The sequence below is a fragment of the Microbacterium sp. YJN-G genome (assembly GCF_015040615.1).
In the GTDB taxonomy this organism is placed as follows: domain Bacteria; phylum Actinomycetota; class Actinomycetes; order Actinomycetales; family Microbacteriaceae; genus Microbacterium.
Window position 1 is genome coordinate 1 of the sequence record NZ_CP060403.1, and the last position, 110129, is coordinate 110129.

A 110129-nucleotide genomic window follows, 5' to 3' on the forward strand; every position below is an offset into this window, starting at 1 on the left:
CCTTCCCGAGAGGGCAAGCGGCTGCGCCGCTGGCCTCTGGGCAGCCGGCGAGCCGGCCGCGGTCGTGGGTGCTGTTTGTCGCGGCAGGGCCCGGCGCCGGCTCGCTGCGCTCGGCCGACGCCTCGGATCGCGGTCGGCTGCTCCCCCGCGTCAGCGGGTGTGGGGGTTGCGCATCCACGCGGCCATCACCCGCTGGAGTGCGGTTTCGACGGGAGTCCACGGGCGCACGATCTCGTCGACGGTGGCCTGGGTGATGCCGTGGCTCTCCATCTGCCAGGTGACGCAGAGTCGGCCGTCCTCGAGGTACATCGGCCTACCGTCGTCCCAGCTGGCGTAGCTGCCGATGGCGCGGGTGGCGTCTCGGGTCCGCATGAGGACGTTGGTCTCGACGATCTCGGTGATGATGGCGCCGGGCGCGCGCCAGGAGACGTTGTGGCCGGCGAAGTCGGGATCTTCGTCGACGGGGCCGATGGGGGCGACGGCGTAGAGAGTGCCGCGGGATGTGAGCGTGCCGGAGGGTGTGGTGATCTCGGTCTGGAATGCGAAGGCGCGGGCGAAGTCCTGGTTGGTGGAGAAGTAGACGCGGTCGGTACGTGAGACGATGCCGAGCTCGGGGCGCTCTCGGGGCTTGTACGGGATCCCCAGGCCGGCGGCCGCGGCGTCGCGTGGGCTGAGGAGTCGACTGCCGATCTCGAGTCCTGGGCAGCCGCCGTGCCAGTAGGTCGGTGCGGATGTCATTGGACTTACTGCGGCAGGGGCTCGAGGAGCTCGGGACCGTTGGCACGGATGCCGAACGGGGCTACGGCATCGAACTCGAGGCCGGATGCCTCGGCGACGCCGGCGTGCACGGCCTCGTCGACGAGGCCCTGGTCGCCGACGAGGGACGGATCGAGCCAGTGCAGCCACATGTGCTCGGGGAGGATGACGGGGTTGCGATCGTGGATGCCGGCGAGGGTCTGCACGGCATCCGATGTGACGATGGTCGCGGTGAGCACCCAGCGGTCGGGGTCGTCGTCAGGCTTGGTGTGGTCGGGCCACCAGGAGTAGAGACCGGCGAGGCCGAGGAGCTCGCTGTGCGGGTCGTGGATGAACCAGGGCTGCTTGGAGCCCTTCTCTCCCGTCCACTCGTAGAATCCGCGAGCGAGGATGATCGCTCGTTGGGTCTGCAGCGGCTTACGCCAGGTGCTCTTACTGGTCAGCGTCTCGGCGCGGGCGTTGAACGTCGGGTACTTGAGCTTGAGGGTGTCGCTCCATGACGGCACGAGGGACCAGTGCGCCTGCTCGAAGCGGAGCTCGCCGGTCTTCGCGGAGTCGATGAGCACGGGGATCCGCTGTGTCGGTGCGATGTTGTAGTTGGCTTCCCAGTCGGCGCGCCAGTCCTCGGGCTTGCGGCCGGTGCGCGTGACGAAATCGGTGATCTCTTCGTTCACCCGTGAGTCCATCGCGAAGCGCCCGCACATAGTTGCAGCGTATCTCCGGTCTCAGACACCTAGCGAGGATGTCGCATGCTCGAGCCGAGCGGGAGGTCTACGCCCTCGGCGACATGCAGGCCGTTCATGATGTCTTGTCGGGGTCGGGGTCGGGGTCGGGCCTGCGGTAGCGGATCTCGCGGCCGTCTGCGCTGAACGTGACGCCTGGCTCAAGGGGAGGCAGGAGCTCGGGGATGGGCTGGAAGTTGTGAGGGGTGAAGTTGCAGTCCAGGGTGCCGGCGTCGATGCGGTGCTCGAGGTAGTACTGCAGGCGCGCCGTTGCGGTGGGTGCGGCGTCGAGGATGCGGGTGGAGATCTCGACGAGCGGCTTCGCGCCGGCCTGGGGCGTGAGACCGAAGATCCCGAAGGTGATCTGCGGATCGTGGTCCCACAGCTGGATCCTGAGCGTGCCGGATCTGCTGAACGGGCTGATGTACCAGGTCGCAACGGTGGCCTGGTCGAGATTGACGGTGGTGACCGGCTCGGCGGGTCGGAGGAACCTCTTCGCGGAGAGGGTGAGGTTGTGACTGTCGTCGATGGCGATCGCGCCGCCAGCTTCCCAGATTGGGTCCGCGCGCCACATGATGTGCAGGACGAGGAACCACACACCGATGATCATGGCCATCGCGGCGAAGAAGATGCCGGGAGTGAGGAGAGCATCAGCCCAGGGCATCCCGGTGAGCGGGGCGGAGATCGCGCCGGTCACGGCGAGACTCGCGAGCGCGAAGAGGCCCGCGAACGCGGCGAACTTCCGTTCGATCATGGGATGTTCTCTCTGCCGACCGCTTCGGCTTCGGCGCCGGTAGCGAGGATCCGCAGCGCGTTGGCCTGCTGTGTGGGAGTCATCCTGATCGAGGCGCCGACGATGTTGTGGATGCTCAGGCTGTACTCCCCTGCCGCGTCGAGCGCGATCGTGGCGACGGCGAGCAGCTCGTGATCGTCGGGGAGGTCGATGGGGATCTGTGCAAGCATCCGGCGATCTGCTGCGCGGTGGTCGGTGTGAGGGTTGCTGACGACGAAAACACCGGTGCCGTGGCGAGCGTCCAGTATCCCTTCATCGCGGAGTACGCGGATGCCTTCGCGGACGGTCATGCGGGACAGGTGGAAGCGTTCGATGAGCTCCGGTTCGGAGGGCAGCTTGATGCCGGGGCCCAATTGGTGCGTGCTGATCACCGCACGCAGTTGTTCGGCCACTTGGGCGTAGGCCGGAGGTTGGCCGGGAGTGCGGTCGATGATGCTGAGCGCGTCGAGAGGGAAGTGGTCGGGAGTCACTCAACTCCCCTGTTCGATTCTTGCCGTCGCCCGATGGATCTCTGCTGTGGTCCACGCGGCCGGCGCCAGCCGCAGGAGTGGCTCGATGGTGCCCCAAAGGGCATCGACGTCGGGGCCGTCCCAGAATAAGTCGTAGGAGTGAGCCCCGATCTCGTTGCCATCGGCCCAACCGACTCCTGCTGCTGTGACTGCGGTTGCGGTGTCGAACTCGAACTGCATGAGACGAGTCATGACTTCGATGTCGAACGGGGCGGGACGGTGCTGGAACTTCACCGCAACCCATCCGCGGACTGGCTCACCGGACGCTGCGGGCGTGAGTTGGTTGGGTGTGAGGGCGTGAACGAGGCCGTCGTGGACATCGATGCCGTCACAGATCGGGCAGTTGGTGGTGGCCACGGCTTCTCCTCTGAGGACTTCGCTCAGTCCGACGTCGTCTTACGGATGGTGGTGCGCGCCGACTTCCGGTAGGAGCGCAGCGGCTTTCGGGGGGCTTCGTCGAGGAAGGCTTTGCCTGCGCCGCTGGCGAGCTTGGTGTTACGCAGCTGGACCCGGTAGGGGTAGACGTCTTCGAGGAGCTCGCTGCGGGCGACGACCGCGGCCCAGTAGCTCGGGAAGGTCGAGATCTCCACGAGCTTGCCGCCGGCGGCGAGGCGCTTGTCGGCGGCGCGATCGCGGTCGGTGCGGGCCATGCGGACGGTGAGGACGGGCATGTTCTTGATCTTGATGACTGCGAGATCCCACTGCTCGAGGTAGCCCTTGTATCCCCACAGTGCGACGGCGTTTTCGGGGTCGGATGAGATCTTGGTCACGGCGCTGCGGGCGTAGACGAGATCTTTCCGCTCCTGCTCGAAGGCGCCCTGTGGGGGGCGGACGAGGCTGATGACGTGTCCGATCCGGCGCGGTGGGACGCCGTCACGGATCCATCGGCGGATGGTGCCCTCGGAGACGCCGAATGTCTCGGAGGCGGTGCCGGCGTCGACGTGGCCGAGTCGGTTGAAGCTGCCGAGGGCGGCGCCCATGACTTGGCCGAGCTTGCGGGCGCCCCAGGCCTTCTCGAGTGCTTCGATGTTGGCGCTTTCGGGGGTGAACCAGAGCGGGGCGGGGTCGGTGTAGGTCGACGAGACGTCCATGACTAACCTCCTCACTAGTGAATGTGACATTCACAGCATAGGCGACGTCGGTAGTCGTGGTCAACGACGCGCGGGTGCCTGTGCTGTGGCTGCGGCCTACTTTCCGCGGAACCGGAGAACGTGCCCGACGAAGGCTGAGCCGGTCTCGTCGTACAGCTTCGTGAGCGCCGGAGTGGAGACGGAGAGGTTCTCCGTCTTCGGCAGGTTGAGGTCGTCGAAGAGGGCGCTCTGCAGCTGCTCGCGGCTGCGCAGGTTGATCTCGCGGCCGAGCTCGGCGTAGGCCTGCTTCGCGGCTTCCTCTTGCTCGGTGTTGCCGGCGGTCTCCTCGAGGCGCCGCTTGATGAATGCGTCGGCGTCCTTCTTGTGGAACAGCGGCGAGCGCGCGCCCTCGGGGAGCGCGGACTTGGGGAAGCCTTCTTTGCGCTGCTTGGTGCCGGTGGCGTAGACGCGCACGGTCTGCTGAGAGACGTTGAGCTTCTCGGCGATGTAGGCGTAGTCGACGAGCTCGGGCATGGTGGCTGCCATCGGCTGGTCCTTTCTCTGGTCGTCAGTCCGGTCACGCCTGATAAAAGCGTGACATTCACTACATAGAGCGTATCGTGCCGGTCGACGGATTCGAGCAACGGCGCGGGTGGGAGCTAGGCGGTGGGAGGGGTGGATCGCCTCGCGGAGGCCGGCGGCATCAGCGCCACTCGACGCCCTTGATGCCGTGGAACTGCCAGCCGTCGACGTAGCGGGTGTCGTAGATGCCGGTGAGGTAGTCGGTGGCTCCGGCGTCGCCGCCCTGCACCCATGCGTCGTAGAGCTGCTGCTGCTCGAACGGGGACATGTCGAGGTTGCTGAACCGCTCGGCAACGTACTTCTTGTCGTTGGGGTCGGAGGAGGGGCCCTGCAGGGCGTTGATGCGGATGGTGCGCTGCCGGGTGGGGAGCTGCGCCTGTACGCGCTTGGCGAGCTGCCCGCGGCCGCGCTGGGTGGTCACGGACTGGCGGACGCGCTTGGTGATCTCCTTGGTGATCGCGGCACGCGGGTTCTGCGCGCCGCGGATCCATCGCTGGACGGTGCCCTGGGAGACACCGAGCTTCTTGGCGGCGAGGCCGGTCGCGATCGGGAAGCGGTCGCTCTTGCCGGGGAAGAGGAACCGGAGCATGGCGCGGGTGTCGGGGTGCTCGGCGGTGTAGTCGGGGATCTTCTGCCCGGTGAGGCCCTCGAACATCGCTTTCATCTGGAGGGCTTGGGCGCCCTTGCTCAGTGCCATCAGATCAGCTCCTCGAGGTATTTCTTGCCCTTGTAGGAGCCGTCACCGTTGAGGAACTCGGCGTGATGCGCGAGCGGGTCGGATCCCTCGTACTTGTATTGCCCCAGGCCGCGGCCGAACCAGGCGGGGTCTCCCGGCCAGGCCTCGAGCGGGTCGATGTGGTCGCTGGTGTAGACGACGGTGTCTTTCTCGATCGCGACGGGCCACCGGCCGGTGCGCTCGGCGTTGGCGAGGACGCGGCGGATGATGTTGGCGCGGGACTTGGCGACGATCATGTCGTGGCGGTGCGGGGCCCAGACGGCGAGGGTGTCGTGGTCGCCGCGGTAGTCGAGCATGCCGATCGCGGCGGCGTAGACGATCTTGAGCAGGTCACGGGCGGCCTGGTCGTCGACGTCGGTGGTGTCGAGGGTGGTGCGGGCGTCGCGGATGCGCTTGTACCAGGCCTCGAAGACCTTGGCCTTGCGATCCCACAGCCAGGCTTCGTGGATCTCGAGCTCGAGGCCCATTTCGCTCGCGAGCTCGAGGGTGGGTGTGCTGACCCAGATCTGAGAGCCGGCGAACCCTTCGCGGACGATGCCCTGCGCGGCGAAGATGTCGGGCATGAGCCAGCTGCCCGGTTCAGGGGCGGTGATCAGCCAGTAGCCGGGCTTGTTCGTGGCCTTGGTGAACTGCAGCGGCCCGTCGTAGTGGGTGGGCGCGCCGACGCCGACCTCGGTGCTTGCAGCGGCGAGGTAGGAACCACCCCGGTCGAACCCGTGCGCCCACTTCTGCTTGATCTCGTCGCCGAAGAGCTTGCGCTGCCAGTTGAAGTCGCCCTCGGCCATCATCTGGTCCTTGACGGGCGTGGGCCGGTCCTGCGGGTAGTAGATCTCGTCGTGCTTGTCGCGGGGCAGCAGTGCGCGCATGAGCTTGGTGCCGGTAGTGCCAGCGCTGCTGCGGTAGGGGAACTTGAGCGCCGCGGTGAACTTGCCCAGGCGGTGGGCGATCGTGGCCGGGTCTGGGTCGCCGTCGAGGATCGTGCTGATGAAGCGGAAGTCCTGGGCGGGCAGGAGCGCGATGTGCGCGCCGATGCCGCGGTTGTCCTCGCGCCACACGTCGATGCTGCCGGTCATGGAGCCGTCACCGCTGAGCGAGAATCCGGCCTCGGTCGCCAGGGTGATGAACGGGTGCCCCTTGGTGGCCTCGCGCAGCAGCTTGCCGTAGTCGGAGTCGGTGGATTCGGGCAGGGTGTCCAGCGGGAGGCCGAGCGCGAGGGCGGCTTCCATCGTGAGGTAGATCTGGCCGCGCTCGGTCTTGCGTGCACCGTTCGTGCCCTGGTTGATGCGGGTGCCCAGGTTCAGGTCGGTGGCCAGCTGCGCGAGCTGGCCGGCGTGCTCGAGCTGACCGCGGATGGTGATCAGCTCACCCGTGGACAGCCAGAGCCCGTCCGTGTGGAGCACGCCCAGCGGTGCACGGAAGTCCTCGGCCGACGTCGTGGTGCTCGGACGTGCGGGCGCGGTCGGGACGGGGGAATCTGCAGCTGCAGGCTGCTCGGGCTCGGGCTCGGGCTCGGGCTCGGCCGGGGCCGGCGGTGCCGACTGCGGGGTCTGCTCCGCCGGCTGAGTGGGCGTGGGCGCTTCGTCGACGGTCGGGGCGTCGAACAGCGCCGGGAAGTCCACGGGCGAGTCGTCCGGGCCTGCTCCCCCGTCTCCGCTGGTGGGTCCGCCGGAGGGCTCATCGGGGTTGCTGCCGGTGAGGGCTGACAGTGGGATGTCCCACACGCGGTGCTGCATTGAGCGTCCGGTGCGCCGGACGACGCTGCGCTTGCCGGCGCCGTCAACGAGGAGCCACCCGTGGGAGAGCATCGACGAGGACAGTGAGGTCTTGGTGTCGCTGAATGCTTCGTCGGCGCGCTGTGACATCTGGCGGGCGACGGCGATGGCGGTGGTCGGGAACAGGTAGAGGCGCTGGTCGCGGATGATGCCGACGCGCTGGCCGTTGGGGCGCCACTGCGGCTGCATGCCGGTGGACTGGTCGGTCCATCCCAGCGAGCTCGCGTCTTCGGGGACTGCGCCGTCCATGCCGGCCAGGTGGGCGTTGCCGTTGGCGATCGCCTCGCGCAGGTACTCCATCAGCTGCTCGGCGGGGTCGGATGCGGACGAGTCCTGCAGGCTGATCGCCTCTGCGATGCCGGCACGCGCCCAGGCGTAGAAGTCCTTGGCCTCTTCGGCGGTAATGACGTCGAGGTCGCGGAGCATCATCAGCATGATCACGATGCCGCGGTCCAGGACCACGGCGGATTGCACGAGGCGGTCGTGGAGGCCGGCGTGCCCGTTCTGGCTGGGGATGGTCTTACGCCAGTAGTCCTGCGTGCACAGGCGGTGCTCGCTGTCCTCCTCGGCCTCGGTGAAGTCCTTGACGAGCTGCTGCCGCCGCGCCGCGGTCCACTGCACGAGCGACGAGCCGATGAGGGCGCGGGCGTGGCGGGCGCGGCGGGACTCGAGGCGCCCGAAGATCTCGCCGCCGTTCTTGAGAGTGGCGGGGTCCAACGGCAGGTTGACGATGCGGGAGTCGGCGGAGCCCTGGGCGGACAGCTCGCCGGACGTGATGATGCTGGCAAGGATCGGACGGTCGGCCTCGGCGCCGCCGCGCTGCTTGCCGCGGATGCGTCCGATGCCGTTGAACACGGTGCGGCCGAGGGTGCTGATGCGGCGGATCGCGTCGCTGGCGTTGCCGTCCGGGGCGAAGTCGTCGACGATGACGGGCACGTTGCTGATCGCGGAGAGGGTGCGCTGCAGGCCGATCGCGGTGGATCCGCCGGCAGCGCCGGAAATCAGGCCCTTGGTGTTGTGGGTGAGGTTCGGTGCGAAGTACTGCACGGCCAGGCGGCTGTGGGAGGTCTTGTAGGACGCGAACCCGCCCACCAGGTGCAGCAGGATCGGGCCGGGCAGGACCGGGGCGGTCCAGGAGTGGCCGAGCAGGGGGGCGATCACGCGGGCCGGGAGCTCAGATTCGCGCAGCGCCACGGTGCCGTCGATCCATGCCTGACGCAGCGCGTCGCGGTCTGTGGTGGGGGCGGGCATTGCATAGATGTCGGAGGTCTTTGCCACGTCCACGTCGACGTCGACCGCGCCGCCCTTGGCGATCGCGCCTGCGGCGTGTACGAAGTAGTCGCCGGTTTCGGCGGTGCGCCATCCGACCGTGGTGTGGACGATGCTGTTGTTCCGCGGCGGTTTGATCGCGTTCATCGCATCCCACGCCTGATCCGCGCCGCGGCGGCTGTTCGACTCGAGGAACCCCGGCCAGGGCATCGCCTTTGACCATGACCCGTCGCGGATCTGGTCTTCGGTGTACTTCAGGGTGACCGACTCGGTCTTGAACTGGCCCGTGTCCGGGTCGCGGGTCGGGTAGCCGCGGTCGTTCGGAACCCACCGGGAGAACTTGATCACGTACAGGTGCGGGGGTCGGGCGATCTCATTGTCGGTGCCGTCGTCCTCGATGGCGACGGTCTGGACCTCCGCCCACCCGCGCATGACTCGGAAGTACTTGTCGTCCTCGTCGCCAGGGGTGTGCTTGATGAGCACAGTCTGCCCCTCGACGACGTCGTAGTGGTTGCCCTGGATGAACGGGCGCTTCTCGGGCTGGTCCTCGGGGTTGTCGTTCCCGAAGAACACTCCCCCGTTGCCGCCTCCGCTGCCGGTCTGTGTGCGGGGTGAGGCAGGGGTGATCTCGACGGTCTCAGCCGGCGGCTGCTCGTCGACGTCGGGACGGATCGCGACGATCGACGAAGCGACCGCCTGGGGCACGTTGAGGCCCGCGACGATGTAGGTGTCGCGGGCGATCCGCGCACCCTCGGCGACCGCGGCCGCGTACTCCTGCAGGGCGGTGCGGCCGCGGTCGCCGAGCTGCTCCGCATCCAGACCCGGGTCGATCGCTTTGATCCGTTCGAGGCGGTTGAGTGACTCCCGCGCCCATGCCTCGGCGTGCTGCTCGGAAGTCGCCCGGTCCTGCTGGCTCTGCTCGAGCTGTGCGGTCGCTTCCTTGAGGCACACCGCAACGCCGGTGCGCCCGTGCACGAGCTTGTCGGCCTCGGCCGCGGCGACGATCGCACGGGCGTCGTCGACGGTGATCTCGACGAGCGTGGCGACCGTTCCACCAGCGTCCATGTGGTCGGTGAAGTCCGACTTGCGATCGTCGAGGTTGGGCAGGAAGATCCGCGCCGGGATGCCGAGCTCGGCCAGCTGCGCACCGACACCCGCAGCACGCTGTGCGCCGGCGGGATCGTTGTCGACGACCAGGTTGACCGAGGCGCCCCGGAAGTGCTCGAGCAGCTCGGCGGGGAAAGCCGTAGCGCCGCCAGCGTTCGTGGTCGCGGCCAGGCCCTCGGCGATCGCGCTGTCTGCGTCCTTCTCCCCCTCGAGCAGCCACACACCCCCGCCGGCGGCGACCGCTGCGCGGATCGCGGCGAGGTTGTAGAGCAGGGGGGCGAAGCCTTCCGGCTTGCGCTTGACCCACCGGCCATTGGCGCCGCGGTAGCTCTGGGTGAACCGCTTGTGCCGCTGTCCGTCCAGGGTGGTCTCTTCGCGGTGGACCCGCTGCAGGACGACGCCGCTGTCGTCGACGTACTCGTAGACCTTCACCTGGCGCCACGTCGCGCCCGTCAGGTCCGGGGTCTTGGGGGCGAGCTCATCCTGCGTCAGCCGCGGCGGCAGCGAAGGCCGCTTCGCCCTTGGGGTGCGCTGACTGGTGCGGCGGTCGGCGGGCAGTGGCGCGTCGAACAGGTCACTGACGGTCAGGCCGATCGCGCCGCACACGTCACGGAGGTCGAAGGCATCGCCGCAGCCGAAGCAGTGCATCATCACCTTGCCGCCGGCCCGGTCGTAACGGATGCTCAGCGACGGCATCGCGTCACCGTGCACGGGGCACAGCGCCATGTGCTGGCTCCCGTTGCGGCGAGGCTTCCACCCACCGCTCTCAAGCGCCTCGAGAACGCGGTCCATGGAGTTCGTAGCCGTCGCCGTGCCGGTGTACTCAAGCGTCATCGCTGCAGCACACCCCCTCGGGTGCACGCTGCAGCGCCCAGCGGGTGCGACACGACGGCCACACCAACGCTAGACATCCGCAATATCGCGGCTATAATCATGAACATCCGATCATGGATTGACTGACTCAGCATCAGTAAATTGATCAGCCTCTTGCCGGAGGCTGTGACCCAAAAGCACTCAAGACCCCCGACGGTTTGCCGACCAGAGGGGGTCGAGTCTTTCTACGCGGACCTTGGCATGTCGAGCATGTCGAGCTCCTGTTCTGCCGCGCGCGCAGCACGCTCACGCGCTGCCTTCTCCAACTCGTCCTTGACGTAGTCCGGGATCTCAAGCCCGGCTTGCTGTGAGACAGCCAGCGCAAGCCAGCTGCTGAGGGGGATCCCAGATTCCGCAGCGAGGCGTTCAAGGATCGGGTCGTATGCCTCCGGATATCGAACCGTTCTGACGGCGCGAGGGCCGTACGAACGACGTCCTGGCTTCGCTCTGGCTGACATGCCTCGTTTCTAACACGTAGCTGAATCAGAATCACGGATTGGCGCGGTGCGTCGCGCAGACGGCCCTGAGCTCTCATGTCAGGTATAGGCCGAACCTCGGACGCTTCGCGGACATCGGTTCCCGAAAAAAGTTGGGCATCGCTGTTGGTACACCTTTCTCGCCTCGCGCGGGCGCGCATGTGTGAGGACTGTTGTTTCAGAAGTGTCCCATGTGTCCCAGGTGCAGAAAAACACCAGATCAAATGCTAGAAACAGTGGGACACCTTCAAAACCCAAGGTGTAAGCCGTTCAGAAAAACCCCAGATCAGAAGCAAGTGGCTTGTGACTCTTTTTGGGAGGAAGGATTGTGTACCAAGGGGATAGATCGTGGAACGAACGGGGGGTTCGCGTTCTGTCGGGGTCGGGCGGGGGCGCGTTCGGGTGACACTGGTGGGCGCTGCAAGACGCTCTGCTGGGGAGTCTCGACGGCGATGGAGGCCGTCCTGGAACCCGCGTGTGCGGCGTGTCGCGTTAGACGCTGTTGTCGGTGGGGATCTTCCAGACACGCGTTGGTGCCCCGCCGATGCGCATCCTGGTGGTCCCGGTCTTGGACGCGATCAAGTGCTGGCGCTGCAGTGCTGCGGTGATGGCTTTGACGCTGAGGTTCGGGTCGCCGTGCGCGGCGCGGATGAACGGGAGTGCTTCGCCCGGCCGGATGTACAGGTAGTTGCGGTCAGCGCGGCCGATGGCCCATTCCTTGCTGTCTCTGGCGTTGTAGGTGAGCTCGCCACCGTTGTCGAGGAGGTAGCGGATGGCCTCGCGCACAGCCCAGACGATCTGGTCCTCTGGGTGGAGCCATGAGGTTGCCGGCGTGGCGGGCGCGTCGAGATCGAGAGTGCGCAGGACCGCGTCTCCGAGGTAGAAGGCCGCGCCGAGGCGGCGGGGCTTGTCGTAGTCGGGGTGGCGGGCAATGTTGACGGCGTGCTGGTTGAGGCTGAGACGGCGTGTGTTCTGCTGCAGGTAGCTCGCGATGATGCGGCGGCCTGCGGTCGCGGGTTCGCTTGCCATGGCGCGTAGTGGTTGAACGCTGCGGGGCCTCTGAGGCAGTTCGATCGTGATGGAGCGATCAGCGCTGAGTGGCTGGATGGTTTGCGAGCTGGCGATGATCAGCGCGGATGCCTTGCTCAGTGGTGTGGCGAACGAGACGAAGCTCTCGATCTCGATCTCGTCGAGGGTGCTGAGGGCCGCGCGTGCGGCGGCGGGTGGGGCGCCGTTGAGAACCAGCGGTTCACCGGGCTTTACGGTGCGGCGGATCTGGTGGAGCGTGAGTGGGTCGATGCGTGGTCGTTCGACTTCGCCGGCGAGCTCGGCGAGCGCATCGGCGAGGGTGCCTCGCGTCGTGGGGTTTCCTCCGATGATGAAGATCGGTGTGGGGAGGGGCTCGATGTGGGAGTAGGCGATCGCGCGGATGAGCTTGTCGGCGTGGAGCGGGAACGCCTCGCGCAGTGGTTCGACGCCTGCGGCCCAGGCGGTTCGCGCGTGAGCTGGGGGTATCGAGTTGCTGGGTTCGTTCATGGTCAGGAGCGGGGCGCCGTGAGTTCGTCGCTGGTAGAGGGGGCGAGCTCGGTTGCTTCAAGCAGCGATGATCTGATTACCCATGCGCGAGTTGATCGTCCCTGTATGCGGACGACGGTTGTTCTGGTGTTGCTGACCGCTCGGTGCAGTAGGCCGCAGCTCTCGAGTTCCGCTCCCAGTGCGGCGGGCGAGATTCCCTCGGGGAACAGGATCGGGAGAGCGATGTTCGGGATGAGCAGTATCCGGTCGCGCTCGATGCGTCCCACGAGGGGGATGGCTGAGCGGTTGTTGCCGTCGTCGCCCTCGAAGCGCACACGGTCCTCACGGGTGGCGCTGATCAGTCTGTCACGCAGGTCAGTGACCATCCGGGGCGGGGTGGCCAGCTCGAACACAGCGGGGCGCTCGGTGGCGTCGCGGTATTCGGGGAGGGTGATTGTTGAGCCGAAGTCGCGGAGGAATCGTCGGAGGAGATCGAGCCCGAATGTGGAGGCGAGGTCCGCGGCTCCGGCCTGGTCGGAGTGCTCGTCTGGCCATGTCGAGAGGTACTCGTCATGGAGGGTATCTCGGTCCATCTGAGCAACCCACTCTTGAAAGGCGTGACCCAGTTGGCGACGGGAGCCTCTCGCCTCTGGGCGGCTACTCTCGCGTAGAACCGATAGGGGGATGGGCTGGCGAATCGTCAATCGCCATAGGTAGTCATCGACCTCGCCATGTGAGACGGGATCGCCTGCCATGACAAGCAGGCGGCGGCCTGGGGTGTGCAGGTGATCGTCGATCGCCGTGCTAAGTCGGGTGCGGATCCGCGCGGTGGGGTTCAGGCGCGCGCTGACGTGGTCGATGAAGACCGGTTCCTTCGGCGCATCTGGACCTCCAGGGGCAGCCAGGTTCCCAGGCCAACCGGCGGGCTCAAGGAAGTCCACCATCTGCCGTGCAAGTGTCGACTTTCCCGAGCGGGGTGCTCCGGTGACGTACGCGACACCGGGGAACGGTGGCAGGGAGCAGCTGTATACGACTGCGCCGAGTAGGGGTAGTGCGACGTCGGGCTGATCTTCGACAACTAGCGAGTATCCCCGGTCCCACAGTTTGTCGACATCCATGGTGTAATGCTACACGTATCAGTGGTGTAACGCGCCTGTATTGGGTGCTTCGTGTCAGGTGTCTGTTCGAATGGCGATGAGCTCGTGGCCTTCGGGGATCTGCGTCTCGAGCAGCTCGCGCGCCTCCTGGTAGCTGTTTGCCTCGACGGTGATCCGCTCGGTGGCGGTGCTGCGGATGGTCCCAATGACACGCATGGCGCGGACCTTAGTCGGTGTCTCAGACATCGACGCGCTCGTACTCCGAGACTCGCTCGCCAGAGTCGGCCGCGATCTCGGATGACATGATCTCAGCGCTCATCTCGTCCAGGCCTTGGTCGATGAACTGCTCGTACAGCTCGGCCTCGAGCGGTCCCCGGCGGCTCATGCGCTGGCCTGCAGATGCCGTTGCACGTACTCGTCGAGTGCTGCCCGGACGACGTCGGAGTCGCTCTTCATCCCCAGTTGGGCGCGCAGCTGGTCGACTTCGCGCTTGCGGGTCGGGGTGACGCGGGTGCGGATCGTCGGGGAGGAGCCGGCGCCTGCTGCCGTCCCTCCCACGCGGGGCCGTCCACCGACCGCTCGTGCGACGGCCTGTGTGCTTCCGAGGGCGTCGAGGAGCATCTGCTGCCCGATGGCTGCCGCGTCGGCGCCGTGGGCGCTCTCCCCCGGCGTCGACGCGCCGGTGGGCTGTTCCTCGAGCGCGGCGAGGGCGGCGTAGCGTTCCTGGTCCTTCTTGCTGAGGGTCATCCGATCTCCTCCTCCATCTGTCGGCGGTAGTAGGCACCCAGCGGCATGACGTGGTAGACGACGAAGTTGCCGCCGGGCTTGAGTTCAATGAGCACTTCGATCAGCCGATCGGTCTGCGCGTGTTGCGGGCCGACGAAGACGCGACGCTGGTTGCGGGAGTCTCCTTCGTTGATCTTGACCTTGGTGCTCGTGTAGATCGCGTTCTGCATGGCGTAGAGCGCATCGGCGTGGGGAATGTCGTGCTTGTCAGCTGACTTCGGCCACTCGATCCCCATACAGGTATTGTGCCACAAAACGTAGCCCCAGGGGAGGTCGCCTGTGGAGAGATGGCCCGCGCGATCGGGCTGGGGGCGTAGCGTCGCGGAATGGTCGACGACGGACTGGCGATCGGCGTTCAGCCGCACTGCTGCGGCGTAGTGATGCGCGATCGCCCCGGCGTGCTGGTGTGCGTGGTGTGCAGCCGCGAGGACGTGCTGCGAACGGTGCCCGCTCCCCCGGTCTTCGTCGGCGCGAGCATCCATGGAGGGTGATCCCTACCTCGAGCTCGTCGTGACCTCGATGAGACGGGGTGTGATCGCTGCCGGCGCCGGAGTGATCGGGTGCTCGCTGAACTCGGCCGGCCCGGCTTCACGCCAGATGATCCGTCGCTCGCTGCACCAGGCGCAGTGCCCTGCCCAGTGGTACGGATCGGCGTTGTGCAGCCTGGTGCGCAGCGGCACCGCGTAGGGGCTCTGGATGCCGGCGCGCCACCGGATGTGCGGGTGGAGCTCGGCCGCGGCAAGGTACAGGCGTCGGCCGATGCCGAGACCCGCGTACAGCTCCCATCGGTTGCCGTCATCGTGGGGGTTGTCGGGGTTGATCGACGGGATGTCGTAGGGCTTGGAGAACACGTCGCCGAGCCCGTCGACGGGATCAACGGCGAAGCGGCCGCGCAGCCCGCTCGCGGCATGCTGCAGCACGACCATCGGATCCCCGTCCGGCGTCGTGGTGCGCAGCAAGTAGATCGTGGGGTCGTCGACCACACGCCTGACCCGGTCGACGTTCTCGCGCGCGATCTGCTCCGCGGCCGCGGCGGTGAGCAGCGGGTGGAGCAGCTCATCGTCACCGGCCTGCAGAACCGCCTCGGCCGCGGCCTCCTCAGCGAGGCCGGGAAGTCGCTCGAGCAGGCGCGGATGCCACTCGTTGGAGTGTCGGGAGGTTCGGGCCCAAGCGTTCGCGATCTCGGTGCGCAGCAGCTCGCGCGCCCACCGCTGCGCAACCGCCTCGAGGCCATCGCTCTCCTCGAGCTCGCGGAGCCGGCCGAGCGCTCGTCGACGCGACCACCAGCCCGCGGCCGCGACCTCGCGCCGCGCATGCCGGCGATCCAGCACGCGCCGTAGGTACTCCCCCTCGGGGCTGTAGTACTCGCCCGACACTCACTCGTCCCCCGCGTCACGGGCTAGCTGTACTGACCCGGATCGTTGTTGACGTAGGAGAAGCCTCCGGTGTCGAGTTGGAGCTGTCTAGTTCTGCAGCTCGAACACACGGAGGCTTCTCGTGTCCCACGCTAATGCCCGGCTCACTCCGGCCGGCAGGTTGATCATGGTTCAGCGCATCCAGTCGGGGCGTGCGGTCGCTCATGTCGCGGCGGAGATGGGGATCTCGCGCACGGCGGCGTGGCGGTGGTGGCGCAGGTTCCGCGAGCACGGCCCGGCGGGTCTGGTGGACCGGTCGAGCGTCGCTCATTCGCATCCCCGTCGGACGGCGGCATGCGTGGAGACCCGGGTGCGGATCATGCGTCATCTGACCCGCCGCGGCCCGATGTTCATCGCGGGCAAGCTCGGCCTGCAAGCCTCGACCGTGGGGCGGGTGCTGCGCCGGCACGAGGTGCCGCTGCTGCGCGAGCTGGATCCGGTCACGGGGACGGTGATCCGCGCGACCCGTCGGTCCGCGAAACGCTACGAGCACGACCATCCTGGGTCGCTGATCCACGTGGATGTGAAGAAGCTCGGCCGTATCCCCGACGGCGGTGGATGGCGTCTGCATGGCCGTGGCGAACGCCCGAATCGGCATCGCGGTGCGGGTTATGACTATGTCCACACCGTCATCGACGACCACTCCCGCGTCGCCTATGCCGAGATCCACGACGACGAGAAAGGCGCGACCGCGGCGGCGGTCCTGGAGCGGGCCATCGCGTTCTACTCCGCTCTCGGGGTCACGGTCGAACGGGTCATCAGCGACAACGCGTTCGCCTACCGACACTCCACCGCGTTCCGCGCTGTGATCGACGCTCACGGCATCGCACAGAAGTTCATCCGACCGCACTGCCCCTGGACGAACGGGAAAGTCGAACGCCTCAACCGAACCCTCGCGACCGAGTGGGCCTACGCCCAGCCCTGGACCTCAAACGATGATCGCCGACAAGGATTGACGGCCTGGCTCGACCACTACAACCTAGACAGGCACCATCTCGGCATCGGAGGCCACCCACCCATCGACCGAATCAACAACGGTCGAGGTCAGTACAGCTAGCTCGTCGGCGAAGGCCCGAGTGATCGCCGCTTCGTCGGGGAGCGCCTTCTGGTCGGCCTCGTCGAGTTGGTACCGGCTGACTGCGACCGGCGACGTTGTCGAGGCGAGCGCATAGCGGACGACTGTGTCGTTCTTGCCGGCGACCAGCAGGATCCCGAGCGTGGGAAGGTGCTTCTCACGGATGCGGTAGAGGTCGTCGACGACCGCGACGTAGAAGCCGAGCTGGCCGGCGTCTGCCGGGGTGAACTTGGTGGTCTTGAGCTCGACGACGACGTATCGCAGCTGCTCGACGTGGAAGAACAACAGGTCGATGTAGAAGTCATCGCCGTCGATCTCGACGTGCACCTGGCGACCCACGAACGCGAATCCGGGTCCGAGCTCCTGCATGGTCTGCAGGATCCGGTCGACCATGCGCTGCTCGAGCTCGCGTTCCGATGCATCCCCGTCGACGGCGAGGAACTGCAGCGCGTAGGGATCCTTCGTGATCTCCTGCGCCTGGTCAGAGTCGAGTCGTTCGAGCGCGCCGGCGAAGTTCGTAGGTGCTGCCGCCTCCCGCTCATGCAGCCGAGTCGTGATCTGGTGGGCGAGCACAGGCCGCGACCATCCGTGGTGCGCATCTTTTCCGGCGTACCAATCGCGCAACTCCTGGTCGTCGAGCTTGTCGAGCAGCTCGATCACGTGTCCCCACGGCAATTCGCCAACGGGTCGTTGGCGAATTGAATCGAGGTCCGGCCACGCCTCCGCGAAGCGGCGCATGTACCGCAAGTTCGCCGGCGAGAACCCCTTCATCGAGGGGAACTCGGCGCGGAGATCCTTCGCGAGCCGATCCAGGACGTTGGTGCCCCAGGCCTCCTGAGATCGTCGGGCACGGATCGTCTGGCCAAGATGCCACCACAGCTGCAGCAGCTCGTTGTTGGCTCTGCGCTGAACCCGCAGTCGTGCGGCGTGCACACGCTGCTTGAGCTCCTCGAGCGTCGAGGCGTCGTCGTCGGGCACCAGGTCGCTCATCACGGTGCCCCCTCAGTTGGCGATCGCCGCAGCGATCGCCACGATCGCACCGGCGGCGATCATGTAGGGGCCGAACGGGAGATCCGTGCTCTGGTGGCCGCGGCCGCGGCGCACTGCCGCGATGACCGCGTGCGGGAACGCGAGAACGTAGGCGAGCGCGATCGCTACGAACGGGAGGTACCAGGTGTGCCAGCCGGTGAGCAGTCCGACGCTGAGGGCGAGCTTGACGTCCCCGAACCCGACCTGCCCGGCCAGTCCGATCGCGGCCAGCAGAATGGCGAGCCCGATCGCGCCGCTGATCGCGGCGATCGCTTCGGCGCCGGCGCCGGCGGTGAGAGCGAGGGCTAGGACGGCGCCGGTGAGGACCGCGGCGAGGGTGAGGGTGAGCGTGTCCGGCAGGCGACGCTCCTGCAGGTCTGTGCGCGTCAGGAACGCCCCATAGGCGGCGTAGACGGCGATCATGGCCCAACCGCCCACCGTGAGGCGCAGATCGGGGCTCAGAGGCGCTGTGAGGGCCGCTGAGAGCGCGAAGCCCCCCAGAACTGCGAGCGGGTACCGCAACGCCGGGTATCGTCGCGCACGCACGCTCTGGGGAGCCTCGCGGGTCGTGGTCATGATCAGCTGGCCATCGCGTGCCGCTGGCGCAGCTGCGTGATGAGCTTCTGCGTCTCGGGTTCGGGCTCGTAGTCCTCGTCGACGGCGGCAAGGCTCTGCTCGAGCTGGGTGATCAGACGCTCGACGCCGGCGTGGTCGCCGGCCTGGTGCTCGGCGCGCAGCCCGTCGCGCCAGAAGACCTCGTTGACGGGGTCGACCATGCGGCCGATCGCGGAGGCGAGGCGTGCGTGGCGGACCTTGCCGGTGGACAGGCTGCGGGTGGCTACCTCATGGGCGACGTCGCCGATGGTCGCGATCATCTCGTTGCGCAGCCGGTCGGCGAACACGTAGCGCTTGTCGGGGACGCCGCTGATGGGCTGTCCCTTGACGAGCTCGAGCGCAGCGAGCAGTCGGTCGGTGGGGGTGTCGGAGATCTCGTCACCGATGAGACCGAGGAAGTCCTGCCAGTCGGAGCGGACGTCCTCGTGCAGCCGGTACTCCCCCGTCGTCACGAGCGGCACATAGAGCTCGCCGTCATCGTTCTGTCCGAGCCAGCGGCGGGTCTTGGAGGTCAGCCCGTTGCGGTCGTCGTTGGCTTTCTTGCCCGAGGCGATCTGGCCGGGCCAGAACACGGCGTGTACCTGCTCGGCGGTGGCGTTCGGGTTCACCGACAAGAACGCGACCAGCTCGGTTCCCTTGCGGATTGCCGATCGCCACTGCGCGGCGGTGTTCGGGTTCACCGGCGCCTCTCCGCGCGCACCGCGAACCTCGACGGGTCCGAGCAGCTGCAGGTACGGCCCACGGTGCAGCGGTGTGATCGCCGCGAGCGGCTCGTCGTGCTCGGCCGCAGCCTCCTCGTCGACCAGGTCGACCGTGACGGTCTCCGCCGGCTCCTCGTCGACGGCGGCGGGTGCTGCCTCGTCCGCCTCGGAGATCTCCGCCTCCGTCTCGGCGGCGACGGGCTCGGAGATCTTGACGTCGGGCTCGTCGACGAGCGGGAGCTGCTCGGCTTCGACCTCGTCGGCTTCGACTGCGGCGGCGGGGATCTCGTCGAGCTCGAGTTCGTCGTCGAGCGCGACGCCGGTAGCGGCGCCCTCTGTGGCGACGTCGAACAGCGCGAGGATCTCGTTGTACTCGCGTGCGCCGACCAGCTGCGGGGTGATCGGGATGGCGACGCCGGTGCCGGGGATCTCGAGCTGAGCTCGGCGGTCCTCGGTGAGTGCCAGGTTCCAGCTGCCCGTCAGGTGGCCGGCGCTGACAGCTGCGATACCCACACGCGGGATCCGGGTGACCAGCTCGCTGATGGCTTCACGGGTGGCTTCGTCCGGGTTGTCGCCGAGGATGATGATCTCCGGCGCCCAGGCCTCCGCATCCGCTCCGGTAGTGCGTGCCTGCTCGAGCCCGTCGACGCCGAGCTCAGCGAGAGCAGCTTCGACCGCCGCGGCCTGTCCGTGCAGGTTGCGCAGCAGCGTCTCGGTGTCCTCGACGTGACGCACGCGGCCGCTGCCGAGCGCGAGCGGGAGGCGATCGCCGACGCCGACGAGGGTGACCTGGACGTCCTCAGACCAGGTGTTCGCGGCGAGCTCGATCGCGATGGCGGTGAGTACGCCCTGGCGCAGCTCTCCGGTGGCGCCGGTGACGTTGAGCGCACCGATCCGCTCGAGGTCGACGAAGATGTGCCCGTTGTTGTCGTCGTGGCCGAGCATGACCAGCGCCGGGTACGGCGCGGACGGGACCGTGTCGAGAGGCTCGAGGTCGGTCAGCGCGACCATCCAGGCGAGCTTGTCTTCGGGGTCGTATTGGGTGAACGGTGCCGGAAGGTCGGTCGGCTCGTCGAGGTAGACGGCGACCGAGCTCTCGTCGAGGCGGAGGGCGTACAGCGCGGGGAGCCGGCTGCCGGTTTCCTGCGCCCACACGGCCAGGTGGCGCAGGGCTGCGTCGACAGCCTCGGCCCCCAGCGGGTTCTCCACGGCGCGCAGCTCGAGCTCCACGGAGGACACCGTCTCGTCAGGCATCGCGATCCGCTGGCGGGGCTTGCGGTCGCGGCGCTGCTTGAGCCGCCGCCAGCCGAGGAGGGTGAGGAGGCCGGCGGCGAGTGTGGCGCCGATGCCTCCGATGGTGGCGACCTGGAAGTAGTCCTCGATGCCGCTCGTATCGTCCTCGTCGACGTCGACGGCCGCGGACGGAGCTGCAGCCTCGTCGACGGGCGCCTCGTCGGCGGGCGCCTGGGTGGCATCCGTGGTGAACCCCAGACCGCTCGTGGCCTCGTCCTCGGCCGCGGCATCCGCACCTGACGCGCCAGCGCCTTCGTCAGCGCCGCCGCCAGTACCCGCGGCACCAGCACCCTCGTCTGCGTCGACGTCGACGGCGCCAGCAGCGCCCTCGTCCGTGTCGATCGAGCCAGTGCTGCCGGTGGTGCCGTCCGCGTCGTCAGTCGGAGCGGCGGGGACGACGGTGGCCACGGGGATGTTGACCTGCTGGCCGGGGTAGATCCAGTTCGGGTCGGTGATGGTGCCGCCGCCGGGCTGAGCGATGTCCTTCGAGGCCTCGAAGATCTCGGGGTAGCGGGCATCATCGCCGAGCTCCTCGGCCGCGATGTCCCACAGGGTGTCGCCGGAGACGATGTCACGCTGCTCGTAGGTGATCTCGGTGACCGTCTCCGCTTCGGCACTGGCAGGCGCGGCCGCGGCATCCGCTGCGGCCGGTACGACGGCGTCTGCAGGCAGGGTGAGCACCCATCCCTCCTGTAGCCATCCCGACGCGGTCAGCGCTCCCCCATCGGCCTGCTGCACACCGAGGTTGAGCGCGGAGATCTCCGCAGCGCGGCTGCGGTCGCCCAGCGTGCTCTCTGCGATCCGGGCGAGTGTGTCCGTTCCCGTCACCACGTACTGCGGGCCTGCCTCGACGACGGGGGCCTCCTCAGCCGCGGCCTCGGTGGGCGCGACCGAGACGACGGAGGCGCTCATGGACACCGAAGGCTGCGTGGGTACCTCTGACGCGAACGCGGCCGCAGGCGAGAACAGCGCGATGACTGCGGCGAGCAGACCGCCCATGACCTTCTGCTGGACGCCGAGGCCAGGGATCCGAGGCCGCGGCACACCGCGCAGCTGCGCGGGTAGCTCGGCGAGGAAGCCGACAGCGAAGGTTGCCCACGCGATCCACGCGACGATCGGCATGATCGTCCCGATCAGGAAGGATCCGGTGTAGTCGCGCATCGTGAACCCGGCCACGAGCTCGTCCCACGACGGCAGCGGATTGCCGGCGAAGAACACGAGCCCGGCGGGGATACCGACCAGGAGCACGGCGAGCAGGATCAGCGACCCGAGGCCCTTTCCAATGCGGTTCATGATGCCTCCTTGGGGGTCAGGGGACGATGACGGTTTGCAGTTCATTGACCTCGAGGTCGACTGCGCTGTTGGTGGTCAGGTTGACGGTGCCGCCGGGGCCGGCGAGAGAGGTCCACGTCACGGTCCAGTTCGTCGTGGCCGTGACGGTGAAGCGATCGCCGGGGTTCCGGCTCGAGGTCGACGTGTACTGGTATCCGCAGGTCGGCGACGTCGTCATGCCGTAGCCGACGTTGTACGGAGTGCCAGTGTTGCCGCAGGTCGTCGACGCGCCGTCGCCCATTTGCCAGCGAACGGACGTGGCCTGAGCGGTCGCCGTGATCGTCTGCCCACCTAGCGTCGCGGTCTCCGTGTAGGGGCCCCAGGTCAGCGGTTCGGGGTTGTTGACCCAGAGCCAGATCGGAACCCCGACGTAGCCGCGTCGGTGACCCCACTGGGGGTTGACCTCAGGGGCCATGCCGATGTCGATGCCTCGGAGCTGGAAGGTCGAGATCAGCTGTTGCGCGGCGGCACCCGGAGTGAGCACCCGCAGCCCCGGCGGGACCGTCTCGCTCCAGAAGTTGCTCTCCGTACCTAGGCCCGGCGATCCACCCGGCGACGGGTTGAACATGATGCAGCCGTAGTAGCCGGCCTCCTGCGACACGCCTGGTGGGCGGGCCGGCCAGACGCCGTCCTTCATGAAGACGTAGCACTGCCGGGTGTTCGACCAGTACGACGTCGAGCCGCCGCAGTCGATGATCGCGTAGAAGCGCTGGTAGGTGCCGCCATCGAACACTCGAATCTGGTCTTCGGTCCAGCCCAGCTGTAGAAGGCCAGATTGCGAGTTCTCGTAGTAGCAGGTCGGTGCGCCAGGGGTCCATCCATTGCTGTCGGGGTTGGGCGTCGGGTCTCCCGGAATCGATGAGATCGTGATGAAGCACACGCCGCTCGCGTTATCGCAGTAGACGCCGTCAGCGGCCTGGGCTGGCGTGCTTCCGATCAGAACGCCAGCAAGCAACGCCACGCCCGAGACAACTGCTACGAGCCACCGCCTCAGCACGTTGCCCCCAGGTCAATCAGATTGCTCACCTTCCACGTCTTGGACTCGGCGTCGTAGGAGACCTGAAACTCGAACTGGTTACGGAGATTCGGGTTCTGCATTGCAGGCTTACCGTCCGCGGTGGTGATCTTTCGGCCCGACAGATCCAGGCAGCCAGGGACAAGCACGAGCCCGTTCGGCACCCCCTGCCACTCCTGGCCGTAGGCGGTCATCGGCTCGAAGACAACGGCGCCCTCAACAGTGGAAGGCCCGTCGATGCTCTCGCCGTCCTCGTTGAGCGTCGGCCCATTCGCGATACGCGCGGCGTCCTCGATGTAGCGCTGCAGTGCAGCCCCGGTGGCCACTGCTTCGTACGGGGCTGTGTCGGTTCCGCCGTTGCCCTCACCTGTGACCTGGGCCTGTGTCGCGAGCAGGAGCTCGATGGCGGCTTCGGCCTTGGTGATCGCCTCGTCCTCGTCGGCGGGTGCTTCGCCGGTGATGGACGTAGCGGTAGGCGTGGGGGTCGGGGTGTCTGTGGGGCTGGCGGTGGGGTTTTGGTTGCCGGTGCCCGTGCATGCGGTCAGCGTCAGTGCGGCGGCGATGATGCCGGCGAGGGCGAGGCGCTTGATGCTCATGATGTGGGGCTCCTATTGCGTGATCAGCTCTGCGGTGGCTGTGGCTTGGACGGGGAACGGCACGGGGAGGAAGGTGGCCGAGTAGTCGGTGTCGACGGTGACGGTGATGCGGTCGCCGCTGACGGCGACGCTTCCGCCGACGCCGGCGGCTGCGAGGTAGCCGTTGGCGGCGCTGACGGCTCGGCTGCTGTCGATCGCGGTGGTGCCGTCGCTGATCGCTTGGCCGCTGACGGCGTTCGCTGCGGCGCGGGCGGCGCTGGCTGCGGTGGTGTAGGCCTGCTGGTTGGCTTGCACCTTGCCGGCGCCGTCGACGACGAGTCCGACGATCGCGAGGAACGCGACGGTCATGATGACGAAGTAGATCGTCGCGACGCCCTTGTCGTCGCGGAACTTGGCTCGGAGCCTCTGGATCATGGTGTTCATCGCCGCTCCCTGTAGGCGTCGACGGGAGAGACGGCGGTGCCTGTGAGGACGCGGGTGCCGGGCATGCCGATCATGGCGGCGTCGCTGAGTGCGACGGTGCAGGAGACGGTCGCACTGACTCGGCCGGTGGTGCCGATCGGGGCGCTCAGGCCGGAGGCGTCGATGTTGACGGAGAGGGTCGTGCAGTTGACGCCGGACTGTTCCATCGAGATCCGCGCCATGTCTTCGGCTGCGTCCTGCGCCTGGGCCGTGGTGCGCGCGAGCGATGCTTCGCGGGCCGCGGCCGACGCTGCGGACTCGACGGCGTTGCCGGCCAGCGCGAGACGGCCGGCAGCTGCGAGCAGCACGAGCACCGCGGCGAGGGCCGGGGCGAGGATGGCGATCTCGAGGCCGGCGGAGCCGCGGTCGTCACGGAGCTTGGCGATGAGGGTTCGGATGGTGCGCATCAGTTCACCCACCTTTCGGTGGGGCCGGTCACGGTGACGTCGATGTTGGTGGTCAGTCCGGGGACGAAGGAGGGGGCGGTGCCTGTGACTGTGACGGTCACGGTGTTGGCGCCGCGGTCGACCGCGACGGATGCGCCGCTGATCGGTGAGCCGGATTGGTTGAGGACTGCGAGGCCGGCGGCGGAGCCGTCTGTGCCGCTGGCGTTGTAGGCGCGGGCGGCGTTGTAGGCGCTGGTGGCGGCGGCGTGGGCGAGGTTGTTGGCGTGGAGGATGATGCCCAGGTGCAGGAAGACCGCGAGGACGAGCAGCAGCACTGGGGCGATGATCGTGTTCTGCAGCGTGGCCGCACCCCGATCACCGGCAAGCGCTTCTCTGAGGCGCTGCCGGTGACCGGGGTTGGAGGTGCGGACCATCTGCGGGTGGCTCTTTCAGCCGGTGGGGATCTGACCGGCGTAGGCGTTGATCGCGGTGACGATGATCGCCACGACGGCCACGGCGGCGAGCGCGATGCCGGCGGTCCAGATGACCTGCTCGAGGGTGATGGAGCCACGTTCGGGCTCTTCGGTGAAGCGAGCTGCCCGCCCGCGCATGCGGGACAGGAACTCTCGGCTCAGGGTCGACATAGGATCCTGGTTCCTTTCTCTCTCTGGGTGGGTGGTGCTTGGTCTATTAGGTATAGGCCTCGGTTTGGGGCCTTCGCGGACAATCGACTTCCAACGTCTCAGAAGAATGCGTTGAGCACGAAGGGAGTTCCGAGCAGAAGCATGAAGAGGACGCCGGTGAGGGTCATCGGGATGGTCATCTTGTTGGTCGCTTTGTTCGCCTCCGTCACTTCATCATTCAGAAGTCGGTCCCGGAGGTTCTGCCCCCGTGCCCTGAGTGTCTCATATACCGACGCTCCTTGCTCCCCCGAGAGCCTGATCACCTTGGCGATTTCACCCAGGTCGGGGACGTTGATCTCGAGGGAGAGCTGCTCGAGCGCGTCCCAGGGTGCGGTGCCGGCGTAGCGGGCTTCGGTGAGGGTTTGGCGGATTCGGACGAATGCCCAGTTGCGTCCGACCTGGGCGGCGGACTCGAGGGCTTTGCCGGGAGGGGCGCCGCTGATGCGTTCGGATCCGACGAGCTCCATGTAGACGGCGACCGAGCGGGAGAACTCCTTGCGGGCGGCTTCGGCCTGGTCGCGGACGAGCAGGTTGGGCAGGTACCAGCCGCCGATGGCGAGGGGGATGCCGAACAGCGCGGGGATGTAGAACGCGGTCAGGCCGAGGACTTGGAAGATCAGTCCGATCGCGATGGGGGCGATGAGGCCGAGGCCGGCGGAGAGCACCTTCTGGTACAGGAACCGGTTGACGCTCATGCCGATCAGGCGCAGATCGCGGGTGGGGATCTTGAGCGAGGGGCTGTCGCCGACGCGACGGAGGACGGCTGAGCCCACCCGGTTCTCGAGGGTGGCGGCGTAGGCGGGGTCGGCGGCGACGGTGGTGGTGCCGATCCGATCGAGCGCTGCGGAGAGGCTGGGCTGGGTGGGCACCAGTGCGGCGATGACCAGCGCGAAGCCGAGCCCCAGGACGAGGCCAGGGAGGACGATCAGTGCGAGGTTCACTTCTCACCAGCTTTCTCGGTGGCAACGAGCAGACGGGGTGCCGGCACGCCGCGGCTGATGCGTCGCATCCACAGCAGAACGAGGGCGTAGCTGACGAGATATGCGGCGAACAGGAGTTGACCGATCGGGGTGCCGTAGGGGGCGGAATACTGCTGGGCGAGGACCAGGAGTACGAGCAGCGCGACGGTGAAGTAGACGACGAACCGGGCCTCGTTGCGCGGGGTGGCGCGGTCGGCTTCGATCTGGCGGCGCATCTTGACCCGCTCGAAGATGCTCTTGGCGAGATCCTCGAGCGAGGCGGCGAGGCCGGATCCGCGGAGCTCGGCCTTGCGGAGAAGGTGCATCACGAGCACGTCCGCGGTCTCGTCGTTGAGGTCGTCGGCAAACGCCTGCAGCGCCGCGGTGGTGGTCCACCGGGCGTTGATGCGCGCGACGAGCTGCGTGACCTGCGGGCGGATCGCTTCGGGGCAGCTGCTCAGCGATGCGGCGATGGTGCGTTCGAGGCCGGCGCCGGAGACGGTGAGGCCGGCGAGGCTGCGGGTCCAAGACTCGAGGGCGTCGAGCTTGGCGATCGTGTTCTCCTCGGGGCCCTTCTGCAGCAGCCATGGCAGGCCGACAGCGGCGACGGGCACGGCGATCACGAGCAGCCACCATCCGGTGATCAGCGCGAACACCAGACCGACCGCGGCGCCGCCGACGAGCTGGATCTGCTGCGTGCGGGTGAAGTCGCGTGTCGCCTTCCCGCGAAGCGCGCTGCGCGTGGGAAGTCCGCTGGTGCTGGGCTTGTGGGCGGCGCCGAGGATGACCAGGATCGCGCCGGCGACCGCGACGATGATGCACAGGGCGAGGGTTGCGGTAGTCATCTCACACTCCCAGGTTCGCGGGATCGAAGCCGTAGAACTTGAGCTCCTCGAGGAGCCGCGGCGATGGCATGTCAGCGGTGATGAGGCTGCCGCTGGATCGGTCGAAGCGGAACACCTGAGAGGCCACGGGGCGGGAGTTGTTCTGCTCCTCGCCGGGCAGGATCTCGGCGATCTCGGTGACGACGCGGCGGGGCTTGCCGGTCGCGGGGTCGATGATCTTCGAGATCTGCACCACGATCTTGATGTTCTGCTCGATCATCCGGTAGGCGTACACGGGGGTCGTGTTGTTGCCGCGGGACAGCATCAGCGCCGACATGCGGTCGATCGAGTCGTCTGCGCTGGCGGCGTGCAGGGTGGACAGCGACCCGACACCGGACTGCATGGCCTGCATCATGGCGTAGATCTCAGGGCCACGGACCTCGCCGACGATGAAGCGCTGGGTGTCCAGTCGGAGGGTGTCGTAGACCAGGTCTTCGGGGGTGATCTCACCGGGCAGCCGACCATCGGCGCCACGCTCCCCCTCCCCCGGCTTCGCCTCGAGTGAGACCACTCGCGGGTGGCGGTCGTTGATCTTGTGAAGGTAGAGCTCACGCTCCATCTCGATCGTGACGATCTTCTCTTCGGCCGGGATGCAGTCGGCGAGTGCGCGCAGCAGTGTGGTCTTGCCTGCGCCGGGGAAGCCGCTGGTGACGACGGAGACCCCGGCGATGACGGCCGCGCGGAGGAAGGCTGCCGCCTGGCGGGTGATGGTGCCGCGCTCCACGAGCTGGTCGAGGGTGACGTCGACGAGGCGGTGGATACGGATGACGATCGTCGGTCGGGTGGCGACGGGTTCGGCGATCGCTGCCAGACGCGCCCCGCCGGGCAGGTCCATGTGCAGTCGCGGCCGGGCGCTCGTGAACGATCGGCCGCCCTCCCCCGAGCGGGCGGCGAGCAGGTTGATCTCTCGCTCGAGCTCACGGTCGTTCTCGGCGATCGGGTACTGGTACTTGACCACGCGGCCGTCCGCGTAGGAGATCCAGACGTCGTCGAACCCGTTGATGTGGATGTTCTCAACGTCGGGCTCGTCGACGAGCGGCTGCAGCCGACCCAGGCGGAACAGCTGGTCGAAGACGGCCTGCCGGATGGCGGTCTGCATCGGGGCCGGCCAGCGCCCCTCGCCGGGGCGGCGGGTCTGGTCGTCGACGCGAGCTCGGACCCGGTCAACGATGTGGTCCTGCGCTGTCTGTTCGCGCTGCTCGGCGGTGATGTCCATGGACTCGCTGAACACTGCGGCGAGCTCACGGGAGACCTCGTCGCGAATGGCGGCGATGTCGGCCCAGGGCAGATCGCTGCGCGCGTCGAGGGTGGTTGGCGGGGTGACCTCGGGTGCCGGCCGCTCGGGGATGGTGGGCGGTGCCGGCACGATCGGAGCTGCGGGTGCCGTGGGGACTGCCTCGGCCGGGGCGTTCCGCTGTGCCGCGCGGGTCAGGTGCGCGGCGGCGTGGCCCAGGTTGCGCAGGCCCGTGTCGGCCGGTGCGGTCGTCGGCGCCTGCGGGGTGGCCGGTGCCGGCGCGGTGAAGAACGGGATGTCTCCCAGGTCTGCGGGGTCGGGCTTGGGGTCGCTCACTGCTGTCCCTCCCAGTCGGTGGTCGTGTAAGTGCGGGTGTTGAGGACATCGCTGTAGCTGTGCAGCAGCGCGCCGATGGCCCGCGCGTAGGGGGTGCGCTGGGCGCCGAGGGTGGGTGCGCCGACCGAGTAGATGGCGGCGCCCTTCGGATCCCAGGGGATGGTGCCCAGCAGGTTCATGCCGATCTGCTTGGTGACGGTCTTGAGAGGCCAGGTCTCCTGCGTGGTGGGGCGTTCGGTGACGAGGAGATCGACGTAGCTGGCGTGCCCGATCTCGTTGAGCGTGTTCAGCAGCCACTCGGGGACGGTGTTGCGGTTCTCGTCGAGGGAGCGCCAGTGTGCGAGCACGGCTGCCACGGAGGGCAGCGTGCGATCGGTGAACAGGGTGATGCTGTCCGCCTCGCGCAGCAGCGGGAGGCGAGGGTCGTTGACGTGGAGGCGCCCGCCGTCGACGAGGATGTCGTACCCGGCGGACTCGTAGGGGCGCAGCGCGTCGAGCAGTGCCCGCCAGAAGTGGGGGCCCGCGCCGGCGGCGCCCTGCAGACTCTTGAAGCCGGGGATGAGCACTGAGCGGGGGCTGAGCTCGACGGTCTGTTCCCAGAGCTTGTCAGGGGTCAGAGCGCCGTACTGGTCGGCGACGGCCGCTTCGGTCAGTCCGGTGCTGTGGTAGACCTGCCCGCGGATGAGTCCGGGGATGATGCTGCTGGTCTTGGTGGTGTCGGCCTCGACGAGGATCACGGGCTTGGACCAGTTGAGGGCCAGGGCGCCGGCGGCGGTGGTCACGCCGGGAGCGCCGGACGCGCTGGCAAGGAAGATGATCGCCATGCGGGGTCACTCCCCCGTCGAGTCGATGACCAGCGCGACGCGGCCTGTGGCGGCACGAGCGGCGATGTCGGGTGCTTCACGGTTCGGCACGACCAGGTCGACAACCCACACCTGGGTCTCAGTGTCGTAGGTGGCGGTGAACACCGTGGCGTTGAAGCTCTTGGGGGTCTCGACGGGCGGGTCTCCCTGAGTGACGGGGGTCTCAACGACACGGACCTTGTCGCCTGCTGCGAGCTGGTAGCCGGGCATCTGCGCCTGGGTGAGCGTGACGCCCACGATCGAGGAACCGGCCGGCACCGCGAGGGTGTCGCCGGTGTTGGCCGACGTGATGAGGGTGCCGGCGGGCAGGTCGACCAGCGCGGTGGTTCCGACGAGGTCGGCGGCATCCGCGGCGGAGACCGCGTCGACCTGCTGCCCGCCGGCGAGCTGGATGGTCGTCAGGTCGTCCGTGGTGATCGTCTCCCCGCGCGAGACGTCGACGCTGGTCGCCATGACGCTGACGGTGCGGGTGAGGTTCGTGGTGACCCACCACACGCCGATTCCGCCGAGGAGAACAAGCGCGATGCCGAGGGCGATGATCGCGGGGCGCCGGCGAGACTTCGTCGGCTGCAGGACTGCAGGAGTGAGTCCTTGCTTCTGCTCGCCCGGCTCGATGGTCTCTTTCGTGCGCTTGCTCTTGCGGTCAGTGGTCATTGGAGGTCAGTCCTTCATCGTGGGGCGGATGTGGGGTAGGTGTCTAAGCAGTCCGGTGAGTGTCTCATATACCGCCGTAGCGACAGCTGGTCTTCTGCTGTAGCTGGACACCTCACCGTCTAGTCGAGAGGCGGAAGGAATGCCTCGTAGGCGGTGATGATGACGAAGTTCCGGGAGGGAGCATCGAGTTCAGCGGTGACGCGATCGAGGATCGCGCGGTACGACGGGGCAACGCGCACGGTGTGCTTCACGCGGGGCCCCGCGTCGGAGACGGGGGCGGGACGCTTCTGCCTGTTGAACAGATCCGTCCAGTCCTCGTCAGTCTCTTCTCCGCCGGCGGTGGCCTGGCGGATCAGTTCAGGAAGACGCTTATAGGTAGCCGAGACGGCGTCCAGGAGGACCGTCTGGTGGCTCTTGCGCGTCTTGGCCATGTACGCCTGCAGGCGGTCGTTCAGCGGGACCGGAAGGTGGACGGGGACGCCCTTGGTCGCGGTCTCCCGCTCCTCCCCCTCTCCCCCGTCTTCGTCCTCTGTGCGGGTCGTGCGAGTCGGCTGCTTGCGCGGCGCCTGCTTCTTCGCAGGAGCGGCCGCGGTTTCGACCGCCGCTGCAGGGGCGGGCTCCGGAGGCGGAGCCTGGTCGACGGGGGGCTCCACGGGTTCTGCGGGAGCCGGCGTCGTCGCGGTGCGGCGGGTGAGTTTTCCGAGATCCTGACGAGCCATGTCAGGCCTCCTTCATCTGGTTGGCCCACAGCGACGTGAGCTCCAACGCGACACTGGTGTAGTCGGAGATCGCTGCTTGGTTCTTGCGGGAATCGGTGTACTGCGTGACGACCTTGCCGTCGAAGGGAGCGTCCTCGACGCTCGCGGACAGACGAATGTGACGCTGGAAACGCGGGAGTCCGATCTGCCCCTCGATGAACTCGACGGTGTCGAGCTGCTCTTGCCAGTCCTCGAGTCGCCGACCGCCGCGGCGGGTGTCGATCTTGTTCAGCAGGAGTCGGTAGGGCACTCCCGTCGGGATGATGTGCTCGACCAAGGTGTCCGCGACCGACTCGATCGCCATGGTGGCGGCTTCCAGCGGCAGGACGATGAAGTCGGCGACCTGCAGGACTGCGGTGAGGACGCCGGTGTTCTCATGGCTGCCAGGCGTGTCGACGAGGACGATGTCGTAGCCGTCGAGGTCACGCAATCCCATGATGTTGTTGGGATCGACGTCGGCTGCGAAGTCGAACGGAAGGTCATCCCCCGCTCGCTCGGCCCAGCGTGCTGCGGACTGCTGCGGGTCGACGTCGACCACGAGCACATTGTTGGCGCGGGACAGCGCGGCCGCGAGGTTCATGACGGTGGTGGTCTTGCCCACCCCGCCCTTCTGGTTGCAGACGCCGATGATTCTCACGATCGGCCTCCACGGATGATGGTGTTGACAGCGGTCGCGCCAGTCGAGCGCGCGATGTGCGGATGTGTGGCGCGGGTATGGGGCAACTGTGGCGGGTTCATGGGCGCCAGTATAGCGTCACATTCACGCCTATATGCAACAACAATCGCGCGTGTCGTGCGTCGCATATGCGCTAGAGAGTGCGATGCAACCGCGCTAGAGCCGTGCACTTCGCGCGCTCTATAAGAGCAAAGATCGCGCATGCAGTGCGCACGCACTTGCGCTCTATTTGCTACATGACACGCGCCAGAGTGGCGACCTACAGGCACAAGCAATGCGCAATCAAAGGGCTGTACAGGCAACAGTCTCGCGCTAGTAGTGCGCCTGTTAGAGCGCAACATCATGCGCGGGTAGGGCGATGTGCTAGCGCGAGTATTGCGGATGTTATTGCGGACAACTAGCGCGGGTGTGGTGCGGAGGTTGCTCAGCGTATCGCGCGAGTGATGCGGTGATCTGGCGGGGGAGTGGCAGAGGCTATCGCGACCTTGCTGCGAGGGTACAGCGCAGGGCATTGCGGCGGGGTGGCGCGTGTGTGGCGCGGCGCTGGCGATGGTGGAGTGCGCGGTGTCGCGAGGGCTGGTCAGGGCGACGTGGCGGGGCATCCAAACGATGGATGCGGGCGTAAGCGGGCCTGTGCGGCCCGCTGAGGCGATTTCGGCCATGAGGAGGGCTTCCGAGTGAGGCGGAGGGGAAGACAGGGCCCCTGGGGGCCATCCAGAGGCCCTGTCGGTCTGGGGGCGGAGCGGTGAGTGTGCTCCGGCCTGTGGGGCGCGCTCGACTCGTCGACTGCGCTTGCCCCCTGGATGGCGGGTTGGCTCAGCTGCGGCGCGGGGCGTAGGGGTCAAGTCCCTGGAAGTGGTGTAACGGCTGATCCTTCGCTTTATGCGCTGAGCGCGATGAAGGTGTCGGCGACCACCTCGCTTTCGGTGTCGGGCAGGACGCGCATGCGGGAGCGGGCCAGAACGTCCAGCCCGAGGTAGCGGCGCCCCTCGGCCCACTCGTCGGTCTGCTCGGCCAGGACGCCGCCGACCAGGCGGATGATCGCGTCGCGGTTGGGGCGCCGCTATCGTCAAGCAGCTGCACCAATTTGGTGGTCGTCGCCTTTTTGGAGGTCGAGGATAAGCGCTCGGTAGACGATGTTCGCGAGGTGCCGTTTGAGGCAACGGCGAGCCTCCGCGCTGGTCTTTCCCTCGGCCCGCTTCTTGGCGAGATAGTCGCGAGCTGGTGGGTGCCAACGTGCTTGAACCATCGCGATCGTGAACAGCGCGCGGTTCAGCTGCCGATTCCCGCCGCGTGCGAGACGGTGACGATGTGTGTTGCCGCTGGAGGCCGGAATCGGTGCGACGCCAGCGTGCGCGGCGAATGCCGCGGCTGACGCGTAGTGGCGCGGGTCGCGAGCTTCGCCGAGGATCTTCGCGGCGACGAGAGGACCAACTCCCGGAATCGCGAGCAGGTGCGTTGGCTGGCGACGTGCAAGTTCCGCGTCGATCTCCGTAACCAGCTCAGCTTGCTCGTCTCGCAGCGCGTTCAACCTCCGCACTGCTGCCAGCGCGAGCTTGGCGCGCATCGGGTCCGTCTTCCGCGCCTTCAGCGCAAGACTCCGGGCTCGTCCGAACGCCGGGCGCGAGATCAACGGGCCAGTCACGGCCTGGTAGCCCGGAGACATCACGAGCAGCAGTGCGTGGAGACGGTTGCGGACACGGACTTCCTCGCTGACCAGCTGGTCTCGTGCGTCGACGAGGAGCTTGAGGTCGGCGTCGAGATGCGTCGCGTCCATGGCAGGGAGATCGGGTTCGCGCAGCGCGATGCGTGCGATCGCGACAGCGTCCCCTTCGTCGTCTTTGCCCGGCCGGCGGGAGCGTTTCCGTTCGTCGGCTGTGAGGTTCGATGAAACGTCAACAACGGTGTGACCCGCGGCGACCAGCAGCCGCGCAAGCGGCAGCCCATAGCCTTTCGTGCCTTCGATCGCGACGATGTCTGCGCCGGTCTGATCGACCCAATCTACGAGTTCATGAAGCTGCTGCGGGGCGGCTCCGCTCTCGTGCTTGTCGACGCAACGGCCGTGGTGATCGACGGCGGCAGCGACGTGAACGCGGCTGTGTGGGTCGATCCCGATTACGAGGGGTGTCATGGTGTTCTCCCGATCCGTAGGGTTGAGGCCGGGTGGCGTTGGACACTCCTGTCGTCCGGTCAATCACGCCGCTATCAGGTCACGCGGCCACCCGTTGAGGTGTCGAGGAGACTGGCCCTAACGGGGTCAGACCCGTCGCAACCGGGTCGACAGAAAGATTCCGGGTCATCCTTGACACCTCAACGAGCCTCCCAGCGGTGCTGATCGCTCCGCCAGTGTCAAGAGAAACACACAGGAAGATGCCGACGGAGTCGGTGCGGCGGCGGATCTCGCGGTTGAGGCGCTCGTTGGGATTGTTCGACCAGATTTGGGACCACACGTCTTTGGGGAACTCGGTGAAGGCCAGGATGTCGGCCCTGGCGGTATCGAGGTGCTCGGCGACCGCGGGCAGCTTCTCGGTCACGTAATCCAGGGTGCGGTCGAACTGGGCGTGCACGTCGGAGGCGGTGGGCTGGTCATAAACGGAGTGCAGCATCGCCTTCACCGCCGGCCACATGCTCTTCGGGCTCACGCTCATCAGGTTCGCCGCGTAGTGGGTGCGGCAACGCTGCCAGGTCGCGCCGGGCAGGTTCGCGGCAATCGCGTCCTTCAAACCGGCATGCGCGTCACTGGTGACCAGCTGCACGCCGGTGAGGCCGCGGGCGACGAGGTCTGCGAAGAACGCATTCCACGCCGACCCGGTCTCAGCTGTCGCGGTTTGCAGGCCGAGCACTTCGCGGCGGCCGTCACCGTTGACGCCAGTGGCGATCAGCACGACCGTGTTCACCACCCGGCCACCCTCACGAACCTTCATCGTCAGAGCGTCGGCGGCGACGAACGTGAACGGGCCCGCCTCAGCCAAAGAGCGGTGCCGGAACTGGTTCACGTGCTCGTCGAGCTCGGCAGCCATCCGGGACACCTGCGACTTCGACAGGGCGTGAATGCCGAGGGTCTTCACCAGCTTGTCCATCCGCCGCGTGCTGACGCCTGCGAGGTAGCAGTCGGCGATCACGGTGATCAAGGCCGCCTCGGAGCGCTTGCGACGCTCCAGAAGCCACTCCGGGAAATACGTGCCCGATCGCAGTTTCGGGATCGCGACATCGATCGTGCCAGCCCTGGTGTCGAGATCGCGGTGGCGGTAGCCGTTGCGGTGGGTGAGGCGGTCAGGGGACGGCTGTCCCCATTCGGCGCCGACCACGGCGTCGGCGTCGGCGGACAGGAGGGCGTTGATCATCGTTTGCAGCAGGTGTCGCATCAAATCCGGGGAAGCGTCGGCAAGGGCTTCACCGAGCACCGTTGCAGGGTCGACAATGTGGGGAGCGGTCATCGTGTTGATGCCTTTCGAGTTGGGGTAAGAGACTTCTCGAAGGATCACACGGTGACCGCGTTCACGTCAGCAACGACGTGCGCGACCACCGTGGGTTACACCACTATGCGGGGCTCCGCTGGCGTAGGAGACCTTGGCCTCCATGTCGCCGCTGACGGCCTGCATGAGCTTGGTGCGGATTCGGCACACTCGGCGGTTGAGCGTCTCCCGGCTGACGCCGAGCTCGGCCGCTGCTTCCTCACGCGCCACACCGGGGTCACCCTCTGCGAGCTCGATGCGTGCAAGCAGCTGGACCTCGTCGCGGCGGAGGGTGCCGGAGTCGATCGCCCAGGTGAGGATCGTCACCAGATCCCGGAGGACGTCGTCGCTCTCGTCGGGGCCTGCGATCTTCTCGAGCAGCTCGTCCTCGATCGGCATCGCGTCGACGCTGTGCTCGCTGCCGAACCAGATTCCGAGGTTCTTGATCGTCTCGAGACGGATGTTTCCGGAGACGGAGTGGACGCGCTCGAGCGGGTAGGTGTGAATGACCTCCCAGAGCACGCCGATCGTCGCGGTGCGGGCGTCGGCGGGGGAGTGCTGCCACAGGCTGCGCATGCTGCTGCAGCTGCTCGGCAGCCGCAGCGCGAGCGGCATGAACGACTTGAGCAGGACGCGGCCGGCGAAGGTATCGCCGGCGTGCTCGAGGGTGAGCAGCTCGAGCAAGAGAGCGTCGCGCTGTTCGCGAGCTTGCGGCTGCCGGATGAGGTTCACGGCCTCATCGCCGGTCAGCTCGCCGAGCGTTCCGAAGTGGTGAGTGGTGTGGGAGTGGAAGCTGTTCCACTCGTCGAACAGTTGGTCGGCAAGAGGTGATGTCTTCGCCCAAGCAGTCATGAGAAATGGCCCTTCGTCGTGACGTCGGTTGACGAAGGGCCACGTTCCTCAGCACCCCTGGTTCAGATCCTGGAAAGTTCCGGCCGGGCAGGAGAGTGCCCGGCCGGCGGATGCTGGCTTCGGTGGGTCTGAGTCACGATCCGGTGATGTAAACGCCAGGCCAGGGGTGGTTTCCATGTCTCGCTGTATGGGCGCAATATCCACGCAAGATTTCTTCGATCCGCGATGTCCGCGAAGGGCCGAAAACCCGGCCTATACAGATATGCCCCCGTTGGTCGGGAGGCATCAGGACTCCGCGGAAGGGACAGAAACGTGAGCGAGAGCAGCACCGCAGACAGCGCCGACGACGCCATGTGGGAAGGATTCAAGCCCGACGCTGCACGCGCGATCCGTGCGCGCCAGGGGTTCGAGGAAGCGGTGGCGAGCACCCTCGACGCACCCTTCGACCCCTCCACGCATGGCCGCGTGGTGAAGGCGGTTGAGGAGCTCTCGGCAGCGGTGCCGGCAGCTCTGCGGGTGGCGCAGCTGCGAGTGGGAGGAGCTACATAATGGCGCGCCGCGAGAAGACGTCGAAGCCAGCCAAGGAGACGAAGACCGTCCCGGCACAGGGGAGCAGCTGGACCCATGGTCGGCAGCTGGGCGGCAAGGTGCTGTCCGCATTCCTGTTCGCCGCGATCGCGTGTGGGCCCATCGCGCTCTTCGCCGCGGCCGCACGTCCGGCGCCCGTCGTCGCCGCAGCGCCCGAGGCGCAGGCAGCGGGGCTGAGCACGCAGCAGCAGGCTGCCGGCGGATACGCGGAGGGCTTCGTGTCCTCGTGGCTGAGCGCGACGAAGGACGCGCCGGGCGATCTGGCTACCTACGTCGACCTGGCGGCGCTGCGGCAGCTGTCGGTCACGGGCTGGGAGTACCGCGACCTGTCCGTGGTCTCCATCACGCCCGTCGACGGCTCGGACTTCGTCAACGTCGTTGTCGCGGCGAACATCAAGGAGCTGTCGGTGACGGACACCGACGACACCAGCACGACGAGCTGGCCGCGCCGCTACTTCCAGGTGGCGATCGCGGTCAACGGAGACACTGTGCGGGCAGTCGGTCTTCCGGCCCAGATCTCCGCTCCCGTCCAGGGCAAGACGACGTCGCTGGTCTACAAGCAGACCATCGGATCCTCTGACCCGTCTGCGGAGACGGTGTCGGCGTTCCTCGGCGCGTACCTTGCCGGCTCGGGTGACCTGTCCCGATACAGCGCCCCGGACACATCGTTCGTGGCGATCTCGCCCGCCCCCTACGTGATGGTCAACGTCGAGGAGCTGCGGTCGGACCTGACGCCCACGGAGTCCCCGAGCGATGGCGACACCCTCAAGGTGCTCGCGACCGTCTCACTGCTGAGCCCGCTGGACCAGCAAGTGACCTCGACGTACACGCTCACCCTCACCGCGCGTGCCTCCCGCTGGGAGGTCAGCGCCATTGATCTTGCACCGCAAGCGGTCTCCGACAAGGGATCGACAACCCCCACGCCGACACCGTCCGGTAACGGCAACTAAGGAAGGAACACCAACCATGTTCGATTGGATCAACGGGATCACCGCTGATGCGACGACTGCTTTCCGGGCGGTCGTGTTTCTCGCAGCAGCAGTGATCTTCTTCGTCGTCGCCGCCAAGGTGCGGTTCGCCATGGCGACGACCATCATCACCGGCATCGCGTGCGGTCTGGCCATGTTCCTCGCCGCCGGCGGTGGCGAGTGGGTCATGGGCCTCATCCAGACCGAGACCGTCGACGCCATCGGAGTGACGATCCACCAGATCGCAGCTCCGGCGGACGTCCTGGTGCTCAACGAGACCACCACCGCGGCCGGCGACACGGTCTACCGGCTGGTCGCGTAAGGGGCGAACGTGGCCGATCGCGACGAAGAGAGAGAGGTTGCGCGCTTCTACACGCGCAGCCGCCGGTTCCCAAAGTTCATCGGCCGTCTCCACGACGGCACGAAGATCCCTGGGGGCCCCTACACGCTGACGCAGGGCGTCGTCCTGGCGATCGTCCTGGTCGTCGCGCTGATGACGCAGAGCGTGTGGGGGACTGGCTCTCCGATCGTCGACATTCCCGTCGCTGCCTTCGTGTCCTGGGGAGCAGCGTGGGGAGCCGGAAGGATCCCGGCCACACGCCGGAACCTGCTGAGCATCATCACTAGCGGCATGTCCGCGATGACCCGCCCCGCAGCCGGCCGCTACCGCGGAGTGACCATGCGGGTTCGCCCGCCCCACTTCGCAGGCGGCGGAACAACGATCGCCGAGCCGGTCGGAGTCACGCTCGCCCGCCCGGATAGCGAGAACACCGCACCCGCACCGGAAGCGCCCGTCGTGGCGCGGCCGGTCCTGCAGCCGCGCTCGACGCCGCTGCCGGCGCACGCACCCGCACACGCGGTCAGCGGCGTCGAGCGCCTGCTGCAGCAAGCCCGAGGAGGCAACTGACCATGAGCTACTCAGCCCTCCTCCCCATCCTCGGCGGCACGTCGATCACGGCACCCCTCAGCGGCGGTCGCGATCTGCTGCTGGCCACGCCGACCGACTGAGAAACGAGACGACGATGCAGATTCCGGCAACCGCGATGACGAGCAACCTGATGTGGACCCGCTCGGGCGTGGTCTGGGCGACGTGGCGGCTGCAGCCGCTCCCGTATGCCTACGCCACCGCGGCCGCAAAGCAGCTCGTCAAGGCGCACCACCAGGCGCTTTTCCAGGCCCACCGGGGCGAGGGGCTGCTGCTGGGGCTGTGCGCTGACCTGGACCCGGTGTCGATCGTGGAGCGGATGCTGGACGGGGTTCGCATCGACGAGTGCCCGGATTGGGCGCGCGAGGTCGAGCTGACCCTGGACGCGCTCGAGCAGATCCCGCTCGGGACGCGCGCGTTCTGGTTCTCGGTCCCGCTCGCGGCCGGTTCGATGAAGGCGCGCGCGATGTCGGCACTGCGCGCCGCCGACACCAAGCTGCGTGACACGCTGGCTCTTCCCCGTCAGCTGCCTACCGACTCCGAGATGGCCGCGGCTGCGCGGATGGCCAAGGAGATCGAGGTCCGCATCCCCGCCGCGTTCCAGCCGACCCGCGCGACGCCCGCCGAGCAGATCTGGATCGCTCTCCACTCGCAGCAGCGCGGCCTCTCCGCGGACCTCGCCGCCCCTGTCCCGCCCGCCGAGGGTACCGAGGACGGATTCGGCGCCGACGAGCTCGCGCACTTCCAGATGCCCTCCGCGATGCCGAACCCTTGGCTCGACGAGGGCGGGCAGAGTGACATCGCCCCCAAGTCCGGGCAGCAGTTCCTCCCGTTCAAGCGCCGCTACCTCAAGGTGCACAGCCCCTACGCGGACGAGACGTCGTCCTACCAGGTGGTGCAGGCCATGGTCGCCGCGCCCAAGGCCGGCTGGGTCTCGCCCGGCGTCGAGTGGATCTCACACGTCGACCAGTTCCCCCTCGACGTCGACTGGGGGATCCGTTTCACCGTCACCGGCGCCGACGAGGTCAAGCGTCGCAACAAGAAGGCCGAAACCGCCCTCGAGGAGCAGTACAAGCATCAGGAGGGCACCGCGACGATCACCGGCGGCGGATCCGACCTCGGCGAGATCGCAGAGACGCTGGCCGCGTACCACGCCTCCCTCAACCGCTCCGACAAGGAGGTCGAGGTTCAGGCGACGGTGCTGTTCGCTGTGGGGGCAGATACCGCCGATCTCGCGAAGGCCAAGGGCCGGTTCGTCGCAGACGAGTACAAGCGTGCCGACTTCCTCCTCGAGGCGCCCCTGGGTGGTCAGGAGGAGCTCTGGTGGGCGATGATCCCCGGCACACCCACCGGGCGCATCGTCCGTGAGCTCACCCAGATCACGACCGGCCGGGAGTTCGCGACCGGAGTGCCGCTTTCCAGTAACGAGCTCGGAGACGAGAAGGGCGCCCGCTTCGGCGAGAACATCAGCACCGCACGCCACACCCCGATCCTCCGCGACGCGGACGGCAGTATCCAGGCCGACACCAGCGCCAGCTTCGGCGTGGTCGCCGAGCTCGGCGCCGGCAAGAGCGTGCTGCTCAAGGGAGACATGGGCGACACGGTCGACCGCAACGGCCGCGTCGTCGCGATCGACCGCACAGAGGCCAAGGAGTACGCGGTCTTCGCGCAGAGCCTCCGGCCGGACACCACGACGATCGTCGACCTGATGACCCCGGAGTACTCGCTGGACCCGCTGCGGGTGTTCGGCCCTCTCGTCGGCGCACGCATGGTGCAGTCGCTCTTCGCGGTGATGCTCGGCATCCGGGCCCGCGACTCCCGAGGCGTTGCCCTGTCCCGCCTCCTCGAGCCGGAGTACGTCGCCGCGCACGACATCACCAGCCTCGGTCGCCTGCGGGCGCATCTCAAGACGATCTCCTCCGCGGAGAGCGATGAGCTGTCGGGCCTGATCAACCTGGTCGCGTCGAAGGACATCGGCGAGGTCCTCTTCAACGACGGGCTGACCGCTGTCGACCTGAAATCGCGTGCCCTGGTCTTCCTCACCCATGGGCTGTCGCTGCCGGACAAGACCGAGCTCGAGCACGCGCACCTGTTCGAGGAGATGCCCCTGGAAAAGATCTACGGGCGCGCGATGTACGCGATGCTCATGGGGATCTCCCGCGAGGTCTGCTTCATGAACCCCGGCGAGCTCGCCGGCGCCTACTTCGATGAGTGCCACCACATCACCCAGTCACCCGAGGGTGAGCGCGATCTGCGCATCGGCATCCGCGATGGCCGCAAGCACCGCGCGTTCTTCGCCCTCGGCTCCCACGATCCCGCCGACTTCGGTGAGACCCAGACGCGCGGCCTGCTCAAGACCCGCTACGTGATGCGTCAGACCGACAAGGAGCTGGCGCGTCGTGCGATCGAGTGGTTGACCGGCGAGCCTGCAGACCCGGCGATGGTCCAGGTGGTCACCGAGGATCTGTCGCCGCTCGGCCCGGACGGCAAGGTCGCCCCTGAGCGGCGCGGTGAGGGCCTGGTCCGTGACCAGCGCGGCCGGATCGGAAAGTTCCGCAAGACCCTCCCCGAGCGCCCCGACCGACGCGAAGCAGTGCTGTCGACTCCGTCTCTGGTGACGCCATGATCGGGTTCTACCGGCACACCTTCGAGACCCTGGGCGGCGCGTTCTGGCGGGTCCGGTTCTGGGTGCATGATCATCCTCGGTGGAGCAAGGTCTTCGCCGTGATCCTGATCGACGTGTTCCTGGTCCTGTTCGGCAACACGTACTGGGCCTTCGCCGCTGACGGTGGCGGCTCATCCCCGTTCATGCTCGGCGGCGACATCACCGACAGCGACGGTGTCCCCCTGTCGAACTACACGGTGCTCCCGCTTGACCGCGGCGACGTGTTCACGATGGGGAAGTTCTTCATCTCCATGTGGATCGACCCGATCTGGACCGGGCATCTGGGTCTGGTGTCGTGGATGATCTGGTTCTGCAACTGGCTGCTCTCCTTCGAGTGGGTCGACATCGTCGCGGCACCGTTCGGTGCGCTGGCCGACCTCCTGCAGGACTTCCTCGGCGAGATCGCGTGGATCCCGTTCGCGCTGACGATCGCCGGCGGAGTCGCAGGCCTGGCGATCATGCTTGGCCGGCACTCCACCGGGTGGGCGGAGCTGTTCATCTCGGCGTGCTGCGCAGTGCTGGCAACCGGGCTGCTCGCCAACCCGATCGCCTCGCTCACCGCCGCCGGCGGCGCCTTCGACACCGCCCAGGAGTACGGCGGTCAGATCGCCGCTGTCGTCGTCACCGACGACATCAACAGCACGGAGCTCGACTCCGAGAACCTGCTGTCCGCTGCGGTCACATCGCAGCTGGTCGACATCTTCGTCAAGATCCCTGCGCAGACGATCGCGTTCGGCCACGCCCTTGAAGGGCAGTGCGCCACGACCTTCACCGACACGATGACCAGTTCGGCGCCGATCCAGACCGGCGGCAACGAGGTCCGTGATGCTGTCGGCGGCTGCGACGAGGCGGCGAAGACGTTCAACCAGAACCCCAACTTCGGCCAGGTGCTCACGGCCGTCACGATGACCCCCGGCGCGTTGACCCTGTTCATCCTCCCGATGGCATTCGGCGTGCTGTTCCTGGTCACGGTGCTCGGCTTCCTGATCTCCGCGATCAAGACCATGTGGAACGTCTACATCGGGATCCTCCCGGTCAACCGATACCCGCTGTGGAAGTCCCTCGCCGACACCTTCATGGGCCTGGTCGCGATCGTCTTCATGGCGGTGGTCATGGCTGCCGTTCTCAAGCTGACCGTCGCAGCAATCACCGGGCTCAGCAGCCTGGGGATCCCGCTCGTCGCGCAGATGACCTTCGCGACGCTGGTGATGATCGTGCTGCTGTTCCTGATCATCCGGGCGCGCCGGATCGCGAAGAAGACAGGCCGGTCGATCGCCGAGCAGCTCTCGCGGTACGGAATCGGCAAGGGTGGCCCGACGCAGCGCGACGGGGTCAAGACCGTCGCGGCGATGGGCGCCGTGTCGACGATCGCGGCCGCGGCTCTGCGCCGCCCTGACAACACGGTCGACGCGCGCTCCATCAACTTCGGCGCTGCGGCCGCGCAGGACATCGGCACAATGACCGCCACACGCCCGCCCGCGACGCCTATGCCGCCCTCTTCGCCATCCGGCGGCTCGTCGGGCCGTCCGGCGCTCCCGTCGCCGCAGAAGGGCTCTGGGGGCGGATCAGCGGCGGGTGCCGCCGCCAAGGCATCGAAGACGGCGGATCTGGTGTTCACGGCCGCGCGAATCGGTAAGGGCGCCGCAGCTGGCGGTCTTGCCGGCGCCGCCGGCGCCGCGGCGCTCGAGGTCGGTGGCCGGGTGGCGACCAAGGGGGCATCCAAGGCGGTCTCCGCGGCCGCGTCCGCCGGTAGCAGCACGCCACGAGCTGCCGGTGACCCGAAGGTGGTTCCGATGGTCGTCGACCCGGCGCCGACGTCGACGCGCACCCCGGACGGCCCGCGCCGCATCGTCGTGGACTCTTCGGGCATGGGGCGCATCGAACGGCGCCCTTCCTCCTCCGGGGTCGTCGACATCACGTCGCTGCCTCCGCGCGCCCCTCGATCCCCGCGCAGCGGTGAGATGCGTGCCCGGCTCGCGATCGCGCAGAAGTAGTCCGCATGTCCGCATCGGGAGTGCTCGAGCGCACCGCTGACGTCGCAGGCGCCGTCAGCGGTGGAGACGACGGGGACGGTGGCGGCTCGCGCAAGGTAATCCTCTGGGTGATCGCGCTCGTGCTGGTGCCGGTGGTGATCTTCGCCGGCTACACGATGTTCCTGATGATGGCGATCGCCGGCGCCTCCGGCGGCGGGTCGTCGCAGTGCACAGCGGGGTCGCTGACCACCGACAAGCTCGAGGTCCAGACCACCGGAGGATCGACCCGCACCCTCGGTGCGACCGAGCTCAGCCACGCGGCCACCATCCTCTCGGTCGCTCGATCCCTGGGTGTGTCCGCGCGAGGGCAGCAGATCGCGATCATGACCGCGCTGCAGGAGTCCGGCCTGAAAATGTATGCCAACTCCTCGGTGCCCGAATCTCTCGACTATCCGCACGACGCGGTTGGCAGCGACCACGATTCGGTCAACTACTTCCAGCAGCGCGTGTCGGGCTGGGGCACCGTCGAGGAGCTCATGGACCCCGTCTACGCCGCCAAGGCGTTCTTCGGCGGCGAGGAGGGCCCCAACGGCGGATCTCCTCGAGGACTGCTCGACATCCCCGGCTGGGAGGAGATGGGGCTGGGAGAGGCTGCGCAGACCGTGCAGGTCTCCGCGTACCCGACCGCCTACGACAAGTGGGAGCCCGCCGCTCAGCAGATCATCACCGCGGTCGGCGGGTCGGTCAGCTGCGACAGCAGCACCGTCGTCGGGCAGGCCGCATTCCCGCTCTCTCCGGGCTACCAGATGACGTCCGGCTACGGTCCCCGCGACATCTCGGTCCCTGGCGCCTCCTCGTGGCATGTTGCGATCGACCTGCAGCACTGGCCGAACCCGTGCGGCGACCCCGTCTACGCGATCCTGCCTGGCACGGTGACCCTCAGCAGCTCGCTGTGGCTGTCAATCAAACACCCCGATGGGTTCGTGGTCTCCTACCTGCACATGTACAAGAGCGAGCGCCTCGTCGACGTCGGGGACACCGTCACTGCCGGCCAGCAGATCGGTGCGGTCGGGAACGTGCCGCCCAGCGGAGGATGCCACCTGGACTTGCGCATCAACAAGAACGGGACGACCAACGCGGCCGTCGCCGCGCTGCGGGAAGCACCTGCTCTGGGTGCTCCCGCCCAGTACGCCGGCTTCGTGGACCCCGAAGAGTTCCTCCGCCTCTACGGCATCGAGATCTGCCCCACAGACGGCACCTGCCGGCGCCTCTAGCCCCCTGGAAACCCGCGCGATATCACGGTTTGCGCCCTACTGACGACCTGGAAACCGGCCTGTAGTGTGGGGATCAGCCCCGGCCCGAAACGGGGCCGAAGCCTCCCCCATTCAGACGGTGACTCGTGCCCTCAACAGATGTCAGCGCCACTGGCGACGCCGACCGACCCGCAGGGTCAGTCTCGGCCACCGGCTACCGCTCAATCGCGTACTTCCTCCCGGTTGCCCTGCACTCGCGGCTCAAGGCTGCGTGGTGGGCGACGAGAGACGAACCGGAGGGCGCGCCGGCGTTGGCCGGTCTCGTCGAGGTCGCGATCGGCCACGAGGCCGACCGTCTCGAGCAGCTCTACAACGAGGGCGTCCCGTTCCAAGCCGCGCCCACCCGCGCCCAGGGGGTCAACCCCAAGGGGGCTTCCGGGTACCGCCACCAGACCTACTACCTGCCGGTTGCCCTGCATGCGCGGCTCAAGGCTGCGTGGTGGGCGACGAAGGATAAGCCGGAGGGCGCCCCAGCGTTGGCCGGTCTCGTCGAGGTCGCCTTCGAGCGCGAAGCGAGCCATCTCGAGCAGCTCTACAACGAAGGCGTCCCGTTCCCGCCGGCGCCGGCCAAGGCACGGGGCATCAGTCGTGCCGCAGCGCAACGTCAAGGCGAGTGGCTCCGCGGCGAATGGGAGCGCCGGCGGCAGGCGCAGACCCCGCCCGACGCCACCGACGACTGACCTCACCCCGGCGAGCTCCGGGGTGTTGCAGGGAGTATGCGCCGCAGTATGCCGCCGATATGCGCCGCGATATTGCGCCATACCTGCGCGAGGGTTGCTGCTGGAAATATTTCCCAGGGGGAGGGGGTCAAGCTCGATTCGACAACCGTGCCTGCGGCAGAACGCCGATCGGGCTTGATCCTATCACCCGTGTCAAGCGCGGGTGTAGCGGAGGTATTGCGCTCATGCGCGCCGCGATGTGGCTGTCCGATGACATTGATTCTGTGTCTGTGCCATTGATCTTGTGTCGGTGACGTTGATTCTGTGTCTGCGCCGTTGATTCTGTGTCTGGAGTCGGGCGACACGCGGCCGCGGTCGGCGGGCGTCTCGGGTGGATGGTCGTACTCTGGCGCCGTCAGGTTCCCTTCTTCAACTGAACATCCATCAGTGAGGGGGTGGGCGAGTGAACGGGATCCAATCTCCGGCGCCGAGCATCGACGTGGCTCGTGTCGAGATCGAGTGGGTTGCGTCTGGTCGCCGGGATCGTCGGAGTGCTGTGGACGTCGCCGGGGTTCTTTTCGAGGTCACGGATCGTGTGCGCCAACCGGAGTCGTGGAAGCACAAGAAGAACTACGAGGGCTTCTACTGGGCGGCGACCACCGGTCGGCACGTGTGGTTCGAGTCGTTGTACGAGCGCGCCGCACTGATGCGGTTCGACCGTGACCGGCGGGTGCTCGCCATCGCGTCGCAGCCGATGACGGTTCATTGGGGAGTCGGTGCGCGGTGGCATGTCCCGGACTTCTTCGTTCGATACCGCGACGGTCGCGGAGTTGTCGTCGACGTGAAACCTGCCAAGCGTATCGATGAGCGGGATGTCGAGACGTTCCGGTGGACCGCTGCGCTATGCGAGGGTCTCGGCTGGGGCTATCAGGTGGTGAGCGACATCTCAACGATGGAGGACCGCAACCTCCGATTTCTCTCCGGGTACCGCTACGACCGGTGGGTTTCCACCGGCGCGGACGTGTGCCTCGGCGCGCACGTGGGGGAGGAGCGGACGTTGCAGGATTGGGCGTCAGAACTCAACGACGCGTGCCCGGAACCACTGGGTGCCGTCTACTCCGCTGCGTGGTGGCGGCGGCTTCAAGTCGACCCGGACGATCGATTGTCGCTGCGTTCGATGGCGAGGGCGGTGTAGCGATGCGCGCCGGGATCGGGACACGGCTGACGTGGGACGATCACGACTTCATCATCATCGCGATCGACTACCGACATGCGGTGCTGCGATCCCTGAAAGAGGACTTCGTCCGACAGGTTGTCATTGAAGAGTTGCTCCGCTTGCCGAATGCCTCCTGGCATGACGTGCGGCCGCCGTCGTCCGAACCGTCAGATCTTCAGCTGATCGCTGAGCTGCCTGCGATTGAGCGACGTCTCGTCGAGGCGTGGGTAGAGCAATTCGAAGCGATGAAGCTCCTCCTCGACAAGGGCGCGCCTCTGGGGTCACTGCTCAACGATGTACGGACCGCGATGCAGCCCCACCTCGATGCCTCGACGGAGACCGTGCGCCGAAAGTTCCGTCGCTACCTGGCGGAGGGAGTGATCGGGCTCGTCGACGGCCGACGCTTGAACGGGCGCAAGCCTGGCATTGACGCGCGGATTAGTGCGGCGTTGAGCGAGCTCGGCGCGGCCGGCATCAAGCGTTCATCGGGGACTCGCACCCGCACGGTCGACAACCTGAAGTGGATGCTTGAGGAGGACTTTGGCGACGATCTGGAGCTACCGAGCGACCGGACGCTGCATCGGCTGATCGCGGCGCACCCGACCGCACGGAAGCTGAATAGCTCCGCGCGGGCGAGAGAGACGGCGGCGAACAAGCCGGGTCGCGCGTTCGAGTTGCATGGGTCGTTGCGGCCGGGGGAGCATGTGCAGATCGATAGCACGGTGATCGATGTGCCGTCCCGGTTGCTGGATGGCCGGCTGAATCGTGCGGAGTTGACGATCATCCATGATGTCGCGACGAGGTCGATTCTCGCGGCGTTGGTCCGTGCGATCGCGACGAACAGTGCGGATCTGGCTGGTGTGCTCGCGCGGGCGCTGACGCCGTACGAGTTCCGTCCCCCGGGGGCACGGGAGCAGCGGGAGCGGGTCGCGGCGTCGTGGGCGGGGCAGTTCATGATCGAGCAGGACAAGCTCGATCAGTACCGGTTGGCGCAGCCGTACATCTTCCCGGAGACGATCACGACCGACAACGGCAAGATCTACCGTTCCGAAGCGTTCCGGTCGGGATGCGCACGGGTGGGGATCTCGTTGATCTTCGCGGGGAAGGAGACCCCGACGGACAAGCCCCATGTGGAGCGGACGTTCGAGTCGATGGTGACCCGTTTCGTGCAGTACCTGGAGGGGTTTACCGGTGGCAGTGTGGACAGGCGGGGTCGGGCGGAACCGACCGATGATGTCCTCGCGGTCGCGCAGTTGCAGGAGTTGTTGGAGGACTGGGTTGCGATCGAGTGGCAGAACCGCCCCCATGACGGGCTGACCGACCCGCTGCTTCCGGGTCGGTCGTTGACACCGAACGAGATGTTCCGCGCGTACCGACGGGTCGCGCCAGAGATTCACGTGCCGTTCGGGGTAGATGACTTCATCGGGCTGCTCCCGTCGAAGAAGGTGACGTTGCAGGACTACGGCATCAACCAGAACCGGCGGGTGTACCGGTCGAAGCGACTCCCCGACCTCCGCGCGGCCGGCTCGCGAGGGGAAGGGGCGACCCGTCCATGCGTGATCCGGTACGACCCGCACAACCCGCTGTATGTGTGGGTCGAGCATGACGGCGCGTTCGTTCCGTTCCGCGCCACACCGGACCTCCTCGACGAGCCGATGGGCGGCGACATCTGGCGGGAATCCCGCGCTACTGACGCCGATGCCGACCGCGTGACCCGGGAGGACGCTGCCCAGCTCGCGGATCGGATGAAACGCGCCCAGTGGGTCCGCCCGGGCACGAAACGTAACCGGGCGGCGCGATCCGCGGAGGTCAACCGCGATCCGATGCACTACACGAGCGCCGCGCAAGCCGACGCCCGCGACGACGCAGCCGAGGAGCAGGTAGAAGACGAAGTGATCTGGGAGCGCGGCGGTGGGTTCTCGCTGCTTGACGATGATGACGGGGTGTGGGAGCGGTTGACATGACGCAGGCGATCAATACGAGGGAGGGGTGGTCCGCGTTCGTGAGCGAGACCGTCGACCAGCCACTACCAGTCACTCGCGAGGAACTGGAGGCGATGTCACCAGCGGACCGTGCGCTGCACCGTGAGGCGCGGAAGCAGTTCATGGTGCGTGGGTCGGTGGTCGCTACCGGTCAGTTCGCGGCGATCGAGGCTGAGATCCGCCGCCGGCTGATGTTGAACACGTACAAGTCGCACGGGAAGCTCGGTGTGATCGTTTCGGGCGAACCGAACATCGGGAAGACCACGACCGTCGCGCACATCGCCCGCCGGTTCGAGCGGCGCCGTCGCGATGTCGGCGGGTCCGGGTCCGGGTCGATCCCGGTGATCTACGTGTCGGTGCCGCCGTCGTGCACCCCGAAGCTGATGCTGGGCGAGTTCGCGCACTTCCTGGGCCTGCCGGTGCGGACCCACTACAACACGGGTGAGCTGATGAACACGGTCGCGAGCGTGATCGCGACGTGTCGGACCGAGCTGATCATCGTCGACGAGATCCACAACATCAACCAGAAGTACAAGCAGATGAGTGAGGCGTCCGACACGCTCAAGCAGCTGTCGGAGAAGTGCCCGGGCACGTTCGTGTACGCCGGCGCGGATGTCGAGGGCAGCGGGCTCCTGGATGGCACGAGAGGCCGGCAGATCACGAGCAGGTTCCAGATCATGCGGCTGCACAAGTTCGAAGCCACCGGCAAGGCCCGCGCCGCGTGGGCGGACTTGTTGCTCGCGGTCGAAGCGTCGCTGGGGCTGATCGATCAGGAACCCGGCGCGATCCTCCGCCACGTTCGCCATCTCCACACCGCGACCGGAGGGGTCATTGGGGATCTCACCGGGATGGTGCACATGCTCGCGATCGACGCGATCGACACGGGTACCGAACGCCTCGACCTCGACACCGTATTCGGGACCACCCCCGCGCCCGATCCAACACCGGCCGTAGTCGAGGTGTGAGGGATGCGGCAGGGGCAGGCACCCGTCGCTGATGTCCGCGCCCTGCCCGTCCCGGTCCGCACGGTTCCGGGGGAGACCGTCACCTGCTACCTGGCCCGCCTCGCCGAAGCGAACACGCTCACCGAACGTGACCTTCGGCTTCATGTCACGGATATCGCCGGCCTGTCGCCGTTCCGCCCGAACCTGGAGAATGCGGGACCGTGGGCAGAGCGCCTCGGGTCGCTACCCGTAGGGCACTTCGACCGCGAAGCCCGCCGGAACGCGATGTATGTCCGCTGTCAGCACTTCGCGTGGCAGCCCGGCAACTGCACACGCTGCGGGTACACCCAGCAACCTCGCACAGCGTGCCGACGGTGCGCCCGCGGCGCGTCCACGATGGTCCGGAGTCGTGGGGGTGCGGTCTGCAACCATCATCGCCGTTGGCACCTTGACGGTGTCGACATCGACCTGACCCGTCACCCCGACTACGCGCACGCGGAGCGATGCCTCTCTGGCACGCTGTGGAAGCGAGGCATCGGCCTGCACACCGGCGAACTGCAACTCGCTGCCACCCTCATCGAACACTGGGCGAGAGACGCGAAGCCCGCGCGACGCGTTGCTGACCGGATGGCAGACCTCGGCATCGGCGAGTTGGGCCGCGACACCGTGCTCCTCGCGGCATATCCCGAGGTCGTGCGACTCACGGCCGTGCTGACCGACCTGTCGTTCGCGTCGTACCTCCTCAGCTCCCGGTTCAAACTCGCTGAACAGGTATGGGCGCTTGAAGCCGCCGTCGTCACGATCATGCAGGGCACCACAACCACTCACCTCCACGACATCGCCGAACGCATTGTCGCCCGCGGAAAGGCCGCAGTCGAGACCGCGTTCAGCATGCGCCTCAACGCCGGCTGCAAGCGCCCCGCCGCGCTCGAGAAGGCCCTCGTGGCATCGTCGCAACGGCATCGCATTTGCTTGCTCCGACACCTCAGCACCGTGCGCATCCAGATCATCCCCTACACCCCCGGTATTGCTGTGCCAAGGAACCGAACTGTGGTCGCGCGCGGAGGTCTGTCAGACGCGCCGCTGACCTGACGTATCAGACGATCGGCCGCATCGAGGTCGTGTAGTGCTGGGGCAAACGACCAGCAGGGCTGAGGTGGCTTTGGGCGTTCGAAGTACTCACGCATACGATCGACGTCGCCGATCGGAATCAAGGGTGTAGGTGGGGTCTGAAGCCGGCGGCTCCCAAGGTGACGGTGCCATGTCATGCCGCGCTCTCCAACCCAACGAAGCGTCGCGCGGGCGGCGCCCCGACGGGGCACGGCGCGCTCAACGCCTCTCCCGTCGTGGCCCTCTTGACATCGAGTACGCGCCGCTGATTGCATTTCACCAATCGGAAGTGGGTGGGTAGACATGCCGCGACACCTGATCGGGCGGACAGCGGTCCGCGGAACCATCCTCGCTCTCGCCCTCGCGAGCCTGCTCTTGTCCGAACGAGCGCAGGACACTGAACCATCAACTTCCTCGACCTCGAGCGTTACGGCCGTCGACTTCGCCGCCGCAGGCGCGGCGGCGGCCCCGGCCGAGACGGAATCGATGTCCATCGCGGAATCCTATGCAGCGGACTATGGCGTGAGCGTCGAGGATGCAAGCAAGATCCTCGACCTTCAAGTCATCTCGGGAGATCTGGTATCCACACTCGCCGAGCGCTTCGGCGAAACCTCGTTCGACGCATGGCGGGAAGTCAGTGCGGGAGCGGCCACGCTCGTTGTGCGAACGGATGACGTCGAGATAGTCCGCACCGCCGAACGTCTCGCGGATGCCGCGGGGGTTCCTCTCTCCACGCTGCACGGGGTCGCCTTCTCCTCGCAAGGTGATGTCCTGGTCGATCTCATCCCACGGATTCAGGATGTGTACGCGGGTGATACTTCAGCGCTTCAGGGTGCCTACATCGACGCGAAGACCGGGCAGATCGTGCTCGACGTGCGCTCATCATCGGCAGCGCAAGAGTCGTCGGCCGAGAGTCTCGTCGGCTCAGCTGTCCGAGGTCTTGACGCATGGTCCTCGCTGGGGGCGGATGACAGCATCCTCCGCGTGCAGGCCACGAACGGCGAGGTGGGAGATTCCGCGATCCTTCGAGGGGGAAACGCGACGGTGCCTGCGTGCACCGTTGGTTTCACCGCACAGATAGGCACGACCTCGATCTCGTCAAGGGGATTCTGGACAGCGGCGCACTGCCTGACCTCGATTCCTTGGTTCGCCAACCCCGGCGGATCAGGCACGAGCTATGCATCGTCGTACAGCCACCGCAACTGGAACGGGTACGCGGATATTGCCTACTTCACGATCAACACATCATCGCATAGCGCCTACACGACGTTCTACGGCGACTCCCTGACAACTCCACGCCAGAACCCCAGTTCGTACACATTTGCGGTGGCAACCGACTACCTCTGCCATCGTGGAGAGACGAGCGGGCAGCGTTGCGGCACAGTATCCAGCACCTCGTACGCACCGACTTGGAGCAATGCATGCAACGGGGCGATATGCCAGCCCGTGTTCGTCCGAGTCAACGGTGCGGGCCAGGATAGCGGAGACAGTGGTGGCCCCTGGTACTACACGAACGGCGCTGGCACGAATCGCGCGTACGGCATTCACAAGGGCGGAACCTACCCGGGCACGACACCGACGTTCAGTGTCTACTCGAAGTTGCTCTATCGGCCGCTTGAGACCCGTCTGCGCTACAACTACTGATCTCGACAGACGACGATGCGAGCAACGAGACGACGACCCCTGGCGTCGGCTGGCGGTTTCCTCGTCGCTGCGGTGCTATCCGGCTGCGGGACGATCGAACCGGAGATCGTCGTCGCCACCTACGATCCGTCGGGAGAGGGCGGATTCGGATCGGGCATCGAGGGCCGTCTGGTCGTCGATGTCGATGGTTGCCTCGCCGTCGATCTGGAAACCGGTGAGCGCGTCGTTCCTGTGTTCCCCGCGCCCGAGATCGCCGTCGACGGAGACCTCGTCAGCTACCGAGGCGACGACCTAACCGGTGGTGACGCCGTAACGCTGCCGGGCGGGTTCTCGGAGGTCTCCGAGCTCCCGGACGCCTGCGAAGGCGCGGGCGAGACATTCGTGGTCGGCAACCGCGGCTGACTGTGACGATGGCGGTGGGAGTCCCGCAGCGGTCTTCCTGACTCAGCGGCTGAGTGCCGCGCTAATAGATCCGGGGATTCCCGTCGTCGAGTTCGCGTCGCGGTTCCGAGAACCTACAGGTTGAATGGCAAGGACCGGCGCAGACGAGCTGCTGGGATTCAGTGCGGTCGACGGGAACCTGCGGATTCTCGACACAGAATCAATGGCAGGGACGACAGAATCACTGTCATCGGACAGATGACAGTGATTCGGTGCTGGGTGCCATTGATCTTGTCTGCGACACGCGGGCGGCACCGCGGGTGCGCGATGGTTCGCGGTCGTACTCTGGCGCCGTCAGGGTCGTTCTCCAACTGAATATCTGCAGTGGAGGTGACCATGGAAGCGATCGCCGGACTCGGCACTCGGTTGATTACTCAGGTGCAGATCGAGTTCGTCCTCGACGGGCGTCCGGATCGGCGCGACGGCGACGCTATCGACCTTCCCAGCGAGCTTCTGATCAAGCCATCGGAGTGGGCAGGGTCGGCGCCGGCACCCACCCGGTCGGACAGATCCTGGGAAAGGCATCCCGCCGAAGCGAGAGGCCAGGCGATTCAAGAGTCACGACCAGACGGAGCACCAGCACCCACTCTGCCAGCCGACCCCAGGCCAGCCATCTCAGAGACTTACAGGTGATTCAGTCACCAGTTCGTTCGTCACGCCCCTCAGCCAACGACCAGATCACCCCGAAGAGCCACGAAGCGGCTTACGCGCCCGGCGTCGAGTGGTGACGAACTCGATGTAGGCCGCCTCGCGTTCAGCCTGCTTCACTGGGCCGGCCTGACCATTCCCTGCTCGCTCAGCTTGTAGCCGGTGGCCGCGTACGCGAGAACGCCTTTCACGCTGTTCGTCATGTCACCGGTCGGGTCGAGTACGGGAAACGCGTCGGCTCCCTGCGGCGTACGCCGGACGAGGTACCAGCCGAAGGCATGTTCGGTGCACTTGTCGCACTCAACGTTGAATACATTCACCAGATCTTGTCGTAGCTGCATGACCGCCGTGACACCGGATGGCCCCCTGTACCGCGAGGGCATCGCGAGGTTTGTTGCCTGCTGGAGGATGGACCAGCCGGGCATAGCAACAAGGTCGCCGTCTTCGTTGAACTCCGCCACGACCGTCGTGGCGTCACCGGTCCAACGTGACGAGGCGAAGTTCAGCCAGGCGTCAAAGGTCACCCCGGTCGGAAGATTTGTCGGATCGACGCGCTCGGAGAAGACGTCGCGGTCACCATCGGGATACTTGATCAGAGCCCACTCGGCGTTGGTGCCATCGGACACGGCAACGGCGACGGCCTCAATCTTCGGGGTTGGGTCGTCGATCTTCTGGGTGATGGTCCAGCCGTTGCGGACCACCAGTTCCCCAGACGGCGTGAGTGTCACGTTGTCCTGGTTGAGGAACTGCTGGCCACTGCATTCGGGGGTCGTACGCCCGGCTGCCGGGCAGGTGAGAGCGGATTCTTGGCTGGCAACGGGGGCCTCTGGCCGGGGATCGCCGGTCGCGCCCAGTCCTGCAGCAATGGGGACGGCGAGCACCACGGTGGCCGCGGCACCGGAAAGGACGACCCAAGTTCGTCTGCGGCGCACAACGCGCCGACCCTGCTGCAACGTCGAGTCGAGGTCGAATGGATCCAAGGGCGCACTCGCGATTTCGAGGTCAATGCGTTCACGCAGACTCAAAGCAGTTCCTTCGACTCGATGATGGGCTTCTACAGGCCAATACGGTTCGGCTTCGCGGCTGGTTGCAGCGCTCGCGATAGATCTCCTTGCGAGCAATCCGGAACGGCACGCGGAAAGCGCTCGTGCCTTCAGGCGTCAACCCTTCGCACTGCAATGATCCACCTAGCCAACGAGGTCCTGTTCACCTGGGGATTCATCGACAACATGCCCGACGACCAGGCTCAGGAGTGGGTCGGGCTGTCAGGTTAGAGCGTCGAGCAAGCGTCCAGAACTGCCGCGATGCGCGCGGATCTGCCGATGTCCGGATGTAGCGAGCCGTCTCAGGCGCGGCACTCCGAGTAGCCGTCGGGCCACCAACCATCGGCGCGCTTGCGCACGTGGTACGTGCGGAAGATCGACCCGTCCTGTCTGAGTCCGAGAACGACCGTGTCTCCGTCGACTTCACGAGACGTCAGTTCCAACGCGCCCGCGTACGGCGCCACGGCCTCCTCAGGGCTGGGCTGCCCAGGGCCAGGAACGTCTAGATCAACGCGCGACTGTTCGGTGTCGGCACAGGGAAGTGCGGTCTCTGAAACGGTCGACGGTGTCGGCTCTTCCCTCTGCCCGGACGTGGCCGCACCGCATCCACTCGCGACAGTCGCAGCGACAGCCATCACAAGCACATGCCCGATCCTCATGAGTGCTCCCTTCGTCCGGTGACAGTTCCGACGCTTGCCCGGCCACCTAGGTTCCCAACCCAGTATCGGCATGACGGAGCCGAAACGTCCGCACATGCCGCGTTGAGGGCGGCTACGCTCGCCCGGATCTGCCGCGTTGAGGGCGGCTTCGCCTCAGTCCGTGCCTTAGAAGTCAGATCGTCAGCGAGCTCGTGAGGCGGTGTCGGCCTACCACGAGGCAGAGCTCGCCGAACTCGCCGCGCACGTGGCCGAGACGATCGACCAGTTCCGCAGCGACGTACTCACAGCCCTCGATGTCGACGAGGTCTTGTTCCAGTACTCATGCGCCGCGAAAGAACTCTGGAAGTTTTGCAACATCGGCGACGCGCAGGCGGCCGCAGTGCAGTTGCACGGAGCCCCGTAGATTCACTGGTGGGAACGCGGGGCACCGAGACACGCAAGACGTCCCGTCGACGGAGTACCGACCAGCGAACTTTAGTGACAGCCACGCGGCCGAACGTGCGACATTCCGCCGCCATTTCCCGCCCGTGATCTCATGCGACGCAGTCCTCTCTTCCCGGCAGGTGCGACGCCGTGCGACTGGACACTCGCGGTCTAGCTGTTTCCAGACGCCCGCGAGGCGTTCCAGTTTTGCTTGAAGGCCACTTCTCGAGTTCTTTCGGGCAGGTCGACCGGCGGCAGGTGGTCGTCTGCTCGGTTGAAGACGTCGTCCACGAGCATGCGGTCAGCGGCCTCCACGTGCCCCTCGACGGCGGTCACCTTGACTAGGTCGAGGCGGCAGATGTCGTCGTACGGCGCTGCCTTGCACGCGGTCTCGGCGGCTCTCCGGGCCGTGGCCAGGTCGTCCTTCGCGAGTGCGTCGACGACGATGACATGCGCGGTGTCGACGATCGCGCAGCCGATGGTTTCGTGAAGGCGTTCGCCATCAAGCAACCAGCTCCATCCTCGCTCACGCAAGCGGCTGAAGGGCACGCCCTCGACTAGGCTCAACGCAGTTTTGAGTTCGCTGATGCCCTCAACGCCGCGGGCTTCGCCCCGGGCACGCAGTCGACGGAAGAGGTCGAGGTCGACCAGCACGTCTTGGACCTGGTAGGCCTTGACCCCGGTCTTTCGGAAGGTCGGGGAGCCGTTTGCTGGCGGCAGGTGTTTATGGCCGGTCCGTTGGTTGTCTCCCAGCCAGGCACGCAGCGAGCCGAGGTCCGTTCTTGCTCGCGAGCCTGCGATCGAGAAGGCATCGGCCACCGCGCTGCCAGTGACGCCTTCAGGGTGCAGGGCAAGGAAGGCGAGCAGCTCGACGAAGTAGGGCCTGCGCTTGGTGATCGATGGGGCGACGATGCCGTACGCGCGGGCGGTGACCGGGCCCAGCAGCATCAACCGGGGGCGGACGCTTTCGGTGTCGAACCAGTCAGCAACGTCCTGGTCCAGGGTGGGGTCGGACTGCTCGACCTGCCTGCGCACCTGTGCGGGAACTACTGGAGCGAGGGTGACCACGTCCTCCGCTGTCGTGGCGGCCGCGGCGAGGTACTCCTCGACCGGTCGTGGCAGTAGTGAGCCCTCGCTGGTTCCCTGAACCTCGCGGGCTCCTGCCAGGTCGGAGCGAAGAGCTCCTGCGTGATCTGTCAGTGTTCGCAACCCGTCCGGGGCCGCAGTGGTCGTGGGGATGCGTATCGCTTCGCTCTCGCGGGTGAGATCGACAATGGCCGCACACGCCGACGCTTCAAGGGCGGTGAGGCCAGAGGCGTGTAGGTCCAGACCAAAGGCGGGCGCGAGCAGGCGTCCGCTCCTGTCCACCTCGAGGAGGAGCGATCCGGGGACCGGCGCGTTGACGGCCACGAGGGCTGCGCCCAGTCGAGCGGTCGCAGGGGCAGCCAGCAGCATCGCGAGCTCGCTAGCACCGTCGCCGGTGGTGATCACTGCCCAAAACGGATCGGGTTCACCGGTGCCCGATTCCTGGGCGGCGGCGAGGTTCTCGGCGATCGATGCGATGACCTTGTCCCCGTTGTCGTGGTGATGAAGGCGCAGGGTGTCGAGCTCGGCCAGCTCCTGTCCGAAGCCGATGACGTTGACGTTCACGAGCACCGACCAGGGGTTCAGTGCCAGTTCCGCAGCGACATGGCGTGCGAGGGAAGTTGCAGCTTCGGTGCCACCGCTCAGGCTTGCCACACCGAACGACTCCAGATTCAGGAGGTGAAGTCCGCCGGCTTCGTCCTGGCCGATTGAGACGAGCAGGGGGTACGGGGCGAGCACGTCGGTCGTCGGCCCCTCCGCCCGCAACCGTGTCGACCAGACCTCACCGGCGCCCGCCCACGGAGCAGGGAGATCGGAGTCCTCTGCAAGATGGAGTGTGACCGTGTCGTCGGCGAGGACCGCCCGCACCAGGCGTGGGATGGCGAGCCCTGCGGCCGCCGTGTCGACGGCGAGCGCACGCAATGCCTGGTCGAGCTGCTTGATGGTTGCTGTCATCGGGGCTCCCGCGTGCATCGCCGTCTTCTCGACGGCGCGCAGCTCTGGCGGGGGAGGGGCGACTGTCTGGCCGGGGCGGCGGTAGCGAAGCTGGGTGTTGCGGTGGGCTCGCACCGCGAGCAGGACCAGACCGGCGAGAAGTGCACCGGCGCCCGTGAGACCCGGCAGCAGCCAGGGGGTGGGGGTCTCGTCGACTGCGGGGGACGTCGCGTCCGCTGCAGGCGCCGGCTCTAGCTCCGGCACCGCTGTGTGGGTCGGGTCGACGTCAGGCGTGGGCTGAAACACCGGTGGGACGACGACTTCTGGTAGCCGGTCTTGAGGTGCCCCGGTCTTGCCGCCGCGATGCGTGGTGTTGGGGATGGTGACCGTCCAGCCGGGCTGGATCAGGTCGGGGTCCGTCAGATGTGCCCCGTTGTGCTGGATCGTGTCGCGCGATGCCTCGAACAAGTCGGGGTAGCGCAGCGGGTCACCCAGCTGTCTTTCAGCGATCTCGGAGAGCGTGTCACCGGGTTGCACCTCGTACTGCTCCACCGGGTGGTCGGTGGAAGATGAGTCTGCTTCTTGAGGGACCTTGAGCACAGTGCCGGCGACGATGAAGTCGGGTCGTCCGTGGAGCAACTCGCGATTCAGCTCGACGATCTCGGTGTAGCGCCCGCCCTCGCCGAGCATGCGTTCGGCAATCCGCCACAAGCTGTCGCCCCGTTTGACGGTGTAGTCGGAGATCGCCGTCGCCGGAGCCGCGGAGACGCCGGTCGGGGCGGGCGTTGACTGGGCGAGGACGGGCGCAGTGTCGGCGGACTCCAGTCGCGGCGTGTCCGGGACGGGCGCAGCGAAAACAGCGTGGACGGGCGTGGGCGAGACTGCAAGGGAAACCGTCGGAGTCGCGATGAACAACAGGGCGGCTGCAGCGACGAGTTGGCTGGCACCGTGCTGCGGGAGGCCGAACCCGGGAAGCGACGGGGCCGGCACTCCGCGTACGAGAGCGACGGCTTCGACGACCACCGAGACTGCGACCACGATCCACGCCGTCCACGCGGCCACGGCGATGACGGTGAGGGCGAGGGTGCCGTCGTCCGGGCGGGACAGCAACACTCTCAGCTCGCTGAGCTCGATGTCCGACGGGCGCGCGCCGATCGTGATCAGCATGAGCGGCATGCCGATCACGAGGAGCAGGACGACCAGCGTGGCCGCAAGTCCGTGGAGTCTCTGGCGAAGCGCGGGCGGGGTCATTGTTCGCTCCCTGCGACGGTGCGGATCAGTCGTGCCGAGGCCTCACCCGTGACGGGCAGGTCGCCGAGGCCGATGATGCTCAGGAACTTAGGGCGATAGGTGTCGGTCACGTTCACGGTGATGGTGGTGCCGTCGGTGATGGACACGGTCCCGTTGACGCCGGCGGTGGAGAGATAGTCCTGGGCCGCGTTGCGTGCGGCCGCGGCATTGATGGCCACGTAACGTCCCTGGACTGCCGGTGCGGCCTGGACCTCTTGGCCTCCGGCGCGCGCAGCCTGGCCAGCGACGTTGTGGGCGCGCTGTTGGGCGTGGACCTGCCCGCCGAGGTCGACGGCCAGCCCGACGAGCATCATCATCGCGAAGCTCGCGTTGACCATCCACAACGTGATGGAGCCATGCTCATTGCGGATCATGAGCGCTCCCGCCACGTGTCGAGAGAGCTGCTCGCTCTCGCTTCGACGGTGCGCTTGCCTGGTACTCCCGGCACAGCGAGATCCTCAAGGTCCAGCAGGCAGCCGATGGTGACGTGCACAGCAGCGTTCTGACCTACTGCTGCGGCGAAAGCGGCGGTGTCGACGTGGACGGTGACCTTCAAGCAGGCCACGTCCTGATTCGCCAAGCTGTTCGTGGCGGCCGCGGTAGCGGCGGTCTCGGCGGATGACCTGGTTCGTGCAAGCGACGCGGACCGGGCGGCGTCAACAGCCGCCGACTCGACTGCCTGGTGGGCAACCGTCGTACGGCCACCGAAGATGATCAGGCCCACGAACAACACGAAAGCGGGCACGGCAATCGCTGCCTCGACCGATGCGGATCCACCTTCGCTGCCATTCCGGCTGGCTGGGGGACCCATCGGGGATTTCATGGCGCAGTCACTCTCTCCACCGGCATGCTGGCGCGTTGCCGTACGACGGGGTTCCAGCCGGGAACGACGCTGAGGCTGCGTCCGGTCACGATGACGACCGCGGTGGCCACCGAGCGGCTCGTTGAGACGGTGGCATCGGCCAGGACGTCGTCACCGCCGGCGTCAGCGACGAATGACGTGGCAGCCGCGGTTCCGGTCGTTTCGCTGCCGTGTTCGCCTGCAGCTGTGCGAGCCCCCTCCTGGGCGGCAGCGATAGCCACCTCGCGGGCGTGGTGGTAGAGCGCGGCCTGAACCCCGATGAACATGACCGCGAACAGTGCGGGCAGCAGGATGACCAGCTCGATGGTGGCCGAGCCGCGGTCGCTGCGCCTACTGGATGTTGCCGGCCTGCGTCGTGACATAGGTCCTCACCGCCGCGACGACGATGGCCACGATCCCGATGACGGCCACGGCCCACAAGACGTGCTCGGTGGTGACCGAACCACGCTCGTCGGGGTCTGCCCGGGCAGTCAGCTCGATCTTGAGCCTGATCAGTGCAGTGCAGATCTGGAGCATCGTTGCTTCCTTCCTTCGAGTTCGTTCTGAGTTAGGTGTTGCTGAACATCCGGAGCAGCGACGGGGCGACGAGCAGCGCCATGAAGATGACGCCCAGCAATGAGCCGGGGATGGTCATCCGCTCGCCGACTGCGTGGGCCTGGGCGAGCTCGTCGTTGAGCATCGCGGTGCGCATCGCTGCGGAGCGGGCACGCAGGTTGGCGTAGACGCTCGCGCCTTCCTCACCGGACAGGCGCATGATGTCGGCGAAGTCGTCCAGCTCGGGGAGCCCGAGCTCGTCGGCCAAGGTGTGCAGGGCCTCCCAGGGTGGGAGCCCGGACCACCGGGAGCGCGTCAGCTCTTCGTTGAGGCGTTGGAAGACCCACGAGTCGCCGATCTCGGCCGCGGCCTCCATCGCCTGGCGTACGCCCGAGCCGTTGTTGCGCTCCAGCGCGACGAGCTCGATGTAGGCGCCAAGGGCGCGGGTGAACTCGAGGCGCGCCTTCTTCGCATCATCGATGGCGTTGTAGTTGGGCAGGAAGAACATCACCAAGGCCAGCCCCAGCGACGCGAAGGCGGGGATCGTCACTGGGAGCCCGAGGTCGAGGAACTCGAGGAAGGCGGCGAGGAGGGGCGGGATGAGCAACCCGAGGAACGCGAAGACGATCTTGTCCCCGTAGAACCGTGCGAGCGGGACTCGCAGTAGGGCCAGCTCCCGTGTGGGGGTGCGGACCCACACGCCGGGCGGGAGCGCGCGGATCGCCCAGACCCCGATGCGTTCCTTGCCTGCGGCCGCGGATCCTGACGTGTCTTCCCTGGGCGCGCGGGTCGGCGTCAAGCGGCGGAGGGCGTCGGCGAGGTCGGGTTCTGCCGGCATCACTCGGGCCGTCAGGAGGACGAGGCCCAGCCCGACCATGGCTCCCGCGAGCAGCGCGAGCTGCAGCCCGGTCGTCATCGGTTCGCTCCCGGCTGGTGGTCGAGGAAGCGGGGGAGTGGACGACCGATCGCCATCTGCCGCATCCACACGAGTGTGGCGACGTAGGCCGAGAGCAGGACCGCGAGGATGATCTGACCGAACGGGCTTCGGTACGGCTCGACGTACGTCCCCGAGACCGCGAGGATCACGAGGACCCCGACGCTGATGATGGTGACCCACCGTGCCGTCGAGCGAGGCTTGGCCCGGTCGGCCTCGACTTGCCGGCGGGCGCGTACGTCGGCTGCGACCGACTCGGCCAGTCCTTCGAGCACGGCTGCCAGCCCTGCGCCGCGTCGGCGAGCACCGAGGATCAGATTGGCTGCGACGAGGTCGCCGGTAGCGTCGTTGAGCTCGTCGGCGAAGGCACGGATGGCGTCCTCGGTGACCCAGCGCGCACGCAGCCGAGCCACGAGGCGAGTGACCTCGGGAGCGATCGCGTCCGGGGTCGACCGCAACGTGGCCACGAGGGCCTGCTCGAGACCGACGCCGACCGTCAGTACGCCGGACAAGGCGCGGGTCCATTCCTCCATCGCCTCCAGCCGGCGGATTCGAGCAGCTGCGGGCGGCGAGGAGAGCAGGGTTGGCAGACCGACGACAGCGACCGGGAGGGCGACGAGGGCGAGCGCCCACCCGGTGACTAGGAATGCCACCAGCCCGGACACCGCACCCGCGGCCACAAGGGTCCGCGTTCGCCGGGACATTCCACTCAGCCGTACCCGACGCGCCGTCGATGGCTTGGATGCGGCGATCTCCACGCGTCGCAGTCCGGCGACGAGCCCGAGGATCCCGGCCACGATCAATGCGCCGGCGAGTGCAGGGACGAGGACGATCATGAGCGTGCGTCTTGCTGGGCGAGGAATCCGGGGAGATCGAAGCCGTCAGCGACAAGACTTCGGTAGGCGTCAGGCAACACCGCCGGCGCGGCCCTACCGCTGCCGTCAGGGGTGAATACGTGCGTGGTGGCGTAGCCGGTGTCGCGTTCACCCGGTTCGATGGCGATGATCTCGGCGACCTGCCGGTGCCGATGTGAGACCCCGTCGGAGGCCGTCGTGCGCAGGTCGAGGTGCACGATCAGGTCGATCGTGGCGGCGAGCTTGCTGGTTGCCAAGCCGTGGGTGACGTGGGGCCCGGCCTCCATCGCGCACGTGACCAGCTTGCGGACAGCCGCCACCGCGTCCGAGGCGTGGGTGGTGGAAATGGAGCCAGTCCCGGACTCCATCGCCTTGATCATCGCCCAGATCTCCCTGCCTCGGACCTCGCCGACGATCTGGCGCGACAGGTTGAAGCGGAACGAGTCGACCAGGGCCTCGTCGAGGGTGAACTCCCCGGCCTGTCTGCCGTCGAGGCCCCGCTCGCCCGAGCCTGGTCGGGCCTCCCAGGCATGGACGATCTCGTGGCGATCGAGCTCGTGGAGGTGAAGCTCGTACTCGGTCTCGAACGTTCCAATGGCCTCGAGCGGGTCGATCTCGGCACACAGGGCGCGCACCAGCGTGGTCTTGCCGGCTCCTTGGCTGCCGGACACGACGATGCTCTTGCGAGCACGTACGGCGGCGCGAAGGAAGGAGGCCGCGGCCGGTGACAGCATGTCTCGGTCGACGAGCTCGTCGAGCGTGATGCTCATCAGGCGGTGGCGGCGGATCACGACCGACGGCCGAGGAGTCACCCACGCCGCAGCGGCGAGCCTGGCACCGCCGTCGAGGCGCAGGTGCAGCTTCGGCTGGGCCGCGGAGAATCCGCGGGCATTGACCTCACTCCGGGAGGCGAGGAAGACCAAGAAGTCGATGAGCTCCTCGTCGGAGTCCGCGACGGCCGTTCCGCGGGTCACGGAACCATCGATGAGCTCGAGCATGACTCGGTCGTGTCCGGTGATGATGATGTTTTCTACCCGGTCGTCGTCCACGAGCGGCTGGAGACGACCGAGCCGGAACAGTGCGTCGAAGACCGCGCGGGCCATGGCGTCCTGATGGGCGATGGTCCAGGCTGTGCCACCGGCGTTGACCTCGTCGGCCAGTGCGCTGTCGATCAGCTCCAGAACGATGGAGCGGCCGAGCTCCTGCTGTGATGCTGGGCCAAGGCGAGCCCGATCGGCAGCGATCGACTGGCTCAGCTGCTCTGACGCTTGAGCACGCAGTGCAGCCACCAGACCCCAGTCGAGGTTTGATGCTCGTGACGGATCCGGAGGGCCGGCGCCCGCCAACTCTCGTCCAACCTTTGGGCTTCCGAGCGGCGGGATGGGTTGCGCGAACAGCGGCAGCCTGGTGACGTCGGCCGCCTCGACGGGGGTGTCGATCTCCGCCCGGCTGGTCATCGAATGGCCTCCGCCAACTCGATGCGCTCGCTCGCGATGCGTGCCTGGATCCCCTCAATGGTCGCCCGCAGACTCCGTACGAGCGGACCGGTTTCGAAGCGCCGAGGGGGAGCGGCTCCACGGTGGTAGACGGCTGCGGCATCCCTGTCATCGGCGACAGCGCCGACCACCGGGAGTCCCAGCACGGACGCCACCTCCCTGCGGGAGTAGGGCTGGCCCTCACCCACGAGCAGGACGCATGCATCACGCCATGTGGCGGCCTTCCTCACCGTCTCGGACCACGATCGCGCCGCAGCCAGGGCTGGGAGCGTGGTCTGGGTGACAAGGAGAGACACGTCTGCGTTCGCGAGCAGCGGTTCGGGCGACCCAACCAGACCGAGACGACCGGCGTCGACGATCACGTCCTGACCAGTGGCGTCGAGATCGGCCAACGCTCCCGCCAGTGGCTGCCACAGGTCGCGCAGGCCCGCGGACTGAGCGTGAGATCGGGTGCCAGCGATGAACCCCGCCGCTGAGCCTTCAAACCGCTGGACCACCCCCGGTAGCGCGTCGGTAATGTCGTACGACGACAAGGCGAGCTCGATCAGCCCGGAGTCGTACTCCCGTGTGCCGCGGAAGAAGCCGGCCAGAAGCCCCGAGCCTCCCGTCGGATCGGCCTCGACGAGCAGCACAGGTCGCGGCCAGACGAGCGTCAGGCCCAGTGCGGTCGTGGTGACACCCGGCGACCCGGACGCCGAGGTGAGCGCGATGACCGACATGACCTCACCTGTCCCGGGAATCAAGGATGAGCGCGACGTTGCCGGTGGCGGCGCGTGCGGCGAGCACGGTGGCGTCGGCATGCGGGACCAGTACGTCGACGACCAAGACGCCGCTCTCGGAGTCGTAGTTGACCTCCACGACCTCGGCATCGTTGAACGCCGGAGGTCCCGACGACTGCTCACCACCGGGGGGTGGGGTGACCACGAGCCGGACCCGGTCTCCGGCCTGCAGCGCCATTCCCGGTGACTGGGCTGGCGAGAGGGCAACCCCGACGATCGATGCCCCGTCCTCGGGAACCGTCTCCGTAGTGGTGGCCCCAGCCGTGATCAGCCCGCCCTCAGCGATGTCGAGCGCGGCCCGCTTCCCGACAAGGTCGTCGAACGCGGAGGCAGCCACGGGGGAGAGGGCTGGATCAGCGCTGATCCGGACCCGCGCGAGGTCGTCTTCCGTGATCAGTGAGCCGCGCTCGATGGTGGACCGCGCGACCAGGACCTCCTGCGTGTTCGTGGTCGACGTCCACGCCCAAGCGGCGAGCAGTGCCCCGAGACAGATCGCGGCGACAGCACCCGCCACCAAGGCTGGCCGACGTCGGAGCTTGGGAGGCGGTACCAGTGGAGGGGAGGGCGGTGTCGACCCGCTCTCGACGCTCCTACCGTTCCTCGTGGTGGTGCTGGTCATGTTCGATACCTCTCCGGTCGCGGTGCCCGCTACTGCACGAGCACCTGCGCTTCCCCGACCGCGATCGCGACCGATCGCCGTAGTCCATTCAGGCGGATCACTCCCGACTGCCCAGCCCCTGTCCACTCCACGACCCAGTCCGAGTTCGCAGTGACCGTGAACTTGCCGTCCTGCTCTCGGGAGCTCGACGTCGCATAGACATGGCCACAGGTGGGCGACTGCTGCATGCCGTACTCCGGCTTGTACGGAGTTCCTGCGTTACGACACACCACCTCAGTGCCATCGCCCATGTCCCACGTGACCCTGTGAACCCTGGCCGTGGCTGTGATCGTGATCCCGCCGGCCGAGGCACTCGCTGTGATCGGCCCGAACGTGTGATCGTCGGGGCCCGCAGCCCACATCCAGACTGGCATCCCGACCAGGCCAACACTGTCCGGGCCGGGTTCGGGGGCAAGACCGATGTTGATCGCCTTGAGCTGCATGTCCTCGATCGCGAGTCGAGCGACCTCGCCAGGCGTCGGCGTGGTGCCTGAGTCGGGCGGCGGATCCTGCGACCAGAGGTAGATCAAGATCCCGGTCTGCGGTTGATAGCAGTGATAGACGGCGCCGTCGCCTGGTTCGTGCCCCTGCCACGCGGGGTCTCCAGCGGGTGGCACTGGCGTCGCCAGCTGGACGTAGCAGTTCAAGCCATTGGACCAGTAGCCCGCATCCGACGAACACGGCACCGGCCCCGGCGGGGGCTGCGTGATACCGAGAGCCGTGCCATCCCACACGCACGACTCCCCGCCGCCCGTCTCCACCGGAACGTCATCACCTTCTTCACCGGGGGTGCTGGGAGTTCCAGGCACGTGCACCCAGACGAGGCAGACACCGGTTTGCGGGTCATTGACCTGGCACTCGGTGTCCGCGAAGACCGGAGCCGGGGCAAGCAGCAGCAGAGGTGCCATGACCATGGCGAGAATCAGGACTCGCGCTATGCACGATCGCATGGCGGGCGCTCGAGATTCTGGCTGGAGGCGACACGCCACGAACCGCTCGGGTCCGCCTCAAAGTTGTAGTTGGAGACCAGGTAGCGAATCCACCCGGTGTCGGGTCGTTCATCGCTGACAACCGACGTGCCATTGCTGTCGAGGATGTCGACGCCCCCGACGTCGTAGCAAACGTCGACCTGGACCGTGGGTACCCGACCGCCTTCGGGATCAGAGTTGTCCAGTACGACTCCCTCAACCGTGAGCTCGGCGATCTTCGTGTCGCCGGTCTGGTGCTGGCCTTGTTCGCGCTCTCGGGCGAACAAGGTCCGTTGAGCGGAGAGCTCCCCGCCGATGGCGACGCTGCGGAGCTTGGTGAGCTTCACCGCCGGGTCCGTGCGGAGCTCGTCGCGAACGGCATAGAAGGACCGCACCAGTGCCGACGCGTCGGCAGCGGCTGCCTCGCTGGTGGTCGTAGGCGTCGTCGCCGAGGTCGCCGGCGGTGAGACAGGGTCGGCTGTGCTCGGCGGGTCACTTGCGGGTGGGGCCGGCTCGTCGTCGGCGCACGCAGTCACCGCGGCCAGCAGGAGTGCTGCAGTCGCGAGTGCGTGTGCTTCGCGTGAGGTCGTCATCGCCGAGTTCCTGACTTCCCTCGCGGGGGCGCCCCGAGAAGGAACCGGCGGAGAACTTTGTGGCTCCCGGATAGAACTCCGCCAGAACCAATTGAGGCACTGCGTACCCGTCCCACGCAACTGTCTCCCATGATTTTCCCTCCTCGCTCCGATTGATCTGCTGGCTCTCTCCTCCAGGTGCGGCCGCCGGCCCACGTCCCTTCGCCCGTCCTCGCCCTGAAGGTCGTACTTCTCGACATACACCGTTTGCAGAACGAGGTGGGCTCTGTGGGCCTGCGGCCTGTGGACAAACGGCCGGTCGGCTGTCCTGTGGAACAGATTCCGCACCTGCACGCCGAGGAGGTGAGCGTGGGTGACGGTCTCGATGCGCGTGATGTCGTCGGGCAGGGGCTATGACTACCTGCTCAAGAGCGTGGTCCGCGGGGATGGCGACATGGGCGGAACGACCGCGCTCACGAGGTACTACACCCAGGAGGGCACGCCACCCGGCCGATGGATCGGCTCGGGGCTCCACGCACTCGGCAACGGTGCGATCAAACGAGGGGATGAGGTGATGCCAGAGCAGCTCGCACTGCTGCTCGGCACAGGTCGGGATCCGGTGACCGGCGAACCGCTGGGGCGGGCGTTTCCGGAATACGACGGGGTGAGGGCTCGGGTCGCGGCTCGGGTATCCAAGTTGCCTGGCGACCTCAGCGACGAACAGCGGCTCGAGGCGGCGGCCTCGATCGCGCACGAGGAGGTGGAGACCGGCACTCGACGTGCCGTCGCGGGCTTCGACTTCACATTCAGCGTTCCCAAGTCGGTCTCAGTACTCTGGGGCGTCGCGGACACGGGAACCCAGGCATGTATCCGCGAGGCTCACCACCAGGCGCTCGGCGAAACGGTCGCCTTCCTGGAGCGCGAGGTCGCCACGACCCGTCGCGGTGTCGATGCTGGCGACGGCGCCGTGGCGCAAGCTGACATCGTCGGGATCGTCGCAACGGCGTACGACCATTGGGACTCCCGGCTCGGTGACCCGCAGCTCCACACGCACGTCGTCATCTCCAACAAGGTCAAGACCGCGGAGGACGGGCGCTGGCGCAGCCTGGACGGACGACCGCTCCATGCAGCTGTCGTCGCCATGTCTGCGCACTACAACGCGGTACTCGCTGACCGCATGACCCGCACCTTCGGTATCGAGTGGGAGCAGCGCGACAGAGGCAACAACCACAACACGGCGTGGGAGCTGGAGCCCGTCCCGGAATCGCTCATCCGGGAGTTTTCCAGTCGCTCCCGAATGATCGATCAAGAGACCAACCGCCTGATCGAGGAGTACGTCGCCCGCCACGGGCGCCGCCCCTCCACGACACGGATCATCGAGCTGCGAGCGAAAGCGACGCTAACCACGCGCCCTGAGAAGGTCATCCGGTCGCTCTTCGACCTCACAACCGAATGGCGGGAACGGGTCCAGACGATCCTCGGGGCGGAGGCCGTCGATTGGGCACGCAGAAGCACAGCGGGTCCGGTCGCCCGCCCCACCCTTCGGGCCGACGACATCTCGCTCCATGTCGTCGCCCAGGTAGGGGTCTCGGTTGTCGGAGCAGTGAGTGAGAAGCGTTCGACGTGGCGGCACTGGAATCTCTGGGCCGAGGCATCGCGGCAGACGATGGGGTGGCGCTTCGCGAGTGTGAAGGACCGCGAGGCCGTGGTCGGCTTGGTCGTCGATGCTGCGAAACAGGAGTCGCTGTCTCTGACTCCGCCCGAGCTGGCCACCAGCCCCGAGGTCTTCCGGCGAGAGGACGGCAGCACGGTGTTTCGGCCACGGCACTCGGTGGTCTTTACGTCTGAGGAGTTGCTCGCCGCCGAGGACCGGTTGCTGGCCCACTCGACCGACCTCACCGCCCCGTCGGTCGGCCTGCATGTCGTCGAGCGCGTGGGACGCAAGCAACACCTGTTGAGCGCTGAGCAGGTCGACACGCTAGCGCGGATTGCTGTGTCCGGGCGGCAGATCGATTGTCTCGTCGGTCCTGCCGGTGCAGGCAAGACCACCGCCATGCACGCCCTGAAGACAGCTTGGACGACGGTGCACGGAAAGGACAGCGTTGTCGGCCTCGCACCTAGCGCTATCGCGGCTCAAGTGCTCGCCGAAGACCTCGGCATCCGGTGCGAGAACACCGCCAAGTGGCTCCACGACTACGACCGCGGACGGGCGCAGGTCCGGAAGGGGCACCTCGTGATCATCGACGAAGCCACGCTGGCCGGCACCTTGGCTCTCGACCGACTGGTCGCCCTCACAGCCGAAGCCGGCGCGAAGGTGCTGTTGGTTGGGGACTGGGCGCAACTCCAGTCAGTCGAGGCAGGAGGCGCGTTCACACTCCTGGCCTCCGCCCGCCCCGACACCCCCGAGCTCACCGAGGTCCACCGCTTCACCAACGAGTGGGAAAAAGCCGCCTCGCTCGACCTGCGCTTGGGCCGCACCGAGGTCATCGGCACGTACGTCCAACACGACCGGGTCCGCGAGGGCACAACCGACGCGATGATGGACGCCGCCTACCTCGCCTGGAGCGATGACATACGGGCCGGTCGCACCGCGATCCTCGTGGCAGATGCGACCGAGACGGTGAAGGACCTCAACACACGAGCCCGCGCCGACCGCATCGCCGGGGGCGATCCAGCAGGAAGCACCGAGGCCAATCTTGGTGACGGTACGCGTGCGTCAATGGGTGATCTTGTCATCACCCGCAGCAACGACCGTCGTCTCTCGACCGTGTATGGCGGATGGGTCCACAACGGAGACCGCTGGCGCGTCACAAATGTGGGCGGTGACGGCTCGATGACCGTTCTGCGTCTCGGCGCGGTCTCGGGCTCAACCGTGACCCTGCCAGCGGCGTACGTCGCCAAGCACGTCGACCTAGGGTACGCCGTGACGGCCCACCGCGCCCAGGGCCTCACCGTCGACACCTCGCACGTCGTCGTCTCATGCACGGCCACCCGCGAGAGCCTGTACGTCTCCATGACACGGGGCAGGGAGGCGAACATCGCGTACGTCGCTCTGGACAAGCCCGATGAGGGCCACGCCCCGCCAGAGCCTGAGGAGGTCAACGCACGCACCGTGTTGTACGGCGTGCTCAAACACTCCGGGGCGGAACCGTCCGCCCACCGGATGATCGTTGAGGAGCAGGAACAGTGGTCATCCATCGCGCAACTCGCGGCGGAGTACGAGACCATCGCTGCCGTTGCCCAGCGGGACCGCTGGATCAGCCTGGTAAAGGCCTGCGGGTTGACCGACGAGCAGATCGACTCGGTGACCGGATCCGACTCGTTCGGTCCGCTCACTGCCGAGCTGCGACGTGCCGAAGCGAATGGACACGACGTCGACCGACTCCTGCCGGCGCTCGTCGCACGCCGATCGCTCGAAGATGCTGACGACGCGGGAGCCGTGCTGATCAGCCGACTCAAGAAGGCAGCGCGGCCCAAACGTGGGAGGCGTCGCGCAGAACCTAGCCACATCGCCGGGTTGATCCCCGTGGCCGAGGGCCCGATGTGTCCCGAGATGATGACCGCACTCACCGAGCGACAGTCACTTATGGAGTCGCGGGCGAAGGCATTGACCGCCAACGCGGTAGAGGCCAAGGAGCCCTGGCTCAAACGCCTGGGCACGCCACCTACAACGGACGCAGCCCGTAGCCGCTGGCTCAACGAGGTCAGCGCTGTGGCTGCCTTCCGCGACCGATACCGAGTGGACGGGCGACGCGCTCTCGGAGCGCCGCGAACCGCCGCGCAGAAACTCGACGCCGTCCGGGCACGAAAGGCGATACGCCGAGCTCGGGCAATAGCCGATCAGAAGGATGCACTTTCTAACGAGGGCAGAAGAAGCATGGACCTGTACCGACAACCCATCGTCTGAGCGGCGTCTCTACGACCCCCGTCGGGGACTTCTCCACAGCGCAAGGCACGCGACAGCCGCGTGGTCGAACTTGCGGCGTATGAAGGGATGAACGCTCTCAAAGGGGGTCCTTATGTTCAGCCTGCGCTGGAACCTGAGCGCCGAGCTCTGCGGCTACCTACGTTTCTACATGCCTACCAACCGCGCGGTGGACCGGATGCGCGGCCCGCTGGGGCTCGAGTGGGCGATGCCGGTCTGCCTGATCGCGACGCTGTCCTACCTGTTGGCGCTGAGTATCTGCGCCACCCTCGTCGAAAGGGGTGGCCCGGCCTACCTGCTGGTAATGCTGTGCGCCTGGAACGGAATCAAGTTTGCCACCGCGGGTGTCTTGATTCCCGTTCGGTGGTTGACCCTGAAATTAAGCAGTTTCTCGGTATCGGCCCGGCGGGGGTGCCTGATGGACAGGTTGACCGAGCTGCGGACGGCCATCGCCCACAACGCGGTGGCTGGGGGCAGCGCATACGGCCGGGCAGCGGCAGAGGTGGTCGCTCTCAGCCTGGAGGGGCAGCCGGATGAGGAGGTCGCCGTAGTGGTCTCCCGGACCACCGAGTGGCTGATCAGCACCAAGCCCTCGATTACCAGCATGCGCACGGTCGCCTTCGCTGCGCTCGAGGCTAGCCTTTCGTCGGAGGACCCCCGCGGGGCAGTCCTGGCTCGGATGCGTACCTTCATCGCAGACTCCGAGCGAGCCATAGCCTCGATCGCGGACCACGCCGCCTCGATGATTAAGCCTGGCGACAAGGTGTTGTACGACTCCTACAGCGGATCCCTCGTGCAGTTGTTTCTCCGAGCGGTGGAGACCACGCCCGGTCTGACGGTGATGCTGACTGAGTCGCGTCCTTACAGGAGTCACAACTGTCGGATAGGCCGAGCAGGTGGCCCCTGCTCGGTAACCCACGAACATGTGTGAGTAAGGCCCCGGCCCGCAACCACTCAGCGAGTCTGAGCGGTCACCCCATACGGTCTAGACCGCGATGAGAAAGCAGAAATGTTTCGATTTGACAAGGCGGACTGAGGGACCGGGTGCAACAGTGTTCGCGACGTGCAGGTCAGGCCGTCCGACCCAGCGGGAGACCAGTGCCACGCGGTGTGACTCGACCGACGAGGAGCGGCGCCGGGGAGCCTGCAGAGAGTGCACCAGCGGAGCCCCGCATAGTGGTGTAACCCACGGTGGTCGCGCACGTCGTTGCTGACGTGAACGCGGTCACCGTGTGATCCTTCGAGAAGTCTCTTACCCCAACTCGAAAGGCATCAACACGATGACCGCTCCCCACATTGTCGACCCTGCAACGGTGCTCGGTGAAGCCCTTGCCGACGCTTCCCCGGATTTGATGCGACACCTGCTGCAAACGATGATCAACGCCCTCCTGTCCGCCGACGCCGACGCCGTGGTCGGCGCCGAATGGGGACAGCCGTCCCCTGACCGCCTCACCCACCGCAACGGCTACCGCCACCGCGATCTCGACACCAGGGCTGGCACGATCGATGTCGCGATCCCGAAACTGCGATCGGGCACGTATTTCCCGGAGTGGCTTCTGGAGCGTCGCAAGCGCTCCGAGGCGGCCTTGATCACCGTGATCGCCGACTGCTACCTCGCAGGCGTCAGCACGCGGCGGATGGACAAGCTGGTGAAGACCCTCGGCATTCACGCCCTGTCGAAGTCGCAGGTGTCCCGGATGGCTGCCGAGCTCGACGAGCACGTGAACCAGTTCCGGCACCGCTCTTTGGCTGAGGCGGGCCCGTTCACGTTCGTCGCCGCCGACGCTCTGACGATGAAGGTTCGTGAGGGTGGCCGGGTGGTGAACACGGTCGTGCTGATCGCCACTGGCGTCAACGGTGACGGCCGCCGCGAAGTGCTCGGCCTGCAAACCGCGACAGCTGAGACCGGGTCGGCGTGGAATGCGTTCTTCGCAGACCTCGTCGCCCGCGGCCTCACCGGCGTGCAGCTGGTCACCAGTGACGCGCATGCCGGTTTGAAGGACGCGATTGCCGCGAACCTGCCCGGCGCGACCTGGCAGCGTTGCCGCACCCACTACGCGGCGAACCTGATGAGCGTGAGCCCGAAGAGCATGTGGCCGGCGGTGAAGGCGATGCTGCACTCCGTTTATGACCAGCCCACCGCCTCCGACGTGCACGCCCAGTTCGACCGCACCCTGGATTACGTGACCGAGAAGCTGCCCGCGGTCGCCGAGCACCTCGATACCGCCAGGGCCGACATCCTGGCCTTCACCGAGTTCCCCAAAGACGTGTGGTCCCAAATCTGGTCGAACAATCCCAACGAGCGCCTCAACCGCGAGATCCGCCGCCGCACCGACTCCGTCGGCATCTTCCTGTGTGTTTCTCTTGACACTGGCGGAGCGATCAGCACCGCTGGGAGGCTCGTTGAGGTGTCAAGGATGACCCGGAATCTTTCTGTCGACCCGGTTGCGACGGGTCTGACCCCGTTAGGGCCAGTCTCCTCGACACCTCAACGGGTGGCCGCGTGACCTGATAGCGGCGTGATTGACCGGACGACAGGAGTGTCCAACGCCACCCGGCCTCAACCCTACGGATCGGGAGAACACCATGACACCCCTCGTAATCGGGATCGACCCACACAGCCGCGTTCACGTCGCTGCCGCCGTCGATCACCACGGCCGTTGCGTCGACAAGCACGAGAGCGGAGCCGCCCCGCAGCAGCTTCATGAACTCGTAGATTGGGTCGATCAGACCGGCGCAGACATCGTCGCGATCGAAGGCACGAAAGGCTATGGGCTGCCGCTTGCGCGGCTGCTGGTCGCCGCGGGTCACACCGTTGTTGACGTTTCATCGAACCTCACAGCCGACGAACGGAAACGCTCCCGCCGGCCGGGCAAAGACGACGAAGGGGACGCTGTCGCGATCGCACGCATCGCGCTGCGCGAACCCGATCTCCCTGCCATGGACGCGACGCATCTCGACGCCGACCTCAAGCTCCTCGTCGACGCACGAGACCAGCTGGTCAGCGAGGAAGTCCGTGTCCGCAACCGTCTCCACGCACTGCTGCTCGTGATGTCTCCGGGCTACCAGGCCGTGACTGGCCCGTTGATCTCGCGCCCGGCGTTCGGACGAGCCCGGAGTCTTGCGCTGAAGGCGCGGAAGACGGACCCGATGCGCGCCAAGCTCGCGCTGGCAGCAGTGCGGAGGTTGAACGCGCTGCGAGACGAGCAAGCTGAGCTGGTTACGGAGATCGACGCGGAACTTGCACGTCGCCAGCCAACGCACCTGCTCGCGATTCCGGGAGTTGGTCCTCTCGTCGCCGCGAAGATCCTCGGCGAAGCTCGCGACCCGCGCCACTACGCGTCAGCCGCGGCATTCGCCGCGCACGCTGGCGTCGCACCGATTCCGGCCTCCAGCGGCAACACACATCGTCACCGTCTCGCACGCGGCGGGAATCGGCAGCTGAACCGCGCGCTGTTCACGATCGCGATGGTTCAAGCACGTTGGCACCCACCAGCTCGCGACTATCTCGCCAAGAAGCGGGCCGAGGGAAAGACCAGCGCGGAGGCTCGCCGTTGCCTCAAACGGCACCTCGCGAACATCGTCTACCGAGCGCTTATCCTCGACCTCCAAAAAGGCGACGACCACCAAATTGGTGCAGCTGCTTGACGATAGCGGCGCCCCAACCGCGACGCGATCATCCGCCTGGTCGGCGGCGTCCTGGCCGAGCAGACCGACGAGTGGGCCGAGGGGCGCCGCTACCTCGGGCTGGACGTTCTGGCCCGCTCCCGCATGCGCGTCCTGCCCGACACCGAAAGCGAGGTGGTCGCCGACACCTTCATCGCGCTCAGCGCATAAAGCGAAGGATCAGCCGTTACACCACTTCCAGGGACTTGACCAGTGCACCGTGCACTGTGGTGGTGGAGATCATGTGCGTTGAAACCACAGACGAGGAAGCTGCGGAGACCTAGCGTAGAGCCATCGACGGACGATCGTCAGTTGAGTCGTAACGCCACCCAAGGGGAAGTCATGTCAGATCAGTTGTGGTCAAAGAGTGCTACCGAGCTTGCCGGATTGGTTCGCTCCAAAGTCGTCTCAGCGACCGAGGTCGTAGAAGCACATCTTCAGCGGATCGAGGACGTGAATCCGGAGCTCAACGCCATTGCCGTCGTGCTGGCGGATGATGCCCGGCAGTCTGCCCGCATCGCTGATGAGAAGACTCGAACGGAGCCAGACCAGCTGGGCAGACTTCATGGCGTCCCGATCACCCTCAAGGTGAATATTGACCTCGTCGGTTCGGCGACCTCGGACGCCGTACCCGCTTTCAAAGACTTCTACCCGCCTATGAACACGCCTCTAGTGGATCGACTCTTGGGGGAAGGCGCCATAGTTGTCGGTCGAACGAACATGTCGGACATGGGCATGCGCATGACGACCGACAGCACGCTGCATGGACTCACGAGAAACCCATGGCATCCGGGGCGCACGGCTGGCGGATCGTCAGGCGGCGAGGGCGCCGCCCTCGCATCTGGCATGTCGGCGCTGGGAGTCGGGAATGATCTCGTTGGTTCTCTGCGGAATCCTGCGCATTGCTGCGGCATCTCGACTCTGAAGCCCACCCCCGGCCGTATTCCGTGGGCGGACTCAATCCTGCCGCCTGACGGCCCGCTCTCCTTCCAAATGATGTTGGTGCACGGCCCCATGGCGCGTCAGGTGGCGGACGTTCGGCTGGGCATGGAGATCATGAGCGGTGCTCACCCACGCGACCCCTACTCGGTTGACGTTCCGCTGTACCGCGCCGATTCCAACCAGCCGTTCAAAGTCGCCGTCATGGCGGCGCCTCCTGGAGCACCAACAGACCCAGAGGTGTCCTCTGTGGTTCGCAAGGCAGGGGAGGCGGTGGCCGCGGCTGGCTACGAAGTCGACGAGATCGATGCTCCCGAGTATTTAGAGACGAGGCAGATTTGGCTCGACTTCCTGATGACCGAAGTCAATGTTCTTCAGGATCACATAACCGAAGCGATGGGCCCTGCGGGACGCCAGTTCCTGCGCGGCTTCCTCGACCACGCGGGCCCGCTTGACCTTCCCGGGTACATCGACCTGTTTGTGCGGCGTCGTCGGATGAGCAGGGTCTGGAACGACTTTTTCCAAGAGTACCCGGTGATTATCGCGCCCACGTGGCTTGATGTCGCGTTCGAGCACGACTGGGACTTGAAGTCGGTTGCGGACACTGTGGATAACTGTGGGCCGGTCGTGCCTGCCAACGTTCTAGGTCTTCCGGCGGCTGTGACCTTCGGGGGCCTCGCAAAGGGTATGCCTGTTGGTGTCCAATGCATCGCTGCGGCCTTCCACGACGATCAAGCGATGCAAGTCGCTGAGGTCATCGAGGCCGCTGTGGGAGCAACCCGCCCCGTCTCGCCGTTCATCAACGCTGGTTAGACCGACGATCGGCTCCGCCGCAGCCGTCACGCGATGCCCGAGCTTGCCATGTCTTTCCGCAAGCGGCTCGGGCCGCGGAAGCGGCCTAACCGAACCGACACCGTGTTCACCATCGAGGGCCAAGGCCCCTCGGAGGCACGTCGCGCGCTTGACATGTTGCGAGAAGTGGGTATACGAAGTCGCTATGAGAATTCCAGGGGGCTACCAGCGCTCAGCGCTGAGAATTCGAACTGCCGCATCGCTCGCTGCGGTACTTCTGGCTGGAGTATTCGTGTTAGGCGGAACCCCAGCCAATGCCACCACTGAAGTCGAGGTCGAGACGCTCAGTTTTCCACTCGTTGCGGTTGCGCTTGATGCTGATGTGGCAGCTGCAAACGGTTACGAACTGCGAGCTGATGACAGCGGACTGCTGTACTCCGTCCCGGTTGGAACTCCGGCCGATGCTCCCTACTCTGGCCCCAAGGCGTCCAGTGGCGGTGAAGCGGTCGTCGCCAACGAGAGCATTTCGCCGTTCGGTTCGGTGGCGGGAAACTGTGGGTCGTCATACATTTATGTGAGCACTGCTAACAAGACGTTCCTCACCGGCTACAGCATTAAGTCGAGCACCTACGGATTGCCAGTCAGCCATACTTGGGAGGTCTTCGTCGACACCGTCTATGGAGCCGGATACTACGATCTGGGAGGATTCCCACCCTGGGGTCAGTCTCAGTGGTCCGCGAGTCGGACAATAGTTGAATCCGGGACACCCCTGTATGCAACCGTCACTCAAGGTACGGTGTTCACCGTATCGGGATGGGTGTGCTACGCCTATGGCCCAGAATGGCCGCCGTGAGGATGAATCCACTGTTGCTCGAGTCGGTCCGGCGCTCATTGCCGCCGTTCGGGGAGTTGCAGGTGCGAATGGCGGCGACGGTGCTTCGTGGGTTGCTCGTTCTCGGCAGGGAGCCGAGCACGTACGAAGCAGTGGGAATCGGGCTGAACGGTCATCGAAGTTCACTGCTTGACGCACCCTCGCCTCGGAGCGGAATCGTCTATCACTGGCATCAAGCGTGTGCCCGACGAGGCATTAGCTGCCAACACCAAATCGTAACGTCGGTAGTGAACTTCAGCATTGAGATGCTTTATGAATTCGCGGTTGAACACTATGTCAACAGTCTCGGGCTGACCCGGCCAGACGCTGTGCGAAGAGCACATGGGAAGGTGTATGTTGAGGCACGCGGATCCGCCTCGGACGCCGTGACGGCTAGCTTTGACGGTGAGCGTATCGGCGGCACATCGATCGTTCTCGGCGACACCAGATACGACGCGTTTGAGTTCGACAGAGCAACGATCGTCTCTTCAGCGCATCGGACGCAACCTTGGACGGAGTACACCGTCACCCACGTTGAAATGAATCCCACCTAGAACATGTCTGACAATGCCTTGATCCAGGCGATGACGGCGTTGAGGACGATGGTGGCGCGGTAGACGGTATCGGGTGGCGATGCCTCGCCGTTGCTTGAGGCGGCAGAGGCGGCATTCGATCGCGTTCCGGCTCTTGTAGTCGGCGGCATCGAGTCCTACCTGTCGCCGCCCGCCGCGCGAACCGCGGCGCTTGCCATGCCACTTCTGGCCGTCGGGTTCTGGGATGACAGCGTCAGCTATCGATGCGACGATCTAGCCGGTGGCGACGCCGTGACGCTGCCGGGCGGGTTCTCCGAGCTCCCGGACGCCGGCGAAGGCGCAGGCGAGACGTTCGTGGTCGGCAACCGCGGCTGACTGTGATGATGGCGGTTGGAGTCCCGCAGCGGTCTTCCTGACTCAGCGGCTGAGTGCCGCCCCGATAGATTCGGGGAGTCCCGTCGCCGAGTTCGCGTCGCGGCTCCGAGAAACTACAGGTTCAATGGCACGGACCGGCGCAGACGGGTTGCTGGGATTCGGCGCGGTCGACGGGAACCTCCGGATTCTCGACACAGAATCAATGGCGCAGACGACAAAATCACTGTCATCGGACAGTGGCGCAATACCCGTTTCCAGTCCACCGTCTCGATCTCCTCGGGCTCACTCTGGCGTAGGGGACATCACGAGTGCGTCAGGGCACGCGGAGAATCCGCGATGTCCGCGAAGGAGCCGATCGCCGGCCTATACCTCGCAAGAGGGTCGTGAAGTACTCGGCCCGCTCAGGAGGCTCGAATGGCAACTCGTGTGGCATCACGTCCGCCGGCACGACCGCCCGCACCGGCAGCGGTGGCGTTGGGTGTTCTTCCCCGACGTCAGCTGACCGGGATCATCCCGGCGCTGCTGTGCATCGCTCTGGCGACGGCAGTGACGGGGCTGAACGCGGTGCGGCCGTTCACCGATCTGGTTCCGCTGCTGTGGGTCGTCGCGGTGCTGCTCGCCGCCGCCGCCGTCGTGTCCGGTGTGCGCACCTTCCAGCGTGAGGGTCGGATGGACCCGGCGATCGAGGCGGTGCTTCCACTGCTCGGCGCGGCGCAGCCGACGCGCGCGCTCGTCGAGCCGGTGAAGTGGACCCGCGGATGGGTGGGACTCCCGGAGCGCATCAAGATCCGATACGCCTCACACGTCGACGACACCGATCCTCGCTTCGTCGATCAGATCCTCGCCGGCCTGGCCCGCCGGCTCGGAGCGGAGTACCGGGTGCGCAAGCACAACTCGAGGCGCTGCGTGCTCGTCGTCGAGCTCGCCCCAGCCAGCGATCCGATCTCCCGCGAGCAGCAGCGCGCGATCGAGGTCGTCAAGCTGGTCATCGACCCGAGCGCGAACGTCTCTGTGAAGAGCGCCGAGGACGGATCGGTCTCGAAGATCGAGGTCAAGCACAACGTGGGGCCGAAGATGGCCATCGCCGCCCGACGCTCTCAGGTCGAGAAGGTGGTCTCTTCGATGCTTCCCGGCCGGTGGCGGGCGCACTGGGATCTCGAAGGCGACAAGATCACGTTCGAGGTCCGGCCGACGATGCCAGACATGGTCCTGCACGAAGTGGAGCCCGCAGCCGCGCTCACCCATGCCGCCTACAAGGCGTTCAGGATCCCGATCGGCCCCGACGAGGACGGCCAGATCCAGTCGTGGCATCCGGCGGTCTCTCCGCACTGCCTCGTCATCGGTGGCACCGGATCGGGCAAGACCAGCTTTCAGCACACGGTGCTCACCCACCTGGCGCACGCGCACTGGCGGGTGTGGGTACTCGATGGGAAGAGGATCGAGTTCGCCGGGTTCCGGGACTGGCCCAACGTCGAGCTCGTCGGCGCGCGCGTGGAGCACCAGGTGCGGATGCTGCATGCCGCGCACGAGCTCATGGAGGAGCGGTACTCGCAGCTCGAGAACGGCACGGCCCGTCTCGAGGACTTCGACCCGCTCGCCCTGATCATCGACGAGTACGCGACGTTCAAGGCGCGCGTGCAGCGGTGGTACAAGACGGTCAAGCCCAAGGGGGCGCCAGCGCAGGCTCCCGTCCTCGATCTGCTCTCCGACCTCGCCCGCCTGGCGCGATCCGCGAAGATCCACATCCTGCTGGGCCTGCAGCGTCCCGACGTCGAGTTCCTCGGCGGTGAGATGCGAGACAACTTCGGCGCCCGCGTCAGCTTCGGCCGTCTCTCTCCGCAGGGCGCCAACATGATGTGGGACAGCTTCGCGGTCGGTGTCGCGATCCCGCGCAACAAGCGCGGCCGTGGCGTCACCCTGAACGCCGAGTCCCTCCCCGTTGAGATCCAGGCGTTCTACACGCCGGATCCAGCGAAGCTCGACTCCACCGACAAGGGCGACTGGGATCACCTGGCGGCGCTGCGCCCCGAGGTCGCGGACTACGAGCGGATGATGGTGCGCGACCCGGAAGCGGAGCTCACCGACGATGGCGAGGGCGAGGAGATCGAGCCCGACTACTTCCAGTGGGCTTCGGCCGAGATCGTCCCGTGGGATCCCGCGGCCTCGTCGACGAGCAAGCACGAACCCCTCCGCCCCGCGAACGTCACTCCGCTGGACCCGCGCGAGCGAGTCAGGTTCGTCCCCGATGTCGACGACGAGACACCTGACGTCGACGCGGCCGCGGACGGCGACGGGTACGGCGAATCGCTCGAGGGGCCCGCGGTGGAGCTCGAGGTCGGAGATCTCCTGCTCGTCGACTCGGCCTTGGGCCTGTGGGCCGTGATCGAGGGTGTGGAGCCCGATGTCGTCGACGACGAGTACCTCGCGATCGAGTACCGCGACCTCGACAACGGCGAGGACGGGTTGCTGACGGTCTTCGACAACTCGGTGGTCAGCTACCGCCGACCCGAGGCTGCGTGATCGTGGCCGCCATGACGCTGCGGGCCACCTGGCCCCGAGAGAAGGGATGAGCCGGATGTCGAACCAGAGCGTGTCGGAAGACGACTGGATCTCGCTGCTGCTGATCGCCGTGCTCGTCCTGGCTAGCGGCGCCGTGTCGCTGGGGATGTTCCTCGATCCGCTGCGCGCGTGGATGCTGCAGTACCACTTGCTCGAGCAGGGCGATGCCGTGGCGATCGCTGTCGTCGACGGCGTTGGGCTCGGCTGGGGGCAGATCCTCGTCATTCTCGCGATCCTGATCGGTGCGATCGCGCTCATCGTGTGGCTCAAGCGCCGCGCGGCTGCCCGTGTCTGAGCTGTCCGCCATGCTCAGCAAACGAGACCCAGAAAGGAGGAGAGATCACCCATGACAACCACACTGACGAACGGCGACAAGTCGATCACGCTGTTCACGAAGCCATCGTGCGTGCAGTGCACCGCGACGTATCGCGCACTGGATGCGAAGGGCATCGACTACGACGTCGTCGACCTCAGCGAGGACGCCGCGGCGCTCGAGCAGGTCAAGTCGCTCGGCTATCTGCAGGCGCCGGTCGTCATCACGGATGAGGATCACTGGTCGGGCTTCCGTCCCGACAAGATCGACGAGCTCGCGCAGCGGCTCGCGTGACTGACAGCAGAGGCCCCGCCGGCAGCTTTTCGCCGGCGGGGCCTCTGCTCTGCTCGTCGGAGTGGGACATCATCTGTGCGGCATGTGCGTCGCTGCCCACCGCTGCAGCAGCTCCTCCCGTAGAGGCCTGTTCAGCTCGAGCATCCGCCGCACCCCGGCCGGCGCTGCATCCGTCGGCGTGCCGGCGTCGAGCGTGCCGGCGTCGAGCGTGCGCAGCCCGAGATGCTCGCAGGCCCAGGCTGCGAGCTCGTCGAGCTCCACGGTGACGGTGGCGGTGACGTCGACGCGCTGCTGCCACTGAACCTTGTAGGCGGGCATCGGACGCTCAATCAGGATTGCGGAAGAAGTCGATCACGAGCGCGATGGTGAGGGGGACGAGGATCACCGCTACGGCGGTGATGATGATGCGATCGAGGATCGGCGCGGCGAGGGTCCCGAGCCACCCGGCGAGGACCGCGGCCGCGATGTACAGCAGTGCGATCGCGAGCCGGCGGAGCCAACGAGTCGTGGGCTCCGGGATCGTGCGGGGACGGGCGGCGATGGTCATGAGTTCGCTCCGCTCTGGCCGGCACGGTGCTCGCGGATGTGCGTGTAGGGGACGGTGCCGCGGTGGCCGTAGGCGTCGACGATCGTGACGCTCTTCGGGTTGGTGCGAGTGACGGTGCACCAGCTACCGAAGTACTTGATCTGGTCCCCGATGTCGATGGTGTCTCTGCTGTGGTCGGTGGCGACACCGGTCGCGATCTGCTCGGCCCGGACCTCCTGCCAGTAGATGAGCTGATCATCGGTCGCGGCCAGCTCCCGCTTGAGCCGCTCGGCGTAGGCGCCGGTCGCTGCGGCCGTGACCTCGACATACCCGCCGGGGAGGGTGCGTCGGGAACCGTCGAGACGTCGACGGATGCCGGCAAGGTCTGCACGGAGCTTCTCGATCCGGTTCGCCACAGTGATCGGCGCGTACCGCGCATCGTTCGACGCGGCCGCGATGTCGGCACGCACCTGGGCGCGCCGTGCCTCCGCGTCGGCGTCGATCGAGCGGCGGATCGCCGCGTCCGCCTTCGCGATCGCTCGGCGGTGGCCGGCCTCCGAGTGGTGTCCGACCTTGATGGGCTCGCCACCTTCAGGGAGACGTCGCAGCGCGCGTGCTGCGCGCTCCGCCTCCTCTGTGGCGTCCTGTTGGCGCCGAGCGGCGCGCTCCGACAGTGCGGCAGCGCGGTCGTCCCTGCGGTCGACCAGGTCAGCCTCGACGACGGCCGCGGCCCGGCGTTCATAGTCGATCGAGATCTCGACAACGAACCCGGCAGCGGTGAGCTGCTCGGCGGTGCGGTTGATGATCGCGGTCTTCGGTTCGCGGTCGCGGGAGTGGGGGATGTACCAGGATCCGAGCGCCCGGCTCCACCGCCAGCCGTTGGCCTTGAGAGCCTCGGCCGTGCCGTCGCCCCGGCTGGTCCCTTCGATGCGGGTGCCTTCCGCGGCAGCGTGGATGATCGTGAGCGTCATGGCCGGCTCCCTTCCCGCGCGGCCGCGTCGTGGGCGAGCGGGTGACGGAACCCGATCTCCCGTTCCCAGACCTCCGCGGCGCGGTGCAGGCCCTCGTACTCCTTCACGCCCAGGTGGTCGGGGGAGTCGACGAGCGTCCGGTGGGCGAACCGACGTGCGATCGCGTCGCCGAGGCGTTCGACGAGGTCACGCGCGGGGGACTGATCCCATCCGGGGTGGTGGCAGGAGACTTCGGCGAGTAAGAGGCGGCTGCGCTCGATCTGCAACGCCTGCTCGTCATCGGCCATGGGGACGATCTCGGCGACCGGCTGCCATTCGTAGCGCGGTGCGGCGATGTGCTGCTTGATCGCGTAGCTGACGCTCGCGTAGTTCTCGTCCCAGAGGCTCTGACCCATCCGGTCGGCGTTCTCCGCGAGCTCGCGCGGAGTGTTGCTGCGGTAGGCGGGCGTGGAAATGTAGGCGGCGGTGACCAGCAGGTCGATGGTGTCGCGGTTCACGGGAAACGCGCGCATGATGAGACCCCCTCAGTAGGTGGTGAATGTGACATTCACTACCCTAGGGCCGGTAATCACCCATGTCAATGCATGATGATGATGCCGTCGCAGCATCCCCAGCCACGCCGTGGGCAGGGTGGGGTGGTATGAGGCGCGAGCGGCCTGGGCGGATACCGTTGGGATCGTGCCGAAGTCACTGTCGATGAATGAGATCCGAGCCCGCGCTGCGCAGTTCACCCGTGACTGGCAGGAAGAGCCCGGTGACGAGCGTCAGCAAGCGCAGTCCTTCGTTCGGGATCTGCTCGGCGTGTACGGGATCACCCAGACCCGTGCGGCGTTCTATGAGAAGCGCGTCAAGCGCTCATCGACCGGCTCGCGCGGATACATCGACGCGCTGATCCCTGGTCTCGCGCTTATCGAGATGAAGTCGGCCGGCAAGGATCTCGTCGCCGCCGAGCAGCAGGCGCTCGACTACATCGACGACCTTCCCGACCCGGAGGTTCCTCGGTGGGTCATCACGAGCGACTTCCGCCGGTTCCGCCTGCTCGATCTCCACGCTGAGAGCGAGAGCGTGCAGGAGTTCACCCTGACCCAGATGCGGGATCGTGCCGACGTGCTGGCCTTCCTCGCCGGGTATGGTGAGCGCACCTTCGGATCGAAGGCGCAGGAGTCGGCGTCGATCAAAGCGGCGAAGCTGATGGCGTCCCTATACGAGGCCCTCGAGGGGTCTGGGTACGACGATCACGAGGCGTCGGTGTTCCTGGTGCGCACCTTGTTCGCCCTCTACGCTGATGACGCCGGAGTGTGGGATCGCGATATGTTCCTCGAGTTTCTCGAGACCCGCACGGCGGCGGATGGTTCCGACCTCGGGCCTCAGCTGTCGTTGCTGTACCAGGTAATGGGACGTGAGCCGTCTCGTCGGCAGTCGAACCTCGACGAGCTAATCTCGCGGTTTCCCTACGTCAACGGCGGGGTTTTTGAGGAATCGGTGTCGATCCCGTCGTTCGATGCCGGCATGCGTGACCGGCTGATCTCGGCGGCAATGTTCAACTGGTCGGCGATCTCGCCTGCGATCTTCGGCAGCCTCTTCCAAGCCGTCAAAGACAAGACAGCTCGGCGTGAGCTCGGTGAGCACTACACGACCGAGACCAACATCATGAAGGTCATCGGCCCGATGTTCCTCGATGAACTGCGGCAGCGGTTCACGGACGGGTATCACGACACCGCCAAGCTCAAGAGGTTGCGTGCGGACATGGGGCTGATGCGGTTCCTGGATCCTGCGTGCGGCTGCGGCAACTTCCTGGTGGTCGGCTACCGGCAGATGCGAGCGCTCGATCTTGAGGTTCTGCTGCGGATCCAGGAGTTGTCCGGCGAGACGGCACGCACGATGTTCTTCACCGAGGAGCACCTGGCCGTGCGGCTGTCGAGTTTCCACGGGATTGAGCTCGAGGAGTGGCCTGCCCAGATCGCAGCGACGGCGCTGCACCTGGTGGAGCACCAGGCGAACCAGGCGATGGAGCTGGCGCTCGGATCTGCGCCCGATCCGCTGCCCCTGGACAAGATCAAGAGCATCGTCGTCGGCAACGCGCTGCGCGTCGATTGGGCAACCGTCCTAGAACCGACTGAGCACCTGTACATCATGGGTAACCCGCCCTTCCTCGGCCACGCCACCCGCTCGTCAGAGCAAGCGCAGGAGCTGCGCGACGTGTGGCGGCGGGACGACATTGGGCGGCTGGACTACGTCACTGGCTGGTATGCGAAGGCGCTCGAGTTGCTCGGCCGTCCGGGCTACCGGGGCGAGTTCGCCTTCGTCTCGACGAACTCGATCGCGCAAGGGGAGCCGGTGCCGGCGCTCTTCGGCCCTGTGTTCGCCGCAGGGTGGCGCGTCAAGTTCGCGCATCGGACATTCGCCTGGACCAGTGAAGCGCCCGGTGCCGCGGCAGTGCATTGTTCGGTGATCGGTTTCGACCGGCCGTCGAGGAAGAGGGCGCGGCTGTTTGACTACTCCGGAAATCTCAAGGGCGAGCCCGTCGAAATCCCCGTGGTGGATCAGCTCAACGGCTACCTGGTCGACGGGCCGATTGTCCTAGTCGACCAGCGCCGAAGCCCACTGGCCTCGGCGCTTCCTCCGATGGTGTTCGGGAACATGGCTCGTGACGACGGCAACCTCTTGATCGAGCCAGGCGACTACGCGGAGGTCATGGCGGATCCGATCGCCGCGAAGTACGTTCGGCCGTTCGTCGGCGCCCGGCAGCTCATCCACAACGAGCCCCGGTGGTGTCTGTGGCTCGTCGATCTGGACCCCAGCGACATTGCCCGCTCACCGATGCTCCGCCGGCGGCTGGATGCCGTGCGCCAGTTCCGCGCAGCATCGAGGGCCGAGTCCACTCGGCAGATGGCGGAGACGCCGCACCTATTCGGTCAAAGGTCGCAGCCCGACACGCCCTATGTCTGCGTGCCGCGGCATGCGAGTGAGACCCGCAAGTTCTTCCCGACAGCCCTGTTCACCCCGGATGTGATCTGCGGTGACGCCAACTTCAAAGCAGATGACCCGGACGGCCTCGCGTTCGCAATGATCTCGTCTTCGGCATTCATCACCTGGCAGCGCACCATCGGAGGCCGCCTCGAGTCTCGTCTGCGCTTCTCGAGCACCCTGACGTGGAACACCTTCCCGCTGCCTACCATCACCGATTCACAGCGTGCCGCGATCATCGCCGGCGGTCGAGCCGTTCTGGATGCGAGAGCGCTACGCCCAGAACGCTCGCTCGCAGACCACTACAACCCCCTGGCGATGTCGCCCGAGCTACTCCGTGCCCACCGCGAACTCGACGTTGCTGTCGACAAGACTCTGGGGCTGCGTGGAGCAGCAACGGAAGCTGACCGGTTGCGAGCGCTGTTCGCCAGCTTCGCGAAGCTCACGACAGCGAATGAGCTCACGATGCCGAAGAAGCGTTCCCGTAAGGCGAGAGCCGTGAGCGCGGCGTCGTGAACTGGCCGTACCCGACCGTCCCCGTCGACGGGATCGCGACGGTTGATGAGGACGGCGAAAATCAGGTCTGCGCTTGCGGCAATGATTCGGCTACCCAGGATTGGCGAAGTGCCGATCGTCACGGGTGCCTTACCTTCGATGCGGCGGGTTCGTCCGATCCGAACGAGTTCGCGGTGTGCCCGGTGTGCGGCCGCGTGTATCCCAACGCTGCGCTGTTCCAGGGCGCCGCGGCGGCTGTCGCCCGCTATGAGATCACGAGCGCCAAGTTCGTTGCTGCGCTACAACGGTATGACCACGATGCCTACGGATCCGGCGCGCCGTTGACGAGCTGACGGCAGCGGCTCAGCGCGCGGTTGTCAGTGTGCCAGCATAAGGTTCGCTGTTGTGGTGCAGCACTGGTCTCCGATGTCTCAGCTGCAGGCGTCACCGGAGCCGGGGATCTGGTACGTGTTCGATCACAGTAAGCGGATCGCGATCATCCGCCATGTCGAGATCCGCGGCCGCAGGCTGTTGCGGTCGGTGACGTTTGATCGAGATCCCGATCGGCGAGTGTTGATCGGCTACTTCCCGGACGATGCGATGCGTCTCGCGGTTGAGTGCACCTGGTCTGAGTATGTGAGGGCGACCGGCCCTCCGGTGAGTAATCGTCGATGATCGCGTACCGCCGGGGCAAGAGAAACGGCACCCGGCCGGAGCGTGGAAATTGTCACATTCACCAACGATCCAACTGAGGAGGAGCCATCGCCCCGAGGGGCGGGAGGGAACCTGCTCAACAGCCGGGTGCCGCGCTTTAGTGTACCGCGCAGTGCGGTCAGAGCGGGGTGGATTGCAGGAGCTCGTCCGCGACTCTGTCGAGCAGCTGCGGGGTGAGCTGTTCGTGCCGGCCGGCGCGCTTGATGGCGTCGATCGTCGCGAGGATCGTGGTGTGCGCGTCCGGTGCGGCCGGGATGGTCTTCTGTGCCCGGCGGATGCTGGCGCTGAGCTCGAGGATCGCGGCTTCGTCTCGCTCGTTGTTCGCATAACCGGCGGCAAGCTCGAGCGCCTGGTGCAGCAGGCGGATCTCGGCGGTGGTCAACGGCGTGGTCATCGTGTCCTCATGTTCAGGAGCTCGGCGGTCAGCTGGGCAAAGCGCGCGTCGACGTCGCGCGGGTCGGCAAGGTCGGCGTCAGGAGCGATGGGGCGGGCGTCGTAGAAGTGATGACGGATGACGCGGCCGCGATCGTCGACGAAACCTGCTCCCTCGCCCTCGATCGGGTCGAGGAGGGTGACGACGTCGACCGTGACCTCTCTTGCAGTGCCGCGTTCCCTGATTAGGGTGCGGTCTCCGATGTGCAGCGCGGGCCACGAGGCGAGCTCGGGGTCGGTCATGGGACTTCCTTCCGTGCGGCGGGGGATGGGCGACGCAATCGTCGAGCGGACTTGAGGATGGGTTCGTTGCGGGGCAGCTTGGCGAGGAGCCAGTCGTCCCGGACGGCTATGGCGGCGGCGAAGCACGTCATGAGCGTGGGGTGGTGGTGGTTGGCGCATCCGGCGCGGGTCTGGCATCCGAGGTCGTAGCCCTCGGGGCTGCCGTGGACGATCCTCTTGGCGACCTCGTCGGATAGCATCGCCGGCTCCTCAGTCGAAGGTGGCGTCGATCAGGAGGTCGAGCGTGTCGGCGAGCTCGCGGAGACGATAGCTACGTCGGCCGGCGATGACGTGGCCGAACAGATTGACGAAGTGCAGCTCGCGGGTGGCGGTGTCGGCGACAGCGACGGTATGGACGTCGTGCGCGTCGATGTATTGCCAGCTGATGATGTAGTTGCGGCCGGCGACGTGCGCCTGCGCCCAGCGAAGGAGCAGCGCGCCGAGCGGGCCCTCTTCGGAGGCGCGGGGCGAGTAGGGGTCTGCCGGCACGATCGCGTCGACGGAATGGAATCCGACTGAGGAGCGGGTGATCTCGTAGCTGTCGAGCGGGATGTCGGTGAAGAGGTCGTTGTATCGGGTGCCGGTGTCGTCGGTGATGACGATGTTGTTGAGCGTGCTCATCGGTGTCTGGTCCTCTCGGTGTGTGGGTCAAGCGGCGCAGCTGGTGAGCTGCGCGCGGAGGGCGGTGTAGTCGGCCGGATTGACCGTCAGCTGGTACGCGGCGAGGACGTCGACGAAGCGGGATGCGTAGACGCATCCGTAGTCCGCGGCCGGGGGCATCCACTCGGCGGGCCCGCGGTCGCTCTTGGACTGATTGGCGCTGCCGTCCGTGGCCTGCAGGTTGAGCGGGTCGTTGGCGAAGTGTTCGCGCTGCGTCTCGTCCCATTCGTCGGCGCCCTGGCGCCATACCCAGGCGAGGGGCACGATGTGGTCGATCTGCACGAGCTCGCTGGTGCCCTGTCCGCGCTGGAAGGTGATCGTGAGCCCGGTGTACGGGTCGTGCAGCGTTCCGGTGAGGACGACGCAGTCGTGGGTGCCGGGCTTGGTGGTGATGTCCTCGAGCGCGGCCGCGAGCGCATCGTTGCGCTGGTCGCAGCCGTTGCGGTCGATGTCGGCCCAGCGTTGCCCGAAGGCGTCGCGCTGATAGGTGTCCTGATTGTCAGCCTCGGCGATGTCCAGCTGCTCGAGCTGCTCGAGGCTCGCGGTGGCTTCTGCCGTGAGGTCAGCCGATGGCGTTGCCGGCGGTGCGGCGGATGCGGGGGGTGGGGTCTCGATCGTCGCAGCGGGACTGCTGCTGGCGGCCTGCGTGGTGAGGGCGATCGCGCCGGCGAGCAGTGCGACGACCAGGGCGCCGGCGGCGGATGCGGTGCGGGTGGTGCGGCGGGTCATGGTGGTCCGTTCAGAGGAAGAGGATGGCGCCGAGGACGACGGCCGCGACGAGCGCGGCTGCACTGATGGCGAGGCTGGCGAGGAGTTTGAGGGTGCGCCGCACGGTGCGCTCGGCGCGCCGGATGGTGTCGAGGGTGACGAGGATGCCGACGAGACCACCACTGCCCAGCAGCAGGGGAGCGAAGTCGCGCGCGGTGCTGAGGGCGAGATCCATGGTTCCTCCGGGTGAGTGCGTCTAGGGGTATAGGCCGCGGTTGGGGGTGTTCGCGGACAGGGGTGATCCGGGGACGGGCATGGGCGGGCCCGTCCCCGGATCCGGCTACGCGGCCGTTTCCTGACTCTCCTCGCCGAGCATGGCGTCGGCGATCGCGTTGACGGCGCGGAGGACGTTGCCGGCGACGCTGCGGATGAGGTCGACGTCGCCGCCGGCCCATCCCGCGACGTAACCGATCGACCACGCGCTGGTGTCGAGTCCGAGGAGTCCACCGGCGCAGTAGGCGACCGACTCGGCCTCGGTCTCGATCACGCCGCGGTGCTCGCGCGTGCTGCCCTCGTCGAAGTGCAGGAGTGCGTGGCCGATCTCGTGCAGGAGGGTCTTGACTCGCATGGCCGGCGCCATCTTCGCGTCGACGCGGATCTGTCGGGTGAGGCCATCGGTGTACCCGTTGAGTCCGTCCTGCTCGATGTCCTCGAGCGCGACGTTCCACCCCTGGCCGGTGATGTAGACGGCGAGCTGGTCGAACAGCCCGGCGACGTCGTCTCCCTCGAGGTAGACGGCGGGCTGCTCGGGAAGCGGCTCTCCCTCGGTGTCGGTGACGTCGAAGACGGAGAGTACGGGGTAGATCACCCGGCTGCTGGTGGACTCCTCGCCGGTGGTCTCGTCGACCTCGACGATGCGCTTGGTGGAGTAGCCGAAGATCTTGATCGACTTCGCGCCCTTGACGACGTGTCGGCCGAGGCTCTCCCACTGGCGGTAGCCGAGGCAGTAGGTGCCGCCCTGCGCGAGGATGAGCATCTGGTTGGAGAATGAGCGGCGCCGGACAATGCGGGCGAACCGCAGCCAGGCCTTCCAGTTCTCGCTCTCGGCGAGTGTGGTGACCTGGGCGGTGAGCTGGGCGTGTAGCGCTTCGGCTTGCGCGCGGCGCTCTTCCGGGGTGCGCCGGGTGGTGCTGGAACGGCGGGTCTTGGTGGGCATGGAGTCCTCCCTCAAAGTGGACAAGTAGTGAATGTGACATTCACTACTCTAAGGGGTGGGCGGACAATGCGTCAACACCGGTTCTGAGCGGGCCAGCGGGAGGCGGTCAGCCCTGCAGAATGTCGGTGGCCGACTTGGGGTACGCGGTGCGAGGCAGCGTGATCGGTATGCGCCGGCGCTGGGTGCTGCTGCCGAGCGGGAAGGCGTAGCGGAAGTTCCCTGGATGCCTGATCTTGGTGACCTCGAGCGCGGCCAGCGCCTCGCGTAGCCAGCTCCGGGGGTCTTGGCCGGCTCGTCGGATGGGGGCGCCGAGGGAGACCAGAAATCGCTCCGCGGCATCTGCTCCCCGCTCCTGCCCCCTGATCTTGGACAGGGAACGCTCGGAGAGCACGACTCCTCGGCGGGCGTAATAGTTCAGCGTGCGTGCGGTGCTGCGTCCGAGGGCAATCGCGGAGCTTGCCTGGTAGATGGTTCCGACGTGGCCGGGGCTGAGCTGCTCGATGCGGTCAACGGTGGTGCCGTCGTCGAGAGTCTCGGTGATCAGTCGACGACGAGGCATGGGATCTGCGAAGGAGACGACACCGCGGATGCCGCGGTCGTAGGCGTGACGGAAGGCGCGGGCGAGAAACCAGGACTCGGCGTTCGCCGGCGTATCTGTGAGGACGAATCGGCCCAGCTCGATGCTTTGCTCGTAGGGCTCGAGCGTGCTGAACACGGAGGAGAGCACGCCGCGGGTCATGGGAGTGGAGAAGGTGGCGACGCCGACGAGAGCCATTCCGTCGACGATGGCTCCGTTGATGGGGAAGCGGTCGTCACGGGTGAGGAGTCCGATCGAGAAGCGTGCCGCGGGGAAGGATGCGGCGTAGTGCTCCTCGATGACGAACGCTCGCGCGGTGGCCTCGGTGATCGGGGCGACCCGGTACAGCCGGGGATCGAAGCCACCTTCGGAGGCGTGGCGCCACGAGTGCGAGCCTCGGGACCAGCGCTGGCAGTAGTCGCTCGCGGGGGAGTGGTGCGGCTCGGCCGGCGCGAGTGCCGGCCGAGCTGTCTGGGTGCTCATTGGTCAGATCTGGGCGGCGATCGCGCGCAGCTGCTCGTCGACGTCGGGGGCGACGTCGGTCCACTCGCCGCTTCTGGCTTGCAGCCCGACGATAAGCGCGTTGCTGAACAGCAGGGTGCCGCGGCCGTGCTGGGTCAGGTAGAGCGACGCGAGCAGGTTGGGCTCGGTGCTCTTGATGCCCGCATCCTCGTCGACGAGTAGAGCGTGCCCGTTGGTCAGGCGCAGCTCTGCGATCCACCCGCCGACTTCCTGCTGATAGTCGGCGAGCTCGTCGACGTCGATGGTGCTGACCTCGCCGGCAGGCGTGATCTTGATGACGGTGGTCATGGTGTCCTCCTCAGATCGAACACTAGTGAATGTGACATTCACTGATGCTAGGCTGATCGGCGACGCGCGTCAACCGATGCCGCTTTCCTCGAGGAGGATGCGACCGTGAGGATCCTCGCGGTCGGTACAGACGACTATGAGGTGTTCCCCTCGGCGCTGGCGCACGAGATCGCCCGAGGTCTCTGACGCGCTAGAGGAGCGCGGTGTCCACGCGGCAGCACTTCTGCTGCGCGTAGGGACGGTCACTCAACGGGATCCAGCCCTCTTCTCCTCGGCGGAGGAGGCGCGGGTGTCCGGGCTCGGTCTCAGCAGTCATGTGTGGGCCAGCGTTGGTCCAGCAGTTCTGTGCGCGCGTCTCGCACCACAGCGCGAGTCGCGCTTCGCGGGGGAGACATGCCCGGTGCGTCCACCAGGCGCGCTTCTCCCCGTAGGGGCCGAATTGGTGCCCTTCACTGTGGGCGATTGCGTCGTGGACAGCGCGGAACACGTCGTTGGCGAGCATCGGCGCGCGCTCTCCCGAGGGGAGGGTGACGGTCACGGTGCGTGCCATCGGGTGGTCCGGCGGTAGAGCGCCTTCGGTGTGCTGCGAGACCTCGGTGCGGAAGTAGAACAGATGCTTGTTCTGTCGCAGATCGTCGAGCATCGCGGCGGAGTCGGCATAGGGCTGCTCGGCCTCTCCGTGCCAGGGCTCGAAGGTGTAGCCGGCTTCCGTGAGCATGTCCCACTGCGCGCCGATGTGCTGGCGCAGGCTTCGGTAAGACCGGGCGACCTGTGGGTGGGTGGGTTCGTGCGCTGCGGCCGCGTAGGCTCGCGCTGCAGCGATGTCGTCGAGCTCGGTCAGCCGGGGGATGGGTTTGCGTTGCGGGAACCCGTGCGCGTCGGCGTATCGCTCTCTGAGCGATTGGATCTCCTTGATGGGCTGGTGGCGCTGGTAGCTGTCGCTGCCTGGCACGAACGCGACGTGCGCTCGAGCGAAGGTGGGCGACGTGCCGAGACGTGCGGCGATCGCGTTCACGGCGGATGCCGGCAGCGGGTACTCGGCGGGTTCGGCGATCTCGAGCTTGCCGTCGTAGAGCCTGCCACCTGGTGCGCCGGCGGCGCGGAGGATGTCGAGAGTCTCCTGGACTTGCAGCTGCGAGCCGGTGTCGGCGGCGAAGCTGTAAACCCGGTCAGGTCCGTCCGGGTCGAAGTACCCGGCCATGATGCTGTCCTGCTCATACCGTCCTGCGAGCTCTCCCGCCCAGTCGGTGACCTGCTCGAAGCTGTCCGCACGGACGATGTAGGCGCCGGCTGGTTCAGATGCGCCTTCCCAGAGCCCGTCTGCGTGCTGCAGTTCCGAGATCTCGATGCCGTGGCGTTCCGCGGCGGCGCGGAGGGTGTCTTCGTACTCGATCCACTCGTCGGTGTCGTAGTAGCTGGGGCGGGAGCTCATTCGCATCAGCTCGCCAGAGACCGGCCGGAACGGGGTTGCCCCGATGAAGGCCTCGAGCTGCTTCTCGGCGTTCTGCTCACGCTTCTCCGCACGCCGACGCCGCTGCCCTGCGGCTGTCGACGACGGGCACCGTCGCCCTCCGTGGTCGATGTCGTCGCACATGGCCTCTCCCGTTCGTCTGCTGGGTATAGGCCGGTGTTGGGGGTGTTCGCGGACAGAAATCGGGCCCCGCCGGTGAGCGGGGCCCCGAGGAGTGCGGTCGAGGTCTGGGTCAGCCGTTGAGCTCCTCCCAGACCTGGTACGCGCGGTGGAACTCGGGGCTGTCATCGTTCCCCTCATTGATGAGCTGGTCGAGGTACTCGTCGAGCTCGGCCTGCGAGAGCTGGCGTGGATCCTTCATGACACGGACCCATCCGCTACCGGCGGGCAGCTGCATCGGGCGCGTGGCTGCTGGCCTTTCCAATTGCCGGTGTAGAACAGCGCGCACGGCCACTCATGCTCGCCGCGGCGCCGCGGCCTCGGGACGGCGACCGTGAGCTCACTGCCCAGGTTCAGCGCGTCCATGATGTCGTCGGCGATGAAACCTGCCTCTTCGTCAGGCTCGTCGGTGTGCTGCTGGATTATTCGCACGATCGTCGCGCGCACATCCAGAGTGACGGACGACGGCGCAGCCCCGGTCATCGGGTGTACTCGCTCGGTGAGGGGATCGGCAGGTCGGGGTCGCGCAGCTCGTACTGCCGGTCCTCCACGTAGGCGGCGTACTCGTCGGCGAACTCACGCGCCTCGGCCTCGTTGTGTCCGTCCTGGCGGGCGTGATCGAACGCCGCCCGCCACTGCTCCCCCACTGCGCGATCGCGCAGCGCCGCGCTGACACCATCCATCAGCTGACCGGCCCGCACGGACGCGAACCGCAGATCCCCTTCGGCGAGGGCGAACAGGATCTTCTCGATGCCTTCGATGGCGGGTGCGGGGATGGTCAGGGTGATGTCGTCGCCGGCGTCGTGCTGGCCGGTGCGGAGGCGCCAGAGTGCGTCGGAGAGGGTGAGTGCGCGTTGGCGCTGGATGGGGGTAAGGAGGGAGCTGTCGGTGCCGGTCGTGGTGGGGGCGGGGTTAGGCATGCTCGGCCTCCTCTGTGGGCGGATTCATGATGATGAACCCTGTGCCGGTGGGCGGCTGGTCCTGGCGCAGTCCGATGATCTCGGTGTCGTTCGCGTCGGTGTCGTTGAGGGTCTGCGTGAGCAGGTCGGCGTACTCGTCCGGGGTGAGTGCCTGGACGGCCGCGGCGTCGGTGACGTCGACGGGCTTGCCGTTGACGTGGAAGATGCGGGTCATGGTGCTCCCTGGTAGTGCGTCGGTGGTGTCCATCTTCGTCGCGGGTCAGTGGAGGTCGAGTTCGACGCTGTCGGCTTCGAGGTCGGGGATGGTCTGGTCAGGGTGGCTGAACGTGGCGGCGGGGGCGTGGACGGTGACGCGGTCCCCGCGGTGCGTTGTCAGTCGGAGCAGCTCGGCGAGGGCGCCGTTGGCGTGGACGTTGTAGGGGCCGGCGTCGGTGTCGACGCGGAACCCTACTCGTGCTCGGCGGTCGGGGAGGCGGCGGACGAAGGTGAGCGGGGTGCGGATGGTTCCTGTGATGGTGACCGCGGTGCCCGTGGGGGCGGCGGTCTGGGTGATGGTCATGGCGTTTCTCCTCAATCGAACAGTGAATGTGACATTCACTGACTATACGCCTGCATGCCCGGTGGGGGAACCCCCGTGCATGGTGTTGCTGCAGGCCCTTCTTGCTGGGTATAGGCCGATGTTGGGGGTGTTCGCGGACATCCGGGTTGTGGAGGTCGGTGCGGTCAGTCGTCGGGGCCGCTGTCGGGTTCGTCGCACGCGCCGCTGTTGATGGCGTCGACGCCGACTTTCGTGAGCACCCAGCCGGGTTCGACCCACGAGTAGCGTTCGATCAGTCCTCGCCTGCGGAGGGACTGGATGGTGCCGCCGGGGATCCCCAGGCCTGTCGTGTCGAGGTAGCTGGCGCCGCCGGAGAGTGATCGGCCATCGGCGATCATCCGCATGGTGACTCGTTGGGACCAGTTCAGCGGCCGGGCGTTCTGGCGGCGCTTGAGCTCGGTGGTGGCGCATCGCGTGGCGTCGGCCTCGGTGGTGTGATGGTGGGCGCAGCGCCACACTCGTTCGCCGGACTGGTGGGTGTCTTTGTCGGCGACGTCGTCGATGACGCCGCGCAGCGCGCCTCCTGGGCGTCCGGGAGTCCATGATGACCAGCTGGCGGTCAGCATGCGATCGCCGCGGTCAGCTCGGGGGTGAGGATGCCGGCTTGCTGGTCTGCACGCACGGCTGCGCCGCAGTCTTTGCAGGTCACGTCGGCGATCGTGGTGGCTGCCGATGACGTCTTGCGTCCGCAGTAGCCGCGTTGCCCTGTGGCGGTGGCAAGGCAGGTTCGGGCGGTGCTTTCCTGTGTCATTGGTGGGGCCTGTCCTCGCAGCTCGAGCAGAGGTCGGGGGTGCCGTCGTCGTTGACCCACCAGCAGCCGCCGAAGCATGCTCGCTCGTCGGTGCAGCCGCAGACGTGACAGGTGCGCACGAGCTCGAGGAGCACCTGGTCGATTCCGCCTTGGGCGCCGAGCTCCGCGCCGAGCGCGGTGACTCGTGAGATCACGTCCTCGGGTGCGGTGCTGGGCACTTGGATCGTGATGGTGGTGGTAGGTGTGGTGCGGTCGTTCATGGTGGCCTTCCTGATGTTGGTGTCAGGCGGAGCGGGCGAACTTCGTGGCTGCGGTAGTCGGCTGCAGGGCGAGCAGTCGTCGTGCTTTCTCTGCTTCGATCTCGCGGGGCAGCTCTCCTTTGCGGGTGCCTGAGCGGCCGTAGAGGAGGATCTTCACGCCGGTCTTGGACACCTGTGCCTGGTCGGCGATCTCGAGGACGGTCATGCCGGATGCCATGAGCTGGCGGACGTGCTGTCGGATCGGCTCGGCGGGCACGCGCGGGGCCTGCGGGGCGATGCCGGCCTCCCGGCGTCGGCGCCGTTCCTCAGCCAGTGACGCATCGGCGCACGAGATCTCCGCGGGGCAGTGGTCGCGGTCCTTGCAGCCGAGCTGGTAGCCGTAGGCGGTCCCGTGGTGCTCGAGCGGGATGCTCTGCGCCTTCCGGTTCGCCATCCACTGCCGGTGATACTCGCGGCCGGCTTCGATGCACTCGGGGCGGTCGCAGCCGCGCGCTCGGCATGCGTTGGTGCCGTGCGGCTGCAGCTGCCTCGGCTGCGAGGTTCGGGCAGCACGCGCGGTCCGAAGTCGCGGTGTGCGTGGCCTGGCCGGTGGGGAAGGGCGATCGTGGTCTGCGAGGGCGTCGACGGCGGACTGGTGCCGCAGGGTTGCCTCCTGCAGCGCTCTCTCGATCACCCCTCCGACGGAGAGGCCGGTGCCGGCGGCGATGGTGGCCGTCTTGAGGGTCTCGGCCGCGGCGCGCAGCTGGCCGCGCAGCTCTCGGTGGTCTTTGCGCCACTGCTCGAGCTCGTCGACGTGACGATCGAGGTCCGCTTCGTAGCCGTCGAGTGCCTCTGAGAACGCGCTGGCGAGCTCTGCGGGGAGCTTCTCGGCGTCGCTGCGTGCCTTGTCGAGCCACTGGTAGCCGGGATGGGTGCGCGGCCGCGGCGTCGACGGGCGAGGCCGTGCGGTCGGCGCCGGCGCCGGCGCCTCCTTCGGCATGCGCGGGGGTTTGGGTGTGTTGGCGCGCGCCGGCTTCGGTTTGGGGGTCGGCTTGGGTCGACGGGGGCGTGTGGCTTCGACGGCGGCACGGCGCTCTTCTCGAGCGGCGATCTTGTCCCGTTGCCGCGACTCGGCACGCGCGGCCTCGTCGCGCTCGAGGATCTCGGCGAGCGGTGTGCCGGCGTCGATGAGCTTCGCGAAGGAGTAGTCGCCCACGTAGCGGGTGTGGACGGTGCGGCAGGGGATCAGCGCGGGGCACGCGGCAGTGCGGCATCCGTGGCGGTACCCGTCCGGGGTACCGTGCGGGAAGCGGTCGTCGAGGAGATCGAGGGTGGACATGACGGTCGACCTCAGTAGCGGAGGAGCTTCGCGGTGACCAGGGTCAACAGTGCTGCCCGCTGCGGGGCGTTGAGCCGTGAGAAGTGCGCACCAACGGTGTCTAGCGCCGTGGTGAACTCCTCGGGCAGACCGTCGAGATCCCGCTTGATGCGCCGCTCATTCGCATCCCGCTGCGCCTCCGCTTGATCGGCCACGCGCCACTCGTCGGTGGCGGCTGTGTCGGCGTATCTGCCGGTGATCCGTGGCGTGTACTGTCCGCCCGTGTAGAGCACGGTCGGCTCGCCGGCGGGGCGGGTGATCGTGATGATCGCGCCCACCGGAGCCGACGTGTACGGCTTGTACGAGCCGAGCTCCTTGCTGGTGAGCTCACCGTCGTCGAGCGTCCGATACCAGTGCGCGAGCTTTCCATTACTCGCGGCCTTGCGGCCGACGTAGACGACTTCCTCGGTGACGGTCGCTGCCTCTTCGCTCATTGGGGAGCACTCCTCGGATCAGTAAGAAAGTAGTGAATGTGACATTCACTGATACTAGAGAGGTTGCAGGGTCTTCGCAACCGTCGTCGTCGTCACGTCGACGGGCCGCTCTCGACGCTCGTTGACGGGAATCATCCGCACGGGCTCGTCGCGGGGAGCTTCGATCTCGAAGCCGCACGCGCCGCAGCTGTGCAGCCCGATCCCGTCGACGTCGTCGGAGGGGATGTACATGGTGGTCGGCTCTTCGCACATAAGGCAGCGCATGGTGATCTCCGTTCGCGTGGTCAGGCGCTTGTTGCCGGGGTGATCGGTTGGACGGTGGCGGAGTAGCCGCGGTGGGAACCCCAGGCGGCGGCGATGCGGTCGGCGACGTCGCGGTCCTCTCCGAGGTACGGGCGGTATCGCTTGCCGCGGGGGTCTGTGATGACGACCTGGACGACGCCGGATGGCTCGCGCACGGTGACTCTGGCTGCGGGGATCGGATACGCCTGGACGTGGCCGGCGATGATGAAGATCGGGTACAGGTCGCGTGCGAGCTCGGGGGTGCGGAACACGTCGTGAACCCATGCCGTGATGGCGAGCGCGCCGGCGGGGCTGAATCCGATGAGTCGTGCGGGGAGCTGCTCGAGCCCGGCGCGCACGAAGTAGTGCTCGTCGACGAGGATCGGCGTCGGTGGGAGCAGAGACTTCTCGTCGTGGGCGGGGTAGATGGTCAGGCTGGTGCGGCTGTTCATGAGGCGCTCGTTCATGCGGTGCGGCGGATGCCGGCGGCGATGATGTGTGCCTTGGTGGGCCGGGAGTAGAAGCCGAAGCTGTCGTCGTCGTCGGAAGCGGAGACGGTGGCGGTGAACGCGACGACGTCGCCGCGGGCGGCGGTGGAGATCTCGGAGGGCTTGGTGCCCCATACGCGCCAGCCCTCGCCCTGGACGAGGATCTTGACGGTGATTCCCCACTGAGTGTCGGTGGTCTTGGTCGCGAGGATCTCGCCCTGGATGAGGGTGCGCCCGGTGGGGACCGGGCGGCGCGCGGCCAGCTCGAGCTCGTACTGCTCGAGCAGCTCGTGGGCGGTGCGGACCTCGTCGTCGTCGAGGGTGCCGGTGTAGTCCTCGAGGGAGTCGAGGATGTAGCCGATCTTCTCGCGCAGCGGGTTTCCGTCTCGCATGCTCAGGTGTGCCTCGGTGAGCTGGTCGCGGAGGCCGGGGTGCTCGGCCTCGAAGGCGGCGCGGCGGGCGGTGATCGCCCGTGTTGTGTCGACGTGCTCGGCGTGTGCCTTCGCGTGGGCTCGTGCGGTGGCGCGGGCGCTGCTGACGAGGCGGCTGCGGGTGCCGGTGCCGCGGCAGTCGAAGCAGATCGGGCGCCCCTGGCCATCGGTGAAATGTGTCGGCGCGGTGTACAGGCCGGTGCCGATGCACTTGCCGCAGGTGTCGGTGATCCGCTCGGAGCCCTTGCGGCCGGGGAAGGGGTCGACGTAGAAGTCGTGCCAATCGGCCGGTGCGGTGGTGTCGATGCTGTCCATGGGATCCTCCGGTTCGTCTGTGGGTATAGGCCGCGGATCGTTCTCTTCGCGGACATGAAGGGGAAGGGGCGGGGGCGGCTGTGTCACGGAGCCGCCCCCGCGGCGGCGACCTGGTTGGGAGGACGGCGGGTCGCCGGGAGGGACATGGCGGCGAGCGCGGCGAGCGCTCGTCAGGCTGCGGTGTGGCGCCTGTCCCTGGGAGGGGAACGGCGTTGCGCGGTTCCCCTGGTTGTGGGTCTGTGGGTTCTCCCTCTACTCAGTTAGTAGTGAATGTGACATTTACTAGGGTAGGTGTTTCCTGCCCGGAGGTCAAGTGGCGATCTGGCCTGCATCTGCTGGATCAGCTCGCGGGTGCGCGGTCCTCGTCGGCGGGGCCGAGCCCTTCCCAAAGGTCGGGGCGGTTCTCGTGGATCCAGGCGCAGATGGTGGCCCAGTCCGCGACGCCGGACGGGTGCTGGTTGATGGTTGCCATGGTGTCCTCCCGGATCGTCGGCTAGTGAATGTGACATTCACAGCTTAGGGAGGGGGTCGGACATCGCTGGGGGACATCGCGAGTGCGTCACTGAGGGCGGCGGAGTTGCCGCCGCCCTCAGCTCGGTCTATTGCATCTGTCTGGCGATGCCGGCTGCGGCGCTGACGACTCGACGGGGGATGCCGAAGATTTCGGGAGGGCCGGACGCGACGCCGTTGCTCCACACCTTTCCGACGCGCCATCCGATGGGGAACCGGAGGGTGGTCGTGGTGTAGGTGGCCCCGGATTCGAGGGGGCCGGCGATCACACCGAGGGGGCTGACCTCGACGTACCACCGGCCAACGGTCTTGGAGCCGCCTTCGTGGCCGTTCATGCGCCGGCGTTCTCGAGCGGCTGCGCGACGTGTGCCGGCAGGGCGCGTAGCGCGGCGCGGGTCACCCACTCGTCGGCGGTCTCGTCGAACTGGCCGAGCTCGATGATCGGCCCCTGGTCGTCGTGGTGGATGAACAGCGACCCGTACTCGCGGCCGTCGACGTACAGGTAGATGTTCCCGGCGTAGGCGCCGATCTCGCCGTTGTCGAACAGCCCGTCGCGGGCGTCGGGTTCACCCAGGTCGATCTCTTCCTGGCGGTGCCCGAAGTTGAGGGTGAGCTTCATGGTGTCCTCCGTAGTAGGTGGTGAATGTGACATTCATAGGCTACGGTGGGGGTCCGACATTGCGCCGGCGAGCGAGCGATGCACTCTGTGTCCGCGAAGCAGCCGGGATGCGGCCTATACCCCTCAGACGGGCACAAGCCCGCGACGAGAGGAGGAGCGATGCCGAGTCGCGAAGAGGTAGACGACGTCCTGCAGCGCGTGGGGCTGGCGGCGATCTCGTACTACCCAGAGATTCACATCGACGAGCCGGACTACACCGTCGACACCGACGTTGATTGGTGCCTCGAGCCGGTGACCGACCTGACCGATGAGCAACGCGCCCCGCTGCGAGAGGCGGTCGGCCTGGCGATCACCAACCCGACAGCTCACCGGTACGCCCTGTTCCAGACGTTGCTCGAGCTGGCGCCAGCGGAGTCGTAATGTCCGCCGGCGTCGACGACTCGTCGGCGCGACCGGTTGGCGGACCAACCGACCCTCACGCGGCATGGCTGCGAGCGGGTCAGGCACGCCAGCAGGCGAAGCGCGCCGAGCAGGAGCAGTCGGCTGCGGCGAGCGCTGCGGCCGATCCGAAGCGGGACTACGCGAAGCGGTATCGCGAGGAGCATCGCGAGGAGATCCGCGCGTACCGGGCGAAGTATCACGCGGAGAACCGTGACGAAGTGAACCGGAAGAACCGGGAGTACATGCGGGAGCGGTCGCGGAAGATGCGAGCGCAGAAGGAGCGGCGCGAGAAGGACCGCGAGCGGGTGCGGCGGTGGACCGAGGCTAACCGTGAGCGCAAGCGCGAGACGATCAGGCGGTGGCACGCGGAGCACCCAGAGAAGACGGCGGAGTACTCGCGGCGCTACTACGAGCGCAACCGTGACGCGGTGCTGGCCAGGGCGAGACAGCGTCGAGATCAGAGCCCGGAGAAGGTGAAGGCGTCGTCGCGGGACTGGCAGCAGCGCAACCGGGAACACCTGACCGAGTGGCAGCGGCAGTATCGGGCTGAGAACCCGGATGTGTAAGCGGAGCCCCGCATAGTGGTGTAACCCACGGTGGTCGCGCACGTCGTTGCTGACGTGAACGCGGTCACCGTGTGATCCTTCGAGAAGTCTCTTACCCCAACTCGAAAGGCATCAACACGATGACCGCTCCCCACATTGTCGACCCTGCAACGGTGCTCGGTGAAGCCCTTGCCGACGCTTCCCCGGATTTGATGCGACACCTGCTGCAAACGATGATCAACGCCCTCCTGTCCGCCGACGCCGACGCCGTGGTCGGCGCCGAATGGGGACAGCCGTCCCCTGACCGCCTCACCCACCGCAACGGCTACCGCCACCGCGATCTCGACACCAGGGCTGGCACGATCGATGTCGCGATCCCGAAACTGCGATCGGGCACGTATTTCCCGGAGTGGCTTCTGGAGCGTCGCAAGCGCTCCGAGGCGGCCTTGATCACCGTGATCGCCGACTGCTACCTCGCAGGCGTCAGCACGCGGCGGATGGACAAGCTGGTGAAGACCCTCGGCATTCACGCCCTGTCGAAGTCGCAGGTGTCCCGGATGGCTGCCGAGCTCGACGAGCACGTGAACCAGTTCCGGCACCGCTCTTTGGCTGAGGCGGGCCCGTTCACGTTCGTCGCCGCCGACGCTCTGACGATGAAGGTTCGTGAGGGTGGCCGGGTGGTGAACACGGTCGTGCTGATCGCCACTGGCGTCAACGGTGACGGCCGCCGCGAAGTGCTCGGCCTGCAAACCGCGACAGCTGAGACCGGGTCGGCGTGGAATGCGTTCTTCGCAGACCTCGTCGCCCGCGGCCTCACCGGCGTGCAGCTGGTCACCAGTGACGCGCATGCCGGTTTGAAGGACGCGATTGCCGCGAACCTGCCCGGCGCGACCTGGCAGCGTTGCCGCACCCACTACGCGGCGAACCTGATGAGCGTGAGCCCGAAGAGCATGTGGCCGGCGGTGAAGGCGATGCTGCACTCCGTTTATGACCAGCCCACCGCCTCCGACGTGCACGCCCAGTTCGACCGCACCCTGGATTACGTGACCGAGAAGCTGCCCGCGGTCGCCGAGCACCTCGATACCGCCAGGGCCGACATCCTGGCCTTCACCGAGTTCCCCAAAGACGTGTGGTCCCAAATCTGGTCGAACAATCCCAACGAGCGCCTCAACCGCGAGATCCGCCGCCGCACCGACTCCGTCGGCATCTTCCCCAACCGCGACGCGATCATCCGCCTGGTCGGCGGCGTCCTGGCCGAGCAGACCGACGAGTGGGCCGAGGGGCGCCGCTACCTCGGGCTGGACGTTCTGGCCCGCTCCCGCATGCGCGTCCTGCCCGACACCGAAAGCGAGGTGGTCGCCGACACCTTCATCGCGCTCAGCGCATAAAGCGAAGGATCAGCCGTTACACCACTTCCAGGGACTTGACCCGGGCAGTTGCGTCACGGGGGCGAGTGAGCCCTCCACTGTTTCATCCCGAGTGTGACGAAACGGAGGCATCACGCTCATCACTGCCCCTGCGCTCTTCAACTCCCGCGGCGACCAGTCCACCCATCTCCGGAAGTAGGCCTCACCGAGGCCCGTCTCACTAGTGACGCGCCTGGTCGAGTTGCCGATGACCTTGGCGAACCATACAGCCGACTCGTTCCCGACCTCCAACGGTTCAGACTTGTTCCGCTTCCGAGCGGAGATCTGTTTGCAGAGACTCCGCGCCTGTGCATCGTCGATGACCCCGAGCTGACGAAACCTCACCACGAACGCCTTGATGAAGAAGCCCACTCCTCTTAGCCCAGCGCCAGTTCGAGCGCCCTCGTCCTGACAACGTCGATGATCCCGCGAAGCGCTCCCTTTGGGAAAGCCCTCTGAGCGCTGTACACCCCTCAATACTCGATGAAGGGAACCAACCCCTCCTCGATCCACCCGTTGTACAACGCGATGAAGGCGGGATCCCAGGGCACCGCGATCCCCGACTCAGATGCGGCGAACGCTTCCAGCGTCGCGACAGGATCCTTGAAACTCATTTCGGACAGCCCGTCGAATCCATCCGAGATCCCTTGCTCGCGGGGGTGGTTGTGCCCTTGCTCAGCCCGGACCAGTGATGACGGCCTGCGCGTTGACGGTGAACGGCCTGCGGTAATCGGGAATGCTGGCGACGTCGCTATAGCCGTTGAGCTCTGCCTTCACCCAGGCGAGCAAGGAGTCAGCGCCGAGGCGATGCGCGACGATCATGAGCTTTCGGGCATCGTGGCGGCGTCACCGTCGGGTGCCTGTTCAATTGCGTCGTCAAGCAGCGTCATGCGCTCACGACGACATGCGTTCACGACACGGAAGCGGGTCGGAATCCAGGAGGAGCTCGCAGCAACTCAGCAAGGGTGATGAACACGTCAATTGTGCCGCTCAAGAGCGAGGGAAGGTCCATGATCCTCATCATGCAGCCGATCCGGCTCAGGCCCGTCGCCCACTACCCCCGGACAACCCCACCCCGCAGCGGCGTCGCGAAGGCCGCGATGGATCTCGGGCCGGCGGAAGAGCTGAACACGCCGTCAACACCGCCGGCGAACAACACTGCCGGCAACGTCACGGAAGGGCCTATTCGCCGTAGAGCCCAACCTCGGGCGGCGAATGCTCCGATGAGGCGAAGCTGCCACGATTCCCTCCAGCCGGAGTCGTCCCTTGCTGGAGGTCTCCTCGGCGTCTTTGTCCCGCAGACGGGCGCCCAGGGGTGGCGATATGTGTGCTCTCGACGGCGCCGATGATCTCCGGGGTGGCTGTGCGCTGCACCAGCAGCTGTGTCTCGCTCGCTGTCATCTGAGCTACCTCTGCCGCGTCCTCACGGTGTTCTCTGACGGCGTCAATCATGTGACGTGCGGTGGACAGGGCGTCCGCGTGGCTCACCCGGTAGAAGCTGTGGCGCCGCACGAGCGCTTCGAGACTGAACTCGCGGCTTCCGCCGCCGATGTCGGTGAGTCCTCCGGGTGTTGCATTCAGGTCGGGCGAGAGGTCGAAGGCGGGCGTGAATTCAGCGTTGGTCCCGTCCCAGAACACGGCGACGTTACGCAGGTGGTCATCGTCGATTCTCATCGCCATGCGGAACGCCAACCGTCGGAAGAGTTCGGGCCCTACCTCCGCAGGCCTCGCACTGAGGCGGCTTAGCCGCTCGACAAGGTGAGGATAAGACGCCCCGTCCGGTGACGCGTACTCGGTGACGGTGTTACCGGAGAGGACCATCCGCCGCTCGTCACCGACGCGGTCGAATCGTTCGATGAGGAGTGTGAGCCCCCGACCCCCGATGTCCACCAGTCGCGCGTCGGGCACGTCGAGACCCGCCTTGTCGGCGATGTAGATCGCAGCGCGTTCCGCCTTAATGAGCGGGCTCACCCGGTCGTAGTTTGTCGTGAACTTCGCGAGCCACGACCGACCGTCCAACCGAACGAACGCCTTCGGCTGGGACCCTCCCGCCGCGGTGAGCGTGTTCCGGACTGCGGCGTCCAGATCCGGCCCGGCGGGGGCGTCGTCATCGATGGCTACGGCGGTCTCGGCGACGGTCTTGAGCCTGCCGCCGCCGAGTCGTGGGACGTAGTCTGTGGCGCTTGCCTGAAAGTCAAGTGCACCGACGCGGTCGGAGCCGGACTCGAGCATGTATCTCAGGTCGGGAAGAACGTGTTCGAGGTCGACCCCGAGCTGCCGATTGATGACTTGACGCCCCCAGTTGTCGGGCATGGCGTCACGAATGGTGAACGGCATATCGAGGATTGGCACCGGCGGGTAAGCGACGCCCCGCTCGACGGGAAGGTCGGGTCCGAGGTCTACTCCTCCGCGTTCGACGTACGACCGGGCGTACTGAAACGACATGCCTTTCGTAGTGGTGGATGGGAACACTACCCCCGCGACGACGGGTTCGGCGCTCCCCTGGGGGAACATCCAGACGTAGGCCCGACCATCAGAAGTCATCGTCGATTGCCTGTTCTCGTCGGTTTCGGACGTTGGAAGGAATGAGCGTAAGGGCCTGCTCGCCCTGTTGGCGGGTGCGAGCAAGGGTCCTCGGGTCCGTGATGTCGAAGAGTGGCACCCCGGCCGCCACGGCGGCATTGAGGACATGTCCGAGCGAGACGGCAGCGTCGCCACGCTCGATAAGCGTCATTGTCCGCGGGGACACATCGATGAGCTCCGCAAGCTGAGCCGCTGTCATGCGGCGAGCATGCCGACCGAGTCGGATCTGTTGCCCGAGGATACGAGCAGCGTCAGCGGCCTGCACCGTCATCACAATCTTCTTCCTACTCATACTCATTACTTTCGCATTGAACCCACTTCAAAGTCAAAGTAAAGACATCCGCAAGTTCTAAAAGTCTGCTTGGGTCGTTCACTAAACCCGCGATTCCAGTCGGGAGTAGGGCTCGTGAAACAGGATTGCTGGCGATTCCACGCTAAGCTCCCCGACTTTCCACGACACCCCGGAAACCCTTGATTTTCCGCGGATCTGAACTTGCCTGCACGCGCCGGCCAGCGGCACGTTTCCGCCTGCGAGATACGCCCGTGGACGCCTCGGATCGGTGGCTTCCTGCTTCATCCGGGACTGCTTCAGCGAGCTGAAGTCTGACGTCTCGTCCACAGGCGTAGACCGCGGGCCCCGCGGCAAGGATGTTGGTCGCGGCGTTGTAGTCGCGGTCCAGGCTGACCCCACAGGAGTCGCACTGCCAGGTGCGGATGTTGAGCGGTTTCTTACCGCCGCTCTCACAGCAGACCGAGCAGATCTGTGTCGAGGCATAGAACCTTGGAGCCTTGATGAGGTCGACCCCCTTGCGGGTGCACGCCTCTTCGAGGAACCGGAGGAACTGTCCCCAGCCGGCATCGTTGATGCTCTTGGCCATGTTCGTGTTCGCCATGCCTGCGATGTTCAGTGTCTCGATGACGACCGTTTGGTTCTCACGGCTGAGCTTCGAGGCGAGCTGACGGGCATGGTCCTCACGGAGGTTTGCCACGCGACGATGTGCACGAGCTCGCGCTCGCTTCGCCTTCGCGTAGTTGTGGCTCCCGGGAGTCTTCCGGGAGAGGTACTTGTCGGCGCGACGCAGTGTCGCTTCCGCGGCACGGTAATGACGGGGGTTCGCGATCTTCTCGCGGGTGCCGTCGGAGTAGGAGATCGCGGCGTAGTCGTTCAGGCCGACGTCAATGCCGGCCGCCCGAGGACGACGGGTCGGCTGCTTCGAGGCTTCGACCGGAACGCGGACGATGAACGACACCCAGAACTCCCCGTCGGGATCCTCGCGCACGGTCACGGCGCTCGGGTACCCGGGAAGCGGGCGATGCCAGTTGACAGGGATGTCCTGGTCGATGTTCGCGAGGTGAAGCGCGCCTCCTCCGCGACGGGTGTTCTGCCATCCGCCTCGGATCGTGAACGAATCCTCGGCAAAGCGAGCAGACTTGCGCGAGGTGCGCCGCGACTTGAACCGCAGGCGTCCGACGCGTCGGCCCTGGATCTTGCCGGCTGCCGAATCGAAGAAGCGCCGGTACGCATCGGCGGCGTCATGCACGGCTGCCGACAGGGCTGTGTGGGACACCTCGGCAAGCCAGGCAGTGTTCGGGCTCTTCCGTGCCTCGGTGACGAGGGTCTTCGCCGCGTCGTAGCCGCTCGGGTGCTTTCCGCCTGCGGCGTACCGCTCTCGGGCGAGCGCGATGTACGAGTTGTAGACGAAGCGGCACGATCCGAACACACGTCGAAGGTTCTCGGCCGCCTCGAGCTCTGGGTAGATCCGATAGCTGTATCGGCGGACAGCGACGGGGCCGTCGTGTTTGCCGCGCTTCCGGGCACGCGCGTCAGCGCGCATCTCGGTTCCGGCAGCGCGGCAGGGAGCGCACGGACAGTTCCAGCGATTGTAGCCGCGGCGTGCCGTGAACTTCGTCGGGCATGACCCCGAGATCGGGCTTCACCCGCGCGGCGCGAGTGCGGGCCTTCGACCGTGCTCGGGCGACCTTGTTGCAGCGCCTGCAGCGACAACTCCAGAACGTGTACCCGCTCGGCGTTCCGGGCGCCTTCTCCGGCATGCCCTCGGCCAACCGAGCCGCACGACGCGCGGCGGCCGCGGCACTGTTCGCGGCACGGCACGCATCGCACGTAGGACGGCAATGAGAGTAGGCACGGGTGGTGCCATGCTCATAGCCATCGGGCAGGTCCGGGTAGGTCACCCCTCCTCTATGCGCGGTCTCGACGGCCATGATGGCCATGTACGCGGCGCAAGGCGCTTCTCGGGAATCCTGCGGCGACAACGTCGGCGAGCCGATCCTTGGACGGCGTCCTGAGTGGCTACGGGCGAACTGGGCTTACTTTCACCTTTGATACGGGCCTGAACATCGGCGTCAGTGAGGTCACGGGTGACGGTGGCCTTGACGTCACCGGACGTCACGCCCCTCCTTTCGTGCTCCCTGCGAGCGGAGCGTTCTTCGTCAACCTCCACCGAGTCATGGAGAATACTGAGGCCCGATGGCCGTCGTCTCTTCGACTGACGGCCACGGCGACCGGCACGTACAGCGCATCGGAGTCTGACACCGCACAGGAGGTGAGGTCGGGTGCTACTAGTGCTCCGGCCAGTAGTCGTACACATCGCTCGTGCCGCGCATGAACTCGATGAACACGCAGTCCTCGTCACCGATTGTCCATGCCTCATGATTCGGAGGGAGCATCATGACGTCGCCGACAGTGAACGTCTGCTCGGCGCCGTCTCGCTGGCGTACTCCGAGCGTGCCGCTGAGGATGTAGGCGACGTGGGGCTGAGGACACATGTCGGTGTCGAGGAATCCCGTCTTTACCGCGTCTTCGGTTACCGATGATCCGACGGGGAACCTGATGAGCAGCGCGCTCGCCCCATCGAGCGTCACTAGGCGCTTGGTGATTCGCCCGATGGTGATCAGTTCGTATCCGGAGGGGTCGGAGAAGTTCCCCTTCTGCATGTCCGTCATTGGGGCTTCCTCGATGTTGTCGTTCGAGTGAGCGTTCATGGCATTCCTTTCAATCGTTTCCCTATGGGCGTCAATCGAGGCTGACGGTATCGCCGGGGTGGAGAGCGACGATGGCATCGCCTAGGCCGGCGGCCGCGAAAACCTCACGGATCTGCTCGGCGTTCTGGCTGAAGTGAGCCCAGGAGTCCTCGTGGATGGCCACTACCTTCTTCGCCTGAAGCCGCTGAGCTGCCTCCAACGCCAGCTCGTTACTGAGTGTGATGTAGCTCCCGTCGGCGATGACGTCGAACTTTGCCCCGCCGACGAACAGCACAGCGATGTCCACAGGCCCGTACCGGTCGACGATGTCGTCCACGACATCCATCTGCGAGTTGTCACCGCTGACGTACACGGACGGAAGCCCAGGGCCGGCCAGATGAAAACCGATGACCGGGCCGAGCGCCTCCCACACCCCCTCCGGGCCGTGCTTGGCCGGCAGGGCAGTAATGGTCAATTCCCCGCCGTCCGGGAGTGGCACGGTGCGCGCCTCATGCTCCGCCAAGCCGACAACGTTCGGCCCGAAGTTCGACGCAACCTCCTCCGTCGTATACGCGAGCGGCACCATCGTGAGGAATCCGCGGCCGCTGACATCGAGGTTATCGATGTGCTCGTGAGATGCCAGTGCGATGTCGATCTGCCCGAGCTCCTCTGGCGTGAAGGCGGGAGCGGCGTTCTTCACAACCGGCCCGGCGATGGGGTGATGATAGGTCTGAGGCGCATCGAACGTCGGGTCGGTGATGATTCGAACTCCACCGATGTTGAGAACGGCGGTAGGCCCGCCAACAAGAGTGACTGAAGTGGACATGTGATGCTCCTCGGGGGTCAGCTGTTGCGTGCGGACAGGGTCTGGGCGGTGACATCCTCCGCACCGTGGAGGACGTAGATGACGTTTCCTTCGTCATCGAGTACCGGCTCGTTGTGGGGCTGCCAATAGCGCTCCTCATACGAGCCGTCCGAGCGCTTCATGTCATACCTCTGCGGTTGGAGCACCAGCGACTGACCGGTGTGCAGAACCTCCTCGAGGGAGCGACGGAGCACCTCCGTGCCGTTCGCGGTGGGGTCGTCCGGGTTGTCGGGGAAGACATCGAGAATGTGCTTCCCGATGGAACTCGCGCGCTCCTTCAACGTTGCGGCGAGGAATGAGTCGGTCGCCGCGACCACCCGCAAGTCCGGGTCGACGGCGATGTACTGCGCGTTGATGGCGTTGAACAGACGCTCGAAGTCAGGCGGCTGGACGGACGTTGTCATGCTGTGCCTTTCTGTCATGGCAGGGGCCACATCGGTGTGGCGGTGTCGAAAGTCAATACGGAACGCGTCACCGCCTCCAGTGCAGATTTCGTACCACTCGACCTAAGTGGCTGCGATGCACAAGGCACATCACAAACGCGTGCCCGGCGCACATACCCGTGGATTGCCGTTCAGCGACGGTAGTGGCGAGGTGATCCCATGCTTGAGTCCTCCGCTCCCCGGGCGGTGTTCTTCGTGTCCGACAGCACTGGGATCACCGCGGAGACACTGGGAAACGCGCTGTTGTCGAACTTCCCTGGCTTTGCTTTCACGCGAAGGACGGTGTCCTTCGTGGAGACCCTGCAGGAAGCCGCAGCCGTTGTTGAACTCGTAGAAGCGGCCGCCGCGTCGGGCCCGCCGCCCATCGTCTTCGTCACCGCGAAGAATCCTGAGATCGGTCTGGCTTTCGCGAGCGTTCCCGCAGTTCTCATCGATCTGCTCCGCGGGCACCTGACCAGCATCGAAGCAACGCTCGGGGCGTCAGCATCTCCGGAATCAGGCCGGTATCACTCCCTTGCCGACACCGACCGGTACTTCACTCGGATCAAAGCCATCGAATACACCATCGAGCACGACGACGGCCAGAGCTTCCGCAGGCTTGACCGCGCGGACGTCATCATCATCGCGCCGAGCCGGTGCGGGAAAACCCCCACCTCGTTGTACCTTGCGCTGCAGCACGGGGTCCACGTCGCCAACTATCCGCTCACTGACGACGACTTGCCAGGCGACGAGCTGCCGCCCGAGATCCGCCCATACGCCTTGAAGTGCTTCGGCCTCACCACCACACCCCAACGGCTCAGTCAGGTCCGACACGAGCGTCGACCGGAATCTCATTACGCCAGCCTCACCCAGTGCACCACAGAGATTCGCAGAGCGGAGCACCTTTACCGCAGCGCGGGCATCCCTTTTCTCAACTCTTCCGCGAAGAGCGTCGAAGAGATGTCCGCCGTCGTGATCCAAACCCTCAACCTGCGTTAGCAGCCCGTCAAAGGAGACAAGCATGACCAATGTTCTGTGGTTCCATCAGGTCGGGATGTCCGACCTGGGCCGAGTGGGAGGGAAAAACGCCTCACTCGGCGAGATGGTGTCGCACCTCACCGATCTGGGAGTTCGGGTGCCCCGCGGTTTCGCCACGACTGCTGACGCCTACCGGGAGTTCATCGCTCACGGATCGCTCGGGGCCACCATCGCGGATGTCATCGCTCGAACCGACGTCGACAACGTCACGGAGCTCGCGCGAATCGGGGCGGACATCCGCCGTCTCGTCCTTGCCCACCCGCTCCCTCAGAAGCTCGAGAACGACATCCGGGGAGCGTACGAAGAACTCGTCACCTCCGACCCCGAACCGAGATCGGTGACCTGGGCTGTCCGGTCCAGCGCGACCGCGGAGGATCTCCCCGACGCGTCATTCGCTGGTCAGCAGGAGACGTACCTGAATGTCGGCGGAATCGACAACATCCTCGATGCGATCCGGGCAGTGTTCGCGTCCCTGTACAACGACCGGGCCATTGCCTACCGGGCTCACCACGGATTCGACAGCGCGGACGTGGCCATCTCTGCAGGCGTGCAACGTATGGTCCGCTCTGACCTCGGTGCATCCGGGGTGATGTTCACTGTCGACACCGAGTCGGGCTTCGACGAGGCCGTTTTCATCACCAGTTCCTACGGCCTGGGTGAGGCAGTCGTCCAGGGGGCTGTGAACCCGGACGAGTTCTTCGTGTCGAAACCGGTGCTGCGCGAGGGACGCCCAGCGATCCTGCGACGTTCCGTCGGCGAGAAGGCCACGGCGATGCGCTACACCGACCGGGTCGATGCCGGTAAGAGCACGGCGTTCGTCCCGGTTCCGGAGTGGGCGCGACGTGAGTTCTCGATCACTGATACCGAGGTCAAAGAGCTCGCGCGCCTCGCCCTGACCATCGAGGAGCACTACGGGCGCCCGATGGACATCGAATGGGCGAAAGACGGCATCGACGGTCACCTTTACATCCTGCAAGCGCGACCGGAGACTGTGGTGTCGCGTGCCACGGGTAACGTGCTCACCCGCTTCACGCTCCAGGGGCCTGGTGAGATCCTCACCGAGGGTCGCGCCATCGGCCAGCGGATCGGTGCGGGAACGACGCGTGTGCTCGACAGCGTGGACG

The 110129-nt window shown here is 66.6% G+C and carries 121 protein-coding genes and 2 pseudogenes (1 of these 123 running past the window's edge); 35 read left to right on the forward strand and 88 right to left on the reverse strand.

What is annotated here, in order from left to right; all coding sequences use genetic code 11:
- Positions 1–150 precede the first annotated feature (150 nt).
- The 16 genes from H7694_RS16765 to H7694_RS16840 all read right to left on the reverse strand — a co-directional run bounded on the left by H7694_RS16765 (position 151) and on the right by H7694_RS16840 (position 15439).
- On the reverse strand, positions 151–738 hold the full coding sequence (locus H7694_RS16765) for a hypothetical protein (protein WP_193599358.1): 588 nt from the start codon (positions 736–738) through the stop codon (positions 151–153).
- A 5-nt stretch (positions 739–743) separates the two neighbouring features.
- Positions 744–1460 carry an SOS response-associated peptidase gene (locus tag H7694_RS16770; RefSeq protein ID WP_193599359.1) on the reverse strand — a complete coding sequence of 239 codons (717 nt, stop codon included), beginning with the start codon at positions 1458–1460 and terminating at the stop codon, positions 744–746.
- A gap of 94 nt (positions 1461–1554) precedes the next feature.
- Complete coding sequence (locus H7694_RS16775) at positions 1555–2232, reverse strand: hypothetical protein (protein WP_193599360.1); 678 nt, start codon at positions 2230–2232, stop codon at positions 1555–1557.
- Positions 2229–2741 carry a winged helix-turn-helix domain-containing protein gene (locus H7694_RS16780; RefSeq protein WP_193599361.1) on the reverse strand — a complete coding sequence of 171 codons (513 nt, stop codon included), beginning with the start codon at positions 2739–2741 and terminating at the stop codon, positions 2229–2231. Before H7694_RS16780 ends, H7694_RS16775 begins: the two co-directional genes overlap by 4 nt.
- Positions 2742–3137 carry a hypothetical protein gene (locus tag H7694_RS16785; RefSeq protein ID WP_193599362.1) on the reverse strand — a complete coding sequence of 132 codons (396 nt, stop codon included), beginning with the start codon at positions 3135–3137 and terminating at the stop codon, positions 2742–2744.
- 23 nt (positions 3138–3160) lie between these two features.
- Positions 3161–3871: a hypothetical protein gene (locus H7694_RS16790; RefSeq protein ID WP_193599363.1), complete on the reverse strand. Its 711-nt coding sequence runs from the start codon at positions 3869–3871 to the stop codon at positions 3161–3163.
- A gap of 96 nt (positions 3872–3967) precedes the next feature.
- The gene (locus tag H7694_RS16795; protein WP_193599364.1) at positions 3968–4396 is read right to left on the reverse strand and encodes a hypothetical protein; all 429 of its coding nucleotides are present in this window, start codon (positions 4394–4396) and stop codon (positions 3968–3970) included.
- 157 nt (positions 4397–4553) lie between these two features.
- Entirely contained in the window at positions 4554–5129 is a 576-nt protein-coding gene (locus H7694_RS16800) for a hypothetical protein (protein ID WP_193599365.1), read from the reverse strand.
- Positions 5129–10150, reverse strand: coding sequence for a CHC2 zinc finger domain-containing protein (locus H7694_RS16805; RefSeq protein ID WP_193599366.1), 5022 nt, complete (start codon positions 10148–10150; stop codon positions 5129–5131). The genes H7694_RS16800 and H7694_RS16805 overlap by 1 nt, the downstream gene beginning before the upstream one ends.
- Positions 10151–11157: 1007 nt before the next feature.
- The gene (locus tag H7694_RS16810) at positions 11158–12201 is read right to left on the reverse strand and encodes a hypothetical protein (protein ID WP_193599367.1); all 1044 of its coding nucleotides are present in this window, start codon (positions 12199–12201) and stop codon (positions 11158–11160) included.
- A 2-nt stretch (positions 12202–12203) separates the two neighbouring features.
- Positions 12204–13298: a hypothetical protein gene (locus H7694_RS16815; protein WP_193599368.1), complete on the reverse strand. Its 1095-nt coding sequence runs from the start codon at positions 13296–13298 to the stop codon at positions 12204–12206.
- 54 nt (positions 13299–13352) lie between these two features.
- Positions 13353–13493: a hypothetical protein gene (locus H7694_RS16820; RefSeq protein WP_193599369.1), complete on the reverse strand. Its 141-nt coding sequence runs from the start codon at positions 13491–13493 to the stop codon at positions 13353–13355.
- 22 nt (positions 13494–13515) lie between these two features.
- Complete coding sequence (locus tag H7694_RS16825; protein WP_193599370.1) at positions 13516–13662, reverse strand: hypothetical protein; 147 nt, start codon at positions 13660–13662, stop codon at positions 13516–13518.
- Entirely contained in the window at positions 13659–14024 is a 366-nt protein-coding gene (locus H7694_RS16830; protein WP_193599371.1) for a hypothetical protein, read from the reverse strand. Before H7694_RS16830 ends, H7694_RS16825 begins: the two co-directional genes overlap by 4 nt.
- Positions 14021–14545 (reverse strand): hypothetical protein, encoded by a 525-nt coding sequence (locus H7694_RS16835; RefSeq protein ID WP_193599372.1) that lies wholly within the window; start codon positions 14543–14545, stop codon positions 14021–14023. The genes H7694_RS16830 and H7694_RS16835 overlap by 4 nt, the downstream gene beginning before the upstream one ends.
- A gap of 12 nt (positions 14546–14557) precedes the next feature.
- Positions 14558–15439, reverse strand: a complete 882-nt coding sequence (locus tag H7694_RS16840) for a hypothetical protein (protein ID WP_193599373.1) — start codon at positions 15437–15439, stop codon at positions 14558–14560.
- 121 nt (positions 15440–15560) lie between these two features.
- Between H7694_RS16840 and H7694_RS16845 the strand changes: the two genes are divergently transcribed.
- Positions 15561–16535 carry an IS481 family transposase gene (locus H7694_RS16845; RefSeq protein ID WP_193599374.1) on the forward strand — a complete coding sequence of 325 codons (975 nt, stop codon included), beginning with the start codon at positions 15561–15563 and terminating at the stop codon, positions 16533–16535.
- On the opposite strand, the gene H7694_RS16850 is transcribed toward H7694_RS16845, so the two are convergent.
- From H7694_RS16850 to H7694_RS16945, 20 genes and pseudogenes are all read right to left on the reverse strand, one after another.
- A complete protein-coding gene (locus H7694_RS16850; protein ID WP_193599375.1) occupies positions 16458–17543 on the reverse strand; it encodes a PDDEXK nuclease domain-containing protein in 1086 nt (361 codons plus the stop codon). The two genes, H7694_RS16845 and H7694_RS16850, sit on opposite strands and share 78 nt — an antisense overlap.
- Before the next feature lie 12 nt (positions 17544–17555).
- Positions 17556–18005, reverse strand: a complete 450-nt coding sequence (locus H7694_RS16855; RefSeq protein ID WP_193599376.1) for a prepilin peptidase — start codon at positions 18003–18005, stop codon at positions 17556–17558.
- A 155-nt stretch (positions 18006–18160) separates the two neighbouring features.
- Positions 18161–21484, reverse strand: coding sequence for a LysM peptidoglycan-binding domain-containing protein (locus H7694_RS16860; protein ID WP_193599377.1), 3324 nt, complete (start codon positions 21482–21484; stop codon positions 18161–18163).
- Between the two features lie 16 nt (positions 21485–21500).
- Positions 21501–22403, reverse strand: a complete 903-nt coding sequence (locus H7694_RS17745) for a hypothetical protein (protein ID WP_227468413.1) — start codon at positions 22401–22403, stop codon at positions 21501–21503.
- 110 nt (positions 22404–22513) lie between these two features.
- Complete coding sequence (locus H7694_RS16870; protein WP_193599378.1) at positions 22514–23134, reverse strand: hypothetical protein; 621 nt, start codon at positions 23132–23134, stop codon at positions 22514–22516.
- A 12-nt stretch (positions 23135–23146) separates the two neighbouring features.
- The gene (locus H7694_RS16875; protein ID WP_193599379.1) at positions 23147–23557 is read right to left on the reverse strand and encodes a pilus assembly protein TadG-related protein; all 411 of its coding nucleotides are present in this window, start codon (positions 23555–23557) and stop codon (positions 23147–23149) included.
- Entirely contained in the window at positions 23554–24003 is a 450-nt protein-coding gene (locus tag H7694_RS16880) for a pilus assembly protein (RefSeq protein WP_193599380.1), read from the reverse strand. The genes H7694_RS16875 and H7694_RS16880 overlap by 4 nt, the downstream gene beginning before the upstream one ends.
- Positions 24003–24416, reverse strand: coding sequence for a TadE/TadG family type IV pilus assembly protein (locus H7694_RS16885; RefSeq protein ID WP_193599381.1), 414 nt, complete (start codon positions 24414–24416; stop codon positions 24003–24005). Before H7694_RS16885 ends, H7694_RS16880 begins: the two co-directional genes overlap by 1 nt.
- 15 nt (positions 24417–24431) lie before the next feature.
- Positions 24432–24626, reverse strand: a complete 195-nt coding sequence (locus H7694_RS16890; protein WP_005052697.1) for a hypothetical protein — start codon at positions 24624–24626, stop codon at positions 24432–24434.
- Positions 24627–24724: 98 nt separating this feature from the next.
- Positions 24725–25606, reverse strand: coding sequence for a type II secretion system F family protein (locus H7694_RS16895; RefSeq protein WP_062635296.1), 882 nt, complete (start codon positions 25604–25606; stop codon positions 24725–24727).
- Entirely contained in the window at positions 25603–26469 is an 867-nt protein-coding gene (locus H7694_RS16900) for a type II secretion system F family protein (protein WP_062635294.1), read from the reverse strand. The genes H7694_RS16895 and H7694_RS16900 overlap by 4 nt, the downstream gene beginning before the upstream one ends.
- Position 26470: 1 nt before the next feature.
- The gene (locus tag H7694_RS16905) at positions 26471–28078 is read right to left on the reverse strand and encodes a CpaF family protein (protein ID WP_193599382.1); all 1608 of its coding nucleotides are present in this window, start codon (positions 28076–28078) and stop codon (positions 26471–26473) included.
- Positions 28075–28902, reverse strand: a complete 828-nt coding sequence (locus tag H7694_RS16910; RefSeq protein ID WP_193599383.1) for a hypothetical protein — start codon at positions 28900–28902, stop codon at positions 28075–28077. The genes H7694_RS16905 and H7694_RS16910 overlap by 4 nt, the downstream gene beginning before the upstream one ends.
- Positions 28903–28908: 6 nt before the next feature.
- A complete protein-coding gene (locus tag H7694_RS16915; protein ID WP_193599384.1) occupies positions 28909–29595 on the reverse strand; it encodes an SAF domain-containing protein in 687 nt (228 codons plus the stop codon).
- A gap of 119 nt (positions 29596–29714) precedes the next feature.
- Complete coding sequence (locus tag H7694_RS16920; RefSeq protein ID WP_193599385.1) at positions 29715–30314, reverse strand: hypothetical protein; 600 nt, start codon at positions 30312–30314, stop codon at positions 29715–29717.
- Between the two features lies 1 nt (position 30315).
- On the reverse strand, positions 30316–30990 hold the full coding sequence (locus tag H7694_RS16925) for a ParA family protein (RefSeq protein WP_193599386.1): 675 nt from the start codon (positions 30988–30990) through the stop codon (positions 30316–30318).
- 919 nt (positions 30991–31909) lie between these two features.
- Positions 31910–32086: pseudogene (locus H7694_RS16930) on the reverse strand (IS256 family transposase); the annotation flags it as partial.
- Between the two features lie 12 nt (positions 32087–32098).
- Positions 32099–33160 carry an IS110 family transposase gene (locus H7694_RS16935; RefSeq protein WP_193599387.1) on the reverse strand — a complete coding sequence of 354 codons (1062 nt, stop codon included), beginning with the start codon at positions 33158–33160 and terminating at the stop codon, positions 32099–32101.
- Positions 33161–33239: 79 nt separating this feature from the next.
- Positions 33240–34466, reverse strand: coding sequence for an IS256 family transposase (locus H7694_RS16940; RefSeq protein ID WP_413782948.1), 1227 nt, complete (start codon positions 34464–34466; stop codon positions 33240–33242).
- 66 nt (positions 34467–34532) lie between these two features.
- Entirely contained in the window at positions 34533–35336 is an 804-nt protein-coding gene (locus H7694_RS16945) for a hypothetical protein (RefSeq protein ID WP_193599388.1), read from the reverse strand.
- 312 nt (positions 35337–35648) lie between these two features.
- Between H7694_RS16945 and H7694_RS16950 the strand changes: the two genes are divergently transcribed.
- From H7694_RS16950 to H7694_RS17015, 14 genes are all read left to right on the forward strand, one after another.
- Positions 35649–35885, forward strand: a complete 237-nt coding sequence (locus tag H7694_RS16950; RefSeq protein WP_193599389.1) for a hypothetical protein — start codon at positions 35649–35651, stop codon at positions 35883–35885.
- Positions 35885–36874: a conjugal transfer protein gene (locus tag H7694_RS16955; protein ID WP_193599390.1), complete on the forward strand. Its 990-nt coding sequence runs from the start codon at positions 35885–35887 to the stop codon at positions 36872–36874. The genes H7694_RS16950 and H7694_RS16955 overlap by 1 nt, the downstream gene beginning before the upstream one ends.
- A gap of 16 nt (positions 36875–36890) precedes the next feature.
- A complete protein-coding gene (locus tag H7694_RS16960) occupies positions 36891–37214 on the forward strand; it encodes a hypothetical protein (RefSeq protein ID WP_062635271.1) in 324 nt (107 codons plus the stop codon).
- 9 nt (positions 37215–37223) lie between these two features.
- Positions 37224–37799 carry a hypothetical protein gene (locus tag H7694_RS16965; RefSeq protein ID WP_193599391.1) on the forward strand — a complete coding sequence of 192 codons (576 nt, stop codon included), beginning with the start codon at positions 37224–37226 and terminating at the stop codon, positions 37797–37799.
- 115 nt (positions 37800–37914) lie between these two features.
- Complete coding sequence (locus H7694_RS16970; protein WP_227468414.1) at positions 37915–40443, forward strand: ATP-binding protein; 2529 nt, start codon at positions 37915–37917, stop codon at positions 40441–40443.
- Complete coding sequence (locus tag H7694_RS16975; RefSeq protein WP_193599392.1) at positions 40440–42476, forward strand: hypothetical protein; 2037 nt, start codon at positions 40440–40442, stop codon at positions 42474–42476. Before H7694_RS16970 ends, H7694_RS16975 begins: the two co-directional genes overlap by 4 nt.
- 5 nt (positions 42477–42481) lie before the next feature.
- Positions 42482–43729, forward strand: coding sequence for a M23 family metallopeptidase (locus H7694_RS16980; protein ID WP_193599393.1), 1248 nt, complete (start codon positions 42482–42484; stop codon positions 43727–43729).
- 125 nt (positions 43730–43854) lie between these two features.
- The gene (locus H7694_RS16985) at positions 43855–44448 is read left to right on the forward strand and encodes a hypothetical protein (RefSeq protein WP_193599394.1); all 594 of its coding nucleotides are present in this window, start codon (positions 43855–43857) and stop codon (positions 44446–44448) included.
- Positions 44449–44926: 478 nt separating this feature from the next.
- Positions 44927–45622 (forward strand): TnsA-like heteromeric transposase endonuclease subunit, encoded by a 696-nt coding sequence (locus tag H7694_RS16990; protein WP_193599395.1) that lies wholly within the window; start codon positions 44927–44929, stop codon positions 45620–45622.
- Positions 45623–45624: 2 nt separating this feature from the next.
- Positions 45625–47607 carry a Mu transposase C-terminal domain-containing protein gene (locus H7694_RS16995; RefSeq protein WP_193599396.1) on the forward strand — a complete coding sequence of 661 codons (1983 nt, stop codon included), beginning with the start codon at positions 45625–45627 and terminating at the stop codon, positions 47605–47607.
- Complete coding sequence (locus tag H7694_RS17000) at positions 47604–48590, forward strand: ATP-binding protein (protein ID WP_193599397.1); 987 nt, start codon at positions 47604–47606, stop codon at positions 48588–48590. Before H7694_RS16995 ends, H7694_RS17000 begins: the two co-directional genes overlap by 4 nt.
- Positions 48591–48593: 3 nt before the next feature.
- Entirely contained in the window at positions 48594–49661 is a 1068-nt protein-coding gene (locus H7694_RS17005; protein ID WP_193599398.1) for a hypothetical protein, read from the forward strand.
- A 321-nt stretch (positions 49662–49982) separates the two neighbouring features.
- On the forward strand, positions 49983–51323 hold the full coding sequence (locus tag H7694_RS17010; protein ID WP_193599399.1) for a hypothetical protein: 1341 nt from the start codon (positions 49983–49985) through the stop codon (positions 51321–51323).
- A 15-nt stretch (positions 51324–51338) separates the two neighbouring features.
- Entirely contained in the window at positions 51339–51725 is a 387-nt protein-coding gene (locus tag H7694_RS17015) for a hypothetical protein (RefSeq protein ID WP_193599400.1), read from the forward strand.
- Between the two features lie 803 nt (positions 51726–52528).
- Here the strand turns inward: H7694_RS17015 and H7694_RS17020 are convergent.
- Both H7694_RS17020 and H7694_RS17750 read right to left on the reverse strand, forming a co-directional pair.
- Positions 52529–53437: a hypothetical protein gene (locus tag H7694_RS17020; RefSeq protein ID WP_193599401.1), complete on the reverse strand. Its 909-nt coding sequence runs from the start codon at positions 53435–53437 to the stop codon at positions 52529–52531.
- 320 nt (positions 53438–53757) lie between these two features.
- Complete coding sequence (locus tag H7694_RS17750) at positions 53758–53919, reverse strand: hypothetical protein (RefSeq protein WP_227468415.1); 162 nt, start codon at positions 53917–53919, stop codon at positions 53758–53760.
- 394 nt (positions 53920–54313) lie between these two features.
- Here H7694_RS17750 and H7694_RS17025 point away from each other — a divergent pair, with 394 nt between their 5' ends.
- Positions 54314–54517 carry a hypothetical protein gene (locus H7694_RS17025; protein WP_193599402.1) on the forward strand — a complete coding sequence of 68 codons (204 nt, stop codon included), beginning with the start codon at positions 54314–54316 and terminating at the stop codon, positions 54515–54517.
- A gap of 191 nt (positions 54518–54708) precedes the next feature.
- Here H7694_RS17025 and H7694_RS17030 read toward each other — a convergent pair whose 3' ends face one another.
- Genes H7694_RS17030 through H7694_RS17085 form a run of 12 tightly spaced genes read right to left on the reverse strand, consistent with a single transcriptional unit; the run spans position 54709 to position 65524 of the window.
- Positions 54709–57807 (reverse strand): LysM peptidoglycan-binding domain-containing protein, encoded by a 3099-nt coding sequence (locus H7694_RS17030; RefSeq protein ID WP_193599403.1) that lies wholly within the window; start codon positions 57805–57807, stop codon positions 54709–54711.
- The gene (locus H7694_RS17035) at positions 57804–58220 is read right to left on the reverse strand and encodes a TadE/TadG family type IV pilus assembly protein (RefSeq protein ID WP_193599404.1); all 417 of its coding nucleotides are present in this window, start codon (positions 58218–58220) and stop codon (positions 57804–57806) included. Before H7694_RS17035 ends, H7694_RS17030 begins: the two co-directional genes overlap by 4 nt.
- The gene (locus H7694_RS17040; protein ID WP_193599405.1) at positions 58217–58669 is read right to left on the reverse strand and encodes a TadE family protein; all 453 of its coding nucleotides are present in this window, start codon (positions 58667–58669) and stop codon (positions 58217–58219) included. The genes H7694_RS17035 and H7694_RS17040 overlap by 4 nt, the downstream gene beginning before the upstream one ends.
- Positions 58666–59070: a TadE/TadG family type IV pilus assembly protein gene (locus tag H7694_RS17045; protein WP_193599406.1), complete on the reverse strand. Its 405-nt coding sequence runs from the start codon at positions 59068–59070 to the stop codon at positions 58666–58668. Before H7694_RS17045 ends, H7694_RS17040 begins: the two co-directional genes overlap by 4 nt.
- The gene (locus tag H7694_RS17050) at positions 59039–59224 is read right to left on the reverse strand and encodes a hypothetical protein (protein ID WP_193599407.1); all 186 of its coding nucleotides are present in this window, start codon (positions 59222–59224) and stop codon (positions 59039–59041) included. The genes H7694_RS17045 and H7694_RS17050 overlap by 32 nt, the downstream gene beginning before the upstream one ends.
- A 31-nt stretch (positions 59225–59255) precedes the next feature.
- Positions 59256–60158 (reverse strand): type II secretion system F family protein, encoded by a 903-nt coding sequence (locus H7694_RS17055; protein WP_193599408.1) that lies wholly within the window; start codon positions 60156–60158, stop codon positions 59256–59258.
- Entirely contained in the window at positions 60155–61012 is an 858-nt protein-coding gene (locus H7694_RS17060) for a type II secretion system F family protein (protein WP_193599409.1), read from the reverse strand. Before H7694_RS17060 ends, H7694_RS17055 begins: the two co-directional genes overlap by 4 nt.
- On the reverse strand, positions 61009–62487 hold the full coding sequence (locus tag H7694_RS17065) for a CpaF family protein (protein ID WP_193599410.1): 1479 nt from the start codon (positions 62485–62487) through the stop codon (positions 61009–61011). The genes H7694_RS17060 and H7694_RS17065 overlap by 4 nt, the downstream gene beginning before the upstream one ends.
- Positions 62484–63245 (reverse strand): hypothetical protein, encoded by a 762-nt coding sequence (locus H7694_RS17070; RefSeq protein ID WP_193599411.1) that lies wholly within the window; start codon positions 63243–63245, stop codon positions 62484–62486. The genes H7694_RS17065 and H7694_RS17070 overlap by 4 nt, the downstream gene beginning before the upstream one ends.
- Before the next feature lie 4 nt (positions 63246–63249).
- Positions 63250–63924, reverse strand: a complete 675-nt coding sequence (locus H7694_RS17075; protein ID WP_193599412.1) for an SAF domain-containing protein — start codon at positions 63922–63924, stop codon at positions 63250–63252.
- A 29-nt stretch (positions 63925–63953) separates the two neighbouring features.
- Positions 63954–64877, reverse strand: coding sequence for a hypothetical protein (locus H7694_RS17080; protein WP_227468416.1), 924 nt, complete (start codon positions 64875–64877; stop codon positions 63954–63956).
- A 20-nt stretch (positions 64878–64897) separates the two neighbouring features.
- Positions 64898–65524 (reverse strand): hypothetical protein, encoded by a 627-nt coding sequence (locus tag H7694_RS17085; RefSeq protein WP_193599414.1) that lies wholly within the window; start codon positions 65522–65524, stop codon positions 64898–64900.
- A gap of 352 nt (positions 65525–65876) precedes the next feature.
- Between H7694_RS17085 and mobF the strand changes: the two genes are divergently transcribed.
- From mobF to nrdH, 11 genes and pseudogenes are all read left to right on the forward strand, one after another.
- Positions 65877–69410, forward strand: a complete 3534-nt coding sequence (gene mobF / locus H7694_RS17090; RefSeq protein WP_319805284.1) for a MobF family relaxase — start codon at positions 65877–65879, stop codon at positions 69408–69410.
- 112 nt (positions 69411–69522) lie between these two features.
- Positions 69523–70359 (forward strand): hypothetical protein, encoded by an 837-nt coding sequence (locus H7694_RS17095; protein ID WP_193591307.1) that lies wholly within the window; start codon positions 69523–69525, stop codon positions 70357–70359.
- 349 nt (positions 70360–70708) lie between these two features.
- Positions 70709–71935 (forward strand): IS256 family transposase, encoded by a 1227-nt coding sequence (locus tag H7694_RS17100; protein WP_413782948.1) that lies wholly within the window; start codon positions 70709–70711, stop codon positions 71933–71935.
- A gap of 79 nt (positions 71936–72014) precedes the next feature.
- Positions 72015–73076: an IS110 family transposase gene (locus H7694_RS17105; protein WP_193599387.1), complete on the forward strand. Its 1062-nt coding sequence runs from the start codon at positions 72015–72017 to the stop codon at positions 73074–73076.
- Positions 73077–73088: 12 nt separating this feature from the next.
- Positions 73089–73265, forward strand: a pseudogene (locus tag H7694_RS17110) (IS256 family transposase); the annotation flags it as partial.
- Between the two features lie 171 nt (positions 73266–73436).
- Positions 73437–74846, forward strand: a complete 1410-nt coding sequence (locus H7694_RS17115; RefSeq protein WP_193591308.1) for an amidase — start codon at positions 73437–73439, stop codon at positions 74844–74846.
- 271 nt (positions 74847–75117) lie between these two features.
- Entirely contained in the window at positions 75118–75678 is a 561-nt protein-coding gene (locus tag H7694_RS17120; protein ID WP_193599292.1) for a hypothetical protein, read from the forward strand.
- Positions 75679–76340: 662 nt separating this feature from the next.
- Entirely contained in the window at positions 76341–76604 is a 264-nt protein-coding gene (locus H7694_RS17885) for a hypothetical protein (RefSeq protein WP_413782947.1), read from the forward strand.
- 414 nt (positions 76605–77018) lie between these two features.
- Positions 77019–79124 carry an FtsK/SpoIIIE domain-containing protein gene (locus tag H7694_RS17130; RefSeq protein WP_193599293.1) on the forward strand — a complete coding sequence of 702 codons (2106 nt, stop codon included), beginning with the start codon at positions 77019–77021 and terminating at the stop codon, positions 79122–79124.
- Positions 79125–79179: 55 nt separating this feature from the next.
- Positions 79180–79458 (forward strand): hypothetical protein, encoded by a 279-nt coding sequence (locus tag H7694_RS17135; RefSeq protein WP_193599294.1) that lies wholly within the window; start codon positions 79180–79182, stop codon positions 79456–79458.
- 51 nt (positions 79459–79509) lie between these two features.
- Complete coding sequence (nrdH, locus tag H7694_RS17140; protein ID WP_193599295.1) at positions 79510–79770, forward strand: glutaredoxin-like protein NrdH; 261 nt, start codon at positions 79510–79512, stop codon at positions 79768–79770.
- A gap of 69 nt (positions 79771–79839) precedes the next feature.
- On the opposite strand, the gene H7694_RS17145 is transcribed toward nrdH, so the two are convergent.
- Genes H7694_RS17145 through H7694_RS17160 form a run of 4 tightly spaced genes read right to left on the reverse strand, consistent with a single transcriptional unit; the run spans position 79840 to position 81779 of the window.
- Complete coding sequence (locus H7694_RS17145; RefSeq protein ID WP_193599296.1) at positions 79840–80088, reverse strand: hypothetical protein; 249 nt, start codon at positions 80086–80088, stop codon at positions 79840–79842.
- 7 nt (positions 80089–80095) lie between these two features.
- Complete coding sequence (locus tag H7694_RS17150) at positions 80096–80317, reverse strand: hypothetical protein (RefSeq protein WP_193599297.1); 222 nt, start codon at positions 80315–80317, stop codon at positions 80096–80098.
- Positions 80314–81267, reverse strand: a complete 954-nt coding sequence (locus H7694_RS17155) for a DUF3560 domain-containing protein (RefSeq protein ID WP_193599298.1) — start codon at positions 81265–81267, stop codon at positions 80314–80316. The genes H7694_RS17150 and H7694_RS17155 overlap by 4 nt, the downstream gene beginning before the upstream one ends.
- Positions 81264–81779 carry a hypothetical protein gene (locus H7694_RS17160; RefSeq protein WP_193599299.1) on the reverse strand — a complete coding sequence of 172 codons (516 nt, stop codon included), beginning with the start codon at positions 81777–81779 and terminating at the stop codon, positions 81264–81266. The genes H7694_RS17155 and H7694_RS17160 overlap by 4 nt, the downstream gene beginning before the upstream one ends.
- 184 nt (positions 81780–81963) lie before the next feature.
- Between H7694_RS17160 and H7694_RS17165 the strand changes: the two genes are divergently transcribed.
- From H7694_RS17165 to H7694_RS17175, 3 genes are all read left to right on the forward strand, one after another.
- Positions 81964–84750 carry a class I SAM-dependent DNA methyltransferase gene (locus H7694_RS17165; protein WP_193599300.1) on the forward strand — a complete coding sequence of 929 codons (2787 nt, stop codon included), beginning with the start codon at positions 81964–81966 and terminating at the stop codon, positions 84748–84750.
- Positions 84747–85082 carry a hypothetical protein gene (locus H7694_RS17170; RefSeq protein ID WP_193599301.1) on the forward strand — a complete coding sequence of 112 codons (336 nt, stop codon included), beginning with the start codon at positions 84747–84749 and terminating at the stop codon, positions 85080–85082. The genes H7694_RS17165 and H7694_RS17170 overlap by 4 nt, the downstream gene beginning before the upstream one ends.
- 73 nt (positions 85083–85155) lie before the next feature.
- Entirely contained in the window at positions 85156–85404 is a 249-nt protein-coding gene (locus H7694_RS17175) for a hypothetical protein (protein WP_193599302.1), read from the forward strand.
- 157 nt (positions 85405–85561) lie between these two features.
- Here the strand turns inward: H7694_RS17175 and H7694_RS17180 are convergent, their stop codons facing one another.
- The 26 genes from H7694_RS17180 to H7694_RS17295 form a co-directional block, all read right to left on the reverse strand.
- The gene (locus H7694_RS17180; protein WP_193599303.1) at positions 85562–85837 is read right to left on the reverse strand and encodes a hypothetical protein; all 276 of its coding nucleotides are present in this window, start codon (positions 85835–85837) and stop codon (positions 85562–85564) included.
- The gene (locus H7694_RS17185) at positions 85834–86118 is read right to left on the reverse strand and encodes a hypothetical protein (RefSeq protein ID WP_193599304.1); all 285 of its coding nucleotides are present in this window, start codon (positions 86116–86118) and stop codon (positions 85834–85836) included. Before H7694_RS17185 ends, H7694_RS17180 begins: the two co-directional genes overlap by 4 nt.
- Positions 86115–86357, reverse strand: a complete 243-nt coding sequence (locus H7694_RS17190) for a hypothetical protein (protein ID WP_193599305.1) — start codon at positions 86355–86357, stop codon at positions 86115–86117. The genes H7694_RS17185 and H7694_RS17190 overlap by 4 nt, the downstream gene beginning before the upstream one ends.
- Before the next feature lie 10 nt (positions 86358–86367).
- Complete coding sequence (locus H7694_RS17195; protein WP_193599306.1) at positions 86368–86778, reverse strand: hypothetical protein; 411 nt, start codon at positions 86776–86778, stop codon at positions 86368–86370.
- Positions 86779–86805: 27 nt separating this feature from the next.
- Positions 86806–87546, reverse strand: coding sequence for an HNH endonuclease family protein (locus H7694_RS17200; protein WP_193599307.1), 741 nt, complete (start codon positions 87544–87546; stop codon positions 86806–86808).
- Between the two features lie 10 nt (positions 87547–87556).
- Entirely contained in the window at positions 87557–87760 is a 204-nt protein-coding gene (locus H7694_RS17205) for a hypothetical protein (protein ID WP_193599308.1), read from the reverse strand.
- A 105-nt stretch (positions 87761–87865) separates the two neighbouring features.
- The gene (locus H7694_RS17210) at positions 87866–88741 is read right to left on the reverse strand and encodes an ArdC-like ssDNA-binding domain-containing protein (RefSeq protein ID WP_193599309.1); all 876 of its coding nucleotides are present in this window, start codon (positions 88739–88741) and stop codon (positions 87866–87868) included.
- A 106-nt stretch (positions 88742–88847) separates the two neighbouring features.
- Entirely contained in the window at positions 88848–89801 is a 954-nt protein-coding gene (locus tag H7694_RS17215) for a hypothetical protein (protein ID WP_227468410.1), read from the reverse strand.
- Between the two features lie 3 nt (positions 89802–89804).
- Positions 89805–90128, reverse strand: coding sequence for a DUF3846 domain-containing protein (locus tag H7694_RS17220; protein ID WP_193599310.1), 324 nt, complete (start codon positions 90126–90128; stop codon positions 89805–89807).
- A 190-nt stretch (positions 90129–90318) separates the two neighbouring features.
- Positions 90319–91722, reverse strand: coding sequence for a hypothetical protein (locus tag H7694_RS17225; RefSeq protein WP_193599311.1), 1404 nt, complete (start codon positions 91720–91722; stop codon positions 90319–90321).
- Positions 91723–91831: 109 nt separating this feature from the next.
- On the reverse strand, positions 91832–91960 hold the full coding sequence (locus H7694_RS17820) for a hypothetical protein (RefSeq protein ID WP_264674921.1): 129 nt from the start codon (positions 91958–91960) through the stop codon (positions 91832–91834).
- On the reverse strand, positions 91957–92241 hold the full coding sequence (locus H7694_RS17230; RefSeq protein ID WP_005050718.1) for a hypothetical protein: 285 nt from the start codon (positions 92239–92241) through the stop codon (positions 91957–91959). Before H7694_RS17230 ends, H7694_RS17820 begins: the two co-directional genes overlap by 4 nt.
- Positions 92238–92678: a hypothetical protein gene (locus tag H7694_RS17235; RefSeq protein WP_005050717.1), complete on the reverse strand. Its 441-nt coding sequence runs from the start codon at positions 92676–92678 to the stop codon at positions 92238–92240. Before H7694_RS17235 ends, H7694_RS17230 begins: the two co-directional genes overlap by 4 nt.
- Positions 92671–92892, reverse strand: a complete 222-nt coding sequence (locus H7694_RS17240; protein WP_005050716.1) for a hypothetical protein — start codon at positions 92890–92892, stop codon at positions 92671–92673. Before H7694_RS17240 ends, H7694_RS17235 begins: the two co-directional genes overlap by 8 nt.
- A gap of 45 nt (positions 92893–92937) precedes the next feature.
- Positions 92938–93237 (reverse strand): hypothetical protein, encoded by a 300-nt coding sequence (locus H7694_RS17245; protein WP_193599312.1) that lies wholly within the window; start codon positions 93235–93237, stop codon positions 92938–92940.
- A 164-nt stretch (positions 93238–93401) separates the two neighbouring features.
- Entirely contained in the window at positions 93402–93842 is a 441-nt protein-coding gene (locus H7694_RS17250; protein WP_005050713.1) for a hypothetical protein, read from the reverse strand.
- Entirely contained in the window at positions 93836–94027 is a 192-nt protein-coding gene (locus tag H7694_RS17255) for a hypothetical protein (RefSeq protein ID WP_005050712.1), read from the reverse strand. The genes H7694_RS17250 and H7694_RS17255 overlap by 7 nt, the downstream gene beginning before the upstream one ends.
- Positions 94024–94287, reverse strand: a complete 264-nt coding sequence (locus H7694_RS17260; protein WP_005050711.1) for a hypothetical protein — start codon at positions 94285–94287, stop codon at positions 94024–94026. The genes H7694_RS17255 and H7694_RS17260 overlap by 4 nt, the downstream gene beginning before the upstream one ends.
- Positions 94288–94309: 22 nt before the next feature.
- Positions 94310–95605, reverse strand: a complete 1296-nt coding sequence (locus H7694_RS17265; protein ID WP_193599313.1) for a hypothetical protein — start codon at positions 95603–95605, stop codon at positions 94310–94312.
- Between the two features lie 11 nt (positions 95606–95616).
- Positions 95617–96078: a hypothetical protein gene (locus H7694_RS17270; protein ID WP_005051910.1), complete on the reverse strand. Its 462-nt coding sequence runs from the start codon at positions 96076–96078 to the stop codon at positions 95617–95619.
- Between the two features lie 54 nt (positions 96079–96132).
- Entirely contained in the window at positions 96133–96309 is a 177-nt protein-coding gene (locus H7694_RS17275; RefSeq protein ID WP_193599314.1) for a hypothetical protein, read from the reverse strand.
- A 53-nt stretch (positions 96310–96362) separates the two neighbouring features.
- Entirely contained in the window at positions 96363–96812 is a 450-nt protein-coding gene (locus H7694_RS17280) for a hypothetical protein (RefSeq protein ID WP_193599315.1), read from the reverse strand.
- 11 nt (positions 96813–96823) lie between these two features.
- On the reverse strand, positions 96824–97594 hold the full coding sequence (locus H7694_RS17285; protein ID WP_193599316.1) for a hypothetical protein: 771 nt from the start codon (positions 97592–97594) through the stop codon (positions 96824–96826).
- Between the two features lie 340 nt (positions 97595–97934).
- On the reverse strand, positions 97935–98066 hold the full coding sequence (locus H7694_RS17825; RefSeq protein WP_005050812.1) for a hypothetical protein: 132 nt from the start codon (positions 98064–98066) through the stop codon (positions 97935–97937).
- 127 nt (positions 98067–98193) lie between these two features.
- Positions 98194–98439, reverse strand: a complete 246-nt coding sequence (locus H7694_RS17290) for a hypothetical protein (protein ID WP_005050814.1) — start codon at positions 98437–98439, stop codon at positions 98194–98196.
- Positions 98436–98723: a hypothetical protein gene (locus tag H7694_RS17295; RefSeq protein WP_005050816.1), complete on the reverse strand. Its 288-nt coding sequence runs from the start codon at positions 98721–98723 to the stop codon at positions 98436–98438. The genes H7694_RS17290 and H7694_RS17295 overlap by 4 nt, the downstream gene beginning before the upstream one ends.
- Positions 98724–98882: 159 nt before the next feature.
- Between H7694_RS17295 and H7694_RS17300 the strand changes: the two genes are divergently transcribed.
- From H7694_RS17300 to H7694_RS17310, 3 genes are all read left to right on the forward strand, one after another.
- Positions 98883–99143, forward strand: coding sequence for a hypothetical protein (locus H7694_RS17300; protein WP_005050818.1), 261 nt, complete (start codon positions 98883–98885; stop codon positions 99141–99143).
- Positions 99143–99730 (forward strand): hypothetical protein, encoded by a 588-nt coding sequence (locus H7694_RS17305; RefSeq protein WP_193599317.1) that lies wholly within the window; start codon positions 99143–99145, stop codon positions 99728–99730. The genes H7694_RS17300 and H7694_RS17305 overlap by 1 nt, the downstream gene beginning before the upstream one ends.
- Positions 99731–99849: 119 nt before the next feature.
- Positions 99850–101097: an IS256 family transposase gene (locus H7694_RS17310; RefSeq protein WP_193599318.1), complete on the forward strand. Its 1248-nt coding sequence runs from the start codon at positions 99850–99852 to the stop codon at positions 101095–101097.
- A gap of 491 nt (positions 101098–101588) precedes the next feature.
- Here the strand turns inward: H7694_RS17310 and H7694_RS17315 are convergent, their stop codons facing one another.
- The 8 genes from H7694_RS17315 to H7694_RS17350 form a co-directional block, all read right to left on the reverse strand.
- Positions 101589–101729: a hypothetical protein gene (locus H7694_RS17315; RefSeq protein ID WP_193599319.1), complete on the reverse strand. Its 141-nt coding sequence runs from the start codon at positions 101727–101729 to the stop codon at positions 101589–101591.
- Between the two features lie 61 nt (positions 101730–101790).
- A complete protein-coding gene (locus tag H7694_RS17320) occupies positions 101791–101937 on the reverse strand; it encodes a hypothetical protein (protein ID WP_193599320.1) in 147 nt (48 codons plus the stop codon).
- 360 nt (positions 101938–102297) lie between these two features.
- Positions 102298–103659 (reverse strand): type II toxin-antitoxin system HipA family toxin, encoded by a 1362-nt coding sequence (locus tag H7694_RS17325; protein WP_217583743.1) that lies wholly within the window; start codon positions 103657–103659, stop codon positions 102298–102300.
- Positions 103649–103990, reverse strand: a complete 342-nt coding sequence (locus H7694_RS17330) for a helix-turn-helix transcriptional regulator (RefSeq protein ID WP_193599322.1) — start codon at positions 103988–103990, stop codon at positions 103649–103651. Before H7694_RS17330 ends, H7694_RS17325 begins: the two co-directional genes overlap by 11 nt.
- Before the next feature lie 142 nt (positions 103991–104132).
- Positions 104133–105533, reverse strand: coding sequence for an RNA-guided endonuclease InsQ/TnpB family protein (locus H7694_RS17335; RefSeq protein ID WP_193599323.1), 1401 nt, complete (start codon positions 105531–105533; stop codon positions 104133–104135).
- 745 nt (positions 105534–106278) lie between these two features.
- Positions 106279–106701 carry a hypothetical protein gene (locus tag H7694_RS17340; RefSeq protein ID WP_193599324.1) on the reverse strand — a complete coding sequence of 141 codons (423 nt, stop codon included), beginning with the start codon at positions 106699–106701 and terminating at the stop codon, positions 106279–106281.
- A gap of 31 nt (positions 106702–106732) precedes the next feature.
- On the reverse strand, positions 106733–107506 hold the full coding sequence (locus tag H7694_RS17345; protein WP_193599325.1) for an MBL fold metallo-hydrolase: 774 nt from the start codon (positions 107504–107506) through the stop codon (positions 106733–106735).
- A gap of 17 nt (positions 107507–107523) precedes the next feature.
- Positions 107524–107949, reverse strand: coding sequence for a PAS domain-containing protein (locus tag H7694_RS17350; RefSeq protein ID WP_193599326.1), 426 nt, complete (start codon positions 107947–107949; stop codon positions 107524–107526).
- Between the two features lie 198 nt (positions 107950–108147).
- Here H7694_RS17350 and H7694_RS17355 point away from each other — a divergent pair, with 198 nt between their 5' ends.
- The gene (locus H7694_RS17355; protein WP_193599327.1) at positions 108148–108966 is read left to right on the forward strand and encodes a pyruvate, water dikinase regulatory protein; all 819 of its coding nucleotides are present in this window, start codon (positions 108148–108150) and stop codon (positions 108964–108966) included.
- A 22-nt stretch (positions 108967–108988) separates the two neighbouring features.
- Positions 108989–110129, forward strand: partial view of a phosphoenolpyruvate synthase gene (ppsA, locus tag H7694_RS17360; RefSeq protein WP_193599328.1) — the beginning only. Its footprint extends 1244 nt past the window's final position; only the first 1141 of its 2385 coding nucleotides appear in the window; its start codon is at positions 108989–108991; its stop codon lies off the right edge, out of view.

What these genes read in the sequence shown, in the direction of transcription:
- H7694_RS17160 (WP_193599299.1), bottom strand. Translation starts at nt 81,779, where the DNA reads ATGCGCGCGTTTCCCGTGAACCGCGACACCATCGACCTGCTGGTCACC.
- H7694_RS17095 (WP_193591307.1), top strand. Translation starts at nt 69,523, where the DNA reads ATGTTCAGCCTGCGCTGGAACCTGAGCGCCGAGCTCTGCGGCTACCTA.
- H7694_RS16775 (WP_193599360.1), bottom strand. Translation starts at nt 2,232, where the DNA reads ATGATCGAACGGAAGTTCGCCGCGTTCGCGGGCCTCTTCGCGCTCGCG.
- H7694_RS16945 (WP_193599388.1), bottom strand. Translation starts at nt 35,336, where the DNA reads ATGACTGCTTGGGCGAAGACATCACCTCTTGCCGACCAACTGTTCGAC.
- H7694_RS17050 (WP_193599407.1), bottom strand. Translation starts at nt 59,224, where the DNA reads ATGCTCCAGATCTGCACTGCACTGATCAGGCTCAAGATCGAGCTGACT.
- H7694_RS17130 (WP_193599293.1), top strand. Translation starts at nt 77,019, where the DNA reads ATGGCAACTCGTGTGGCATCACGTCCGCCGGCACGACCGCCCGCACCG.
- H7694_RS16995 (WP_193599396.1), top strand. Translation starts at nt 45,625, where the DNA reads ATGCGCGCCGGGATCGGGACACGGCTGACGTGGGACGATCACGACTTC.
- H7694_RS17285 (WP_193599316.1), bottom strand. Translation starts at nt 97,594, where the DNA reads ATGGACAGCATCGACACCACCGCACCGGCCGATTGGCACGACTTCTAC.
- H7694_RS16820 (WP_193599369.1), bottom strand. Translation starts at nt 13,493, where the DNA reads ATGCGTGTCATTGGGACCATCCGCAGCACCGCCACCGAGCGGATCACC.
- H7694_RS17305 (WP_193599317.1), top strand. Translation starts at nt 99,143, where the DNA reads ATGTCCGCCGGCGTCGACGACTCGTCGGCGCGACCGGTTGGCGGACCA.
- H7694_RS17825 (WP_005050812.1), bottom strand. Translation starts at nt 98,066, where the DNA reads ATGGCAACCATCAACCAGCACCCGTCCGGCGTCGCGGACTGGGCCACC.
- H7694_RS16825 (WP_193599370.1), bottom strand. Translation starts at nt 13,662, where the DNA reads ATGAGCCGCCGGGGACCGCTCGAGGCCGAGCTGTACGAGCAGTTCATC.
- H7694_RS16810 (WP_193599367.1), bottom strand. Translation starts at nt 12,201, where the DNA reads ATGAACGAACCCAGCAACTCGATACCCCCAGCTCACGCGCGAACCGCC.
- H7694_RS17200 (WP_193599307.1), bottom strand. Translation starts at nt 87,546, where the DNA reads ATGACCCGCCGCACCACCCGCACCGCATCCGCCGCCGGCGCCCTGGTC.
- H7694_RS17175 (WP_193599302.1), top strand. Translation starts at nt 85,156, where the DNA reads ATGTCTCAGCTGCAGGCGTCACCGGAGCCGGGGATCTGGTACGTGTTC.
- H7694_RS16940 (WP_413782948.1), bottom strand. Translation starts at nt 34,466, where the DNA reads ATGACCGCTCCCCACATTGTCGACCCTGCAACGGTGCTCGGTGAAGCC.
- H7694_RS17820 (WP_264674921.1), bottom strand. Translation starts at nt 91,960, where the DNA reads ATGAAGGATCCACGCCAGCTCTCGCAGGCCGAGCTCGACGAGTACCTC.
- H7694_RS17195 (WP_193599306.1), bottom strand. Translation starts at nt 86,778, where the DNA reads ATGAGCACGCTCAACAACATCGTCATCACCGACGACACCGGCACCCGA.
- H7694_RS16890 (WP_005052697.1), bottom strand. Translation starts at nt 24,626, where the DNA reads ATGTCGACCCTGAGCCGAGAGTTCCTGTCCCGCATGCGCGGGCGGGCA.
- H7694_RS17345 (WP_193599325.1), bottom strand. Translation starts at nt 107,506, where the DNA reads ATGTCCACTTCAGTCACTCTTGTTGGCGGGCCTACCGCCGTTCTCAAC.
- H7694_RS17080 (WP_227468416.1), bottom strand. Translation starts at nt 64,877, where the DNA reads ATGGTCATGGCACCTCTGCTGCTGCTTGCCCCGGCTCCGGTCTTCGCG.
- H7694_RS16920 (WP_193599385.1), bottom strand. Translation starts at nt 30,314, where the DNA reads ATGGCTCGTCAGGATCTCGGAAAACTCACCCGCCGCACCGCGACGACG.
- H7694_RS17180 (WP_193599303.1), bottom strand. Translation starts at nt 85,837, where the DNA reads ATGACCACGCCGTTGACCACCGCCGAGATCCGCCTGCTGCACCAGGCG.
- H7694_RS17165 (WP_193599300.1), top strand. Translation starts at nt 81,964, where the DNA reads ATGAATGAGATCCGAGCCCGCGCTGCGCAGTTCACCCGTGACTGGCAG.
- H7694_RS17300 (WP_005050818.1), top strand. Translation starts at nt 98,883, where the DNA reads ATGCCGAGTCGCGAAGAGGTAGACGACGTCCTGCAGCGCGTGGGGCTG.
- H7694_RS17005 (WP_193599398.1), top strand. Translation starts at nt 48,594, where the DNA reads ATGCGGCAGGGGCAGGCACCCGTCGCTGATGTCCGCGCCCTGCCCGTC.
- H7694_RS17245 (WP_193599312.1), bottom strand. Translation starts at nt 93,237, where the DNA reads ATGACCATCACCCAGACCGCCGCCCCCACGGGCACCGCGGTCACCATC.
- H7694_RS17320 (WP_193599320.1), bottom strand. Translation starts at nt 101,937, where the DNA reads ATGATCGTCGCGCATCGCCTCGGCGCTGACTCCTTGCTCGCCTGGGTG.
- H7694_RS17185 (WP_193599304.1), bottom strand. Translation starts at nt 86,118, where the DNA reads ATGACCGACCCCGAGCTCGCCTCGTGGCCCGCGCTGCACATCGGAGAC.
- H7694_RS16850 (WP_193599375.1), bottom strand. Translation starts at nt 17,543, where the DNA reads ATGAGCGACCTGGTGCCCGACGACGACGCCTCGACGCTCGAGGAGCTC.
- H7694_RS17145 (WP_193599296.1), bottom strand. Translation starts at nt 80,088, where the DNA reads ATGCCCGCCTACAAGGTTCAGTGGCAGCAGCGCGTCGACGTCACCGCC.
- H7694_RS17115 (WP_193591308.1), top strand. Translation starts at nt 73,437, where the DNA reads ATGTCAGATCAGTTGTGGTCAAAGAGTGCTACCGAGCTTGCCGGATTG.
- H7694_RS16800 (WP_193599365.1), bottom strand. Translation starts at nt 5,129, where the DNA reads ATGGCACTGAGCAAGGGCGCCCAAGCCCTCCAGATGAAAGCGATGTTC.
- H7694_RS17215 (WP_227468410.1), bottom strand. Translation starts at nt 89,801, where the DNA reads ATGAGCACCCAGACAGCTCGGCCGGCACTCGCGCCGGCCGAGCCGCAC.
- H7694_RS16855 (WP_193599376.1), bottom strand. Translation starts at nt 18,005, where the DNA reads ATGATCGCCGTCTACGCCGCCTATGGGGCGTTCCTGACGCGCACAGAC.
- H7694_RS16795 (WP_193599364.1), bottom strand. Translation starts at nt 4,396, where the DNA reads ATGGCAGCCACCATGCCCGAGCTCGTCGACTACGCCTACATCGCCGAG.
- H7694_RS16970 (WP_227468414.1), top strand. Translation starts at nt 37,915, where the DNA reads ATGCAGATTCCGGCAACCGCGATGACGAGCAACCTGATGTGGACCCGC.
- H7694_RS17205 (WP_193599308.1), bottom strand. Translation starts at nt 87,760, where the DNA reads ATGGATCTCGCCCTCAGCACCGCGCGCGACTTCGCTCCCCTGCTGCTG.
- H7694_RS16875 (WP_193599379.1), bottom strand. Translation starts at nt 23,557, where the DNA reads ATGAACACCATGATCCAGAGGCTCCGAGCCAAGTTCCGCGACGACAAG.
- H7694_RS16830 (WP_193599371.1), bottom strand. Translation starts at nt 14,024, where the DNA reads ATGACCCTCAGCAAGAAGGACCAGGAACGCTACGCCGCCCTCGCCGCG.
- H7694_RS16770 (WP_193599359.1), bottom strand. Translation starts at nt 1,460, where the DNA reads ATGTGCGGGCGCTTCGCGATGGACTCACGGGTGAACGAAGAGATCACC.
- H7694_RS16880 (WP_193599380.1), bottom strand. Translation starts at nt 24,003, where the DNA reads ATGCGCACCATCCGAACCCTCATCGCCAAGCTCCGTGACGACCGCGGC.
- H7694_RS17265 (WP_193599313.1), bottom strand. Translation starts at nt 95,605, where the DNA reads ATGTCCACCCTCGATCTCCTCGACGACCGCTTCCCGCACGGTACCCCG.
- H7694_RS17055 (WP_193599408.1), bottom strand. Translation starts at nt 60,158, where the DNA reads ATGACGACCGGGCTGCAGCTCGCGCTGCTCGCGGGAGCCATGGTCGGG.
- H7694_RS16805 (WP_193599366.1), bottom strand. Translation starts at nt 10,150, where the DNA reads ATGACGCTTGAGTACACCGGCACGGCGACGGCTACGAACTCCATGGAC.
- H7694_RS17250 (WP_005050713.1), bottom strand. Translation starts at nt 93,842, where the DNA reads ATGCTGACCGCCAGCTGGTCATCATGGACTCCCGGACGCCCAGGAGGC.
- H7694_RS17315 (WP_193599319.1), bottom strand. Translation starts at nt 101,729, where the DNA reads ATGAGTTTCAAGGATCCTGTCGCGACGCTGGAAGCGTTCGCCGCATCT.
- H7694_RS17010 (WP_193599399.1), top strand. Translation starts at nt 49,983, where the DNA reads ATGCCGCGACACCTGATCGGGCGGACAGCGGTCCGCGGAACCATCCTC.
- H7694_RS17235 (WP_005050717.1), bottom strand. Translation starts at nt 92,678, where the DNA reads ATGCCTAACCCCGCCCCCACCACGACCGGCACCGACAGCTCCCTCCTT.
- H7694_RS16765 (WP_193599358.1), bottom strand. Translation starts at nt 738, where the DNA reads ATGACATCCGCACCGACCTACTGGCACGGCGGCTGCCCAGGACTCGAG.
- H7694_RS17085 (WP_193599414.1), bottom strand. Translation starts at nt 65,524, where the DNA reads ATGACGACCTCACGCGAAGCACACGCACTCGCGACTGCAGCACTCCTG.
- H7694_RS17230 (WP_005050718.1), bottom strand. Translation starts at nt 92,241, where the DNA reads ATGACCGGGGCTGCGCCGTCGTCCGTCACTCTGGATGTGCGCGCGACG.
- H7694_RS17340 (WP_193599324.1), bottom strand. Translation starts at nt 106,701, where the DNA reads ATGAACGCTCACTCGAACGACAACATCGAGGAAGCCCCAATGACGGAC.
- H7694_RS16815 (WP_193599368.1), bottom strand. Translation starts at nt 13,298, where the DNA reads ATGGATGTCGACAAACTGTGGGACCGGGGATACTCGCTAGTTGTCGAA.
- H7694_RS16900 (WP_062635294.1), bottom strand. Translation starts at nt 26,469, where the DNA reads ATGACTACCGCAACCCTCGCCCTGTGCATCATCGTCGCGGTCGCCGGC.
- H7694_RS17035 (WP_193599404.1), bottom strand. Translation starts at nt 58,220, where the DNA reads ATGATCCGCAATGAGCATGGCTCCATCACGTTGTGGATGGTCAACGCG.
- H7694_RS16910 (WP_193599383.1), bottom strand. Translation starts at nt 28,902, where the DNA reads ATGGCGATCATCTTCCTTGCCAGCGCGTCCGGCGCTCCCGGCGTGACC.
- H7694_RS17295 (WP_005050816.1), bottom strand. Translation starts at nt 98,723, where the DNA reads ATGAAGCTCACCCTCAACTTCGGGCACCGCCAGGAAGAGATCGACCTG.
- H7694_RS16980 (WP_193599393.1), top strand. Translation starts at nt 42,482, where the DNA reads ATGTCCGCATCGGGAGTGCTCGAGCGCACCGCTGACGTCGCAGGCGCC.
- H7694_RS17075 (WP_193599412.1), bottom strand. Translation starts at nt 63,924, where the DNA reads ATGACCAGCACCACCACGAGGAACGGTAGGAGCGTCGAGAGCGGGTCG.
- H7694_RS17220 (WP_193599310.1), bottom strand. Translation starts at nt 90,128, where the DNA reads ATGACCACCGTCATCAAGATCACGCCTGCCGGCGAGGTCAGCACCATC.
- H7694_RS16955 (WP_193599390.1), top strand. Translation starts at nt 35,885, where the DNA reads ATGGCGCGCCGCGAGAAGACGTCGAAGCCAGCCAAGGAGACGAAGACC.
- H7694_RS17255 (WP_005050712.1), bottom strand. Translation starts at nt 94,027, where the DNA reads ATGACACAGGAAAGCACCGCCCGAACCTGCCTTGCCACCGCCACAGGG.
- H7694_RS17070 (WP_193599411.1), bottom strand. Translation starts at nt 63,245, where the DNA reads ATGTCGGTCATCGCGCTCACCTCGGCGTCCGGGTCGCCGGGTGTCACC.
- H7694_RS17105 (WP_193599387.1), top strand. Translation starts at nt 72,015, where the DNA reads ATGACACCCCTCGTAATCGGGATCGACCCACACAGCCGCGTTCACGTC.
- H7694_RS17190 (WP_193599305.1), bottom strand. Translation starts at nt 86,357, where the DNA reads ATGCTATCCGACGAGGTCGCCAAGAGGATCGTCCACGGCAGCCCCGAG.
- H7694_RS17060 (WP_193599409.1), bottom strand. Translation starts at nt 61,012, where the DNA reads ATGATCGTCCTCGTCCCTGCACTCGCCGGCGCATTGATCGTGGCCGGG.
- H7694_RS16915 (WP_193599384.1), bottom strand. Translation starts at nt 29,595, where the DNA reads ATGACCACTGACCGCAAGAGCAAGCGCACGAAAGAGACCATCGAGCCG.
- H7694_RS17280 (WP_193599315.1), bottom strand. Translation starts at nt 96,812, where the DNA reads ATGAACAGCCGCACCAGCCTGACCATCTACCCCGCCCACGACGAGAAG.
- H7694_RS17355 (WP_193599327.1), top strand. Translation starts at nt 108,148, where the DNA reads ATGCTTGAGTCCTCCGCTCCCCGGGCGGTGTTCTTCGTGTCCGACAGC.
- H7694_RS16935 (WP_193599387.1), bottom strand. Translation starts at nt 33,160, where the DNA reads ATGACACCCCTCGTAATCGGGATCGACCCACACAGCCGCGTTCACGTC.
- H7694_RS16790 (WP_193599363.1), bottom strand. Translation starts at nt 3,871, where the DNA reads ATGGACGTCTCGTCGACCTACACCGACCCCGCCCCGCTCTGGTTCACC.
- H7694_RS17000 (WP_193599397.1), top strand. Translation starts at nt 47,604, where the DNA reads ATGACGCAGGCGATCAATACGAGGGAGGGGTGGTCCGCGTTCGTGAGC.
- H7694_RS16870 (WP_193599378.1), bottom strand. Translation starts at nt 23,134, where the DNA reads ATGAGCATCAAGCGCCTCGCCCTCGCCGGCATCATCGCCGCCGCACTG.
- H7694_RS16975 (WP_193599392.1), top strand. Translation starts at nt 40,440, where the DNA reads ATGATCGGGTTCTACCGGCACACCTTCGAGACCCTGGGCGGCGCGTTC.
- H7694_RS17260 (WP_005050711.1), bottom strand. Translation starts at nt 94,287, where the DNA reads ATGAACGACCGCACCACACCTACCACCACCATCACGATCCAAGTGCCC.
- H7694_RS17310 (WP_193599318.1), top strand. Translation starts at nt 99,850, where the DNA reads ATGACCGCTCCCCACATTGTCGACCCTGCAACGGTGCTCGGTGAAGCC.
- H7694_RS17100 (WP_413782948.1), top strand. Translation starts at nt 70,709, where the DNA reads ATGACCGCTCCCCACATTGTCGACCCTGCAACGGTGCTCGGTGAAGCC.
- nrdH (WP_193599295.1), top strand. Translation starts at nt 79,510, where the DNA reads ATGACAACCACACTGACGAACGGCGACAAGTCGATCACGCTGTTCACG.
- H7694_RS17290 (WP_005050814.1), bottom strand. Translation starts at nt 98,439, where the DNA reads ATGAACGGCCACGAAGGCGGCTCCAAGACCGTTGGCCGGTGGTACGTC.
- H7694_RS17335 (WP_193599323.1), bottom strand. Translation starts at nt 105,533, where the DNA reads ATGCGCGCTGACGCGCGTGCCCGGAAGCGCGGCAAACACGACGGCCCC.
- H7694_RS17210 (WP_193599309.1), bottom strand. Translation starts at nt 88,741, where the DNA reads ATGCCCACCAAGACCCGCCGTTCCAGCACCACCCGGCGCACCCCGGAA.
- H7694_RS17270 (WP_005051910.1), bottom strand. Translation starts at nt 96,078, where the DNA reads ATGAGCGAAGAGGCAGCGACCGTCACCGAGGAAGTCGTCTACGTCGGC.
- H7694_RS17155 (WP_193599298.1), bottom strand. Translation starts at nt 81,267, where the DNA reads ATGACGCTCACGATCATCCACGCTGCCGCGGAAGGCACCCGCATCGAA.
- H7694_RS17040 (WP_193599405.1), bottom strand. Translation starts at nt 58,669, where the DNA reads ATGAAATCCCCGATGGGTCCCCCAGCCAGCCGGAATGGCAGCGAAGGT.
- H7694_RS17350 (WP_193599326.1), bottom strand. Translation starts at nt 107,949, where the DNA reads ATGACAACGTCCGTCCAGCCGCCTGACTTCGAGCGTCTGTTCAACGCC.
- H7694_RS17135 (WP_193599294.1), top strand. Translation starts at nt 79,180, where the DNA reads ATGTCGAACCAGAGCGTGTCGGAAGACGACTGGATCTCGCTGCTGCTG.
- H7694_RS17045 (WP_193599406.1), bottom strand. Translation starts at nt 59,070, where the DNA reads ATGTCACGACGCAGGCCGGCAACATCCAGTAGGCGCAGCGACCGCGGC.
- H7694_RS17150 (WP_193599297.1), bottom strand. Translation starts at nt 80,317, where the DNA reads ATGACCATCGCCGCCCGTCCCCGCACGATCCCGGAGCCCACGACTCGT.
- H7694_RS16860 (WP_193599377.1), bottom strand. Translation starts at nt 21,484, where the DNA reads ATGAACCGCATTGGAAAGGGCCTCGGGTCGCTGATCCTGCTCGCCGTG.
- H7694_RS17225 (WP_193599311.1), bottom strand. Translation starts at nt 91,722, where the DNA reads ATGTGCGACGACATCGACCACGGAGGGCGACGGTGCCCGTCGTCGACA.
- H7694_RS17030 (WP_193599403.1), bottom strand. Translation starts at nt 57,807, where the DNA reads ATGACCCCGCCCGCGCTTCGCCAGAGACTCCACGGACTTGCGGCCACG.
- H7694_RS17325 (WP_217583743.1), bottom strand. Translation starts at nt 103,659, where the DNA reads ATGACTTCTGATGGTCGGGCCTACGTCTGGATGTTCCCCCAGGGGAGC.
- H7694_RS17240 (WP_005050716.1), bottom strand. Translation starts at nt 92,892, where the DNA reads ATGACCCGCATCTTCCACGTCAACGGCAAGCCCGTCGACGTCACCGAC.
- H7694_RS17015 (WP_193599400.1), top strand. Translation starts at nt 51,339, where the DNA reads ATGCGAGCAACGAGACGACGACCCCTGGCGTCGGCTGGCGGTTTCCTC.
- H7694_RS16960 (WP_062635271.1), top strand. Translation starts at nt 36,891, where the DNA reads ATGTTCGATTGGATCAACGGGATCACCGCTGATGCGACGACTGCTTTC.
- H7694_RS17065 (WP_193599410.1), bottom strand. Translation starts at nt 62,487, where the DNA reads ATGACCAGCCGGGCGGAGATCGACACCCCCGTCGAGGCGGCCGACGTC.
- H7694_RS17330 (WP_193599322.1), bottom strand. Translation starts at nt 103,990, where the DNA reads ATGAGTAGGAAGAAGATTGTGATGACGGTGCAGGCCGCTGACGCTGCT.
- H7694_RS17275 (WP_193599314.1), bottom strand. Translation starts at nt 96,309, where the DNA reads ATGTACATCCCCTCCGACGACGTCGACGGGATCGGGCTGCACAGCTGC.
- H7694_RS16835 (WP_193599372.1), bottom strand. Translation starts at nt 14,545, where the DNA reads ATGGATGCTCGCGCCGACGAAGACCGGGGGAGCGGGCACCGTTCGCAG.
- H7694_RS16885 (WP_193599381.1), bottom strand. Translation starts at nt 24,416, where the DNA reads ATGGTCCGCACCTCCAACCCCGGTCACCGGCAGCGCCTCAGAGAAGCG.